Origin of the sequence: Calothrix sp. UHCC 0171, from assembly GCF_034931845.1 — a bacterium.
In the GTDB taxonomy this organism is placed as follows: Bacteria; Cyanobacteriota; Cyanobacteriia; order Cyanobacteriales; family Nostocaceae; genus Brunnivagina.
Window position 1 is genome coordinate 1 of sequence record NZ_JAYGHN010000009.1, and the last position, 115,343, is coordinate 115,343.

96 protein-coding genes and 1 tRNA gene (1 of these 97 running past the window's edge) are annotated in these 115,343 nt (G+C 40.3%); 50 read left to right on the plus strand and 47 right to left on the minus strand.

The genetic code is table 11. The features are described 5' to 3' along the window. The first annotated feature begins 234 nt into the window (after window positions 1–234). The 3 genes from VB733_RS09165 to VB733_RS09175 all read left to right on the plus strand — a co-directional run bounded on the left by VB733_RS09165 (window position 235) and on the right by VB733_RS09175 (window position 5,028). Window positions 235–849 carry a sigma-70 family RNA polymerase sigma factor gene (locus VB733_RS09165; RefSeq protein ID WP_323339776.1) on the plus strand — a complete coding sequence of 205 codons (615 nt, stop codon included), beginning with the start codon at window positions 235–237 and terminating at the stop codon, window positions 847–849. Window positions 850–942: 93 nt separating this feature from the next. Next, entirely contained in the window at window positions 943–2,193 is a 1,251-nt protein-coding gene (locus VB733_RS09170; RefSeq protein WP_323339777.1) for a DUF1822 family protein, read from the plus strand. A 102-nt stretch (window positions 2,194–2,295) separates the two neighbouring features. Continuing rightward, complete coding sequence (locus VB733_RS09175) at window positions 2,296–5,028, plus strand: pentapeptide repeat-containing protein (RefSeq protein WP_323339778.1); 2,733 nt, start codon at window positions 2,296–2,298, stop codon at window positions 5,026–5,028. Here the strand turns inward: VB733_RS09175 and VB733_RS09180 are convergent. From VB733_RS09180 to VB733_RS09190, 3 genes are all read right to left on the minus strand, one after another. Then, entirely contained in the window at window positions 5,025–5,891 is an 867-nt protein-coding gene (locus VB733_RS09180; protein ID WP_323339779.1) for a glycosyltransferase family 2 protein, read from the minus strand. The genes VB733_RS09175 and VB733_RS09180 overlap by 4 nt on opposite strands. A gap of 143 nt (window positions 5,892–6,034) precedes the next feature. Further along, window positions 6,035–11,023, minus strand: a complete 4,989-nt coding sequence (locus VB733_RS09185) for an eIF2A-related protein (protein WP_323339780.1) — start codon at window positions 11,021–11,023, stop codon at window positions 6,035–6,037. Window positions 11,024–11,077: 54 nt separating this feature from the next. After that, entirely contained in the window at window positions 11,078–11,704 is a 627-nt protein-coding gene (locus VB733_RS09190) for a PAP/fibrillin family protein (RefSeq protein ID WP_323339781.1), read from the minus strand. A gap of 384 nt (window positions 11,705–12,088) precedes the next feature. On the opposite strand from VB733_RS09190, the gene VB733_RS09195 reads away from it, so the two are divergent. Together VB733_RS09195 and VB733_RS09200 are read left to right on the plus strand one after the other, a co-directional pair. Next, window positions 12,089–12,871: a tryptophan-rich sensory protein gene (locus tag VB733_RS09195; protein WP_323339782.1), complete on the plus strand. Its 783-nt coding sequence runs from the start codon at window positions 12,089–12,091 to the stop codon at window positions 12,869–12,871. A gap of 40 nt (window positions 12,872–12,911) precedes the next feature. Continuing rightward, window positions 12,912–13,769, plus strand: coding sequence for a phosphorylase (locus tag VB733_RS09200; RefSeq protein WP_323339783.1), 858 nt, complete (start codon window positions 12,912–12,914; stop codon window positions 13,767–13,769). A gap of 14 nt (window positions 13,770–13,783) precedes the next feature. Here VB733_RS09200 and VB733_RS09205 read toward each other — a convergent pair whose 3' ends face one another. The 3 genes from VB733_RS09205 to rsmA all read right to left on the minus strand — a co-directional run bounded on the left by VB733_RS09205 (window position 13,784) and on the right by rsmA (window position 15,967). Continuing rightward, a complete protein-coding gene (locus VB733_RS09205) occupies window positions 13,784–14,104 on the minus strand; it encodes a DUF3082 domain-containing protein (RefSeq protein ID WP_323339784.1) in 321 nt (106 codons plus the stop codon). A gap of 95 nt (window positions 14,105–14,199) precedes the next feature. After that, a complete protein-coding gene (gene ispE, locus VB733_RS09210; RefSeq protein ID WP_323339785.1) occupies window positions 14,200–15,150 on the minus strand; it encodes a 4-(cytidine 5'-diphospho)-2-C-methyl-D-erythritol kinase in 951 nt (316 codons plus the stop codon). After that, on the minus strand, window positions 15,143–15,967 hold the full coding sequence (gene rsmA, locus VB733_RS09215; RefSeq protein WP_323339786.1) for a 16S rRNA (adenine(1518)-N(6)/adenine(1519)-N(6))-dimethyltransferase RsmA: 825 nt from the start codon (window positions 15,965–15,967) through the stop codon (window positions 15,143–15,145). The genes ispE and rsmA overlap by 8 nt, the downstream gene beginning before the upstream one ends. Window positions 15,968–16,807: 840 nt before the next feature. On the opposite strand from rsmA, the gene VB733_RS09220 reads away from it, so the two are divergent. From VB733_RS09220 to VB733_RS09235, 4 genes are all read left to right on the plus strand, one after another. Next, window positions 16,808–18,667: a bifunctional serine/threonine-protein kinase/formylglycine-generating enzyme family protein gene (locus VB733_RS09220; protein ID WP_323339787.1), complete on the plus strand. Its 1,860-nt coding sequence runs from the start codon at window positions 16,808–16,810 to the stop codon at window positions 18,665–18,667. A gap of 113 nt (window positions 18,668–18,780) precedes the next feature. After that, window positions 18,781–18,993, plus strand: coding sequence for a hypothetical protein (locus tag VB733_RS09225; protein WP_323339788.1), 213 nt, complete (start codon window positions 18,781–18,783; stop codon window positions 18,991–18,993). Window positions 18,994–19,135: 142 nt separating this feature from the next. Continuing rightward, window positions 19,136–19,705 (plus strand): REP-associated tyrosine transposase, encoded by a 570-nt coding sequence (locus VB733_RS09230; protein WP_323339789.1) that lies wholly within the window; start codon window positions 19,136–19,138, stop codon window positions 19,703–19,705. 476 nt (window positions 19,706–20,181) lie between these two features. Then, complete coding sequence (locus tag VB733_RS09235) at window positions 20,182–20,760, plus strand: Uma2 family endonuclease (RefSeq protein WP_323339790.1); 579 nt, start codon at window positions 20,182–20,184, stop codon at window positions 20,758–20,760. Window positions 20,761–20,839: 79 nt separating this feature from the next. Here the strand turns inward: VB733_RS09235 and VB733_RS09240 are convergent, their stop codons facing one another. Then, complete coding sequence (locus VB733_RS09240; RefSeq protein ID WP_323339791.1) at window positions 20,840–22,312, minus strand: integrase; 1,473 nt, start codon at window positions 22,310–22,312, stop codon at window positions 20,840–20,842. A 227-nt stretch (window positions 22,313–22,539) separates the two neighbouring features. On the opposite strand from VB733_RS09240, the gene VB733_RS09245 reads away from it, so the two are divergent. After that, window positions 22,540–23,247 (plus strand): hypothetical protein, encoded by a 708-nt coding sequence (locus VB733_RS09245; RefSeq protein ID WP_323339792.1) that lies wholly within the window; start codon window positions 22,540–22,542, stop codon window positions 23,245–23,247. Window positions 23,248–23,527: 280 nt separating this feature from the next. On the opposite strand, the gene VB733_RS09250 is transcribed toward VB733_RS09245, so the two are convergent. From VB733_RS09250 to topA, 3 genes are all read right to left on the minus strand, one after another. After that, window positions 23,528–23,788 carry a plasmid partition protein ParG gene (locus VB733_RS09250; RefSeq protein WP_323339793.1) on the minus strand — a complete coding sequence of 87 codons (261 nt, stop codon included), beginning with the start codon at window positions 23,786–23,788 and terminating at the stop codon, window positions 23,528–23,530. A 47-nt stretch (window positions 23,789–23,835) separates the two neighbouring features. After that, window positions 23,836–24,438 carry a ParA family protein gene (locus tag VB733_RS09255; protein ID WP_323339794.1) on the minus strand — a complete coding sequence of 201 codons (603 nt, stop codon included), beginning with the start codon at window positions 24,436–24,438 and terminating at the stop codon, window positions 23,836–23,838. 330 nt (window positions 24,439–24,768) lie between these two features. Then, window positions 24,769–26,994 (minus strand): type I DNA topoisomerase, encoded by a 2,226-nt coding sequence (gene topA / locus VB733_RS09260; protein ID WP_323339795.1) that lies wholly within the window; start codon window positions 26,992–26,994, stop codon window positions 24,769–24,771. 390 nt (window positions 26,995–27,384) lie between these two features. On the opposite strand from topA, the gene VB733_RS09265 reads away from it, so the two are divergent. Then, window positions 27,385–27,816 (plus strand): peptidylprolyl isomerase, encoded by a 432-nt coding sequence (locus tag VB733_RS09265; RefSeq protein ID WP_323339796.1) that lies wholly within the window; start codon window positions 27,385–27,387, stop codon window positions 27,814–27,816. A gap of 343 nt (window positions 27,817–28,159) precedes the next feature. On the opposite strand, the gene VB733_RS09270 is transcribed toward VB733_RS09265, so the two are convergent. The 3 genes from VB733_RS09270 to VB733_RS09280 are packed head-to-tail and all read right to left on the minus strand — an operon-like array spanning window position 28,160 to window position 29,028. Continuing rightward, the gene (locus tag VB733_RS09270) at window positions 28,160–28,456 is read right to left on the minus strand and encodes a type II toxin-antitoxin system RelE/ParE family toxin (RefSeq protein WP_323339797.1); all 297 of its coding nucleotides are present in this window, start codon (window positions 28,454–28,456) and stop codon (window positions 28,160–28,162) included. After that, window positions 28,453–28,710 (minus strand): type II toxin-antitoxin system ParD family antitoxin, encoded by a 258-nt coding sequence (locus VB733_RS09275; protein WP_323339798.1) that lies wholly within the window; start codon window positions 28,708–28,710, stop codon window positions 28,453–28,455. The genes VB733_RS09270 and VB733_RS09275 overlap by 4 nt, the downstream gene beginning before the upstream one ends. 60 nt (window positions 28,711–28,770) lie before the next feature. Continuing rightward, window positions 28,771–29,028, minus strand: a complete 258-nt coding sequence (locus VB733_RS09280) for a hypothetical protein (RefSeq protein ID WP_323339799.1) — start codon at window positions 29,026–29,028, stop codon at window positions 28,771–28,773. Between the two features lie 191 nt (window positions 29,029–29,219). Between VB733_RS09280 and VB733_RS09285 the strand changes: the two genes are divergently transcribed. Beyond that, complete coding sequence (locus VB733_RS09285; RefSeq protein WP_323339800.1) at window positions 29,220–30,656, plus strand: folate/biopterin family MFS transporter; 1,437 nt, start codon at window positions 29,220–29,222, stop codon at window positions 30,654–30,656. Window positions 30,657–30,756: 100 nt separating this feature from the next. Continuing rightward, window positions 30,757–32,241, plus strand: a complete 1,485-nt coding sequence (locus VB733_RS09290) for a carotenoid oxygenase family protein (protein WP_323339801.1) — start codon at window positions 30,757–30,759, stop codon at window positions 32,239–32,241. Between the two features lie 72 nt (window positions 32,242–32,313). Here the strand turns inward: VB733_RS09290 and VB733_RS09295 are convergent, their stop codons facing one another. From VB733_RS09295 to VB733_RS09320, 6 genes are all read right to left on the minus strand, one after another. Then, window positions 32,314–33,339, minus strand: coding sequence for a hypothetical protein (locus VB733_RS09295; protein ID WP_323339802.1), 1,026 nt, complete (start codon window positions 33,337–33,339; stop codon window positions 32,314–32,316). Window positions 33,340–33,634: 295 nt separating this feature from the next. Then, entirely contained in the window at window positions 33,635–34,999 is a 1,365-nt protein-coding gene (locus tag VB733_RS09300; protein ID WP_323339803.1) for an oligosaccharide flippase family protein, read from the minus strand. 54 nt (window positions 35,000–35,053) lie between these two features. Further along, the gene (locus VB733_RS09305; protein ID WP_323339804.1) at window positions 35,054–36,322 is read right to left on the minus strand and encodes a glycosyltransferase; all 1,269 of its coding nucleotides are present in this window, start codon (window positions 36,320–36,322) and stop codon (window positions 35,054–35,056) included. A gap of 454 nt (window positions 36,323–36,776) precedes the next feature. Then, the gene (gene smpB, locus VB733_RS09310) at window positions 36,777–37,244 is read right to left on the minus strand and encodes an SsrA-binding protein SmpB (RefSeq protein ID WP_323339805.1); all 468 of its coding nucleotides are present in this window, start codon (window positions 37,242–37,244) and stop codon (window positions 36,777–36,779) included. 413 nt (window positions 37,245–37,657) lie between these two features. Beyond that, window positions 37,658–39,085: an IctB family putative bicarbonate transporter gene (locus VB733_RS09315; RefSeq protein ID WP_323339806.1), complete on the minus strand. Its 1,428-nt coding sequence runs from the start codon at window positions 39,083–39,085 to the stop codon at window positions 37,658–37,660. Between the two features lie 424 nt (window positions 39,086–39,509). Continuing rightward, a complete protein-coding gene (locus VB733_RS09320) occupies window positions 39,510–41,078 on the minus strand; it encodes a GAF domain-containing sensor histidine kinase (protein WP_323339807.1) in 1,569 nt (522 codons plus the stop codon). Window positions 41,079–41,971: 893 nt separating this feature from the next. Here VB733_RS09320 and VB733_RS09325 point away from each other — a divergent pair. The 3 genes from VB733_RS09325 (at window position 41,972) to VB733_RS09335 (ending at window position 44,847) form a co-directional block, all read left to right on the plus strand. Next, window positions 41,972–43,132: a DegT/DnrJ/EryC1/StrS family aminotransferase gene (locus VB733_RS09325; RefSeq protein ID WP_323339808.1), complete on the plus strand. Its 1,161-nt coding sequence runs from the start codon at window positions 41,972–41,974 to the stop codon at window positions 43,130–43,132. 116 nt (window positions 43,133–43,248) lie between these two features. Next, complete coding sequence (crtB, locus tag VB733_RS09330) at window positions 43,249–44,142, plus strand: cyanoexosortase B (RefSeq protein ID WP_323339809.1); 894 nt, start codon at window positions 43,249–43,251, stop codon at window positions 44,140–44,142. 108 nt (window positions 44,143–44,250) lie between these two features. Further along, window positions 44,251–44,847, plus strand: a complete 597-nt coding sequence (locus VB733_RS09335) for a hypothetical protein (RefSeq protein WP_416336307.1) — start codon at window positions 44,251–44,253, stop codon at window positions 44,845–44,847. 56 nt (window positions 44,848–44,903) lie between these two features. Here VB733_RS09335 and VB733_RS09340 read toward each other — a convergent pair whose 3' ends face one another. The 3 genes from VB733_RS09340 to VB733_RS09350 all read right to left on the minus strand — a co-directional run bounded on the left by VB733_RS09340 (window position 44,904) and on the right by VB733_RS09350 (window position 48,887). Continuing rightward, the gene (locus VB733_RS09340; RefSeq protein WP_323339810.1) at window positions 44,904–45,251 is read right to left on the minus strand and encodes a Dethiobiotin synthetase; all 348 of its coding nucleotides are present in this window, start codon (window positions 45,249–45,251) and stop codon (window positions 44,904–44,906) included. Between the two features lie 75 nt (window positions 45,252–45,326). After that, window positions 45,327–46,769 carry an ATP-dependent DNA helicase RecQ gene (locus tag VB733_RS09345; RefSeq protein WP_323339811.1) on the minus strand — a complete coding sequence of 481 codons (1,443 nt, stop codon included), beginning with the start codon at window positions 46,767–46,769 and terminating at the stop codon, window positions 45,327–45,329. A gap of 525 nt (window positions 46,770–47,294) precedes the next feature. Next, window positions 47,295–48,887: a photosystem II high light acclimation radical SAM protein gene (locus VB733_RS09350; RefSeq protein ID WP_323339812.1), complete on the minus strand. Its 1,593-nt coding sequence runs from the start codon at window positions 48,885–48,887 to the stop codon at window positions 47,295–47,297. A 781-nt stretch (window positions 48,888–49,668) separates the two neighbouring features. Between VB733_RS09350 and VB733_RS09355 the strand changes: the two genes are divergently transcribed. Both VB733_RS09355 and VB733_RS09360 read left to right on the plus strand, forming a co-directional pair. Further along, window positions 49,669–50,076, plus strand: coding sequence for a DUF1830 domain-containing protein (locus VB733_RS09355; protein WP_323339813.1), 408 nt, complete (start codon window positions 49,669–49,671; stop codon window positions 50,074–50,076). Window positions 50,077–50,289: 213 nt separating this feature from the next. After that, a complete protein-coding gene (locus VB733_RS09360; protein ID WP_323339814.1) occupies window positions 50,290–50,745 on the plus strand; it encodes a DUF4079 domain-containing protein in 456 nt (151 codons plus the stop codon). A gap of 51 nt (window positions 50,746–50,796) precedes the next feature. Here the strand turns inward: VB733_RS09360 and VB733_RS09365 are convergent, their stop codons facing one another. The 7 genes from VB733_RS09365 to VB733_RS09395 form a co-directional block, all read right to left on the minus strand. Further along, window positions 50,797–51,600 carry an MOSC domain-containing protein gene (locus tag VB733_RS09365; RefSeq protein ID WP_323339815.1) on the minus strand — a complete coding sequence of 268 codons (804 nt, stop codon included), beginning with the start codon at window positions 51,598–51,600 and terminating at the stop codon, window positions 50,797–50,799. Between the two features lie 47 nt (window positions 51,601–51,647). Beyond that, entirely contained in the window at window positions 51,648–52,589 is a 942-nt protein-coding gene (locus VB733_RS09370) for an FTR1 family protein (RefSeq protein WP_323339816.1), read from the minus strand. A gap of 349 nt (window positions 52,590–52,938) precedes the next feature. After that, window positions 52,939–53,373, minus strand: a complete 435-nt coding sequence (locus VB733_RS09375) for a ferritin-like domain-containing protein (protein ID WP_323339817.1) — start codon at window positions 53,371–53,373, stop codon at window positions 52,939–52,941. Window positions 53,374–53,606: 233 nt separating this feature from the next. After that, window positions 53,607–54,662, minus strand: coding sequence for a helix-hairpin-helix domain-containing protein (locus tag VB733_RS09380; RefSeq protein ID WP_323339819.1), 1,056 nt, complete (start codon window positions 54,660–54,662; stop codon window positions 53,607–53,609). Window positions 54,663–54,843: 181 nt separating this feature from the next. Continuing rightward, window positions 54,844–55,866, minus strand: coding sequence for a multicopper oxidase domain-containing protein (locus VB733_RS09385; protein WP_323339820.1), 1,023 nt, complete (start codon window positions 55,864–55,866; stop codon window positions 54,844–54,846). Window positions 55,867–56,413: 547 nt separating this feature from the next. Further along, window positions 56,414–56,890, minus strand: a complete 477-nt coding sequence (locus tag VB733_RS09390; RefSeq protein ID WP_323339821.1) for an MEKHLA domain-containing protein — start codon at window positions 56,888–56,890, stop codon at window positions 56,414–56,416. A 95-nt stretch (window positions 56,891–56,985) separates the two neighbouring features. Then, on the minus strand, window positions 56,986–57,246 hold the full coding sequence (locus VB733_RS09395; RefSeq protein ID WP_323339822.1) for a chlororespiratory reduction protein 7: 261 nt from the start codon (window positions 57,244–57,246) through the stop codon (window positions 56,986–56,988). A 381-nt stretch (window positions 57,247–57,627) separates the two neighbouring features. Between VB733_RS09395 and VB733_RS09400 the strand changes: the two genes are divergently transcribed. Together VB733_RS09400 and VB733_RS09405 are read left to right on the plus strand one after the other, a co-directional pair. Then, the gene (locus tag VB733_RS09400; protein WP_323339823.1) at window positions 57,628–57,882 is read left to right on the plus strand and encodes a hypothetical protein; all 255 of its coding nucleotides are present in this window, start codon (window positions 57,628–57,630) and stop codon (window positions 57,880–57,882) included. A 71-nt stretch (window positions 57,883–57,953) separates the two neighbouring features. After that, window positions 57,954–58,994 carry a PleD family two-component system response regulator gene (locus VB733_RS09405; RefSeq protein ID WP_323339824.1) on the plus strand — a complete coding sequence of 347 codons (1,041 nt, stop codon included), beginning with the start codon at window positions 57,954–57,956 and terminating at the stop codon, window positions 58,992–58,994. A gap of 491 nt (window positions 58,995–59,485) precedes the next feature. Here the strand turns inward: VB733_RS09405 and VB733_RS09410 are convergent, their stop codons facing one another. After that, complete coding sequence (locus VB733_RS09410; RefSeq protein WP_323339825.1) at window positions 59,486–59,785, minus strand: DUF3493 domain-containing protein; 300 nt, start codon at window positions 59,783–59,785, stop codon at window positions 59,486–59,488. 38 nt (window positions 59,786–59,823) lie between these two features. Between VB733_RS09410 and VB733_RS09415 the strand changes: the two genes are divergently transcribed. Then, window positions 59,824–59,895 (plus strand) — tRNA-Thr (locus VB733_RS09415). Between the two features lie 172 nt (window positions 59,896–60,067). Here VB733_RS09415 and VB733_RS09420 read toward each other — a convergent pair. Further along, window positions 60,068–61,780 carry a DUF1565 domain-containing protein gene (locus tag VB733_RS09420; RefSeq protein WP_416336308.1) on the minus strand — a complete coding sequence of 571 codons (1,713 nt, stop codon included), beginning with the start codon at window positions 61,778–61,780 and terminating at the stop codon, window positions 60,068–60,070. A 295-nt stretch (window positions 61,781–62,075) separates the two neighbouring features. Here VB733_RS09420 and VB733_RS09425 point away from each other — a divergent pair, with 295 nt between their 5' ends. Next, window positions 62,076–62,612, plus strand: a complete 537-nt coding sequence (locus VB733_RS09425; protein ID WP_323339826.1) for an alpha/beta hydrolase — start codon at window positions 62,076–62,078, stop codon at window positions 62,610–62,612. Between the two features lie 59 nt (window positions 62,613–62,671). Here the strand turns inward: VB733_RS09425 and VB733_RS09430 are convergent, their stop codons facing one another. From VB733_RS09430 to VB733_RS09460, 7 genes are all read right to left on the minus strand, one after another. After that, window positions 62,672–62,863, minus strand: coding sequence for a hypothetical protein (locus tag VB733_RS09430; protein ID WP_096616885.1), 192 nt, complete (start codon window positions 62,861–62,863; stop codon window positions 62,672–62,674). Between the two features lie 304 nt (window positions 62,864–63,167). Further along, window positions 63,168–66,353: a translation initiation factor IF-2 gene (infB, locus tag VB733_RS09435; protein ID WP_323339827.1), complete on the minus strand. Its 3,186-nt coding sequence runs from the start codon at window positions 66,351–66,353 to the stop codon at window positions 63,168–63,170. Between the two features lie 439 nt (window positions 66,354–66,792). After that, complete coding sequence (locus VB733_RS09440; RefSeq protein ID WP_323339828.1) at window positions 66,793–67,080, minus strand: YlxR family protein; 288 nt, start codon at window positions 67,078–67,080, stop codon at window positions 66,793–66,795. Window positions 67,081–67,151: 71 nt separating this feature from the next. Beyond that, window positions 67,152–68,507, minus strand: coding sequence for a transcription termination factor NusA (nusA, locus tag VB733_RS09445; RefSeq protein ID WP_323339829.1), 1,356 nt, complete (start codon window positions 68,505–68,507; stop codon window positions 67,152–67,154). Between the two features lie 375 nt (window positions 68,508–68,882). Continuing rightward, window positions 68,883–69,344: a ribosome maturation factor RimP gene (gene rimP / locus VB733_RS09450; protein ID WP_323339830.1), complete on the minus strand. Its 462-nt coding sequence runs from the start codon at window positions 69,342–69,344 to the stop codon at window positions 68,883–68,885. 199 nt (window positions 69,345–69,543) lie between these two features. Next, the gene (locus VB733_RS09455) at window positions 69,544–70,980 is read right to left on the minus strand and encodes a hypothetical protein (protein WP_323339831.1); all 1,437 of its coding nucleotides are present in this window, start codon (window positions 70,978–70,980) and stop codon (window positions 69,544–69,546) included. Between the two features lie 156 nt (window positions 70,981–71,136). Continuing rightward, window positions 71,137–71,271, minus strand: a complete 135-nt coding sequence (locus tag VB733_RS09460) for a hypothetical protein (protein ID WP_323339832.1) — start codon at window positions 71,269–71,271, stop codon at window positions 71,137–71,139. A 91-nt stretch (window positions 71,272–71,362) separates the two neighbouring features. On the opposite strand from VB733_RS09460, the gene VB733_RS09465 reads away from it, so the two are divergent. Continuing rightward, a complete protein-coding gene (locus VB733_RS09465; RefSeq protein WP_323339833.1) occupies window positions 71,363–72,031 on the plus strand; it encodes a peptidoglycan-binding domain-containing protein in 669 nt (222 codons plus the stop codon). Window positions 72,032–72,124: 93 nt separating this feature from the next. On the opposite strand, the gene VB733_RS09470 is transcribed toward VB733_RS09465, so the two are convergent. Continuing rightward, window positions 72,125–73,018, minus strand: a complete 894-nt coding sequence (locus tag VB733_RS09470) for an SDH family Clp fold serine proteinase (RefSeq protein WP_323339834.1) — start codon at window positions 73,016–73,018, stop codon at window positions 72,125–72,127. A gap of 408 nt (window positions 73,019–73,426) precedes the next feature. On the opposite strand from VB733_RS09470, the gene VB733_RS09475 reads away from it, so the two are divergent. Then, window positions 73,427–73,837 (plus strand): hypothetical protein, encoded by a 411-nt coding sequence (locus tag VB733_RS09475; RefSeq protein ID WP_323339835.1) that lies wholly within the window; start codon window positions 73,427–73,429, stop codon window positions 73,835–73,837. Between the two features lie 224 nt (window positions 73,838–74,061). Here the strand turns inward: VB733_RS09475 and VB733_RS09480 are convergent, their stop codons facing one another. Then, on the minus strand, window positions 74,062–75,255 hold the full coding sequence (locus tag VB733_RS09480) for a histidine kinase (protein WP_323339910.1): 1,194 nt from the start codon (window positions 75,253–75,255) through the stop codon (window positions 74,062–74,064). A 162-nt stretch (window positions 75,256–75,417) separates the two neighbouring features. Here VB733_RS09480 and VB733_RS09485 point away from each other — a divergent pair, with 162 nt between their 5' ends. From VB733_RS09485 to VB733_RS09495, 3 genes are all read left to right on the plus strand, one after another. Continuing rightward, the gene (locus tag VB733_RS09485; protein WP_323339836.1) at window positions 75,418–76,899 is read left to right on the plus strand and encodes a hypothetical protein; all 1,482 of its coding nucleotides are present in this window, start codon (window positions 75,418–75,420) and stop codon (window positions 76,897–76,899) included. A 249-nt stretch (window positions 76,900–77,148) separates the two neighbouring features. After that, window positions 77,149–78,558, plus strand: coding sequence for an S-layer homology domain-containing protein (locus VB733_RS09490; protein ID WP_323339911.1), 1,410 nt, complete (start codon window positions 77,149–77,151; stop codon window positions 78,556–78,558). 301 nt (window positions 78,559–78,859) lie between these two features. Continuing rightward, complete coding sequence (locus VB733_RS09495) at window positions 78,860–79,819, plus strand: SGNH/GDSL hydrolase family protein (RefSeq protein ID WP_323339837.1); 960 nt, start codon at window positions 78,860–78,862, stop codon at window positions 79,817–79,819. 36 nt (window positions 79,820–79,855) lie between these two features. Here the strand turns inward: VB733_RS09495 and VB733_RS09500 are convergent, their stop codons facing one another. Then, window positions 79,856–80,632: a class II aldolase/adducin family protein gene (locus tag VB733_RS09500; RefSeq protein WP_323339838.1), complete on the minus strand. Its 777-nt coding sequence runs from the start codon at window positions 80,630–80,632 to the stop codon at window positions 79,856–79,858. 505 nt (window positions 80,633–81,137) lie between these two features. Between VB733_RS09500 and VB733_RS09505 the strand changes: the two genes are divergently transcribed. The 3 genes from VB733_RS09505 to VB733_RS09515 all read left to right on the plus strand — a co-directional run bounded on the left by VB733_RS09505 (window position 81,138) and on the right by VB733_RS09515 (window position 83,834). Beyond that, a complete protein-coding gene (locus VB733_RS09505; RefSeq protein ID WP_323339839.1) occupies window positions 81,138–81,599 on the plus strand; it encodes a CBS domain-containing protein in 462 nt (153 codons plus the stop codon). A gap of 223 nt (window positions 81,600–81,822) precedes the next feature. Beyond that, window positions 81,823–82,485: a phycobilisome degradation protein NblB gene (nblB, locus tag VB733_RS09510; RefSeq protein ID WP_323339840.1), complete on the plus strand. Its 663-nt coding sequence runs from the start codon at window positions 81,823–81,825 to the stop codon at window positions 82,483–82,485. A 599-nt stretch (window positions 82,486–83,084) separates the two neighbouring features. Then, window positions 83,085–83,834 (plus strand): LEVG family PEP-CTERM protein, encoded by a 750-nt coding sequence (locus VB733_RS09515; protein ID WP_323339841.1) that lies wholly within the window; start codon window positions 83,085–83,087, stop codon window positions 83,832–83,834. A gap of 328 nt (window positions 83,835–84,162) precedes the next feature. On the opposite strand, the gene VB733_RS09520 is transcribed toward VB733_RS09515, so the two are convergent. The 3 genes from VB733_RS09520 to rpaB all read right to left on the minus strand — a co-directional run bounded on the left by VB733_RS09520 (window position 84,163) and on the right by rpaB (window position 86,321). Continuing rightward, on the minus strand, window positions 84,163–84,678 hold the full coding sequence (locus VB733_RS09520; RefSeq protein WP_323339842.1) for a DUF456 domain-containing protein: 516 nt from the start codon (window positions 84,676–84,678) through the stop codon (window positions 84,163–84,165). Between the two features lie 79 nt (window positions 84,679–84,757). Further along, window positions 84,758–85,420: a cofactor assembly of complex C subunit B gene (locus tag VB733_RS09525; RefSeq protein WP_323339843.1), complete on the minus strand. Its 663-nt coding sequence runs from the start codon at window positions 85,418–85,420 to the stop codon at window positions 84,758–84,760. Window positions 85,421–85,592: 172 nt separating this feature from the next. Then, window positions 85,593–86,321: a response regulator transcription factor RpaB gene (gene rpaB / locus VB733_RS09530; RefSeq protein WP_096616847.1), complete on the minus strand. Its 729-nt coding sequence runs from the start codon at window positions 86,319–86,321 to the stop codon at window positions 85,593–85,595. Between the two features lie 179 nt (window positions 86,322–86,500). On the opposite strand from rpaB, the gene radA reads away from it, so the two are divergent. The 15 genes from radA (at window position 86,501) to VB733_RS09605 (ending at window position 100,423) form a co-directional block, all read left to right on the plus strand. Then, on the plus strand, window positions 86,501–88,081 hold the full coding sequence (gene radA, locus VB733_RS09535; RefSeq protein WP_323339844.1) for a DNA repair protein RadA: 1,581 nt from the start codon (window positions 86,501–86,503) through the stop codon (window positions 88,079–88,081). Between the two features lie 328 nt (window positions 88,082–88,409). Further along, window positions 88,410–88,694 carry a hypothetical protein gene (locus tag VB733_RS09540; protein ID WP_323339845.1) on the plus strand — a complete coding sequence of 95 codons (285 nt, stop codon included), beginning with the start codon at window positions 88,410–88,412 and terminating at the stop codon, window positions 88,692–88,694. A 2-nt stretch (window positions 88,695–88,696) separates the two neighbouring features. Beyond that, the gene (locus tag VB733_RS09545; protein WP_323339846.1) at window positions 88,697–89,089 is read left to right on the plus strand and encodes a type II toxin-antitoxin system VapC family toxin; all 393 of its coding nucleotides are present in this window, start codon (window positions 88,697–88,699) and stop codon (window positions 89,087–89,089) included. A gap of 98 nt (window positions 89,090–89,187) precedes the next feature. Next, window positions 89,188–91,194, plus strand: a complete 2,007-nt coding sequence (locus VB733_RS09550) for a serine/threonine-protein kinase (RefSeq protein WP_323339847.1) — start codon at window positions 89,188–89,190, stop codon at window positions 91,192–91,194. 95 nt (window positions 91,195–91,289) lie between these two features. Next, window positions 91,290–91,565 carry a prevent-host-death protein gene (locus VB733_RS09555; RefSeq protein ID WP_323339848.1) on the plus strand — a complete coding sequence of 92 codons (276 nt, stop codon included), beginning with the start codon at window positions 91,290–91,292 and terminating at the stop codon, window positions 91,563–91,565. A 67-nt stretch (window positions 91,566–91,632) separates the two neighbouring features. Then, a complete protein-coding gene (locus VB733_RS09560; protein ID WP_323339849.1) occupies window positions 91,633–91,962 on the plus strand; it encodes a PIN domain-containing protein in 330 nt (109 codons plus the stop codon). Window positions 91,963–92,159: 197 nt separating this feature from the next. Then, a complete protein-coding gene (locus tag VB733_RS09565) occupies window positions 92,160–92,477 on the plus strand; it encodes a DUF433 domain-containing protein (protein WP_323339850.1) in 318 nt (105 codons plus the stop codon). Continuing rightward, window positions 92,477–92,869 (plus strand): DUF5615 family PIN-like protein, encoded by a 393-nt coding sequence (locus VB733_RS09570; RefSeq protein WP_323339851.1) that lies wholly within the window; start codon window positions 92,477–92,479, stop codon window positions 92,867–92,869. The genes VB733_RS09565 and VB733_RS09570 overlap by 1 nt, the downstream gene beginning before the upstream one ends. Window positions 92,870–92,951: 82 nt before the next feature. Continuing rightward, window positions 92,952–93,740: an ABC transporter permease gene (locus VB733_RS09575; RefSeq protein WP_323339852.1), complete on the plus strand. Its 789-nt coding sequence runs from the start codon at window positions 92,952–92,954 to the stop codon at window positions 93,738–93,740. Window positions 93,741–94,003: 263 nt separating this feature from the next. Then, window positions 94,004–95,617 (plus strand): mechanosensitive ion channel family protein, encoded by a 1,614-nt coding sequence (locus tag VB733_RS09580; protein WP_323339853.1) that lies wholly within the window; start codon window positions 94,004–94,006, stop codon window positions 95,615–95,617. A gap of 169 nt (window positions 95,618–95,786) precedes the next feature. Then, window positions 95,787–98,159, plus strand: a complete 2,373-nt coding sequence (locus VB733_RS09585) for an HDIG domain-containing metalloprotein (RefSeq protein ID WP_323339854.1) — start codon at window positions 95,787–95,789, stop codon at window positions 98,157–98,159. A gap of 150 nt (window positions 98,160–98,309) precedes the next feature. Next, a complete protein-coding gene (locus tag VB733_RS09590) occupies window positions 98,310–98,801 on the plus strand; it encodes a hypothetical protein (protein WP_323339855.1) in 492 nt (163 codons plus the stop codon). Between the two features lie 235 nt (window positions 98,802–99,036). Continuing rightward, window positions 99,037–99,561, plus strand: a complete 525-nt coding sequence (locus tag VB733_RS09595) for a hypothetical protein (protein WP_323339856.1) — start codon at window positions 99,037–99,039, stop codon at window positions 99,559–99,561. A gap of 206 nt (window positions 99,562–99,767) precedes the next feature. Beyond that, window positions 99,768–99,998, plus strand: coding sequence for a hypothetical protein (locus VB733_RS09600; protein WP_323339857.1), 231 nt, complete (start codon window positions 99,768–99,770; stop codon window positions 99,996–99,998). Continuing rightward, window positions 99,995–100,423 (plus strand): PIN domain-containing protein, encoded by a 429-nt coding sequence (locus VB733_RS09605; RefSeq protein ID WP_323339858.1) that lies wholly within the window; start codon window positions 99,995–99,997, stop codon window positions 100,421–100,423. The genes VB733_RS09600 and VB733_RS09605 overlap by 4 nt, the downstream gene beginning before the upstream one ends. Before the next feature lie 166 nt (window positions 100,424–100,589). Here VB733_RS09605 and ileS read toward each other — a convergent pair whose 3' ends face one another. Continuing rightward, a complete protein-coding gene (gene ileS / locus VB733_RS09610; RefSeq protein WP_323339859.1) occupies window positions 100,590–103,481 on the minus strand; it encodes an isoleucine--tRNA ligase in 2,892 nt (963 codons plus the stop codon). A gap of 551 nt (window positions 103,482–104,032) precedes the next feature. Continuing rightward, window positions 104,033–105,514, minus strand: a complete 1,482-nt coding sequence (gene glgA / locus VB733_RS09615) for a glycogen synthase GlgA (RefSeq protein WP_323339860.1) — start codon at window positions 105,512–105,514, stop codon at window positions 104,033–104,035. Window positions 105,515–106,581: 1,067 nt separating this feature from the next. On the opposite strand from glgA, the gene VB733_RS09620 reads away from it, so the two are divergent. Next, entirely contained in the window at window positions 106,582–107,874 is a 1,293-nt protein-coding gene (locus tag VB733_RS09620) for a glycosyltransferase family 1 protein (RefSeq protein WP_323339861.1), read from the plus strand. A 275-nt stretch (window positions 107,875–108,149) separates the two neighbouring features. Here the strand turns inward: VB733_RS09620 and VB733_RS09625 are convergent, their stop codons facing one another. Then, a complete protein-coding gene (locus VB733_RS09625) occupies window positions 108,150–108,290 on the minus strand; it encodes a hypothetical protein (protein ID WP_323339862.1) in 141 nt (46 codons plus the stop codon). 346 nt (window positions 108,291–108,636) lie between these two features. Between VB733_RS09625 and VB733_RS09630 the strand changes: the two genes are divergently transcribed. The 4 genes from VB733_RS09630 to hflX all read left to right on the plus strand — a co-directional run. Next, window positions 108,637–109,617, plus strand: coding sequence for an SDR family NAD(P)-dependent oxidoreductase (locus VB733_RS09630; RefSeq protein ID WP_323339863.1), 981 nt, complete (start codon window positions 108,637–108,639; stop codon window positions 109,615–109,617). A 234-nt stretch (window positions 109,618–109,851) separates the two neighbouring features. After that, window positions 109,852–111,186, plus strand: a complete 1,335-nt coding sequence (locus tag VB733_RS09635; RefSeq protein ID WP_323339864.1) for an ATP-binding protein — start codon at window positions 109,852–109,854, stop codon at window positions 111,184–111,186. After that, window positions 111,183–113,669: a tetratricopeptide repeat protein gene (locus VB733_RS09640; RefSeq protein ID WP_323339865.1), complete on the plus strand. Its 2,487-nt coding sequence runs from the start codon at window positions 111,183–111,185 to the stop codon at window positions 113,667–113,669. The genes VB733_RS09635 and VB733_RS09640 overlap by 4 nt, the downstream gene beginning before the upstream one ends. 251 nt (window positions 113,670–113,920) lie before the next feature. Beyond that, window positions 113,921–115,343, plus strand: the 5' portion of a protein-coding gene (gene hflX, locus VB733_RS09645) for a GTPase HflX (RefSeq protein ID WP_323339912.1). It continues 338 nt past the right edge of the window; 1,423 of the gene's 1,761 nt are visible here — the first part of the coding sequence; the start codon lies at window positions 113,921–113,923; its stop codon lies beyond the right edge, outside the window.

Here is a 115,343-nt window from a genome sequence, read left to right on the forward strand (position 1 = left end):
TTCTGTCTAGTTTTAATGAAGTGCCACTTTAAAATCTGGCTGCTTAGTGTTAGCACATTAAAAAGCTCAAATCTAGCAAATACGTAGATGATTGAAGTGCCAATTGATGTAGTGGCATTAGTTGCAATCATTATATTGTAGTGAGCGATTATTCTGTTAATTAAAACTTAAGGAAACAGGAAAATCGCGCCCGCATAACAATCAAACTCTATCTTATAGGGGGGACGCATCCTGATGTTATCCAAACCATCGGCAGATTCCCAGGAGTCTCTGCTACTCGATCGCAAACATCGTTGTATTATCGAAAGGATTGCTCGGAAGTATACGCAGGGGACTTCAGTCATTTGGGAGGATGCACTGCAAACTGCCTTTATTAAAGTTTTGGAGGCTATCAAGGCTGGAAGATTTCGCCATGGGGGCACTGAGGAATTTTACCGTTGGGCGACTGTGGTGGCGCGGTATGAGATAATTGATTTTGTGCGACGGGAGATTCGTCGTCAGTGCAGTAGTTTAGACCAAATTGTACCAGGAACTGATTTATCTGTATTGGAAACTATTCCTGATGAGTTGAATTTGTTTGATGCTGTGGAGCGTGCAGATTTGATGCTACATGTGATGAATGTGATTGATTCTCTCCACCAGCGTTATCCGGAGCGGGGCTATCTGCACATTTGGCAAGGGCAAATTCAAGGTAAGAAGCAGGCAACAATTGCCCAGGAGATGGGAATTACTCAACCTGAGGTTTCTAAACGTCGTCGGGAGTTAATTATCCGTGTTGCTCGCGAGTTGGGTTTGCTACCGATTCAAGAACGTCAAAAAGTGCAAAAGCGGACAAAAACTCAATGGTGATATGGGAATAAGCAGAGACAATCGCTCGTTAACATTACTAGAGTAAAGCCAAATTGGCGATTCTCATCTCTAATTTTCTGGAAATAAGTAATTATGCGTATTCAAACTGGTAATGTTAAACCTCAGCCGGGTGAAATTTGGGAAATTAGGCGAGTTCCACAAGTTCCGATTGATTTAGATATTACCGATTATGAGGTTTTGTATTCGGATGTGGCGCGCAGTTTTATCCAAGGTTATTCTTCTCCTCGATATGTAATTATTATTACTGAGCTTGATGATTGTCAGATTGTCACGGTGATGTTATTGTCTGCGGAAATTAATTATTCTAGTCATGTAAATATACTTATTTCTAGGGAGTTATCGGGTTTAGAGCAGGATTTTTTGGCGGAAACTTGGTTAGTTGCGGAAATGTTTGTTTGTAATTTGTTGACGGCTGTGGGTCAACGTTTATCGTTGGAATTGTATCATTATTTGATGGATGTCAGTGAAAATAACCAGGAGCTATCTAGCACGTATAAGAGTGCTTTTTGTCAGCAAGAGTTAGATTTTACGGATATTTTCCATATTCCCATGAATATTTATCACCATGATCAAAAATACCGCGATCGCATTCATTTTACTGAAGATTTATTGACTGATATAGTGACTCTCCAGCAAGAGTTGGGTGCAAAAAAGCAATCTCGAATTATGCTCACTAATTGGTTAGAGAATATTTTTGAGAGTGACTGGCAAAATTTTATACAGAGACCTCAATTAGCGATCGCGGTTCGTGGTGGTAACAATCAAGACTCTTCATGCTCAGATAGTGGGGAAATTACTACTATCATTCAACAAATGTCGGTAGAAAGGGAGGAATATCAACTACGTAAACTTGCCAAGCGTTTGGGTGAAGTTGCGGCTGGGAGTACAAATAACGGTGATGCCATTCAAGCTTTAATTGAGCTGTTGCAAACAACCCAAGATGATGAAACTTTGTGGACAGGGGTGGAAAGTTTATGGCAAATTGATCCTGGGAATGTTGCCGTGGGTGTGCGACGTGTCAAATTAATTGATTGGGGAATGCATATAGCTGGTGAGGGGGTAGCTTTAGCGGTGGCGCTAGTTCCGAAATTGGGGCGGAAATTTGGGGTGTTGCTGCAAGTTTATCCACTGGGAAGGGAGATATATTTACCTCCTGATTTGCAATTATCGCTACTGGATGAATCTGGGGAAATGCTAAGAGTGGTGACGGCAAGATTAGCTGATGTATATATTCAACTGAAATTTAGTGGTGAAGCCGGGGAAAGGTTTAGTGTGAGAATTAGTTTGGGTGGAGCGGAGATTATTGAGGATTTTATGATTTAGAAGAGTACCCTTGGGGGGTATTGTATTGGCACATCCAGTTCGATATGTTCAGAGTGTGATGCGGGGGTGCATAATTAATGATGATGAAATAATTACGAAGTCGTGTCTTTAAATTTTACAGGCAAAGACCTTCGAGGTCGTTCATTTCGGGGTGTGAATCTTGCTGGTGCTAATTTTAGTCATGCAGATATTCGGGGGACTAATTTTAGCGATACTACACTGATTGGGGCAAATTTTCATCAAGCGCAGGCTGGGTTGCAAAACTATCAATTGTTTTTGTTATCTTGCTTGGCTTTGAGTTTATCGGCAATTTGTGGATTTGCGGCTGCTTTTTCGGGAATTATTGCCACTGATTTTATTTTTTTTGCCGTGAGGGAGGGGTTAAAGTTTACTTTGCTGGCTGGTGGGATTGCACTCATTACACTAGTTGTTTTTTGTGTGTTGATTGTGCATCAGGCATTGGAAGTGGCTTTGGGTGCGGCGGCAGTAGTGGGTGCGATCGCGATCGCAATGGCGGCTATAATGGCGATCGATGGTGTCATCGCTGGTTCTGTGGCTGGGGTTTTGGTTGCTGTGGGGATTGCTCTGGCGTTGGTTATGGCTGTGGCGTTTGTGATGATGGTGACTTTAACGCGCAGTTTCGGTTTCTTTGCTGCTTTATTGGCGGTGGGTAGTGGTGGTGTTTTTGGGGTTTGGTTGGGTGGGATAATTACGAGTAAAGTGGTTGCTCTGAATGTGGGGATAATCACGGTAGTTATTGGTACTTTATTAGCTATTTATTTGACGCAGCAGGTATTTTCTGATGAGGTGAAGTTTGCTTTTATTCGGGGATTGGGGATTTATTTGGCTTCTGTGGGTGGAACTAGTTTTAGAAATGCGAATTTGACGAATGTGAGTTTTCAGCAAGCAAGGTTAAAGCATGTTGATTTTCGTGATTCTATCTTGAGGCATACTAATTTTCATTTAGCAGAGAAGTTGGATTTTGCTAGGTTAAACCAGACGATTTTATTTAATCCTATAGTCCGCAATTTATTGGTGACGAAGCGTGGGAATGGGAAAGCATATATTCACTGTAATCTCAAAGGTGCAAATCTAGTTGATGCTGATTTAAATTATGCAGATTTTACAAATGCAGATGTGAGTGAAGCAACTTTTGTGGGTGCATGGTTGGAAGGTGCAAATTTTACTCAGGCGCAGGCAATTAAAGCTAATTTTCAACAGGTGAAGTTGACTGGTGCTTGTGTACAAGCTTGGAATATTGATAGTACGACGGAATTAAATGCAGTTATTTGTGATTATGTTTATTTATTAAATAATCAGGGGGAGCGTCGTCCGAGTAGTGGGGTATTTGCGCCTGGGGAGTTTACAAAGTTATTTCAAGTGGCGATAAATACGGTTGATTTAATTTTTCGTGATGGTTTAGATTTACAGGCTTTATATACAGCACTCAATCATGTGCAGGTTGAAAATCAAACTATGCAGCTTGGTATTCGAGGAATTGAGAATAAGGGTGATGCTGTTGTTGTTGTCAAGGGTGAAGTTACTGAAAAATTCAGTGGAGAGGTGGATAAAGCGAAGATTCATGCTGATTTCACTCAACGCTATATGGAGGCAAAATATGAAGCGGAATTGCAAGGTAAAAATGAACAGATTGCTTTGTATAGGCAGCATCAAGCTGAGTTAAAGCAGTTGCTACAAATGTTTGCACCTGTAAGAAAGGAGTTGCCAGTAGTAAATAAGTTAGTTATTTTAAAATTTCAAGGTGATTTAAATTCTGGTTTTATAATTACTCTACAACTAGCTGTGGAAGGTGAAAGTCCCTTTGCTGAATGTACAGGAAATTTACCACCTGCATCTGAGTTAATTTTACTTTATAGTCAATGGCAATCTGCCTATTATGGAAGTTTACAAACTAATTCAAGGTTGGATATTCCTGATACTCAAATTACTAATGTGAGCCGACATAATTTTGTCGAAGAATGTGAAAATTTAGCGAACCAATTAAAGCAATCTTTCAATGTTTGGTTGGATAGTTCTGAGGGGTTTCGATTAGTAAAAGAAAAGTTGCTGGCTCAACTCAATCCTACTGATATTATTCGAGTGATTTTACAAACTGAAGACCATTATTTACGCAGATTGCCATTTCAATTGTGGAACTTTTTTGATAATTACCATGGTGCAGAATTAGCTTTAGGAACAACTACATATAACCGTGTAGAATCGCAATCCCTACCCTCAGCAGATAGAAAAATTCAAATTTTAGCAATTATTGGTAATAGTACAGGAATTGATGTTAGCAAAGACAAAAAAATCTTAGAAACATTACCAAATACCGAAATTAAATTTTTAGTCGAGCCACAACGCCAACAACTCAATGATGAATTGCGATCGCAATTTTGGGATATACTATTCTTTGCGGGACATAGTTATACCCAGAGTCAAGCAGAATTAGGCAAAATTTATATTAATCAAACTGAGACATTGACGATTGCACAACTAAAAAATGCCCTCAAAAAGGCAATCCAATCGGGCTTACAGCTAGCGATTTTCAACTCCTGTGATGGATTAGGTTTGGGTGTAAATTTAATTGAACTACATATACCCCAAATGATAGTTATGCGGGAACCTGTACCTGATAAAGTTGCACAGGAATTCTTAAAAAGCTTCTTGACTACTTTCGCCAATGGGAGCACCCTATATCAATCAGTGAGAGAAGCCAGGGAAAAATTGCAGGGTTTGGAAAATGAATTTCCCTGTGCTACTTGGCTACCTGTAATTTTCCAAAATCCCGCAGCAATGCCGCCAAGCTGGGAAAATTGGCAACTTAGAGATTAAATTGGCAAATATCTATATTTAATACAACCCTGTAAATGCCCTGCAAAGAAGGCAAAATCCATTAACCACTTGGCGAGAGTTTCTTGGTTACGAACTTTCACCACAAATCTAATGGTGAGTATGACAGCATCTTTGACAAAATTATTCCACTTAATCAACTTTGGCATTCCTAGTTTTTGATGTTTCTGATGTAAGAAAATATTATGGTAGCCAAAATTCCAATATCTTTTGTATAAATCCTTAATAGTTGCTCGATAACGAAAATGAATCAGCGCATCTGGTGCGTAATTTAATTGAATCCCTAATTTTTGGATTCTCCAACAGTAATCAACATCAGACATGAATAGAATCTCTTCATCAAAACCACCCACAGCTTCGTGTATGCAACGTTTGACTCCAAGATTAGAACTAGCTGCATAGGGCAAATAAGCATCTTCTATGATTCCTTGATTTCCATCTGCATAGCGACAGCTATTTACTAGCCAAGGTTCGTTTAATTTATGATATTCACGTTGCCCAGTTACAAAGTCATCTTGCGAAAGCGCCTTTACCATGGCAGCTACCCATCCTGGTGCAACTTCATCATCTGCGTCACAAAAGGCAATAAATTCACCTTGAGCAATACTTACTCCCAGATTACGAGCATATGCACTTCCACGTTTTTCTGTAGCAGAAATGACACGCAGGTTGGGAATTTGTTGTTGATATTTTTGGACAATTTCTACTGTATTATCTGTGGAACCATTATCGACAATAATTATTTCCCAAGGTTCTCTACATTCTTGTTTGGCTAGTGCTGTAAGTTGTGTATCAATAGTATCTGAGGCATTGTAACAGGGAACAATAATACTAATTAAAATCATTATCTTGGATTTGAAAATTGAACCTATCTATTATCTGGGAATATTCCGAATATACAGTAATTAAAACAACCATAAATAAGAATAAATGTTAAATCTTTCAGAAATATTCAACACTTAGATAGGAATTTGTAACATATATGCAGTTATGTGCAAATATTTTTGTCGTTTTGTTTAATATCTCGGTTATTCTGAAGATAATTCTGTATTTTTATACAGCTTTGGGGAATTAAACTATTTAAATCCAGATGCCACTGACTAACTCCATCTGCCTCACTACCACTAACTAAGGTTTTGGCATTGGAACTAAAGGTGATGGTATTAACTTGACTAGGGTATCCGGTGAGGGTTTTAATTAAACTTCCATCCTTGGGATTCCAGAGTTTGATGGTGTTGTCTGCGCTCCCTGATGCGAGAATTTGGCTGTCGGGGGTGAAACTTAAACTTGTGACTCCATTGCTATGCCCGGTGAGGGTATGAATTAATCTACCATCGCTAACTTGCCAGATTTTAATAGTGTTATCCCAACTAGCAGAGGCGATAGTTTGATTATCAGGGGAAAATGCGATCGCGGCAATTATATTTTCGTGTCCTGGGAGGGTTTTGAATAAGTTACCATTGGGGAAGTGCCAGATTTTGAGTTGATTATCGGCGCTGCTTGTGGCAATATATTTGCTGTCTTTACTAATACTAAGACTGGTAATTTCGTCTGTATTCCCACTGAGGGTATTCATTAATTTCCCATCACGAATTCGCCAGATTTTCACTGTTTTATCGCTGCTTGCAGAGGCGAGAAAATGATTGTCGGGGCTAAAACTGATACTTGTGATTCTATTGGTATGTCCTGTGAGGGTGAGTAGTAATTGATGGGTTTGGGCATTCCATAGTTTCACTGTTTTATCGGCGCTGCCTGTGGCGATAATTTTGCCGTCATGACTAAATTTGACGGTGGAGATAATGTTGTGGTGGGCTGTGAATGAGTTTTGGGGTTGATTGTTGTGCCAAGTGGTTACTTTCCCTTCCCAACCGGCGGCAATAAATTCGTTATTTTGGGGGTGGAAATCAAGGCTGTAAATTGCTTGGTTTTGTTTTTTGGGCTTGGGAAAATCCCAAATTCTCACGATTTTATCGTCGCTACTGGAGACAATAATTTGACTGTCGTTACTAATGGCAATGTCGCTAATTTGGAGATTGGGGCTGTGATATGTGGAGATTAAACTACCATCCAAGTTCCAAATTTTGATTGTGCCATCTGTATTTGCCGAGACTAAGTGTTTCCCATCTTGACTGAGGTTGATGTTATTTACTTGTCCACTATTAAAGCTGTGTAATTCATTCCCTTGTAGGTTCCAAATTGTAATTTTTGAATTTTGACTGGCGGCAATAATTTTTTCTCCATCGGGGGTAAATATGATTTTGGTAATTCTTTCTTGATTTCTGGGAAAAGTTTGAATTAATTTGCCATCGATATCCCAAATTTTCAGAATTTTATCTTCACCTGCCGATGCCATAAATCTACTATCGGGACTAAATGCAACTGTATTCACCCAACCTGCATGGGCATTAATGGTTCTAATTGAACTACCATCCATTCGCCATAACTTAATGGTTTTGTCACGACTACCGGAAATGAGGATGCGGCGATCGCGACTAAAGGCTAAACTGGTGATGAAGTCTTTATGTCCGGAAAATGTATGCATTAATTTCCCAGTAATTGTATATAAATTGATAGTTTTATCTCCGCTCCCAGAGGCGATGAATTTACCATCTGCACTAAAAACGACAGATGTCACCCTATCCTGATGATTCTTGAAATTAGTGATTAATTTCCCTTGCCGACTCCAGATTTTCACAGTCCCATCATCGCTAGCGGAAGCAATTAACTGACTATCTGGACTAATGCTAACTGCATTTACCTTATCGGTATGTGCTTGTAGACGATTAATTTCTTGAGTTTGGGAGAGTGCTTGTTGGAGGGTGGCGGCGGTAGCGATTTGGATATCCTGACTTGGTGCCCAGACTTTTTGTAATTGCTTTCCGGCTTTAATTCCGGCAATTAATCCTTCCAACTGCTGATTGGCAGTTAAAAATGCTGTCGCCGATGCATTCAAAGCGGTAATTTCGCGAATTTGGGCGGTGCGATTCTGTAAATAGGCAAATCCACCAAAACCTGTGGCTGTCACACCCAAAACACTAATTATCGCTAGGGCAGTTTGGGTTTGCCGCAAACGCTGCTTCTGCTCATTTGCTTGCCGCAGACGTTCATCTAAACAAGCGGCGATAAACTCTTGAATATCGCTCGATAACTCATCTGTGTATTTGACATATATCTCCTCAGCTTCCCCCAAACGTACACCCTGTAGCAAAAAATCAGTTTGCTGGTGGTGCTGCTTCCATAAGGATGCTGCCTGTTCAATTTGACGCTGCGATCGCAGTCTACTCCTATTTTCCTCTAACCACCAGCGTAATGTTGACCAATGACGAATTAATATTTCGTGGGCGACTTCAATGGTAATCTGGGAATGAGTAGTGGTAATATGTCCTGTTTCTGTACCTTTGCCAATACCTGGATATTCTTCTTCCAAATTCATGACAATTAATTTTGCGGCAGTTAATGCTTGTAATGTCCTCTCAACTACAGCAGGAGAATATTTCTTCACCGCCAAATCTGACTTAAAAATCCGTCGGCGAGTATCTTCGGTTCCTTCTCCTAGTTGGGTGAGGGAGAGAAAAATCCACTGGGCACATTCTTGGGCGGCGGCATCTAAGTTCCCATATACTGCTTCGGCTCTTTTTTCCAATGCCCCGGCAATACCACCCAAATGTTGTTGATAGGAGAGTAAAGTTAATTCCCCATCTTCCCGTAATTCCCAAAGTTGTTCAAGAACAAATTCCAACAAGGGTAAATCACCTGCGGAATGATTCAATTCTTGTAACAATACCTCTACTAAACCCGACTCTACTTGTAAACCAACTTGTTCAGCTGGTTGAATGATGACATGACGATAATCATCTGGATGTAGATGGGGGGGAATTAAAATGCTGGAGGTTTGTAAGAGGTTGGCTAGGGCGGAATTTTCTAAACAGGGGGCAATAAAGTCGGCGCGGAGGGTAATCACTAATTTGAATTTATCTGCTGCATACCGCAATGCCCCCAAAAGCAATTCCAGAAAACGCTGCCTTTCTTCCTCTGCCGTCAGGGTAAAAAGTTCTTCAAATTGGTCTATAACTAACATTACCATTGGTTCGGGACGACTTCGCAACCAGTAGACGAAACCTTCGACTCCTTCGTAGAGTAATCCTTCCAAAATGAGGTGCTGATTTTTCTGTTCCAATTTCCTGGCTAAAACTTCCAAAGGATGTACACCGGGGCGTATAGTTGTCATCAACCATTTCTCACTACCCGGTAATTGTTTCCCCAAACGCAACTGAGAAATTAATCCCGCTTGCACTATTGATGATTTGCCACTCCCGGAAGCGCCAACAATCGCCAGATGCGATCGCGTGCTAATATGGTTAATTAAATTCTGTGTTAGTTCTTCCCTCCCATAAAAATATTGGGCATCACCTTCAGTAAATGCCTTTAATCCTAAATAGGGACATATGCCTAAATCGAGGGTGGGGGTTTTGCGAGATTGCCCTCCGGTGGTTGTGGGGATAATTTCAATCACTCCCTGGGTACCGGAAAGCCACACATGTAATGGTAATCTACCCGCTAAATTAATTTGTAATTGGGTAATCCAACCTGCTGCCGATAATCCGACTGGTTGTGAAGCGGCTTGGAGGGTTTCGGTAAGGGCTTTGACAAATAATTCGGGTGCATTTGGGGGGGCGATAGCTGCAATTATACAGGTGCCTGTTTCACTATTAATTTGTAAATCTTCAATCCATTCCTGGATATCTAATTTCTCGACAGCCTGACAATCCAAAATAATCACTTGCTGGGAAACTTTGGTACGCCGTAACTGTTGTCTCAACCAATCGCGACTCAACCAAATATCATCGCCAATAACTGCTGCAAATTCTCCTGTTGGGGTTTCAGCTAACCGCAAACGCAAATATAGTAGCGCTGTGGCTGCCTCATTCTCAAATTGTAAACATGCTTGGATGCGATCGCGCAAATTCTTAATATCAGCATAACGCAAATATTCCAGTTCAAATCCACATGTACCGCGAAATACTTTACTCAAAGTCAGGGTATCTTGATTATTTGTTGTTCCATCAATTACTAAGGCGATGCGGGAGGAAGTAATTTCTGTGGTGGGGGAAATATTCCCTAAAATAACTTCTCCAATTCCTTCAACAATCCGTTTTGGTGTTTGCAAAGGATATTCGCTAAATAAATTATCATCTCCTTTGCCGCGACGCTGCTGATTAATCAACCGTAACTGCTGATTGGTTTTATCAATATATTGTAGGGTTTGATGGTAAACATATCTGTAGAGTCCATCTGCTGTAATCACCCCTTGGTTATCGGCGGCTTCCCCCCGTAATCCCTGCATTAAGTAGTATGTAAACACACCATGTCCGAGTTCGGGAAATTCCCAGGATTGTTGGTTGCTGTCGCAGGAAAGTAGGGCATAAAACCCTTTACTGGTGGCGGCGGCGTTTTGTAATACTTGCACGATTTGTTGTGTGGGATTTAATGCACCTCGTAGCGTCATCCCACCGCTATGACATGCATCTAACCAGACTAATTGCTGATGTGCTTGGCTGTGGCTGAGAAGTTGGAGTAATTCTGGTAATGGTAGGGAGGTGTTGCTTAAGTCGTCTATTTGAGTATCTCGCAGACAGAGGTATGGTTGTTGGGTTTGCAGGATTCCATGTCCGGAGAAGTAAAATAGGATGGTGTCTTCTGGTTTGGCGGCGGTGGTAATTTCGACGATGCTGGTACGAACTTTGTCTATTGTTGGTAATTCACTCGTAAAGTCGTTATAATTTAATACTTCAGTTTGCGGAAATTGCTGGGTGGCAATATTGAGAGCTTCACTTAACCCTTGGCAATCTAATGCGGGATATTGCAGACTAGGAAGTTTTTTATCTTGGTATTGATTGACACCAATTAGTAGCAGCCACAGTGTTGAGGTTGTTGTCTGTTGTTTTTGTTGTTTGTTTCTGGTGACTGCGCGGGGCATTGGTTGTCAGGGACTACATAGATAATGGTATTTTATAGATAGGTGTTGGTGATTTTATGCAGCTTTACTGAGAATAAATAAACTTCCATCTCCTCCACGCCCAATGCGGAAGTTTTCATCTATGTAAGTGATGTCGAGGGTAGGAATTCTCCCTTGGGGGTTATTGGCGGCTACTACTTTAAAGGGGTTGAGTTGAGGTGTTTTGATGCCAATAATTTTGTCAATTGAGAGATAGCGTTTATCAAAATAGACGTTGAGACGTTTGTCTGGTAGAGGTGATGAATTTTCTTTGGCGATTTCAAAGCTGGCTGTCACTTTGACGTATCCTGATATTATTCCCAAGGGGTGTTTGACAAAGGCTAAATTGAAAAAGGACTTGTTGGCAATATCAATTGCCTGATAAACTTGACCTACTTTGAATCCGAAGGGTAGGGAATCTAAGGCGCGAATTTCTCTGGCTGTAGAATATTGTAGTTGCCAAGTGCCTTGGAGGAGAGTCGGGGCATAAAGTAGGGGGTAGAGATTGGGGTTGACTCCTTCAAGCTCCTCTGTCAGTTGCTCGATTTCTGCCGCTAATGCTTTATCTAGCTTTAAATTCGTGATGGGTGAGCCATCACTAAACCTTTGAGTTGTCTCCAATAAGGTTTGCAATTTTTCCTTCAAAAAAAGTCGATTGTTCAAGGGTAATATTTCCTATTTCCTGTTGTTAGCTTCTTGTTTAGATAATATATCAGTCTGTTTAGCGAAAACGAAATCAGCCGTTATCTCTAAACTAAAATAGGAATATAGGAATCCTGTTTGATTTGTAAATGTGAACCTAGGCGTGAAGTAAGAAGTAAGAAGGCAGAAAGCAGAAGGCAGAAGTAAGAAGTAAGAAGTAAGAAGGCAGAAGGAATAAAGCTTATTTCAGAAGCTTTTTGTCATTTTAGAATGGTTGCTTCATTTCCGCCGTACTGTACTAGGCGCGAAGATACTTCTGAAATTTGAGTGAAATTATCGTCCAGAAGTGAGAAAAATAATTGCGTTAAAATTAAAGAGTTAACGATGAAAATTGCTTAACTAATTATGCAACAATCGAATTCTGGATTCAACCAAAGTTTTCTTTCACAATTAGCAACTCTGATTGCTATTATTGCGGCTTTTGTGGTGAATGTTTGGTCTAATATTTTTCCTTGGGGTGGGGCGAATATTGGGGAAATTTCTAATACTCTATTTAAAGATGTGTTAATTATTCCTGCTAATTATGCCTTTGCGATTTGGGGTTTAATTTATCTAGGTTTATTTGCCTATGGTATATTCCAGCTTTTGCCGAGACAAAGGGGTAATTTAAGTTTACGTAAGTCTGGCATTTTCTTAATTGTTGCTTGTGTAGCGCAAATTGTGTGGGTTTATTTGTTCTTGGCGCGGATGTTTGTATTTTCAATTGTGGCAATGTTGTTAATTTTATTATCTTTAATTGCCGCATTTCTGCAATTAAGAAAACCAGAAAATCCCACTTCCCGTCAATTTAGATGGTTTGCCAAAATCCCTATCAGTATTTATCTGGGTTGGATTAGTGTTGCCACAATTGTGAATGTTGCTTGTGGGCTGTATTCTCTGGGTTGGAATAATGGGGCAACTGTATGGGCAATTGTGATGGTGGTAGTTGCCAGTATAGTCGGATTCCTGATGACTTTTCGCTGCCAAGACACAGCATATACTTGGGTAACTGTGTGGGCATTAATTGCGATCGCAGTTAAGCATTCTAATAATATACCTTTATTTGTTGCTGCGATCGTCTGTACAATTATTCTGGCTGCTGTGATTCTGACTCAATCTTTCCAGCAAACTGTTGGTGATTCTGTTTGAGGTTGGGATACCAGCAATTGCAGATACATAAACTTTTTCCATGTCTGACATACTCCTCCAACCCGGTACTTTATGGAATCGCGTTCAAACCACGACTAAAATGGCGCTGGAATCTGGTGCTTTACTTTCCATTCCTACTGAGTGTGAAGTTGTCGAGCAAGGTGAGATAAAGTTTTTGGTGCGGGTATTGTCAAATCTTGTACGTAAGGATGCATCAAGTAAACAGCAGAAAAAACAAAAAGATTTTAATCCTTTTCTTCCCTACGAAGAAGATTTATGGGTTGCGGATATTTCTGAGACGCATGTTTGTATTTTGAATAAGTTTAATGTGGTGGATAATCACTTACTGATTATTACTCGTGCATTTGCTGAACAGGAATCCTTGCTAACTCCCCAAGATTTTGCGGCGATGTGGGCTTGTTTGACTGATTTTGATGGCTTGGCTTTTTACAATGGGGGTAAAGTTGCTGGTGCGAGTCAAAGACATAAACATTTACAAATCGTTCCTCTGCCTCTGGGAAATATTGGTGTGAGTGTACCAATTGAACCTTTGTTGACGGCTGCGAATTTTACTGATGCAATTGGATTTATCCCCGGATTGCCATTTGTTCATGCTTTTACCTGGCTCAATCCCGATAAAACAGGGATGAAAACTTGGGAATGTTACTGTAATTTACTCCAAGCTGTGGGATTGAAGGATGGGAAAAATTACAATTTGTTGGCGACAAGGAAATGGATGTTACTTGTACCGAGATTACGTGAGTGTTTTGAGTCTATTTCAGTAAATTCTTTGGGTTTTGCTGGTGCGTTGTTGGTGAGGAATAAAGAACAGTTGCAGCTTCTTCAAGAGTATCGCCCTATGAATATTTTAAAGAGTGTAACAGTTCCACTCTCGTGACATGCTCTGGCTAATTATTCACTTTTCTTTGTACCTTGAATTAATGTCTGTACCATCAACCCAAATAACCCAACTGCGACTAACCCAAATATTCCGGCTCCTAATGCTGCCATTCCTACTACTAATGTTCGCACTGCGATTGTAATCCGAAATACTATTTCATTGTCTGTAGTAATCGGCTTCCTTGCAAAACTAATGGCGATCGCATTCATTAAATTATATATCCCATATGCTAATCCTCCGGCAACTAGTGAGCCAATTAGACAACGCAATGGACTGGTGGTAACTATTTCTTGACTTGGTTTTGCTTCTGGAGTTATATTCTCTTCATTCATGATTTTATCTATAGTTATATAACTATGTTTTTATTAAACTGTGACAATACCTTAATTCTAGGAATTCCTGTTGAATTTCAGGATTAACGGTATGACTACTGTGGCGATAATACCTGAATTCCGTGGGAAATAAATTTAGTGATAAACAATTCTAAATCTTTGTCGGCAACTTCTTGACTGATTTGCTGTTGAATCGATTCTGCATGTACTTTTGATTCGCAAATTGCAAAGACACTCGGTCCAGAACCTGACATCATTGTACCTAATGCCCCGGCAGCAGTAAATGCTGTGCGTAATTGGGATACCTGGGAATACTCTGGTAATACCACCTTTTCTAAATCATTATGCAATCTTTGGCAAATTTCGGGGATATCTCGGTGAATAATTGCTTGTACCATTGGTGCTGAATGTACAGCATTGGCGCGCACTGCTAAATCCCCTTTGTCGCGAATGTAAGTATCCCCATAGACTGTGCGATAACTTTTATATGCCCAAGGTGTGGATACAGCGAGATTTTTGTGTTTCCCCAATACTATATATACATTCTCCAAACCGAGGATGGGAGAAAGTTGTTCTCCTCTACCCGTGGCGATTGCAGTGCCTCCTCGAATACAGAAAGGGACATCGGAACCCAAGGAAGCGCCTAATTCTTCAATTTCTATTTGCGTTAGTCCCAAATTCCACAATAAATCTATCCCCACCAATACCGCCGCCGCATTGGTGGAACCGCCAGCCAATCCCGCAGCAACGGGGATATGTTTGTGAATGGTAATATCAACACCACCATACTTGGCGAATGCATCGGGAAAATTTTTCGCCATCAACTCCGCCGCCCGATAAGCGAGATTTGTTTTGTCATTGGGTACTTCCAAACTTTGACAATGTACCCGCATCCTCTCATCCCCACTGCCAATGATATCAACTTGGTCAGCTAGGTCAATACTCTGCATTACCATCGCTAACTCATGATACCCGTCGGTGCGATCGCCAATTATTTCCAAATATAAATTTATTTTTGCAGGTGCAATCAAACTATAACTACGCATTACTCAATTCTTGTAACTGATTACTCAACTTCACCCATTCTTCCACACTCAAGTCTTCAGCGCGAGATTGGGGATTTATATCTAATGTTGCCAGAATCTGCGCCAATTCATCCCGCTCGATGACGGACTGCAAATTATTCCGCAACATTTTCCGTTTGGAACTAAACCCCAACTTTACGAGCATTTCCAAATACTTCGGCTCATTTGCGGCAATTTCCAAAGGACGTGGTACTAATCTTACCACTGCTGAATCTACCTTTGGTGCTGGGTGAAATGCCTTGGCGGGAACTGTACAGATATATTCACATTTCGCTAAATATGATACACGCACCGTCAATGCTCCAAATGCTCTAGAGCCAGCAGAAGCAACTAATCTATCAGCGACTTCTTTTTGAATGAGTAACACAATTGACTCATAGGGTTCTGAATTCGGATTTGCGATTGTTCCCAATAACTTTTCAATAATTGGTCCAGTAATATTATAAGGAATATTCGCTACTACTTTATTCTGATATTTCCAGGGAGAAAAACTATTTAATAAAGTGGGTAAATCCAACTCTAAAAAATCCCCTTGTAACAGTAAAAAATTCTCCTTTCCTCCCAACTGCTGCGTCAACAACTTACACAAATCGCGGTCAATTTCCACCGCCACTAAACCCCCAACCAAAGGCAATAAACGCCGTGTCAAAATGCCAGTACCGGGTCCAATTTCCAAAATACAGTCATCTCGCCGACAACCCGCCGCCTCCACAATTCTATCCAAAACTTGCTGACTTTTGAGCCAATGCTGGGCATAGACCCTGCGCGGTCTTACCATCTACTTTTCCCTCCAGTAAATACTTTCAGCCTTTCCGCAAAATCCTGCTTCTTAATTATTTCTTACTTTTTCAATCATCTTTTTAACCTAGAATTTACCATTCTTCTTGACTTTTGATAAAAACCATGATATTGGGCTTCATAGTTATTTTAGATGCGATCGCACATTACGCCCAAAGAATAGTAGGATTCTTCGAGGGATTGAGGTGTCAGCATATATATTATGGAATCACAGGATATTAAAGGCATTATATGTTTTTCTTGTATCTATCTTACCCACAGGGAAATAATTGCTTACTTTGGGGGAAGAATACAATTTGAGATGAATAGAAGACTGATAAATTATATCGGGTAATGAACTAGTTGTAGTTAATTTAACGAATAAAGATATTTTTTATCCTCAGATACAATCAATGTAGATAAAAATATATTTAGATATTCGCGAGAGTAGAGATAATAATTGTAGTAACGACCTTGATTAAATTAGTAATATTTGATTCCAGGAGCTTATTTAAAAGGTTACTGGATTAAGTAAATTGATACGTAATTATACTTATTTTGTGAGAATTGAATAGTAGTGTGAGCGTCTCGCTCACGCGGGCAAGATGCCCACATTAAAATGCTACCCTCAATAGACAAAGACAATTTTGTGTGAGTCTCGCTCACGCGGGATGCCCGCACTACTCAAAACAAAATTGACAGACTACTAGACATACTCCCTAAAAATGCGATCGCATTTCCAAGATTTTCAAAGGTATCGGTAGTTATTACCCTAAAAGATTCAGAATCAAACTCAGATATGGCAAAATAAAAACAATCGACAAGCCATTTAGGTAAATCTATGGAAATCGGTCAAATACTCCGCAACCGATATAAAATCATCGAAATACTCGGTAGAGGCGGATTTGGTGCAACCTATCTGGCAGAAGATTTAAATATACCCACCACCCCGAAACCTAAATGCGTCGTCAAGCATTTGCAACCCAGCAACCCGGCACCAGCAGTATTACAACTAGCAAAAGAACTATTTGAACGTGAAGCTAGCACCTTGTACAAACTAGGAAATCTACACCCCCAGATACCCAAGCTCAGTGAACACTTCCAAGAAAACGAAGAATTTTATCTAGTTCAAGAATTTATTGACGGCAAAGACTTGAGGTATGAAATCATCCCCGGCGAAAAACTCAGCGAAGCCGATACTATTCAGTTATTACAGGAAATATTAGAAGTTCTCGCAGTTATCCACCAAAACAACGTTATTCATCGTGATATCAAACCAGCAAATATCATGCGGCGCAGCGATGGGAAAATAATCCTCATTGATTTTGGTGCTGTGAAGGAAATCAAAAGTTTATCCATGAGTCAGGGGCAAGTAACCTCGACAATTGCCATTGGAACTCCCGGATATATGCCTAGTGAGCAAGCATTAGGACAACCAAAGTTGTGTAGTGATGTGTATGCAGTAGGGATACTGGGAATCTATGCTTTGACAGGGATACAACCACATGAACTGCCGAAAGACCCCAAAAATGATGAGATAATTTGGCGTAATTGGGGAAATGTGAGTGAGAAAACCGCGAAGGTATTGGATGGGATGGTAAAGTATCGTTCGGGAGAGAGGTATCCTACAGCAACGCAAGCATTGGAGGCAGTTGCCGGGTTAAGGGCAAAACCAAAAGTCAAAACGCAGCAAACATTTACGCAGCCAGGAACAGACATATCCCGCCGGCAAACTTTGAAAACTTTGGGCTGGGTTGGCGCAGGTTTTGGATTAGCTGTTATTGCTGGGAGGATATCTATGTGGGATACCCCAAAAGGAAAGTCAGGTATTTTAGGAAAATCTGACTCATCCTCAACAACACCATCGAATTTATCACTACAAAGCTTTCTCTTTAAAACCGTCACCGTAGATGCAAAGGGAAATATTACCAACCCTCGCAACCTGCAAGCACGATATTTGGCTGAAGACTTGGGGAATGGTGTCATCTTGGAGATGGTACAGATACCTGGAGGAAGATTTACCATGGGTTCTCCAGAAAGTGAAGCAGGGAGAAGTAAAGATGAAAGTCCCCAGCGTCAAGTTACAGTACCAGGTTTCTTCATGGGGAGGTATGTAGTCACCCAAGCGCAGTATCAAGCAATTATGGGGAATAATCCCGCTAGTTTCAAAGGTGCAAATCGACCTGTTGAAAGTGTATCTTGGGATGATGCAGTGGAATTTTGTAAGAAAATCAGCCAGAAAACTGGAAGAACTTACAGATTACCTAGTGAGGCTGAATGGGAATATGCTTGCCGTGCGGGTACGACAACACCATTTTACTTTGGGGAGACGATAACGACTGATTTGGCGAATTATGATGGCACTGTAACACCTTATGGTTCTGCACCTAAGGGAGTTTATAGAAAGGAAACAACAGAAGTCGGACAATTTCCACCAAATGCCTTTGGCTTGTATGACATGCATGGGAATGTGTGGGAATGGTGTGAAGATGTTTGGAATGATAACTATAACCAAGCTCCAACAGATGGCAGTGCTAGATTAAGTGGTAATGATAATCAACTAAAGTTGCTGCGTGGCGGTTCCTGGCACAACCTTCCGGGGAATTGCCGTTCTGCGTGTCGCCTTAGGCTCAATCGCGACGTTAGGGGCAGCGGTATTGGGTTTCGGGTTGTGTGTGTTCTCCCCAGGATTCTTCAGTAGCCCTTTATACTTTTCTTCTTTTGTCCTTTGCTCTTTTATTTTTTACCCTTACCTTTTCCGCCGTCAGGCGGATCGATTTTTTTGATTTCCTCAAGAAATCGGGTTTCTCCCTAATGACAAATCTCCAATTAACAGAGAAATCCTGGAAACCCGATTTCTCACACCACGCGAAACCACAAATACCCTCGCCTCATCCAGCATTCGCAAAGAAGAGAAACCAGGTTTTCATCGGTGATGCATCAAATTATTATCGTGTAGACGCAAAGAAAAACCCGGTTTCCGGAATTCTCAAGCAATCGGGTTTCTCCCCCACGAAGAATCCTTAACTCAGCACAACCTTCCCAGAAACCCGATTTCTCACACCACGCGAAACTACAACAACCGGAGAAACCTGATTTTCTAAGCCTGGGAATTGACATGCGATCGCAACCAAAGATATAAAAGTGATAATTAAAACTTTTATTGCAAATGCCCATCAGAAAAGTTCAATTTCAAGCAGGGAATTACTACCATCTCTACAATCGAGGAAATAACCGTCAGGAAATATTTTTAGAACGCAAAAATTATTCTTTATTTATACTGTTAATTAGACAACATTTGATAAAAAATAATGTTGAAATTATCGCTTACTGCTTAATGCCAAATCATTACCATCTACTCGTGTATCTAAATGATGAAAATCTCTCACAAGTCATGCAAAGATTTTCCCTAGCCTACACAAAATCAATAAATCAGCGCTTTAAAAGAGTCGGTTCATTATTTCAAGGGCGTTTTCAAGCACAACATGTAGACAGTGATGAATATTTATTACACTTATCTCGCTACATACATTTAAACCCAGTTAAAGCCAATTTAGTCAAGCATCCTCAAGAATGGGAATTTTCGAGTTATTTAGGATATATTGGCTTACAAGATAATAACTTAATCAAACCAGAGAAAGTTCTAGAATATTTTTCTTCACCAAATGCATATCAACAATTCGTTGAAAATTTTGAAGAGAAAGATACAGAAAAAATTCAACACCTAATTATCGAATAACCGACATCTCAAGAAATCGGGTTTCTCCCCCCACGAAGAATCCTTAACTCAGCACAACCTTCCCAGAAACCCGATTTCTCCCACCACGCAAAAACCACAAATACCCTGACTTCATCCAGCATTGACAAAGGGGAGAAACCAGGTTTTCATCGGTGATGCATCAAAGTATTATCGTGTAGATGCAGAGAAAAACCCGGTTTCCTGAGTCCTAATTCTCGAATCACACACATCTCAAGCAATCGGGTTTCTCCCTAACGATAAATCTTCAATTAACAGAGAAATCCCAGAAACCCGATTTCTCCCACCACGCAAAAACCACAAATACCCTTGCCTCATCCAGCATTCGCAAAGTGGAGAAACCAGGTTTTTATCTGTGATGCATCAAAGTATTATCGTGTAGATGTAAAGAAAAACCCGGTTTCCTGAGTCTGCATATTACGCTACGCTGAAATCACAGCTATACTACCGTCATCCCCATGACAGCCATCACAATCAACCTTAACCACATCATTAAACTTACCGACGAGCAGTTTTACCAGCTTTGCCGGAATAATCCTGAGATTAAATTTGAACGCAACAGCAACGGGGAAATTGTAATTATGCCGCCAACCGGAGGAGAAACAGGAAAAATAAACTCTGAAATTAATGCAGACTTTGTTATCTGGAATCGCCAGACAAAACTAGGTGTATTATTCGATTCTTCAACCTGCTTCCAACTCCCCAGCAAAGCAAATCGTTCTCCCGATGTCTCCTGGATAAGTAATGAAAGGTGGAACACACTTACTACCGAAGAACAAGAAAAATTTCCCCCCATCGCCCCTGATTTCGTCCTAGAGTTAATGTCACCAACCGATAGCCTCAAGGAAACTCAAGCGAAAATGCAAGAATATATCAGTAACGGGGTAAGACTAGGCTGGCTAATTAACCGCAAATTACATCAAGTTGAAATATACCGCTTAGGAAAACCTGTAGAAGTGTTAGATAAGCCCACGCAATTATCAGGTGAGGATATATTATCGAGGTTTATTTTAGATTTACAGATAATTTGGCAATAGTGCGATCGCACTATTTCTAACATCTAAACATTTAATCTATAACTTAAGCACCTAAACATCTAGATGTTATACATGTTCTTCAAAACTCCCCTAATTGATGTTGCCGCAAAATCCCCTTTAAAGCCTCATTCTCACCCCTCAAAGCCAAATTCTCCGCTTCCAACTCCCGAATTTTCTCCTTCATCACTTCCTTACTCGCACCCATCCGATTAATTACCACTTCCTTATAAATCTCCAAATTCGCATCCTCACTCATCCAGCGTTGATAGGTTCGCGTATGTTCCTGTACCGTATGTCCCATATAATCAGCCATAGTTTTAATGGGGACTTGTAAACGATGTCCACGGATAGCAAAAGCATGACGCAAATCGTAGGGACGAAAATCTAAATTGACATTGCGAAATCGAATCTGTAATTTTGCTGTTTGATTACTTAATGTTCCGCCAATTGTCGGAGGTTTGACATTCTGCAAATCGAATAACTTTACCCAATGGGGATGTATAGGAGGAACACCACAATTTCGTTCTCCAGTTTTAGTTCCTTCCGTCAAACTGGGATTTAATCTTAGTAAATGAAAGGTATTTTCTGACGCAGTAAAAGCATCTAAATCAATGGCAAATAATTCATGAGGTCTTAATCCATACGTAGCTAACATACCATACGCCCATTGCCATTGTTCCGGGAAAGTAATATTATCTTTACTTGCGAATGCAGAAAGGGGAGTGCCGATTAACTCAAATCCTTGAATAATTTCTTCGTCATGGGGAATTCTTCTAATCGCAGGATGGGGTTTGGGAGTAGCATATGAATCAACAGTTTTAACTCCATCAAACCCACAAAAATCACAAAACTTCTTTAATTGCCAAGATAAAAAGAAGCGCGATGAAGTATTTGGTTTTGTCTTCTCCAGGGCTGCTTCTAAAGACTCCAAATTTAATGGCATATCTGGCGGTAACTTTTTCAAATGCCGCAGATAATGACTATCCCAAGTTCTTAAACCTTGACGATTTTTAATATGAGTTTTCCAGAATTCCTGCTCATATTCCTGAATTAATTCTTTAATTAACTTCTCTGATTGATTAACGCCAACTAATAATTTACTTTGAGAATTTTGATTCTGCTTTCCTAGTAATTCCGGAGTCCATTGAAATTGCTTAGTAATTAATAATAAATCGAGTTCACGAGCTTTTGCTACAGCCGCTTTCAATCCCACATCATTGGCAGTAAAACCTAAAGAAATTGTATATTGTTTATTTAAACTACCATTCTTACCCACATCACCAACTTTGCAGGGAAAAGTACCCTGTAAACCAATAGATTTAGCACTGGTTAGTTTAATCTTAACCTTCACTCTTTCCAAACTTAACGCCGAATTAGCAACCTGTACACTATGTTTAATGCGTAGATATTCTCGCTCTATCTTCGCCAAATCATCCGTCGCCGGATGCTTCGCCTTCCACTGCTTCCATTTAGCAGCTTCCCATTTCTCTATCGATATACCTTCCCATTCCGCCTTCCGAGGGTCATATGTACTAGTTTCTGTGCTAGCCATAAGCTATTAGTTAATACATCCAAATAGACAAAAACTGTTAGCAAATAATAAAACATTATTGGTGATTGGCATAGAAAATCGCGATCGCAGCAAGCACAAAATAGTTTACGATTGACTACTGTGTCTTCTTTACCTTTTTTTCAAAACCACAAAATTATACGGAAATATCGCTCCTCACACTGAAATTAAAGTTTAACTCCCACGGCAGCAGGAGCATGAGAAAATCCATGAATTCAGAGAAAAAGTACATACTTCCCTTGCTTATTGCAGTGATTACAGCTAGTGTCAGCAGTTGTGCATCTAACCCTAACGCCAATAATCGCAGTAGTGAAACCCCCGCACCAACGGCAACAGCTAATAGTGCCCCGGTTGACACCATCCCAACTGTCGTTTCTTCGGCAACACCAAGCAGCGAAGCTCCAGAAATTAGCAATACCCCATCTCCAACCCCATCCCCAAGTGTCGCTAAGTTAAGAGAAAAGACACGAGAAGAATCTCAGGACAAGAATAAGCCAAGCACATCTAATTCATCGAAAATAGGAGTGAGTTACAGTGCTATCCCCTCCACAGCCCAAACACCTACAGGTAAAACAACAGAGGTGACAGTTTATACTAGTGATACTCAGTGTCAGGAATTAGTCCCTCAAAAGATACCAGTTTCCGCACAGGCACCAGTAGTTGGGGCAGTAGGAAAGGTTTTGGAAGGACGCGATAACGGCGATTTTAGCCTATCTGGATACCGTGTTAACGTCAACAATGGCATTGCTACTGTTGATTTACGATTATCTCCAAATTCCAAACGTATTCTCACTTCGCTTTCAAGTTGTGAACAATTTGCTTTATTTGGCAGTCTTCGTAAAACTTTGACAAGTAATAGCCAATGGAAAATTAAAGATGTCCGTTTTACTGAGAAAGGGGAAGAAATTGCACTTTAGTTAATGATTAGATTAGAGGCTATTTATAAACTAAACTAAACTAAGCTAAGCTTCAATTCATTGAAGTGAAATTAGTCACTTTATAAATGGTCTCATTAGAACAACATAAACTTAGACAAATTCAAAAAACAAATTACTAACTTCTATTGCTTTGTATTCGTGTAAAAATAAATTAAACAAGTAGTGTAGGCAGTTCTCATGCGGCTCGACTGAGCTTCGCCGAACGTCCGAAGTCTTGCCCATCTTTGGGAAATAGCAAGCGAGACGCTTGCACTACTTATTAACTTTGCGTCAACAACCACTGCTCCACCAATTCTGCAATCACATCACTCATTTGCTTATCCTGTAATAATGCAGCAGCCTTCATTCTCTTATGTAATTGCTTAGGTAAATAAACAGTTGTGCGGATATAATTGGGGTCAGTGCTTTTACTTTTAACATCAACTTTACCTTCCACAGACGGCAAATCATCCCGTTGTTGACGACTCCGCGCCGCATCAATTAAATCATCAAAACGACTTGCTCTCTTCTTCCCACTCATAATACTTATACTCTCCTCAATTCAATTCTTTAAAAAATTAAATAGCACTACATTCTTCCCGAAGACAACATCTCCTTACCCACCTCCACATAACCACGCCACGCAATTCCCGCATAAGCGTCCTTCACCGCATTTACAGGTACTCCCTCCAAAGCCGCAGTTTGAAACACCGTCAAGCGCCTAATAGCAGCCTTAAATAACGGTAATCCAGCACCTTCCAACGTCTCCCTCGCCTCTTCACCAGATTTATTCGGATAGGGAGGTACAAGAGTTAATAAAATTCGGTAATTTGTTCTGACACCCTGCAATTCACTCACCATTTTTAAAGTGGCTGCTAATGCGATCGCATCTGGTGTGGTAGGAATAATTAAGAAGTCACATCCTCGTGCTAATTTTTTTAATTCGTCAGTTTTTGGACGTGCTGGTGTGTCAATTACAATATGTTCGTACAGTTTGGCTAAACGTACAGCCTCCTCCTCATCAGCCACTTTGAAGGGTAAACTACCTCTATTTGACCAATCTAACGAACTACGATTCAAATCACCATCCACCAATAAGGTATCAGCTTTTGTTTGCAGATATGTTGCTAAATGCAGCGCCGTTGTTGATTTACCTACCCCACCCTTAAATGCTGCTACTGTCACAATCATAGTTTTTACGGTGTTTCTTGGGAATCATATCAGATTTTTTGATTTTTCACTAGATGTTCAAATGTTTTTGTGTATTTAGATGGTTAGATGTTTATTTTGACCATGAAAACATAACCATTTAAAAATTTGGATGCTTACATTTTTAAACATTTAAACACCTAGTAAATTAAGTGTACGTATATAAAATGTATAAATATTTTAATTAATTTAAATTAGTAACTATATATTCTATATAAATATATTTAAAACACGTAGTAATTAATAAAAAAACTTCAACACAAACATAAATCTCCGTGTCTCCCCCTCTCCTCCCCTCCGCATCATCATTTATTACTTTCTTTTGGTGGATGACTTTTTTTTCAAACCCGTCCCAGATTGAACCCCAAGTTCCCCAAACTTCGGACTCCACCACCCCTTAGCAGTATGAAAATAAGCAACATCCTTATGTTTTGCATCAGTTCTCGACTTAGGCTCTGAACAGCGTAACAACTTCTTATTCTGTCCATCCTTCGTGTAACTATATTCTTCCAAAGGCTGCTGACATACCGGGCAGGGATATGTCGTTACAGTAGTTGCATTAGTATGCGACTTTTGGAGACTTGTATCCTGTTCCTTACCAGCTTGCGAGCGCGGAGCTTCCCAACTCTTGCTATACTCACTCCAAAACAACACCACATTCTCACAGCCACTAACACATTTCAAAAAATACTTCTTCTTCACCTTACTGCTGGGGATTTTTACCAGGTGATGATTACATTGAGGACAACGAGTTCGAGATTTGTCAAAATTGCTCTTGCCGACATTGTCACGACTACCCACCTTCGAGGGAGTCACCGGAACAGTTTTCGCCTTAACCAATGCCGGAGCAAAATAATCCCGATGCCAATTTGTGAGATACTGTTGCCAAGATTGCTTACCTGATGCGATCGCATCTAATGCATCTTCCATCTTCGCAGTAAATTCCGTTTCCAGCAAATCGGGTAAAGCCTTCTGCAAAAAATCATCAACTTCCAAACCCAGCCCAGTCGGCTGTAAATTATCCTTCGTTAAATTCACATAACCACGTTTTTTCAAAGTTGCGATCGTGGGAGAATAGGTACTTGGACGACCAATCCCTTTCTTTTCCATCAACTGTACTAATTTCGGCTCACTATAACGTGGTGGCGGTTGGGTTTTCTTCTTCTCATGCCCCGCATCTGCCAAAGTCAGCATTTGTCCCTGCTGCAAAATTGGTAAAATACTATCTTTACTCAAATTCAACCAATATTTTGCATAGCCAAAAAACTCTACCACTTGCCCCCTCGCTTGCCACAAAACCTGCCCTGATTGAGTCAGCACCAGAGTTTTTCGTAGCTGTGCGGGACGACATAGAGAAGCAACAGCCCGCTTCCAAATTAAAACATATAAATTAAACTCATCCGGCAATAATTCCAGTCGCAACTGAGTTGAAGGACGAAAAACATCCGTTGGACGAATTGCTTCATGTGCCTCCTGAGCAGTTTTACTACTACGATGCCTAGTAGTTTTCTGGGGTAAATTTTCCGGATCATTTTGCTCTAACCATTTACGGACACTCTCACAGAACTCCAGACTCAACATCACAGAATCCGTCCGCATGTAAGTAATTAGACCAGCCTCATACAACTTTTGCGCCACCTGCATTGTCTTCTCCGGCGCAAACTTTAACCGCGAACCCGCAGCTTGTTGCAGAGTTGAAGTAATAAAAGGTGGAGGTGGTTGACGATGAGTAATTTTTCCCTCGTACTTAATTACCTGGTGGGGATGACTTTTTGCCAGTTCCACCAACCTCGTCGCTTCCGCCTCCGATAGCACACGAGTAGATTCCGGAGCTTCATTACTTTTATATGTGGCATCGTCATTCACATCCGCAGCCGACTGCGCTTCCTCCACCCCATCACTTACCATCCCCCGATAAAAAGCGCGGAAACCTTCAGCATAATCCACCCACACACTCCAATAATCTTGGGGGACAAAAGCAACAATTTCCCTCTCACGCTGACAAATCAAATGTAAAGTCGCACTCTGCACCCTGCCAACACTCTTAGCCCCATTATTCAAAGCCCAAACAAGCGGACTGCCCTTATAACCCACCAACTTATCCAAACAATCTCGACACAAACCAGCTCCAACCAAATTTGTATCCAACTTCCGGGGATGGGAAATAGCCGCACGCACCGCAGACTCAGTAATTTCCGTATAAACAACCCGCTTCGGCTCCCGTAAACCCAAAGCCTCCTTTAAATGCCAAGCAATAGTTTCCCCTTCCCTATCGGGGTCTGTAGCTAAAATCACTTCATTAACTTGGCGTACCGCAGCCTTCAGTTGTTGAATTGTCTCCTTTGCCTTCTGGTCACGGGGTATATAACGACACTCCACACTTCCCCCATCCATTGTAAATCCCAGAGAATCCTCACCCTCATTACTCAGTTCGCGAATATGACCGCAACTAGCGCGTACAATCCAGTCACTCCCCAAAATTTGACTGAGTTTTTTAACTTTACCAGGAGACTCCACCACTAGAAGGCGTTTCGGCATAACATCTAACCTTTGGATGCAACCTTCACAAAAGACTTCTTCATTTTTATAGTACAGTTGTTTTGAATTTTTCGACTTCAGTTACAATTCTTCCAAATAGTACAGTATGTTTTGCGATCGCCATTACTAGGATAAGCAGAAAATGTCTTAATTTTTCCTTGAGTCTACAATCCTTAGTATCGTAGTAAGGTAATCTGCATATTCGAGAGTATTTTGTACTTTCCAGGCAGCTTTGACAATTATTTGATTTACCCAAATTGAATGATCCAAAAGCAGACATTACAACTGAGACTATAGACGGATGACATGACATAAATATAACTGCTAAGTTCACATCCAAAATCTGTACCTCAGTATTTTCATTCATAAAAAACGTCAGGAGATAAAGTAATGACACAAGCAAAATTAGGTGATACCGTCACAGTTCACTACACAGGAAAATTAACCGACGGCACAGTCTTTGACTCTTCAGATGGTGGCTCCCCACTAGAATTTACCCTTGGAGAAGGACAATTGATTCCTGGATTTGAAGAAGCAGTGGTGGGTATGAATGCAGGTGAATCAAAAACCACACATATCCCCGTGGAACAAGCCTATGGCGAATATCGCCCAGAAATGGTCATTGAAGTCGAACGTGACCAAATGCCACCCGAATTGGAACCAGAAGTAGGGCAACAACTACAAATTCAACAACCAACAGGACAAGTAATACCTGTTGTGATTACAGATATTTCCGAATCTACTGTCCGCTTAGATGCCAACCATCCCCTTGCTGGCGAAGACCTAGTTTTCGATATTCAACTAGTTGCGATCGCAGCTTAATGCCTTTATGTACTTGCGAATGGTACTTAAGTTCTAGTTAAAAAATCTTTTCCCGATAATTATCAAATGCAGGACATAGTATTGCTATGTCCTGATGTTGTTAGTAGGTATCAGGAAATGCGATCACGCCACAAAAAGTTAGGGGAATTTTTCTACTTACAAACTCACTTTTTTGATGCTTTTAAGTAAGTAGGCGTGAATATTTATCATTGGGATTAGGCAGGAGGCAGGAGGAAAGAGGGTTTTAGCCTTGTTTATCTTTCTTAACATAGTTGTGTTTTTTCCCACCGACCTACTTAAACAGAGCGATGAGGAATAGACTAAAGACACAGTTACAGTTGTATTATTCATCTGTGAACAAAGACTCTAAATCTCGATAACCACTTGCAACACGAGCAACACTAATTCCATTTTCTCTTGGGTAGTAAAATATAATATAATCATCCACAACAAATCCGCGCAGGCTTATACCAAACCTGCTATAACTTTTACCCATATTTGGGAAATTCGCTAATAATTTACACTTGGCACGAATGTCATCAAAAAGCTTAGAGGCGGCTTTTGGGTTACTCCGAGCAATATACTCACAAATTTCATCTAAATCTTGAATTGCTGCCTCTGAAAGTGAATAATTATTCATTCAGAAGACTCCTCAGCAATTAGACGAATTTTTTCCTGGAATCTAGCAAATACGAATTCGCCGTCAGTTACTTGTCCGGCTGCAATTTGTTCAGTTCCTACAGCAATTTTCTGCCGTAATTCTTCAAGTCTCTGTTCTCTTTCTTGTAGCAATTTAAAGGCTTCATTGATGACATCATCTGCACTGGCGAATCTACCACTTGCTAATTGTGCCTGAATAAATTGCTCTAGTTCTGGTTTAATTTGGATGTACATATCAACTAACAATTTTTGTATTTAAGTTTTTGGCAATTTATAAAATTAAACTGTTATTACCTACAGCCGCCCTTCCCGTTCTAATTTCTCCTGGGCAGCAGTCAACAGCCATGCCCGACGGCTAGTCTTAGTTAGCTTCCGGGCATCATCAATGAGGTTGCACAACTGCTCTGGTATCACCATTTGAAACCGCACTTCTTTAGAGGTATCGTCAACTTCTTCAGTAATTGGTGGTGAACTGCCACTATGTATGACACGCTCAATGTCTAGCTGCTTAGGCTGCTTCTCACCGGAGCGGCTTGGTTGCTCAATAGTCATCTTGTACCTTTCTGATTCGCATTTGATACTATTTTAGTACCAAAGCAATACTGATATAGTGTTTCTAATTCCTGAATTTCACATTAACACCCAACTCCCTCAAAATACCCTGACAAAACTCAACAGCAATGCAGCCAAGTTAAAAAACTCGATATGATAGAAAAGTAATAAATCTTAAAAAATATTCATCAATGCTGGTTTCCCCCTCTGGTTTCTCCAAGGTCAAAGACTCAGTCAAAGAGAAAATTTTCTTCGGCAACGAACCGAATGCCGAATTAATCGCCATTCTGACTGTCTACTTTGTCCAAGGTATCTTGGGGTTGGCGCGTTTAGCCGTCAGCTTCTTCCTCAAAGATGAACTGCGGCTGAGTCCGGCGCAGGTTTCAGCACTTTTGGGAATTGTGGCTCTACCTTGGATAATCAAACCGTTATTTGGCTTTATTTCCGATGGTTTACCCATATTTGGTTATCGTCGCCGCCCATATTTGATTTTGTCGGGTTTACTAGGGACAATTTCTTGGATTTTCCTGGCAACAATAGTTAATACTCCAGTTGCAGCTACAATTGCGATCGCACTTGGTTCCCTCTCGGTGGCAGTCAGCGATGTTATTGTTGACTCTCTAGTCGTGGAACGGGCAAGGAAAGAATCACAAGCGAATGCAGGTTCACTACAATCCCTGTGTTGGGGTGCTTCCGCCCTAGGTGGGTTAATTACCGCTTACTTTAGTGGGGTTTTGCTGCAACATTTCACCACCCGCACTGTTTTTGGGATTACTGCCACATTCCCCTTAATTGTTTCGGCAGTCGCTTGGTTAATTGCGGAATCCCCGATTAGCAAAAATCAGGCAGAAAACAACGAGAACGAAAAGCTTTCTGTCCCACATCAATTCCAACTACTCCGCCAAGCTGTCACCCAAAAAGCAATTTGGCTTCCCACAGCCTTTGTCTTTCTTTGGCAAGCCACACCCACAGCCGATTCTGCGTTTTTCTTCTTCACCACCAACGAATTACACTTTGAACCAGAATTTTTAGGGCGAGTGCGTTTAGTTACAAGTATTGCTTCCTTGGTAGGGGTGTGGATATTTCAGCGTTACCTCAAAACCGTGCCTTTCCGGGTTATTTTCGGCTGGAGTACCGTACTTTCCGCAGTTTTAGGGATGACAATGTTACTACTTGTTACCCATGCCAATCGTAGTTTAGGAATTGGCGATCGCTGGTTTAGTTTAGGTGATAGTTTAGTTCTTACCGTTATGGGGCAAATCGCCTACATGCCAGTATTAGTGCTTGCAGCGCGGTTGTGCCCTCCTGGTGTAGAGGCAACATTTTTTGCTTTGTTGATGTCGGTTTCCAATTTGGCTGGGTTACTTTCCTATGAATTAGGTGCAGGGTTGATGCATTTAATGGGGATTACAGAAAGTAACTTTGATAACTTGGCTTTGTTGGTAATTATCACTAATGTCAGTACAATTTTACCACTGCCATTTCTGAACTGGTTGCCTGCCGCCGATTCTCAAAGTGAAAGCGGAACTTTTCCTCCTGTCATTCAACAGAGTCATGAGCAATCATTGATACCCGAATTTGTACCGGAGTTAATATTACACAAATCAGGGAAAGAAGTGACAGAGTAGTATCTGAATAAAACATTTCAGTTTGAGCAATTAGCCTGGGATTTATTATTCCAGGCAATTTTACAGGTATTAGTCGAAAACATTAAAAAAATTGAGCCACATGCCTACACAAGAACAAGAATCTATCTCTACCGTAAAATCCTATACCCGCGAAGATTGGCAAGGGGGTTACACATCTCTCAAAGAAGAATACGATTATTGGATTGACGATATTGAAGGAGAAATTCCCCCAGAACTCGAAGGAACTCTGTTCAGAAATGGTCCCGGTTTATTTGATATTAATGGGCAAAAAATTCATCACCCTTTTGATGGGGATGGGATGATTAGTCGAATTACTTTTACTCATGGAAAAGCCCATTATAGTAATCGGTTTGTGCGTACTGAAGGGTACATTCAAGAACAAAAAGCTGGCAAAATTCTGTATAGAGGTGTTTTTGGTACACAGAAACGTGGGGGAATGTTAGCAAATATTTTTGATTTCAAAATAAAAAATATTGCTAATACTAACATTATTTATTGGGGCGGAAAATTACTAGCATTGTGGGAAGCTGCGGAACCCCATATTCTCGATCCAAATACATTAGAAACATTAGGAAAAGAATATTTTCACGGTGCTTTATCAGAGGGTGAGGCATTTGGCGCACATCCCCATTTTGACTCTAACTGTGTCAGGGATGATGGGAATCCTTGCATGGTTAATTTCTCAATTAAACCAGGAGTTTTGACAACAATTACAATCTTTGAATTAGATGTATCTGGTAAAGTAATTAGAAAACATGCCCACAAAGTCCCAGGTTTCTGTTTCATTCACGATTTTGCAATTACTGAAAATTACTGTATTTTCTTCCAAAATCCTGTTAAATTTAATCCTATTCCCTTCGCTTTAGGAATGCGTGGCGCAGGTGAATGTATCAAGTTTCAAACTAATCAACCAACTCGCATTATTGTTATACCGCGTCAACCAAATAGCATGGTAGACAAGGCGGAGATACTAGAAATACAATCGGGTTTCGTTTTCCACCACGCCAATGCATTTGAGAAAAATGGCGAAATCATTGTTGACTCAATTTGCTACGAAAATTTACCGGAAGTTGAACCTAATAGTGATTTTCGTCAAACTGATTTTGCAGCCCTAAAACCTGGACAACTTTGGCGTTTTAATCTCAATTTAACAGACAAAATTGTCAATCGCGAATTAATCGAATCGAGAAGTTGCGAATTTCCTAGCTTACATCCAAATAAAGTTGGACGCGAATATCGTTATTTATATATGAGTGCAGCGCATGAGGAAACTGGTAACGCACCTTTACAAGCATTCGTAAAAGTCGATTTAGAAACAGGTAAAAAAATACTTTGGAGTGCAGCACCCAAAGGTTTCACCAGCGAACCCATTTTTGTACCCCGTGCAAATGCTGCGGGTGAAGATGATGGTTGGGTGCTGGGGTTAATTTACAATTCACAACATCATCGTTCTCATATCATCATCTTAGATGCCAAAGATTTAACAGTAGTTACAAAACTGCATCTCCAGCATCATGTTCCCTATGGTTTACATGGTAATTTTGTCAATCAAGTTTTTATTTGACTGCCAAAGATAGATTTATAACCAATCGGAGGACGTGAAGAATTTATTTTCTTGCGTCTTCACAATTAATCATTAACAAAATACCCGATCAAAATTACGTACCCCCTCACTCAAAATCTCAGCCTTCTCATCATTTAAGATTTGGCTATCGATAAGTGTTTGTAATTTTGAGCGAAATTCCCCATAATTTTCTCGCGTTTTTTGTTGCATATAAGTCACACAATTAGATGCATCATTAATACCTTTAACTAATTCATCAACTTCGGGGACATCATACTTCCATGCCGATGTGTCAAAAGCATTGATGAGTAATCGAATTAACAGAATACGAAAAGACTCATCTTCAAAAGAAACTTTACTTTTCTGAAACCACCGATAAGTACAAATCACATAATTGAAATGAACAAAGCCCCATTCTTCTTGATGGCGATCGATAAATTTGGGATCTGTTTTACATTGGGGAAATAATGTGACATCAAATGTATGAGCTTTCCCATTTATTTCGTTATCATGACCACGATGTTCCCAAGGTTTAAAACTACGCGCCCACTGAATATTAAATATCAGTTCCCAAGTAGCATTTAAATGATAGATTCCTTGTTCATTATACCAATTATCCCAAACAGGACTGACTCCCAAACAAGCAAGATGAGAATTATTACATTTTTGGTAATGAATGTTTAAAAATGTATTATTGGTAATAAATAGATCGGCATCATGTAAAAGTGCGTGGGTACTTTGGGTTGCATTGATACCGCGTATCACTTGCGAAGCATAGTTATGATGTGGGTTCTTTTTAACAGAAAAAATTAACTCTTCTAATAGTTTAGGTTTGACTAAACGAATTGGACTAATTGAGTAGTCTTTTGCCCATTCTTGAAGTAATTCTTTAAATCCAGGAAGTGATTGGTCTGGAATTACTATTGTTTCCACTAAATTATCAGACTTTTGCTGACAGCAAATTTCTAAAGCAATTTTGAGAAAAACAGGTAAATCTCCAGGAACTGGTAATAAAATTGTATAGCCAGGAATTGGTTTATCGATAGATGCTTCCCAGTCTGAGTATAACCACTTCCAAAAAGTTGCCAGTTTAAACATAACTAATGATGATTCAGGTATATGGAAAAATGTAGGTAGTAGATAGTTGAAAATTAATTAAAATATATAAGAGACCATTCATTTATGAAGTAAATATTCAAGATAGTCACACAGAGAGAAACCCGGTTTCTTTGGTTTTAAGGTTTACTTTATACATAACCTCTAACTAAACATCAATAAACTGAGAATTAGCCAAACTAGCAAACAAATGTTAGTATTACTTCCACTTACCCTGGAGGATGTAGGTAGAGTTACAGGCTGAATGATTCTGTCAATTGCAACTTTTAACTAACAGCTAATTACTCAAAAAAACAAATGGACTACCAAAACCCAAATATCCACGTATTGTTAGCAATGAAATCAGTAGTCCGACAAAAAGTAAAGTAGCCTTCACATCTTGGATAAAACAAGATAGTTCTTCACGCCACATACCATAAAGATTGGCAACATACAAAGGCAAATCGCTCAATGCAATAATCAGAATTACTCCTAAAGTTCCTTTGAAGGCAAAAGCTAGAGGCATTCCTAAACTAATCGTCAAAAATCTGAGTAAATTACTTTGCGCCGCATAAAAGGGTTTACCTAATGCCAGTAAAGCAGGGCTTGTAGTATAAAACAAAATCGAGAACCAAATCCCACAGCAAAGTATCGGCATCATCCACCTTGCTTCCTTATATCTTTGATCGTAAAGCGTTCCAATGATTAAATCGCCAGTATTCACAAGAACCGCCAAACAAATGGCAGCTGCAACCACAATTAACCAACGCTGACGAGTGATTTTTGCTCGTAACTCACTTCTGGGTAAATCAATTTTGTTGGAAATAGTCGGGAAAATGACGCGAAAACTTAAACTTTTGATTGCTTCACGGGGAACATTTGCCAACGTTGCGGCAATAGTATAAACCCCTACCACTTTAAATGACAGTAACTTACCCAAAAGTAATGTATCCGCTTGTTCAGCAAGAAACATTAATGCTGTCGCCACAAACATCCACTTACCAAAAGATACAAGCTCCTTTAATGCATTCCCATCCCAGGCAAATCTGACTTTCCTATCTGGAATTAAAAAATGACTAGCGATCGCCCGGAAAATTGCGGATATAATGCCACTAAGAGCAAACGCCCACAAACTCTTCAACTGCCAAGCAAAAATAATTAAGACACTCAAAGAAACTATCTGAACAGTCAAATCAAAAACGATGACTTTGTTCAGTTCCATGCGACGATTCAATAACGGTTGGGATGGAGAAGCAAACCCAAGGATAATTGATACTAGCCCCATGATGGGTAATAGCCAAAGCAATCGTGGCTCTTGATAAAAAGATGCAGCCGGATAAGTAATGATTAGACAAATTATCCAAATAACAAGTCCACGTAATATTTGTAATGTCCAGGCAGTGTTAAAAAATATTTCTTCTTCGCCACGTTTGTTCTGGATGATGCTTTGCCCAATTCCAAGGTCAGAAAATAATTCTAAACCAATCAACAACCGATTCACTACCGCCATTAAACCAAAAAACTCTGGCTGAATTCCCGGCAATCTAGTGAGGATGATGTTGCAACCAAATCGCAAAATTTGGCTAGTCCCGTAACCAGCGATTGTCCAGATTGCACCATTAACAGCAAGTTTCTTTAAGTTTGGTTTTTTCAGAGTTGTCATTTAATTGGGTGAGGAAATGGCGAATAGTTTTTATTATTGGCGATGAGTATTCTTTCAATTTGTGAAACCGACTTCTAACTTCTCCTGTTTTTCCTTAACTTCCCAATCATCAAGATGCAAATGAAATAATCTGGCTAATTTTTGTGCTTCTTGAAGCACATTATGCTTCTCTGTCACCGAAATTGTGCCAGCCCTACCCATACGATTCAGTTCATCAGGTTGCATTTGTAACACTTGACGAATTGCTGATGTCAATTCTTCTACCGAACCTGCGGGCACAAGCCAGCCATTGACATCGGATTGTACGAGTTCCGGAATACCTGCCACATAAGTGCTAACCACAGGTCTGTGCAGCGCGAATGCTTCCATCAACACTACTGGTAAACCTTCAGCAAAACTGGGCAGAATTAAGGCACGAGCGTTAGTGATGTATTTTTGGACTTGAGTTCCACTTGCCCAACCTGTAATTTTGACTTGTTCTCCCAAACCATAATCGCAGATAAGTGCTTCGATTTGCGATCGCAATTCACCATCACCCACTAAAGTTAAGACTAAGTCTAATCCTTCTTCTGCCAGTCTTTTCACAGCTTGCAGCAGCAGGATTTGACCTTTTTGTTCGCACAAACGTCCAACACAGACTAAATTAGGAATGTCCGCAGGGATATCGGAGAGGAATATTTCTGGTTGGTTAAAATACTCTTCATCAACTCCACAGCGCACTAAGTGAATCTTGTGCCACTGTTGGTAGTCACACCAACGATATAACTGACTTCTGCCAAACGAACAAATCGCCACCACAAATTTGGCGCGGTTGATTTTTTCTGTTAAAGCAATGTTTTCTGCTCTGTCAAATTCTTCTGGTCCATGAACGGTAAAACTATAACTCACACCCCCAATTGCATTACATAACATGGCGACAGTGGTTGGATTTGTACCAAAGTGGGCATGTAAATGTGTCACTTGCTCTCGTTGCAACCAACGCCACAAAACACAAGCCTCTGCTAAATAAACCAGATGTCGTAAAACTCCGGCATCTGACTTCCAGCCGATTTTTAAAGCTAAACGCATACTTCGGAAGATAGAGAAGGGCTTGAAAATCGCCAAACTGAATAGGTTTACCAATAAACCTAATAACCCAGTTCCAAGAACAATTTGCGTTTTCTGAAATTCGAGTTTATCTTTTGGATCTACTAGTTCAGATTCGCAAGAACGAATGGAGAACCGGGCAACTGATAAGCCAATCTTTTCCAGGGCAGCAATTTCACGCCGAATGAAGCTATGACTTACCTTCGGGTATTTATTTATCAGGTACGCAATTTTCATCTTGACCTTAATATTGCACTACATAAATATCAAACAAATTGGCATTCCCACCAATTACTTTGAACCATGCAGTATCTAGTTACAACTTGAAATTTTTGAGCAAGTACCAAGGAACACTTGAATACGTAGTTTAAACGTATAGCAATTTTGCAATCTCGTTTACAAAATATAATACTTTTTGCAAATAAAATCAATTGATTATAATTGTGTGAAGTGAATCTGGAACTGAGGCAGATTTTGTAAAATTAATGTGAAGAGAATAGTATTTTCTCTCTAATAGATCAATTTGTGTGTTATTTACTCCTGGGCGCAAAGCACCCAGAAGTTTGTGTTATGTATTTGGACTGCAATCTTAATTTTTCTGCTTCCTACTATACTTTTGTGGTGGAAATTATTCAAAACTCGAAGATTTGCCCAAGAGGAATAATCGTACTTACCTGGCTTTTCCCAAAATTTAATACCTCTTCATTGCCCTTTGCATATCGCGTGTGTCATCCCGACGTTTCATGTCTTCACGTTTATCGTGGAGTTTTTTACCTCTACACAGCCCGATGCTAACTTTGACTAATCCGCGTTTGAGGTACATTTTTAGGGGAATTAAAGTTAAGCCCTGTTGTTCGACTTTCCCAACTAAAGTCCGAATTTCTTTACGGTGTAATAGCAGTTTACGAGTACGACGGGGTTCATGATTGAAATAGGCACTACTTTGACTGTAGGGGGAAACATGCATGTTGAGTAACCATGCTTCACCATTACGGATTAAAGCATAACCATCTTGAAGATTGGCTTTGCCTGCACGGATTGATTTAACTTCTGTTCCTGTGAGTTGAATCCCTGCTTCGTATGTTTCGAGAATTTCATACAAAAAACGTGCTTGACGATTATCACAGATAACTTTGAATCCTTCACTTTTTTCTTTCATCTATAGTTTTCTGGCGTTGAATTTGCGAATATTGTGGGGGAATTATTTGGGAATGGGGAAGTAAGGATATTGGTAAAAATAAAATGAGTTATTAATTTTATTATTTTACGCTTTTCCTAGCATAACTAATAATAGCTTGAGAGCAATCAGAAATCATTAGTTGGCGGTACTTGTCGCGAATAACCAAATTATACAACCAGGAGACGCAGGGAATAACACAATGGCGAATGACTCTTTCAAGCTAAAAGTCAGAAGAAGGAATAAAACTCTTTAGAATAATTGGTTCATTTCCGCCGAACTGTACTAGTTAAAAAAGCCTTAGATATCGATGAATCTAGGGCTTTTTGATATTGTCCCAAAAAAACGAGAAAAGTCAGGCTAATGTAGCGTATCAACCTGTGAATTAGACCTATTTAACTTGTTGTGATTTGTGGGTCTGAGGAAATAGTATCTCGATTATCATCTGAAGATGGGGGTGTCCAATAGCTAGCGACTAGACCAACCATCATCCACCAAAGGGTATTGATTTGGGGACGATACCAAACGGTATCAACTAAACCATGACCTAGCATTGCCACCAATGAGGTAATTGCCCCAATCATCCACAGTCCTTCAACACTACGTTGTTGATAAAAACGTTGTAACTGTATTAATCCAGTATTAAATGTCACCATCAACAGCCAAATAAATGAACTTAAGCCAACAAAGCCCATTTCCACAGTGATTTCTAAAATAATAGAATAAGCACTTAGGGCTGTAAATCGTGGTATTTGATACAGAGGATATACATTATTAAAAGAATTGTGACCGGGACCAATGCCAAATATGGGTCGATCGCGAATCATCTGAAATACCGCAGTCCATACATTCATACGGAAATTATTACTACTGTCGCCACGACCAGCAAAAATACTCTTGATACGTAATTGAAATGTTTCCGAAGCCCCAAATGCGATCGCAAATAAGGCAACAAAGCTACCCAAAAGTATCGGGATGAGCCAAGTCCGCCAAAACCTTGGTAGTACATCTTTATACCAGTATCTGAGTAATAGGACTACCACCACTAAAGCTAGGGCTAACCCAATGAAACTACCGCGACTGTCGGCAAAGCGAAAACAGGCAAGATTCACAATTAGCATTGTCGTCGCCAAGCATTTGCGGGCTAATCCTTTCCAAGCAAATACCGCAATCAAGCTCAAAACCACCGCCGGCAGCAAGTACCCAGCCAGTAAGTTGGGATTGCCCAGATAACTATAAACCCGAGTATTCTTTGATAGGGGTGATTCCGGATCAACCCAAGTTGCCAATTGGGCAGCACCAAATAATTTTTGGCGGACACCATATACACTGACAATTAGCCCCGCATGCATGTATAACGTCAGTATCCAAGAACGTAAGCGTGGCGATTTTAGAACTCTGGCACAAAGAGCAAATAGGAGCAGGTACAGCGTAAAATTTCGGAAATCGGTAATCGCGAATTTTCTCACTGGGGATAAAGCCGTAGCCAAAAATGCAACTCCCCAGAATATAAATACTGTGATGTGGATAGGGGTGACACTAGGAGAATTAATGTCACTAGTATCATCGGCTAAACTCAGTAGCAGCCAAAATGCACCACCAGCCAGCAAAATCAATCCAATTAATTCATTGGCAACAAATGGGGCAAATCCATACAAAAGGCTAAGTAAAGCCGCAGCAATAATTTCCCCCCACTGAATCAAAATACTAGTTTCCCGCCAACGCCGCAAAAGACCAAATAGCGATCGATGTAGGTAGCTAGTAGCGAGATATTCCCGGAGGGGAAAATCAGACAACGTAAATCTTTGCCAAACTAAATTCATAAACCACCTGGCGATTAAGGTTCACTCCGGCACAGAAGTTCGACTTCATCATAATCTGGGTGGTTCCCAAAAGTTCATATTTTCAAATTTCCAATTGGCAAGTTGCCGAAGTTGCCTCTTCATCAACCATCGAGCGATCGCCATTTGAGTTAATAATGTAATGATTAATAGTTAATGATTAAAATTTAAGCACATACATCACTTGACAGGTTAATGTCGCACAATACATATCTTTGAAGTTTAGGGTCTCAAGTTTTTATTTTTGCTGAAAGTGGGGTTTGGATGCTGGGTATGGGTTTATTAAATACTGATTGCTTATTGATTGTTGGTTGGTTATAGGTGTTTGCAACGCTAAATGCTTTATTTCCTGATTTATATGAAACTTACTTTTCTATTCCCTCATCCCTCATCCCTATCTCCCACATTAAGCATCATTTGCTTGTTCTGATTTTGTTGCTGATTGCAATGGTAGTGACAGCACGTAGCGATATCCAGATTCCGCAGAACCTTGGATTGAGATTTGTCCAGCGTGCAATTCAGCTAGTTGACAACTGAGCAATAAACCTAAGCTTTCACGCGAGAGGTGGTTGTGGGGTTTGCTCATATCTAAGTCGCCAGAATTTACAGAAATAAATCCTGAACTTGCTGCGGCAAAATCTTTGGATTTTTCCATTGTGATTGAGAAGCCGTCAAGTTCTGTGGCTTCTGGATGCATGTTATAGTTCTGAGCCACACTTGTTAGTTCTAATAATGGCTGCGGATTGAGGCGGAAGTACGGATCGACTTCCGTAATCCCATCACCTAACCAAGGATGGGATACCCAAACGGTAATGTTGAGGGCATCTTCTTTGTAAGAAACGTGAATCCGCACAACACTTCCTGTTGCCGAAACCTGAATCACACTAAAAATTAAGTGGTATAAAATTTGACGGACTTTATCTTTGTCAAGGGGTAAAATTCGGCTGCGTCCGGGTTCGAGGGACAAGCGGATGTCTTGTTCACGGCGGTTTGCTGCTTCTTCTAAGGTGTTGATGGCTTGTTGACAAAGCATTTCGATATCGACAGGGGCAATATTTAATGCAGCTGTAGTTTCATTCATTGCTCCCAGTTCAGAAATTTCGTTCACCAAGGAAAGTAGGTAGCGTCCGCTATGTTGGATTATTTCCAAGTATTCCCGTTGTTTGGTTGTTAAAGGTCCGTAAATTTCTCTTCCCAAAACGCTTGCCATTCCCAAGACTGATGTCAGAGGGGTGCGTAATTCTTGAGTTAGTTGCGATAATAAGTCGAGTTTGAGATGGTTGGTGGTGATTGCTTCTTTTTTGAGTTCTTGGTTCAAGATTGGAGGACTCAGCTTTATTTCGTTGGCGTTACCATTTGAGGATGACCAACCAAATTCTCTAGGGGAGTTAGTATGGAAATTATTACCGGCTTGCAATAAGCGGTTGCGCTCAAACTCACTCATGCTCCAACGAGCAATTATTTGTAAAAATTCAATATCTCTGTTGGTAAAGTTACGTGGCACTAAGTCAATCACAGCTAGCGCTCCCAAACAGTTACCAGATGCGTCGATTAGTGGCGCACCTAAGTAAGCACGGACTCCGTACTCTTGTACCAATTTGGTGACGTTTAGTTCATTGTTGACATACTTATGTGTATCATTAATGACAATGATTTGTGAGCTATCGACAACTAAGGTACAAAAGGATTCTTGGCGAGATAGTTGACGAGATTGGGCAAGTTGGTTCATTAATCCTAATCGCGATAATCCGATCGCGGATTTAAACCAGTGACGTTCTTGATCGATAAATCCTAATACCGAAATTGGTGCTTCGAGAAAATGGGCGGCGGTTTGAGTCGCTTCTTCAAATACTGGAATTGTTTCTGACTGACGCAAGCCTAACTCTAATAAGGCGTTTAAGCGTTGGGACTCTCTATTTTCTTGGGAACTCCAACCATCTTTGAATGTAAACAGTTTATTTTCTGGTTCTAACATTACTACTTTACCTTGATTAAGTATTTGATAAGGATTTTCATATAACCTACTGTTATTTGGTTATTTTTCTATTTCTAAGCATTCCCCAATTTTGCGTCCGACAAACAAATTTTCAAGATTTTTTTGAAGATTACGGGAATATACGCTCGTGGTAGTTGCTTCCCTAGCCCAAAATATATTGCCTCAGTTTGAGCTACAAACCCCTACAGGTAATTGTTTCAGCTTTTTGCTGTATTTCTTGACAATCACTTTTCAAGCGCTGGCAATAATTATTACAAGTAATGAAATCTAATGATAACGTACAGACAATTTACTGACTTATTAATTGTAATCATAATAGCAAATATATCGTTATTATCACTGATGTGGATTGGACAAGATTGAGGGCAAATTATTGATTAGGATTTTGTTTTTACTAACTGTGGTTTTGGTTTTTATTTTGGTGCTGTCCTGGAAAATTTAGGCGATCGCAATCATAGTTTGCTTGATTGACTATTTAAGAAAAAGCAATTGTTTCTTTTGTCTGTGATTCCAGAAGATATCCATGAAAATTAACTTGCATATGTCATTAGTCATATCTATTTTTTCTGTAATTAATCAGAAATAAATGTCAATGTTTACAAAATAATTACTTATTCTTACCAAGACAATTACCATCATGAGCATTAGTTTCTATATAATTAGGATTTGTCTTTGTAAATCAAGGCTTACAACATTCATTATTTAATATTTTCTTGCTAAAAAATAAAAATCTCATAGTTTTAGATAAAAGCAAAAACAAGAACAATCACCAAAAAATATGCCCAAGACGCTAGGAAATGTATGTTTAATTTCCGCATATATTAACTAGCTAATCATCTTTTTAAATTTGTAAAAACAATTAATAAAAAATTATGAACATCAAAATTCCGTTTGTAGATTTAAGTTTTCAACATCAACCAATTCAAAATCAAATCCAACAAGCTATTGAAAAGGTTCTACTCAACGGAGATTTTGTTTTAGGGAAAGCTTTAGCTAATTTTGAACAAGCCTTTGCCGCAGCCTCCAATACCGCATATGGGGTGGGAGTAGCTTCCGGAACAGATGCGATCGCACTTGGTTTACAAGCTTGTAATATTGGTGTGGGTGATGAAGTTATTGTGCCTGCAAATACCTTTGTAGCAACATTAATCGGCGTAATTCGTGCAGGTGCGACTCCAATCTTTGTTGATTGCGACCCGGAAACTGCTTTAATTGACTTAGAAGCCGCAGCTAAAATTGTCACAAAGAAGACTAAAGCCATAATTCCCGTGCATCTTTACGGGCAAATGGTATCACCAAAACAGCTTTTCGATTTTGCCGAATCTCACAAATTACTTATTTTTGAAGATGCCGCCCAAGCACATTTGGCAGAGCGTGACGGATATAAAGCAGGTTCAGTCGGGATAGCAGCAGCATTTAGCTTTTACCCTAGCAAAAATTTGGGTGCGGTTGGCGATGGGGGAATTTTGTTGACACGCGACCCGGAAGTTGCCGAAAAAATGGTACGCTTGCGGAATTACGGAGCTTCCTACAAGTATTATCATACCGATGCAGGAACCAATAGCCGTTTGGATACCCTACAAGCTGCCGTATTGTTAGAAAAATTACCCCACTTAGCAGAATGGAATTGCCTGCGTCTAGGGATAGCCCAGATGTATGATGCAGAATTTGCAGCCGCAGTCAACGGAATTATACCAATGGCGAACCAAAGTGGAACTGGACACGTTTATCATTTATATGTAGTGAAGATTACTGATTCTTGTTCAGTGTCGCGCCAGGAAATCCAAGAAACACTAGCGAATGCAGGGATTCAAACGGGTATTCACTATCCTATACCTTGTCATTTGCAACCAGCATTTACCAACTTAGGTTATAAACTCGGAGATTTTCCCCACGCAGAAACATTGGCAAAACAGATACTATCATTACCAATGTACCCAGGGTTAACCCTTAGCCAAGTCAAGGAAGTTGTAGCTGCGATCGCCTGTACTCTCAGTGGAGAACAACAGCTTTTGGCAGTTAATGGGTACTAAGTAAGTCTGAGTTAATGGGTATTGGTTAATAGTTGCCGCTTGGCTAAAACATTACAAATTCTCACCTTTACCCTTTTTGATTACCCAACAATTACCTATTAACTATTAACTGTGTTATGTATCAACGCCAAATTAGAACCACAAATCCCAAAGAGTTATTTAATTATGGGATTATTGCCATTTTAACATTACTGTATGCACCGATATTTATACATTGGTGTGAGGGTTGGATTAAGAAAACAATTAGTACCGAACATGAGTATTTTAGCCACGGTTTAATTGGTTTTCCGTTTGCAATTTACCTAGTCTGGACAAACCGAAAATTATGGTATCGCTTGCGTGAAAAACATCATCCACTTGGTATCGGCTTATTATTTTTAGGTGGTTTTTTTTACCTTAGCGGTATCACCGAATGGGTAAATCTTTCTCTACCGATTATTTTGACTGGACTGTGTTTGTGGCTGAAAGGAAAAGCAGGACTAAAATTGCAATGGTTTCCTCTATTATTAGTTTTTTTAGCAACACCTAATTCAATTCCCTATCTCATTGCTCCTTTTACACTACCATTGCAAAGCTTCATCGCTGGTACAGCCGGATTCATCTTGAATCAATTTGGCATGAATATAAATGTTGATGGCATCTATTTATATATGAATGCCAGAGTTGTGGAAGTTGCACCCTACTGTGCTGGTTTAAAAATGCTGTTCACAACTATATATGTGTGCTTGATGTTATTGTATTGGACTGGTGCAATATCATCACAACGAAAAACAATTTATTTCCTGGGATTAGCTGTAATCATTAGCGTTGCAGCAAATATTATTCGTAATACCTTTCTCACATTTTTCCACGGCACAGGCAACGAAGCCATGTTTAAATGGCTGCATGATAGTTGGGGTGGTGATATGTATTCAGCTTTAATGCTACTATCTCTCGTTCCCGTTCTCAATTGGATTGATGCTAATTTTTTAGATGCAGCACAGCCATCTATTACTCAAGAAGAAATATAAATCTCCAAAAAATTTGGCATTTTCCCTCATCAAATGAAGTGAATTTACCCGAAAAAGGGAAAGCTAAGATTACCCTCATTTGTGGGCATCACTGTATCATTCATGACTATGAAAATCCCAAAAAAATTCTTACTGCATCTGTTCCTTTTACCTGTTGCTTTCCTACTTTTCCCCAGCCAAGTTGAGGCACTTCCCGGACAATCTACAGAAGAAGTGGGTTCCTGGATAAAAAACCATCCTACCCTAAAACCCAATAGCAGAGAACGCTTCTACATCCAAAAAAGCGACACAGCAGCACAACGCTTTACCTTTCAAGCATCAGTATTACCTCCGGGTGCTGTTGGATTTACGAAAGACCGTAGTAACATACGTACTGAACGTTTAGCGATGTACGATGCAATTAACGGCATGAGTTTTGAGCGCTTGCAGGAATCGTTGCGAATTATTTATGGTTTAGATGTATACCAGGACTTTGCCAATGCTCAGTTAATTTACGACTATCCCAACCAAAGCGCGATTAATTCAGCGAGATTGGCGAGAACTCCTATCCGTGAAGCATTACGGGGACAATTAAGAGTCGGCGATCGCTATGCCTATTGGATGGAAATTGCCAAGGGGAAAAATGGTAAAGCTTATACAGGTCAAATGACTGTATTACTGAAAAGCGACTTAAATAAACTGGAAGCGGAATTACGAAATAGGTAATGTTTAAAGTTTAAGGGTTAATCGTTAGTTTGTCATCTTTAACCCTTAACTCTTGATCAATTAACATTTTGCCACACACCAGAGAAAATACCTTCACAGGCTGTCCCAATTCTTAATAAATCTTCCTTGAAAAGAGGGGGCCAGTCTACTCCGTTTTTACGCCCGATCGCAAATAATTGCTGTGTCTTAATTGTTAGTAAATATAAAGCGTGGGCAAGTTGACGGTCTATTGTAGTAGTCTCTTTAAGACCTTCAAATACTACTTTCAGAGCCAGTAAAATCGAGGTGATTTGACCAGGTACAGGCGGTTTTCCCTGCTGCATTCGTAGTAATAGAGCATCCGGATGTTCTTCCGTTGCGATCGTTTGGTCTAAAAGTAGTTTGCGTGCAGTCTCGTAATTCATGACTCCAGATTACCAGGGAATAGGGTCGGGGGAAGGTAAAATTTCTCGAAAATTGATGATTTCTAAATTTTATTGTTATTGACAATTATCACAATGTCCACAACGCCAATTTTCAATATCTTTACTAAAACCAAACCCATTTAACAAAAACCGCCAGCGACATTGTTTTGTATAGAGGTATTGGCGCATTTGCTGGGTGGCATTTAATTGGCTGTTAGCTTGAGTTTTCCCACCTGTCAAAATCATATAATTAAACGGGTCTAACCATTTTAATTGACCATTGCTGTGGAGAAGCGAAAGAGCAATCAGGCTATTCGGAAATTTTTGAGCGATCGCTTCTATATCTCCCTGTTGGGGTAATTTCTTGACAAGTTGTTGTGCAGTTTGTTGCTGTTCGCGTATTTTGTTCTCAAAAAATTGCTGTCTCTGTTTGTCTTCCGAGTCTAACCATCCTGTGGGTTCGCTAACTAATGTCAGTACATCGCTAGGTTTTCCATCCCTTCCCGCACGTCCAATTTCTTGGACATATTCAGATAATAATAGTGGCGCGTGGAAATGAATTACCCAACGGACATTTGCTTTATTAATTCCCATCCCGAAGGCACTTGTGCAAACCACAAATTGTAGTTTGTCGTTTATCCAGTGTTTTTCGATTGTCCGACGTTCCTCGGCATCTAATCCTGCGTGGTATGCTGCGGTTGCATAACCTAATTCTTCTAACCAGACGGCTAAATTTTCACTATCATATCGGCTACGAACATAGACTAAACCTGCTTGCTGAGGTCGATTATTGATAAAGTTTAATAATTGCTTTCTTCGACTGTTTGGTGTCCAAGCAATGCTAATACTGGGATTCAGATTTGAGCGATATGGATTCAGTCGAAAAATTTCTGGATTTTGTAGTTCTAAAACTTTGTGAATTGTTTCTTGGGCAGCAGGATTAGCAGTAGCAGTAAAAGCAGCAAGACTGATTTTTGTACCTGGTGGTTTGGTTTTTAATAAAGCTCTTCTCGCTGCTCCCAATCTTCTATATGCTGGACGAAATGTATCTCCCCACTGCACTAAACAATGGGCTTCATCTAGGATGATTGCGGTTATATCTAGTTCAGGTTTGCAGAGTATTTGCCATACAGGAGGACTGAATAAAGTCTCTGGAGACACATAGAGTAGGCGGAGTTTTTGCTGTGCTAATGTTTGTAGTATTTTTCTTCTTTGAAATGAGGGTAATTCGCTGTGTAATAGTGCCGCAGGTAACTTTTTTTCGTGTAACTCTTGAACTTGATTTTCCATTAAAGCTACTAATGGAGAAATTACCAGCGTTAATCCTGTTTGAAGTAACGCTGGTAGTTGAAAACAAATCGATTTTCCTCCACCAGTTGGCATTACAATCAGCACATCTTTTCGTGCGAGTAAAGCATGAATTATTTCACCCTGTGGCGAGCGAAAGTCTTCATATCCCCAGATTGTTTGAAATGCTGCACGGACTTCATGCCAAGATAGGGAAGATAATCGATTCATTTTATAGATGCTCCCTTCTCCTTGCACGGATTAGTTTGACTTGAGTAATAATATAGCTGTTTATATTTAGGAAATGCTTCAGTAAATTTATTGGTTATGTCCAAGTTGCACGTGAATTTCGGCAATTACGAATGTGCTTCGATACCCGTATAAATATCAGTTAATTCATACAGTAGATTATTTGCTACTTCATATACAACTGATAATTCTTTGTGGAAAATATATTTGTATTAGAAATAATTCATGTATGCTGATGTTTCTAAAATAGAGTTCGCGGTAAACTATTTTGACTTGATAAAAAGCATGAATATGATTTTAATTTTCTCGAAATTATCAACAGACTGCTTTTGAGAGTTGAAACTGCTTAAACTTCTTAAAATTTGATTGCGAATAAATATATCGATGATTCATTCAGCAGTTTACGCAAAGTAGCTACTGAATCATCGCCTTGATCAAAAAAATAGACGCGCCAGCAGTTGCTCTGGAAATAGCAAGTTGCGCGTCTCGACATTTGACTGAGTAACTTTACTTAGCAACCACCAACTGCTTTTCTTTCGGTACAATTGGAGCCGAAAGTGCTGCTTCTAAATCCGCACAACCCAATTTCTCCTCGAGAATTTTCATTACTTCACGTCCAAAGTCATTGGGGTTTTGCTGCCATGCTTGCAAGCAAACTTCGCCAAAGAAAGAACCAAGTGGTTCGGGATTCCAAAGTAATTTTTTAGCTGTCCAAGGCATTAAACTCATGGGATTGTAGCCTGGATTCAAAATACCTTCCTTGAATGCATATTCTTCGAGGTGGGTATGGGGTTGTAAGCCAATAAAGAAGATGGCAGGTTCAACTTTATCCGCACCAAAAATACGTTCGAGTTCGCGGTGATAAGCAATAGTTTGCCGGATAGTTTCGGGACGTTCGTCAATCACATTAAATGAGTAATTAACGGAAACCAAAGCATTGAAACCTGCGGCTTTTAAATCACGACAATTCTGTAATACATGACGCAGGTTATAACCCATTCGCATTTTCCGCACAAGTTCTTGGGAACCACTGGTGATGCCAATTTCAAAGTAGTTCATCCCAGTTTTCACCATCAAATCGCATAATTCGGGTGTTAAATTATCGGCGCGAATATATGCAGCCCAGTTAATATCTGTCATCCCCGAATCGACAATTTTCTGTAATAATTCCACAGCATCATCGATAAATCTGCGTGCGGGAATAAATTGGGCATCGGTGAACCAGAAATTACGTACTCCTCTGTTATAGAGTTGTCGCATCTCCGCTACGACTTCATCGCTGGGGTTAATGCGTACTTGTTTACCTTCCACAACAGTGTACACACAGTAACAACAGTTGTGGGGACAACCGCGTTTAGTTTGTACGCCGATGTAAAAGTCTTTTTCTAGTAGATAATATTTAAATTCTGACCAGATACTCTCAATATAGTCGTAGTCGCAGGCAGATTTTTCTAGAGGTGTTGGCTGTTCGTGAATTAAACGCTCTCTAGGTTTATCTTCCCCAACAACATAACATCGTTCATCGCCAAATTCCTGACCACTCAACAGTTTTGTCAGCAGAGTTTCCCCTTCCCCCACGGAAATAATTGTTCCCTTGGGCAAGCTTTTACCAAGTTGTTCGTAAAATACGCTGACTGCACCACCACCTACAACTGTACGGGCTTGGGGATGATATTTCTGGGCGCGTTTTAAACCGCGTCTGATTAATCCAGCATTACGCCATAACTCGACGTAGTAAGCCATAAAAATCCTTAATCCCCCTAAAGCACCCCGTAATTTGATCAGAGGATTGAGGGCATAGTAAAACTCAAAGGCATTTTGCAAGGGGTTTCCACCACGTCCCCCCACTGGTGCGTAAATTTGGATGTCGCGCCAAGAGTATACAAGTAATGTAGGTTTAAATTCATCAATGCAGCGATCGAGTGCTGAAGTGTAGTCTAAAGGTGGTACGGTTCCCAGATCAAAAATTTTCTGTTGGATACTGGGGAACTGCTTGTGAACATGATCTGAGAGGTAGACAACCCCAATGGGAAAGATGGGGTTACAAGGAAGGCGAACGTAAAGTATTCGGTTTTCCATTATTTCTGGTTTCACTTCCATCTTGCCTTTGTGTTGGGGTGAAGAAAAATATAGTTCTATCTATAGATTGTAAATTTATTTTGCATTTTGTCTCATAATCCGATTCTACTGGACTTGTAGGCAAATAAGTTGTCACGGCTAAAAAATGTACAAGAGAGGATTTGACGATTTCCATCCCCAAAACATTAATGATGTCAAATTGCTTTTGCTGGTAATTACGGTTTAGCAAAGAGCTTGATGCTAAAAATAGATTATATTTAGGGATAATCTATAGATAGTTATAAATAGATTGAATTAGTTTGGCTGATGTACGGGCACTGACAAAGGCAAGAGGAATGGTGGGCTAAATTTTGTGATTTAGAAAATCAGAAAACCGAAGATTCGAGTTTTAGTAGAGATGGGAAACTTGAACAGCGATCGCCTTCATATCTCTGGCAAAATTTAGGTTGTATTAATATCTGGATGAGCCACTATGAAAATATATTCAAAAGGGTTAAATTCCGCTTGGGCAAAGGTATTGACATCGTAGATATTAGTTTTATATTTCTTAATTTTGGGAAATATGCTTTGAAGAAAACAGACTTTCTTGTATAATTATTGGATGCAATAAAAGCATATATTTTTACGAAAAATTCATATATTCTCTAGTTTGAAAATAATTACTTTATCTACTACCCATGTCTAAAGATAGATTTTGGGTAAAAAACGATAGTTGGTAGTAACAGTTACAGCATATGGGGATCGTCAGGTGTTAATTTTGGCTGTGTAATGTAAAATTGTGGCGTAAAGCTCCTCAGCAGTTATGGCTCAAATTTTAGACTCCTTACCACCAGAGCAATCTGGGAAAATTCTCTGCTGCTACGTAAATGCCACGAGCAAAATCCAGGTGGCACGAATCTCTGATATTCCTAATTGGTACTTTGAACGGGTAGTTTTCCCCGGACAAAGATTAGTTTTTGAAGCTCCAAGGTTATCTCATCTCGAGATTCATACAGGAATGATGGCAAGCGCGATTATCTCGGATACAATTCCCTGCGAACGGTTGATTGTAAACGATTTTGATGACGACATTGCCAATGACAAGTTAGAAAACAACTCTGAACTAGTCAACGACAATATCAATCAAACAAGTATTGTTTCACCAATTAATTCCCAACCTGAACAAACAACAAAACCTTTAAAAGTTGCGGGTTTAGCATCGGTTGATTAAAAAAATGTTACTTTAAACAAGGGTTGCGAGGTTAGCAGCCCTATTTTGTGAGGAAAATCTAAAAAAAATATAAAATTTTAAATTCAGAATAGAGTATATCTTGGCTTTGAAAACTACACAAGTATGTGTCTAGAAGCATCATGAGAAGCGATCGCACATTGCACTTTCAGCAGTAAAGTAATGGGGTAGGATTGCGTCGAGGGATTACTGCGCTTGAATTTACCTTCATTTATTTGGCTATGGAAAATCGCTGCTTGGTCGATGGGTTTATCGATACTTGCTTATTTCTGTCTAGCTATATCTGGTATTTGGATGTATACAAGGAGACAGCATCCTAGATATACTCGTAATTTTACTTATAAAACTGTCATTCTCCGTCTCTGCCACTATGCAATAGGTGTGTGCATGGTATTCCTAGTATTGCTACTCCTAGCAATTGGGATTGTGGGAACTCTAGGTCATTTTGGTTCATTGGGACACTCATCCCATCTCATCGCTGGCTTGAGCAGTGTTGTCTTAGTTTTAACCTCAGCCTTCAGTGCTACGCAAATTAATCGCGATCGCTCTTGGGCTAGATATTTGCATGTCAGTGTCAATATTTTGTTGTTTTTTGTCTTTGTTTGGGTATCGCTAACGGGTTGGGATGTTGTGCAGAAGTATTTGCCTTGATGATTTTAAGTTAAGTATGAATTTTGATCATGCAGTAAAATGCCAAGAAAATTATTGCAAACAAACAGCTAAATCTCCATTGGCAACATTACCATCAGCAATTATTTTGGCAACAACACCTGTTTGAACATGTTGAAAATGTTGTTGTAATAGTGAAAGCAGATTAATATCATGTTCTCCAGTTTGCGGATTAACATTAATATTTAAACAGCGATTAATTGGGGCTGTAATTTCAATTGTGGCGCTACCAATTTGTAGTTGCTTACCTATCCAATCAAATTCACCCCATGCAGAAATGCCATCAACTAAGATATTCGGGCGAAAACGGCGTACATCTATTTGCTGCCCTGCGATTTCACTTAAATGATTAATAGTTGCCTGGCTGACTAGAGAAATATGAACTGGTTCACGATCTGGGTAACGGGTTTTATTGTATTCTCCGACTAGTTGTAGGGGTTTAAGTTGTTTATTTTTAGCTGCTTGACTAGGTTGACTTGCTGCCAAATAGCCAGTGAAAAAATTAGAAATAGAATTACGTCCCGCTTCCGTATTTGTATCTGCAATTAGTAATTCAATTCCCTGGCATCTGACTGTTAAATTCCCCGTAGTGATGTCGTAAGTACAATCTAAAGCTGCCAAAGCGTGCCAAACATTTTGCATGGCGAAGTTTTGCTTCTTCATCCAAGACACTGGATGATTTTGAGGCGTTGCTGTGGCAATATCTTTATACATTAAAGCAAAAGCGCGATCGCCTGGTATCCCATGTCCTGTTTTTAAATCAACACATGTCTGTGTTTGTGGCGATAATCCCTTAAATGGGTAAGTAAATAATTGTTTAACGGTAGTTGGGCACATGTTTAAGGTTATTGGCTCGATATTAACCGTTTTTTATTTTCCCTATTTTATCCTTTCTGTGTCACGGTTTTTTTACTCGAACTACTACCAGTGATGCTGCGAAGATAAATGCCACCAATTGAGAACAAGAAAGTTAAATAGGCGACTGCTTGGACTAAATACAGATGCTGGCGATATCCAAATAAAGATTTGAGGATAATTCCTGGAAATTTTTCATCGGGAAGAATTTTTGAAGTGTCCCAAACCAAAGGACCTAAAATACAAGAGTGGATTTTAGTAAATCTTTCATAATAGAAGCACAAGCTTTCGGATGCGCGGCTACTTAATGCTAAATTGGCAAATACTTCGTCGAATTTATGTAATGAACTGGAAACTAAACCTGCCACAATTAAGACTAGTAATATTCCCATTACTTGAAAGAATTGGCGAATATTAATATTCACACCCCATTTAAACAAAAGTACCCCGACAGCAGCAGCAGCAGCTAAACCAGCAAGTGCGCCTAATGCCGGCAATAAACCTTGTTGTAAGTTTGCAGCAACAAAGAAAACAGTCTCAAAGCCTTCGCGGAGAACAGCAACTAAAATTAAACCAAAAACACCCCAACCTGCATTTGTATCTTGGGTTAGGGCTTCATTCACTGCACCTTCAACTTGAACTTTCATAAATCGCGCTTGCTTAGTCATCCAGATTAACATCCAACTGAGCATTGCGATCGCAATTACACTAAATATTCCTTCCAGGGTGAGTTCGGTTACGGCTGCATATTGAGGATTTGCCCTAGTTAAGGCAGTAGTCAACCAGTTTAATAGCACTCCCACTAAAAAACTTAAGACAATACCAACACCAACACCAGCATATACCCAGGAATTTAAACGTGATTGTTTGGCTTTTTTGAGCAAAGCTAAAACAATACCGACAACAAGGGCAGCTTCCACTCCTTCACGAAGCGTAATTACAAAAGTAGGTAAGACAGCACTAAAGTTCATCTTAAATATTGGTTAGTAGATAATGATTGATAGGTATGAGTTAATCATAATTTATCTTAAAACCTATTCGTGAAAAATACATAATTAAAGTTAAACTCAAATTCAATTATTTATATCCCCGACTTCTTGAATAATATTTTGGCTCTATCCAAAATATAAATTGTTAAAGTCGAGGATATTTTTGCCTGTCTACAGATTCTGCAACCAGAAACAGTTAAGTTAATAGCTAATTACACTTGGTTAATCATAATTGCCAATCTGTTATTACTTACAGCAACTAATAATCAATCACGATTATTTAACAACCATCTATAATTACTATTAGCAATTAACCAATCACCATTGAAACTTAACTAAAATCTCGCAACATTTTCTTTAATTCCAGATTATGCATCTCTTCTTGCCCAATCATTGTCCGAGCAAATTCCTCTAAATAAATGCTGGCATCATTGACGACATCAAGCAATTCTTTATATAAACTAAGGGCTTTCTTTTCATGGGATAAACTTTCTTCTAAGATATCCTTAACTGAATGCTGGTAGGTTTCCTCCATTGGCGCTATTTTAAGGCTGGGATGCCCATCTAAACCTGTAAGAATTTCTCCGGCTTGTTGGGCATGAAGCAGAGATTCACTAGCTTGCGCTTTAAAAAAAGTCACGATGGGAATGCGATTTGGACCAGTCACCATCAACGAATAATGAGTATATCGAACAACACCTGCTAGTTCAAATTCCATGATGGTATTAAGCAGGTCAATAGCTTTTTTTTGGTCGAGTTCTTGCATGAGCGGTCAATTCACATTACACAACATTAGCGATAAACAAAGTATTTTGAATCAAAATATACACTCTTGATGTAAAAATTGTCCCTGGCTATCCTGACTCTTCACACTTATGGAGTTTTTTCGCTTTCAATAATTTTAACTCTTCTAAAATATCTCGTATGTTCTCGTAATTAAATAATAGGGATTAGGAGAACTGAGGAAGCAAGGAACATCATTTCTCCCTGCTCCCCTCCTCAACTACTTGCTTGGGTAGCAGCTTTATCAATGGCTTTTTGAGAATCCACCTCAATAGCTTTCACTAGTTTAGTCACCTCTTCCGGTGTCTTCACAGGCTTTGTAGGAGGGTTGACGCTACTCCAGACTTTTGTCAATTCCGCCATGTTCGCTTCTATCCCTTTGTGTGCTTCCGGGTTTTCCCTCGCCATACTGCTAGCGATTGTTTGATAAAGTTCATTGGCATAAACTACAAAACCGCGAGAATCTTGGTATTCGATCGCAGCTGCAATTTTACCATTAGCAACGGCAGCACCATATTCGGAGTTGGCAGAATCCAGTAAACCGTTGATGACTTGCAACACAAAACTGTTTTGAGAACGTTGGTTGGATGGCAGTGTCGCAATTGCCCCATCGACTGCTTGCATTGAATTACTGAAGTTAGTTTTCACTTGTTCGGCTTTTCCGTTTGCTTTCACCAAATCTTGCAAGCTAATCAATGTCGTTTTGAACTCTTTAACTTTGCGATCGTTTAATTGTTCTTCGACATCAGTATAAATCTCTTCAACTGGATGTCCAATGTGAGGTTCAGCATCTTTTGGTTTATTTTGCTCAAGCAATTCTTTGGCGACTATGAGATGTCCCTTCATCAATCCCAACTTTGTCATATAATCAACATCTTTGACTTCACCTGTGAGTGTGACTTCTTCAACTGTCACTTGCTCTTTGATTTTGTCAAACTGTTCCTGAGTAATTACTTTTTTTGTCACCAATTCTTCTGGAGCAGCATAGGGACGATTAGCTTGGATTTTATTGGATAAAGCTGGAACGCCAAGCTTACCTTCAAATTTATCTAACTCTGACAAAATTGCCGAGTTGATATTAATCTTTTTCCCACCATGATGAATGCTATGACTGCCCTGACTTGCTTGGGTAACTTGAGGAGTTGAGTTAGCAACTGTAGCAGAAGTGTTATTGGAATTGTTATCTGCTGATGGTGTACCACCAGTACAAGATGAAAGCGAAACTATGGCACAAGCAGCTACAGCCAAAAACACATAACGAATTTTCATCAAAATTACTCCTCAGAACAATAAAGTCACAAAATCAAAGCCTTAAAAATCTAGTTAGACAGCATGTAGTATTAGCGGCTATCGCTAATTTCGCATATAATGCGATTTTTTATCAACTATTTCTGAGAAATTTTGCTTGAAATTAAAAAATATTTGCATAAACTATTGAAAGCATCAGCCAAACTCAAGATTGATCTTCTTTCCCTGTAACGACCTCAAACTGTCCCATGCATCCATTTTCTGCGATCGCATCTTGGTGGGGGTGAAACATATATTTACCGGGATAGCGAAACGCAAACTCAAAAATATGTCTTTCCGCTATACCCATTGTGACGACATCGGTTTTTTCAGCAGGAGTCATACTCATGCCGTAACGATAGACATCAAAGAAGTTGGCATGTAAGTGAAAAGTAATTGCGGGATCGAATTCAATGATGTTGAGAACATATAACCGAATCAACTGGTCTTTGTAGATGCGAATCGGATTGTTCATATAAAAATGTGGCAATCCATTAAAAGCATAATATTCATTCTTATTGTCGTCATTCACATCATACCCAGCCATTACCAACACCATTTCATCCGCAGGTGGACGAGACTGGGGAGGATCGATAATAAATATGCCATACAGCCCCTTGGCAATATGTCTAGTCACAGGTTCAATATGGCAGTGGTAGAGATGAACACCATAGGGTTCGGCATCAAACTCGTAAATTGTCGCCTTCCCGTGACTCACTGGACGCACCCCATCCATTTCTGCTGGGTGAACTCCATGAAAATGTAACGAGTGTGAATGCCCAGCTTGGTTGAGAAACAAGACTCGCACTCGTTCTCCTTGTTTTGCTCTCAGTGTTGGACCTGGAATCCGACCGTTTAAATCCCAAACATTATAGGAAACAGAACTGTTTAGCTGAATTTCCGAAGTGCCCGCAGTCAAACGAAACTCACGAATCGTCCGCCCATTTTCCCGCTTTACCGTGCCATAGTCAAAGTCTCGTAATAACTTCATGGGATTCAATGTCGGTAAGGCAGCTTGTGCTTGCATTGTTGCATTCCAGGGCGGCACTTTTACTCGTAGCCTCGCCGAATTCCTCAGGGTTTGCCACAATGCAGTCCCACTCATGATACTCGTGCCAGCTAATCCGATTTTCAATATTTGGCGACGACTCCACAGCTTTTCCTTGGGAAAAATAAAGTTATTTGGCATGGCAGTGAGATTATTTGGCAACAAGAAAGCTGCTAAATATTTGCAATAAACCTAAGTATTATACAAGGGGTAAACTATTGTCAATAATTCCTAAGTATCTTGCTAGATATTTCTAATAATCAAAGATTCCGAAACTTTGGTCAAAATTATGTATATCTTCTTGCACTAAGTAGGAAGGCGGAATTATTTATAAGCTGAAAGCTACTACTGGATAAGGATTTCGGCTACCCTCAACCCGGTAGGTTTGCTTTAATTCCACCCAGCTACTTAATTCATGTTTATTTATAAATACCCTCTGAACTTGCTGAAATTTTTTTCATCATCTAAAACCCTGATAGGAAATTTGTGATTACTCAGTTCCTACAAGGGTTTAACTCCTATATTTATTAGGTTGGGATAACCACTACCGAAACAACTGTATTTTGTATACCACCAATAAAGTGAATGAATCCCCAAACCAGGCTAATGTATAAATTTGTTGCTGAAGTTAATTAAATAACCAGAAACAAATCTTCAGCAATAGTTTCCAGTCGCCAAGTTCTCATATTTACACATATTTCCATTTCCAATACATCGCCGCTTGACCACAATATTGCCCGCTTTCATCCAAAACATTCCACAAAATTATATTTTCAATATGAAAGCGTTTCCCACTACTTGAATAACGAATTCCAGAAGAGTTTTTTACAATTCCTGTTGTTGCAGCTTCATGCAAAAGCTTTTCTCTGTCAGCTATCTCCACATCTCTAACACTTTGTCGTGAAGGCATTTTTGTAAAGTCTTCCCAAGATAATTCCCACAATTCCAAAGCCCTACTATTACCATAATTAAAAATCGGATCAGGTTCCGTACCGTGGGAAACAACAATAAAAGGCGCATCAAATAAATTTTGAGCAATTTCTTCAGGTGATGCACTCAAATCAAATAATGACTCACCCATCCAATGTTGGTAACTATGCAACAGACGTTGAGAATGAATGATAATGGCTTCTTGTTGCCAGGGATTTTGGTTTGCTTGTAGCATGGACTTAAGTAGATATAAAAAAGAGATGTTGGGGAATACTTTTTCCAAGAAAGATTAGCAACGTGTAAAATGCTAAATAAAAAATAATTTTTTCATTACTTTTCTAAACGAACAGCATACCACTGTAAATATTTACCTGGTCCAATATTTAACTCACAACTGGTATCAATTAAGTGTTGGGCTTGCGCGGTCAAAGTATCAAACTTCTGCAAGTCGTATGGTATATCTTCGGATGTAAATTCTTGTAAAATTCCCTGCAATTTCTCTAGTAATTCTGCTGCTGTGAGAAATTGTTCCGGTTGATTAGTTTCAAGGACGACAAAATCATCTTGCTGGTACATTAATGAGTCTGGCATGAGAAAAATTTTCATACTTGCAACACTAAATATAACGCTTCTTGCTCGCATCAAATACAGAACTTCGTGTTTTGAAGTAAATAAAGCCCAGAGGAAAATTAGCGTAAGGATGTATTGCCCTTGTCACAGCAAGATTGCAGCAAGTGGACTGGGGCAGAAACAAATGTATAATATTTATGTACTATTTTACTGGCTAGAATGATTCTGTTTACTTGAACACAGATGGGGTAATCGCGAATCGGTGGGACTTGAATCAAAAATGTTTCCTACAAATGAAAGCTCCGCATGAATTCTTGGGAACTATAAATAGTAACATTTTTGAACTTAGCCATTAGCAGGTTACAAAAATAGGACAAGTTCTTACCTTCTCAATAATTAACTATGCAATTCAGTCATCTACCAAATGTGTTGCACGGTATCGTTTATACTGTGCTGGTGTTAATCTCACGAAATGATACAGAATTTCCCCGGCGATCGCTCACACCTTTGACAGGCTCACAGAAGTGCAAACACTTTAAAAGTATTATCCAAACACAATACTTTGTCGGCATATTGAAATTAGCACTCACTATCAAATGGATACAATTAACTCAGGGTCGTACTGACTTACAAGCTTCAGTATTAGAGATAAGCTGAAAAACTACTTTGCTGCGATGCCCACTATCCCTATCATCCTAAGACTCTGAATTTCTAAGACACCGCAACTCATGTCAGGCAAAAGCCCAATTCTAATTTCCAACAAACCACCTCTGATTCTCATAGCTGATGATGACAAAACCATACGGTTGTTGTTACGTGAATTTATGGAGCAGGAAGGTTATCGAGTGGTCGATGTGCACAACGGTAGAGAGTGTTTGGAAGCTTATATCGGCAATAAACCCGATTTAATTCTGATTGACGCAATTATGCCCGAAATGGACGGCTTTGATTGCTGCAAAGAGATACTCCAAATTGCTAGAAATAATCTTGCCCTTGCCCTTGCCGATTTTGATAGTGGTAATGGCTCGTTTGGCAATACTGTGATTTCCAAGCTTTGGGAGCGCACACCCATTCTCATGATTACAGGGCTAGATGATCCGAAATCTGTAGATCGCGCTTTTGACTGTGGAGCTAGTGATTTTGTGACTAAACCAATTCACTGGGCAGTATTGCGCCAACGTGTACGCAGACTATTACAACAAGCACAACTATACAAACAACTTGAAGCCGCAAACCAAGCTCTACAGCAACTTGCCAATGTTGATGGATTAACTGCGGTTGCCAACCGTCGTCACTTCGACCAATATCTAAATTCCCAATGGTTATCATTGGCGCAAGAACAGTCCCCGCTATCGCTAATCTTGTGTGACATCGATTATTTCAAACTTTACAACGATAAATACGGACATCCGGCAGGGGATACATGTTTACAAAAAGTCGCCACAGTTCTGAAGTATAAGGCGCAGAAAAATCATGACTTAGTCGCACGCTATGGGGGAGAAGAATTTGCAATTATTATGCCTTATACCCCAGCGACTGGTGCTGTTCATGTTGCAGCAGCTATGCAAGCAGGAATTCGAGAAATCGAAATTGAACACAATGAATCTGCCATCAGTCAATTTGTCACTCTCAGCTTAGGTATTGGTACTATGACTCCTAGCTTTGAATCTTCACCCCAAGATTTAATTTTGCTGGCTGATAAAGCTTTATATCAAGCAAAAGAGCAAGGACGAAATCGGATTATTCTCAAACAAAAACAAGTCGATTAGGTTCTGGGTTTTATACATGTTTTTGACATAATTTTTAGATAAATGTAGACCAAATCTCATCCCCTACAGTTCCGCCATAGAAATGTATTTTTGACTTCGCTCCCCCTCTGGCACGAGCTATCTTAGCGGAGTAAGCTATGGTTACGGAAAAGAAATTAAAAATTAAAAATAAAATACGTTTATTTATTTCCCTTTGAAGCAAGTAGCATTGAAACACAATTAAATATTAAAAGTGCCAGAATGAATTTTAATCATTGCTGACACTTTTTGGAAAGCTAATTTTTATGAAATTGTGGGTCTTTAAAATTTGGCTGACCCTTTCTTAAAAACATTTGTTGATTTTCAGAGTCTTTATTATTAGTTGACTCTGTTTTAACAATTATTAGTTTCTCAGGAATTATCTAATTTTTAAATTTCCTCATATTTTTTTTATATTCCTTGACTTTATATGTCAGTATATGTCGATTTATAAATAAAGTTGAAGGATATATTCAACTTTTCTGATTCTTTTTGTCCTTTTCTTCTTGTCGTTGTTCCCAACGCCAAAGAAATGCGGCAACGGCAATAACTGCTACTTGCACAGCCAAATTAGATAAGGCAGTTTCAATATCACGTCCTGCCAAGATTTTGGTGAGAAAAATAAACGCACCAATAAAACCAGAACCAGCCACCGCCAAATAAAAAAATCTACGCAAACCCCGATATGGAGCAGAAGCTTCAGCCTTGAGACGGGCATAGGTTTGAGGATCAAGTTTCTTGCTCGTTTTTGTTTGAGAATTTGGCTCTATCATATTTGAGTGAAGTATGCTATGATTAACGACTGTTTGCTGCCGATGTGGCTCAGTGGTAGAGCACTCGATTCGTAATCGAGCGGTCGCGGGTTCAAATCCCGCCATCGGCTTTAATGAAGTTTGATTGAAAGTTGATATTTTGGTATCTATATTTGTTATTTATCGCATATTCACTGAATAATCTTGCGAATTACGGATATTGGCAATAAAAAAGAGGACAGGTAAGCTACCCATCCTAAAAATTATATTAATTAAAATCTATTTGAGCTTTACCTTCTATCACTAAGGTGTTCTCACGACATATGGAGACTGGATTGCGGGAGCGCTACCAGAGCTAACCAAAGCCTGATAAATAAAAGCCGCCACTTCAGCTCTTGTAGCTTCGCGGGTTGGGTTAAGTTGTTTCACGTTAGGATAGTTAACTACTAATCCTCTGGTTGTTGCACCAGCAACAGAGGTGATTGCATATTCAGGAATTCTAGAAGCATCACTATAAAATGAAAGAACTCCAGCGTTGGGTGTAGTTATACCCAAACCATTTGCCAGTGCTACCAATACTTGGACACGAGGTATTTGTTGCTGTGGCTTGAAGGTTTTATCTGGATAACCAGAAATAAACCCGCCACGGACTGCAACTTGAATAACTTGGAATGCCCAATAATTACTTTTAACATCTGTAAATGCGATCGCTTCTCTTTTGGGAGCTGGGTTAAAAGCTTTGGCAATAATAGCTGCAAATTGATCGCGAGTTACGGGTGCGTCAGGTTTAAAAGTACCATCGGGGAAACCAGCAATAATATTTCGAGATGCTAAAGCCTCGATATATGCTTTTGCCCAGTAATTAGGTGATACATCCTTAAATGTAACTGCGCCTCCTGGGGGTGGTTCAACTGTGGCAACAACTAAGTCGATTTTTCCAGAAACCCTTTTGGGGTCTACATCATTGCCAACTGCAATAATAGTTTTGTCGGTGGTAAAATTATATATATCAAAGAACTTTTTCAGGTCTTGCTTACCGTTGTTGCGAATCAGATTCTGTCCTGGGCTTTCTTGCGTTCCTAAATCAGGTTCCGCATTTTGCAGTGCAATTAAACCGTGATCTCGACTGTCTTGAATCACGTTGCTTCGCAATACTGGTTTTGCTAAACCGTTAACGACAACACCTGTGTTATTTTGAACAATTTGGTTTTCGCTAATTAAAGGTGATGCACTTTCGCTGACTGCTAAACCAAAACCTGTATTTTGAAATACGTTGCCCCGAATTTCACCTTTAGCTTGCTTGGCAATGGAAACACCATTACCTTGGTTAAGAGTAAAAATGCTATTTTCTATTTTAGGATTACCGGTACCCGTAATAAAAATACCATCACGCACACTATTAGCTAATGTACTGTTTTGAATAGTAGGATTAGTTGATTCTACCCAAACTGCGGTTCCACGTTGGTTGGGGTTGGTTACTGTAACACCTGCAATAACTGCATTGTTGCCAGCCAAGATAGTAATATCTTGACGTGCGAATGTTCTACTGGTGTAAAATCCACCGCCCGTAACTATTATTCCCTGTCCTTTTGTCGCTTCGTCTCCACGTAGGGTAATACCTTGTCTTAAGTCGAGAGGAAAAGTTTCACCGCTTTCTACGTTGTATGTTCCCGGTGCCAGTTGAATTACAGTACCAGCTTGAGCTTGTCTGAGAGCAAAAGTAATACTTTTGAGTGGCGCTTCTGCGGATGTACCCGCACCTGTCGTGTCGCTACCTGTAGCCGGATTGACGTAAACTACGCTTTGATTTACTGGTACTTGTGCTGTAATAATTGGTACTTTTGATGCAGATGTGGTGTCACCAGCTTTAACTGGAACTGGTATTAAGATTGACCCACTAGAAACAAGCATCAAAGCTGCGAGTCCTGCTGGCAAAGTCCGAAACGAGGCGAAAAGGTTGCCGAATTTGGAACAATTATTGTTGCGTTGGCGATCGTTTAAACCCTGAATTGTCATCTTGGTTAGTATCTATGATGTGCTAAATAAAGTAAGTTTGATTAGGTATTTTTGGCAGTTATGTAACTGTAAAACCCATGCAAAACTATACCCGAAGACTTGTACTTAATCAGCACATTTTCTTTACAATTTCTATAAATTATCTTGAATATGCTTTAAATTCGTTTTCGCTAGGGTAAATTATCGAGATTGTTGAGTGATGTTGATTAAAGCAGGATATTTCCACGACTTTTGGCAACTTAATATTTAATGATGTCGTCTAAATTGAAATCAATACTAGTATAAATATTTAGAAATGCTGCCAAAAGTCCTACAAAATAGTCATTTTTTAGTATTCACAATTTTCACATCTGTATTGCTTAACACTAATCATGTTTTTGCTGCGGAGAAGGTTGTCTTAAAATATCGGGTTTTTCGCGAGTCTCTTTCTGTCACAGAACTGTCCGATTTTGCCGATAATGGCAAGTTGTCAATTCCCATGCGCGTGGGTTTTAAGCTCGCACAGCAAGACCCAAATAAGGTACGTCGCTATTTAACAGAACCCGTAAAGGTAAATGCAATCATTTTAGACCGAGTTTTAAATAGTCCGGTGGGGAATATAGTATTAGACCAAATGAGCGAAGTAATTCATACACCTTCGCGAAAAGCTGACAGACAAGCAATGCGTTCAGCTTTAGTGTTGTCAGCAAATCAGGATAATGATATTAAATTAATTGAAGTCATTAAAAACTACCCTGGTGCAGAAGTGGAAGTGGATGGCGATCGCTTAGAAAAAGCATTCCATCAACTACGTCGCTTACAAGGTAGTTTAAAAAATATATTTGGTTTCTAGTTATGGGGATGAGGCATTAGTTGAATGCTTTAAATATCAACCAACCACGACCTATAATCTCAATAAGCTAAATTTTCCAAAGTTTCGCGCAAATAACGCTGTACCTGTTGTTCGAGAGGCTGGATTTGATATTGCAAGCCGCGTTCGAGTAACCAGCGCTGGAAACCCGAACTAGATGCGATCGCATTCTTTAAGCTATCCCAAATTTCTGTATCGCCAGAAAACTGGCTTTCGATATGAATATTACTCATACTTACTTAACTCCGAGTAGTTTCTCCGAGAGTCAACAGGGGTGGAATTTTTAGATACTCATACCCCCAAAAATAGTTATTTTCACTATTCCCTTTATATAAGGTAATGGTGATGAGGATGCAAATTCTGTTACATCGGTGACGAAAATCAACATTAATTTAAAGTAACAGCTAAAAGTATTAATTAACATCTAACGAAAGTAGAGATATTTTTAGCTACTTGGATTCCAGAAAACAGCAGTCATAAAGAAAGCAAGGATTGACCTTGCTTTCTAGTTAATGTTGACCTTTTGCCGGTCATTGATTACTTAGTCATTGACAGGGTTCGACGTTTTGTAACCATCTGGAAGGCTTCAATAATGTCGCCTTCAACCCAATCGTTAAATTTGTCGAGACCAATACCGCACTCGTAACCATCCTTAACTTCCCTGGCATCTTCTTTCATCCGCTTGAGGGAATCAAGCACACCCTCGTAAATCACCTTGCCACCGCGTGCAACTCTGATTTTGCAATTGCGAACCAGTTTGCCATTTTGTACATAGCAACCAGCAACGGCTCCACGCCCGACGGGGAAGACGGCACGGACTTCGGCTTGACCTAGGGGTTCTTCGACCAATTCTGGTTCTAACAAACCTTCTAAAGCATCTTGGATGTCTTCGAGCAACTTATAAATAATGTTGTACTCGCGTACATCAACACCTGCTTCATCAGCTGCTGCTCTTGCGCCGCTAGCATATGTCGTATTGAAGCCAATAATTACCGCGCCACTCGCAGCTGCTAAGTCAATATCTGTTTGGGTAATCTCACCAGCAGATGACAGCAATAAGCGAATTTGAACTTCGTTTTGTGGAAGTTGCTTGAGCGAACCAACGATCGCCTCGACAGAACCCTGTACATCGCCCTTCAAAATTAAGTTGAGTTCCTTCAACTCGCCTTCTTGTGCTTTGGCAGAAATTCCGGCGAGGGTGACACGTCCCTGCATCAATCGCGATTGACGGATTTTTTCAGCCCTGGTAGCGGCAACGGAACGAGCTTCTTTTTCAACTAAGAACGCCTCGAACTCGTCACCCGCAGCAGGTACATCACTTAAACCGAGAACCTCAACTGCAAAGGATGGTGACGCAGCTTCAACACGCTGTCCGCGATCGTCAACCATTGCCCGAACTTTACCAAATACACAACCAGCAACGAGGATATCTCCAACGCGCAAAGTCCCGTTTTGAATCAATAAGGTCGCAACCGCACCCTTGGCTTTATCCAAGTGGGCTTCGATAACCGTTCCTTTTGCAGGTCGATTGGGATTCGCTGAAAGTTCTCCCACTTCTGCGACCAAGAGAATCATTTCCAACAAGGTGTCGAGATTTTCGCCCTTGATGGCACTGACGGGAACCATAATGGTATCACCGCCCCATTCTTCGGCAGTCATGCCGTACTGGGTCAATTCTTGCTTAACGCGGTCTGGCTGGGCACCTTCTTTGTCAATTTTGTTAATTGCAACAATAATTGGTACTTCCGCAGCTTGAGCATGACTAATTGCTTCTATTGTTTGTGGGCGCACGCCATCATCGGCGGCTACAACCAAAATTGCAATATCTGTCACCCTTGCTCCCCTCGCGCGCATTGCGGTGAAGGCTTCGTGACCAGGAGTATCTAAGAACACAACTTGTTGCATTTCACCATTGTGTTCAACATCGACATGGTAAGCACCAATATGCTGGGTGATGCCACCAGCTTCTCCAGCTGCCACCTTGGTTTTACGAATCGAGTCGAGCAGTGTTGTTTTACCGTGGTCTACGTGACCCATAATTGTTACAACTGGCGGACGACGATGGAGTTTATCCAAGTCACCCACTTCAATCATTTCGGTAACTTTACGAGCTTCGGCTTCTGGTTCTTGGGTTTCAACTAACACCTCAAGTTCGGTAGCAACCAAAGTAATGGTGGGGATGTCAAGATTTTGGGTAATACTCACCGGGATTGCTTTCATGAAGAGAATTTTGACAATCTCGGTATCGGCGATCGCTAAAGCATCAGCCAATTCTTGTACAGTCATGGGACCTGTAACAATTAGTATTTCCGGACGTTCGCGCTTGACTTCGGTTTCGCGACGATTTCCTCGGTTTTGCTCACGCTGCTGAGATGGTCTTCTGCCTTTTTGGGGACTAGCGATTGTCACCGCAGCTGGTTGAGACGGTCTGCTGGATTTTGGTTTGGGAGGACGAATAATCGCGTTGCTAACTTGGACTACATCATTGGCATCGCCATCTTCATCATCGAGTAAATCATCTTCCTCAAAGTCTTCTTCGATGATGGGCTTAACTCGCTTGTTTTTGGTGAGTTTAGCGGCTTTCGATTCTTTACCTTCGTCGATTTCTTCCTCTTGCCATTTTTTCCCACCTTTACCACCCAATCTAGGTGGCAAGGGACGCTTCAGTTCAACAACCGAAGTTGTCGCACCTCCTGCCTCATTTGTGGCAGATGCATCGGCTGTCGGTCGCGTTGGCGCTGCAATTAGCCTTGGTGGTGTTGCAGTGGGAATACCTACTTCTGGAGAACGCGAAGGTCTGCTGGGTCTTTGAACGTCGCCGCCACCAGGAGGGGGCGATTGTCTGCCGGCTCTCCTTTCCTGTCCTCCTGGGGCACCCGAACGTGCTGGTCTTGGGGTTCCTGAAGGTTGCCCTTCACCACCTTTATTAACCCTTGGTTTGCCTGGAGCTTGCTGTTCGTTACGATTTTCCTGTGGGGGCGCTGAACGATCGCGTTTGAGTATGGGTTTTTCTGCCGGTACAGCTGGGTTTGTCACCGCTTGCGTCGCCGCAGGAGTCTGTGCAGCCACGGTGGCTTCGGCAGCAGGTCGGGGTGGAGGTGCAACTAATTGTGGTTTCTGAGGCTTCTCTGCTTTTGCACGAGGCGCAGTGCTGGACTTTTCAGTTTTTTCAGCTGCGACCTTTTCTGCGGGCTGATTGGAAGTGGGCTTATTGTCCTTATTTTCCACATCTGCTGGTGCAGTTTGTTGTGTGGTCTCAGAGGGATTTCTTGGTACTGGTCGAATTGGTGCCGTCGGCTTCATGGGTGAAACTGGAGCGAAGGGTCGTGGTGAAGAAGGGTTGGACTCGGAATGAGCAAATTGGTTATTGGTAGTACTAGATGCCTCAACGGCGTTGGTACTCGAATTATTTAGCAATTTAGGTTTTCGTATTTCTAAAATTTCTTGTTTGTTACTTGCTGCGGGTCGATCACGCGAGCCACTATATTGTCCTGTATTTTGTAAACTATGTTTTTGACTCGTGGTCTGATCTTTTCTGGAGTGGGCATTTGTCACTGCCAGTTTTTCGGCTTCCGAACGGATGCGCTGTGCATCTGGTTCGGAGATCGTACTACTATGACTCTTGACTGCGATGCTGAGCTGGTCGCAAATTGCTAATAGCTCTTTGTTATCCAAATTCAATTCCTTTGATAATTCGTAGATTCTAACTTTGCCGTTGGTCATCCACTCTTCCCCTATAAGATTACAGTTTTGGCGGATGGTTGCCAGACTAATAGGACATCTCCATCCTTCGATTACTGTTTTTAGTAGGTTGCCGTTCTAGGTTTTGCCGGTGCCTCCAAGTCAGGAAAGAGAGATGTTTTCGGTTTAATGCTGGCATCCCCACCAATTTTGATGGTTGACACCTATTAGCGTCTCGACGCTACCAAGTTGCCAATTTATTCTTTGTTTTGCTGTTTTTGGTTGTGCTGATTCTGAGTCTTCCACGACACAATCGAGTAAAACGTCCTCTGAAGTATTGGTTTGCTTTCGAGCTAAACACTCTTTTTCTATTGTGGCACTACCCCGGCAATTAGAGGGGATTGTAACTGAATGCGATCGCGACTAACGCCGCAATTGCGAAATGTTTTTGGTGCTTGACAATAGTATTTTAAGTGCTGATTTACGTTGCCTTTGAAGAATTGACTTCTTCAGATTGCCCAGAGAGAGCTAATCTTTGCCACAATGCCTGATACAGTGCTTCGGGCACTGTTGCATGTAGCGATCGCCCTAATCTATTTTTCTTTTGAGCTGTCGTCAAGCAGCTCACTTGGGGACAAATATAGGCAGAACGCCCCATGCCCTCATCTAATTGTACCTGCCTAGATGGAAACACGCGGACAATTCGCCAAAACTCTTGTTTTAAACCTATCTTACGGCAACTTAGACAACGCCGATAATTGGGTTTCATCAGTATAATTGCGACTTTCTCCTTGGAGGTAATAATTTGTTAAAAAAAATTACAATTTCTTCTGAATGTAATTATTTTGGCTCATTACTGTCAAAGTTATCCTCTGTTTCAGCTTCCATATTTTCGTCAGCTTCTTCAGGAAATTCTTCTTCATACTCGCCCATTGACTCTAATTCTACCAATTCCTCTTCTTCAAATTCTTCGTCCTCAAATTCCTCTTCCTCTAAGGCTTGCTCCTCAGCAGCTTGTTGGGCACGGACTGCGGCAAATTTTATATCTTCGCCTTCGCGGTCATACTTCGCTTTATCTTTTATATCTATTTTCCAACCCGTTAGTCGAGCGGCTAACCGAACATTTTGCCCTTCTTTACCAATTGCCAAACTTAATTGGTCTTCGGCAACTAGTACATGTGTTTGACGACTTTCAGGGTCCATGAGGCGTACCTCGTCCACCCGAGCTGGACTCAAAGCATTGGCAATATAGGTTGCGGGATCGGGAGACCAACGAATTACGTCGATTTTCTCGCCTCGTAACTCGTTCACCACAACTTGAATCCGTGATCCCCTGGCTCCAATACAAGCTCCCACGGGGTCTACATCGCGGTCTAAGGTATCAACTGCTATTTTAGTCCGCGGACCAACGTAACGGGAGGGGGGATTTGCTTCCCGGGCAACGGCAACAATCCGCACCACCTCATCTTCGATTTCGGGCACTTCGTTAGCAAATAAATACACTACTAAACCAGCATCGGCGCGGGAAACAAGTAACTGTGGTCCCCGTTGTTGCCCTTGGGAAACTTTTTTTAGATAAACTTTAAATGTCGCATTTGCCCGATAATTATCATTAGGTAGCTGTTCGCGCTTCGGTAGTTCCGCCTCCACTTCCGGCTGCCCAAACCCACTACTAACCGCCAGGATGACTGACTGTCGTTCAAATCGCAGCACTCTTGCCTGCAAAACAGAACTTTCCAAATCTTGGAATTCTTCTTGTACCATTTGCCGTTGTTGATCCCGGAGTTTTTGCGCCAGCACTTGCTTAGTTTGCATTGCCGCCATGCGTCCAAACTCTTCTTTTTTGTCGGGGGTGACATCAAGGACAACTTCCTGTCCTAACTCTGCTCCCTCTCCACCCATATCCTTCACTTGTTCAAGGGAGATTTCATGGTCGGAGTTTTCGACTTGTTCAACAATTGTTTTAGTGGCGACAACACGGAAGCCTTCATCATCAATATCGAGTTGGACATCAAAATTATCAAAATAATCCTCGTCAAATTGCTTACGTTCCAGATTTTGAGCGCGACGGTAGCGTTCGTAACCTTTGAGTAACGCTTCGCGAATGGCAGCTTGTACAGCCGAGCGAGGTAAATTGCGTTCGCGACTAATACTTTCAATTAACTCTTTTAATCCAGATAATTCAATCATTGACATATTTCCAGCTCCTTATAGTGATTTCTTATTGATTTAGAGGTTATTGGGTGGTGGGTAAATTGATTTAGTGGTTAGCTGCTAAAAATAGTTGACTTACAACTAACCCTTCGGGATTAGCAGTACCAACAGAACTGTTTCAGCCCCAAAGGGTTCTTCACTAACTAAAAGAAATTAGCAATCGACAAACTGCCTTCGCCTCAGGCAAAGTCTGGGTAAGGTTAAAGGTGTGTAGTGCGCCAAAGGCAAAAGCCAATTATGTGTGTCACTCAAAACTCACCTATCGACGATACTCCGTTGCGTTAGTTTCCCTTTCTAGGAAGCATTAATCGCGATCGCGATTTCTGATCAATCATTACATTGCTAACTGGACTGAGGTTAACGACGTTCATCCAGTTGAACCTTGGTAACTTGCGATCGCGGAATTTCGACTATACGCCCTTTCTGGTTCAGATAAACTTTTGCCTCATCCCGACGAATTAACTGACCAACCCATTCTTGCTGTCCTTCATAAGCAGGGGAAGTGGAGACAATTGCGGGAAAGCCCTTAAAGGATATGAATTCTCGATCTGTGGTTATTTCTCGAGAAATTCCGGGGCTGGATATTTCCAAAACGTAAGCATCTGGAATTATTTCCGCCGCATCTAGTGAGGCTTCCAAAGCGCGGCTCATCCGCTCGCAATCATTCAAACCAGTGTCTTGCTGGGGATTACGAATATCTACCCGCAAAACTGGCGGACGCTGATTAGTGTGGAAAACTGCACCAACAACTTCTAACCCCAGTTCTTCGGCTACTGGTGTCGCGATTTCAATAATTTGTGGGATTAAAGGATGAGTCATGCGAGAAATTCCAACAAAAAAAGTGGGCGATTACCCACTTCCTGCGATAAGGATATCTTCCAAGAAGTCTTGTGACGAACCTATATAGGTTCGCCTCTTTTTGAGTGTAGCGCATTTCTTCGAGGTCGAGAAGTTAAATTTTGGCAAAAGGGGAAGAGGAAATACGGGGATACTTAACAGGAATTTTTCTGTCTGCCTCTCACTCATTCCTGAACTTCGGTACAATAGCTGTTGATTGAATTGTTGTTTGGATTTTCATTTTTCTGGTTTGTTCGATAATTTGTTCAAGGTCTTCTTGAGATAGACGCTGGACGTAGTTAATTTTTATTTCCTCTAAAAAGTCAAATAATAGGGCTTGGATTTCGCTAATCACGTGTTTTTTTTGCATTTCGCTACCAAGACTTTCGGTAAAGCGCTGGATTAATTGGTTGGCTAGTTTGGCGGAGGTTGAGTCTTTGGCGGTATTAACTATGGCTTTATACAGATTAGTGGCAATTTGAGTGGCGATTTGTTCGCTGAATTGGGTTTGCATTTGATCAACCCCTGGAAGCACTAGCAGATTGCGGTATAAAGGTGATTGTTTGAGAGCGCTATTGATGTTGTGTTGCAAAATCGCAATAATTTCGGGCTGGATTTGGGGAAATACTTGATAAATTATTGTTTGCAGCAAAATTGTCCCCAGGGCTTCGACTTCATTCACGTCGTTGATGTCTATATAATGTCGAAACGTTTCTTTAGGTGATAACCATCGAGTCAGTTCGCCACGTTTGATGGAAACTTGAATTTGGTTGATGACACGCACCACAACTATTTCTGTCAGTTCTTCGGCAAAATTAGAGACAATTCCTCGATGTACCTGCGTGCGGAATAATTGCAATTTGATAATTTTAGCTCTATCAAGTCTAATGACAATGGGAATGATGCGGAGCGATCGCCAGAAGGGAATTATTAGTAAAAAATTATACCAACGCCAGACAATTGCTTCCAACCAGCTAAATTCGGGATGGCGACGTTTGATAAAAAAGCTACGCGCTAATAATTCAGTGCCAAATAATAAGCAAAAGGGTAAGTCTATTAGCCCAAACCAGTCTATGAGTTCGCCATTTTCCCCAATTTGGCGGTAATAGTTGGTGGCAATTAAGGGTTTAATTCTACGGTTAAAAAAGTCTATTTCTTGATTCCAACTCTTTTGCGAGAGATACGGTTGACTCCAAAATCTGGCAAAGGCTGTTTTGGCAGATTTTTCGGTAAGATGATCTCGCATTCTATTTTTGATTTTTTCCAGCGTCCCTGATTTATTTGCACCTGCAAAGGGGTTAGTCTCAATTATTTCTGTACTGAGACGGCGTAGTTCTTCTAACTTGGCTGCCGCCTGTGGTGATTGCAATCCTGTTTGATTTACCTGTTCTTCCAATGCTTTTACCGTTGCTAAATAGCCATCGGTTTCACGATGAGGTTGAATACCCTTGACTGGATCATATAGAGAAATCACCTGAGGAATATTTCGTAAGTAAAAATCCCGCCAAGGAATGTAACTTAAATCAAATAAGACTAAACTAAAATTTACCGTGGCAGTAATTGCCATAAATCTCTCAAACCATAAATGAAGCTGATTAGAACTGTTTCCGCTTGTCATTTGCTTAAATTTTCCGAGCTACTCACACAAATAAGTTGTATTGTTTTTGACAATGTTTGACAAATATATATTCCTTATTGAAGATATGTCTCATGGGAGATGACAATCAAAAGTGATGAGAAAATTTTTAATTTAAATTAACATAATCAAAAATCATCAAAAATCATCAATAATCAATAGATTAAAGACGTTAAATAAAACGTTGGTTGAACTGCCCATATCTAAAAACTTTGCAGAGCAATCAACTTGACGATAAAAGCAGTTTGTCGCGATCGCGTAAATCCAAATCATTTTTTAACGTCTGGAAATTGAGTAATTGAGAGTCATTCCAGCCATTTATACAGCTATTTAGCCAAGAATTTAATCACGAGGAGTTTTGATTATGTGGTGTAGGTTAGGAAAATCAAGTTTGAGTATAGCCACAGTCTGTGTTGTCACTGCAACTATTGTCATATCTAATACCGTAGATGCACAACAACAAGAACGAGTTTATTCACCACAACAATTTCGGGCAGTGTTACGGGGATTAGGTTATCAAGTCAAGGTTTCTAACGCAGCTTTAACTGATGCTGAAACAAAAAAAGCCATTACAGAATTCCAAACAGGGTATAAGTTAAAACCTGTTGATGGCATAGCTGGATCAAAAACACAAAACTTCGCTGCTAATATTGTCAGAATTTTGCAGGCGAATTTAAACGTTGTCATCAAGCCAAATCCACCTTTACCTCGTGACCAATTTTATGGTAATCGCACTGAAACTGCGGTTAAAGAGTTTCAAAAGAAATTTCAACTTGAAGAAACAGGAATTGCTGATTTAGCCCTTCGCCAAAAGTTAGATCAAGAAGCGAAAAATATTTTAGGGAAGCAACCAGCTCCGACGACGACACCAGCTAAACCAACTAGGAAAAAACCAGCAAAACCCACCCCAACACCGACACCAACTGCAACGGAAACACCAACGGAAAAACCCACCCCAACACCGACACCAACTGCAACGGAAACACCAACAGAAAAACCCACTCCAACACCGACACCAGAATCGAAAAAATAAGAATTTAGGAGAGGGGAGAGACGAAGAAAGTCGAAAATCAGAAGCCTTCTTCGTCTGCTAAGACTTTACCCCAGCCCATCTTCACATAATTTTCTATAAAATTTGTCCAGTTTCCTCCATTGGTCTACCTTTGGGAACTGGTAAAATTGGGCGACGATCATCGTAGGGCATAGGAATATACTGTACGCTTGGTCGTCCACCTTGGGGTTGGGGGTACAAATCCATCAAATCGTAAATTGAGCGGGGAAGTCCCACTGTGACAGGTAAACCCATTTCCGTGGCTTCTTCGACGGTGATAGGATAATCGTGCGTCACACGTCCAGTTGTCAGTGCGTCAATAATGCCTTCAATATTTTCAGGTAAAACTTTTTGTTTCGGTATTGAATCTTTGAGTAGCGTCCGCACAAATCTTTGCACTTGTTGAATGGCTTTACGCGATATATCTGCCATAATCAGGGTTTGGTCATCAACTTCCGCAATTGGCTTATCTTCGACAACTTTAATAATACTAGCGGCAGGAAAATTACCTAATTGGGGATCAACAGGTCCTAAAACTGCATTTGCATCCATGACGATTTCATCTGATGCCAGGGCTAGCATTGTCCCACCACTCATGGCGTAGTGGGGTACAAAGACGGTGACTTTAGCTGTGTGGCGAATTAATGCTCTAGCAATTTGTTCGGTTGCTAAAACTAAGCCTCCGGGGGTATGTAAAATCAGATCGATGGGAACATCGGGTGGGGTAAGGCGAATTGCCCGCAGTATTTGTTCTGAGTCTTCAATAGTTATATAACGTGAGATGGGGATACCCAATAAGCTGATGGACTCTTGACGGTGAATGAGTAAAATCACCCTGCTGTTGCGTTCCTGCTGGAATTGTTGGAGAGAACGGAAACGCTTAAATTCGACTTGTCGGCGTTGCCATATTGGTTGCAGCGAGGAAAGCAAGAGAAAAATCCAGAATAAGTCACCGATGCCAAAGCCCATGATTTTAGTTTTTGATAGATAGAAGTTTCCATGATTAATTGTGGCAATTTTCGCGCGATCGCATTTCTATCTACAGGCTGAAGGGAAAGTATAATTTTGCAGAATTACAGCAATAAAAGCCAGTTTTCAGCTTTTTCAAACTCTCTATCTGCACGATATGAAATGATTTAAAGTTTTCCTAATTACCTTGGCAAATACAATATGAAAGTGAATTGAGGTTGATTTTTTCACAATATTCCACAATTTGCACCAGTTTTCCGAAATCATTGATACTCATACTGAAGCTTAATTCAACACAAACAATTTAGCTGAAATTATCTAATTAACTTCAAAAAGAGCACAACAATGGCATTATCTATACCAGTAAAATTCTATTTTTCCAAAAGTATCAAATTCACATTCAAGAGTGTGGGAATATTCACATTATTAGCGCTGCCTACAATAGTACATTTACAACCTTCAGTAGCTCAGAGCGCTCCCCAAACTCAACAAGCAAGTATCAATCTTAGTTGTGGTAATAATTTATTTGCCAAAGCCTTTACGAATAATCATACTGTGCAGATTTGTAACTCTGGCAACGAGAAATACAGCATGATTATACAATCGGGTTCTACAGGGAGAAGTCTCGCTACAAATCCTGTAGATGATGGACATAATGTGTTTGTCGCTAAAGCTGGAACCACTACCTATAATCTGAATATGAGTCAAAGAAAGTTAACCATAGTCAGTCGTGTCACGATTCGCAAAAAACCTATAGGTATTCCTCAATATAGAACTGTAACAACGGTTGAAGATATTACAGCTTTAATGATGTCCTAGAGCAAATTTCCCTAGACTAAATTCCATCAATAAACTAACAGATTCCCGTAAATTAATTTATGGGAGTTTATTTTATACCGATTCAAAAAATGTTTGCAATACATCCAGAATATGAGACGCGATATATTGCGTCTCCACAAAATTTATCTGTCGCATTCTTTTTCAAATTGGTATTAAATTTTGGATTCTGAAATTTGACTTAAATATATCTGGAAATAATTTCGTTACTTTAGATACACTGGTAGCGTGAAGTGGAACCAGGCTCCATTCATTGGGGAAACTTCAACCCAGATTTGACCATAGTGGGCACGAATGATACGCTGACATAAACACAGACCAATGCCGTATCCTTCTTTACCTTCATCCCGTTCAAGGCGGTAATGATTTTCAAAGATGCGATCGCGATTTTCTTCGGGAATACCTGGACCACTATCACCAATACTAAATTGCACTTTTTGGCTGGTGCGGTGGAGTCCAGAAACAATAATACTTCCTCCTTCGGGAGTATATTTGATGGCATTATCAAGGAGGTTGATGATAACTTGGCGAATGCGTTCCGGGTCAGCATAAACCAAAGGTAAATCCTTAGGAATGTCTTTTGCAATTGCCAAGGACTTGAGCGAAATGCGATCGCGTAATTCTTCCAGCAATTCTTGAAAAAGGTTTCCTAGCTCAATTTTTTGGGGGTGGATACGAAAGTCACTGTCAGTGCTGCGTGCAACCTGCAACAAGTCGGTAATCATCCGGTCAATAATTTTAGTTTGGTTGCGTGCTTGTTGAAACAGACGTGTGGTTAATTTTGGGGTTAAACGCTCGAATTCCCCCTTTTCGACATTGTAGTTAGATTGTAGGGTTTCCAGGGCAATAGATGCCGCAGTCAGGGGGTTACGAAGGTCGTGAGCCAGCATTCCAATTACTCTGTCTTTAAATTGGAGTTGTTCTTCCAATTTTTCTTTTTCTTGATTGATGCGAAAAATCTCATCGGAAAGGCGAATTAACTCTGCGGAAGCGGCAACCGATTGAATGGAAGTATTTTGTATGGGGGCGCTACCGTTTCTCTCGTCGTGGAAGTCATTTTGCAATTCGGCTTGTAATCGTATGTAGCCTTCAACAGCAACTTGCCAACGTGCCCACCAATTTTTTAGCTGCGAAATAATATTGCTACCAGCAAGGACTTGTCTGGGTTCGGGATGAATTTTAATCAGCGCTGGTGTCGCCACCAATTTAAAGTGTTCCGCCAAATAGGGTTGTTGTCCAACATCGACAACCTGAAGCTCAAACTTGTACTCAGCCTGTAATTCATCTAGATATGACTGTATTCGCTGTACCTGCTGGCGAGATTTCGGGCGATCGTCAACAAATAGTAACAGTTGGAGTGGTGCTTCTGAATATATCGGCTGGTCGGTGAAAGCTTGCATGTAGTTGTGTTGTAGCACTGATAACGAACCAACGACGCTTTTGTTGGCACTCAATTTACTAGTAGGCGGTTGTCGATAATGTGGTCACTTGTTTAGTTCATTGTTTATAAATTTAATATCTATTTTAGATTTTTCATACTCCTATACGATCGCGGATTTTAAATGAAATACTTTTTTTTCAGTCTTTTAGTACCTGTTTACGTGGTTACGGCTACAAATCCCAGCTTGGCGGGTGATTATAAGTCGCCATCTTCGACGATGCCAAATTCTGCGTCAAGTCCGAGTGGTGGTTTTGATACGGCTGTAGAAAAATTGTTACAGGAACAAATTAATTTAGTTGCACGGATAGAACGGGCACTGGCTCAACCTGATCCAAATCGGGTTCGTTCTGCCAACGGTCAAATTTTTGTCCAAGCTCAAGCGATCGCAGCTTTTGGCAAACGCCAAGACCCGAATTTCCCCGCGACTTGTAACTCCCTCGGAAATACAAGTGTCAATTCGGACATCACACAATCTCCTACCTATTGCTCTTTATATGCATCCAGTCAGGAATTGTTAAAAATGTCGCCAATATTAGATCGTATCTTATCGCGACGTGGCGAATCCGCTTTGGTACGTGAATTACCGCTTGTGAGTGGGGAACGAAAATTAGACTCGGTGCTGGCGATATCATCAGTGGAACGTCCTCGCCTAGGAAAGAAAGCTACACCCTTTGCCATTCAAGAGCCGAACTTACCTCCATCACCAGCAGCAGTTATTGGTCAACCAACAAAGAAACCTCTAGTTAACTATTCTCAACCAATTCAAGCTGCGATCGCTATTCCCCAAGAAGCGACAGTTATTTTAGAAACCGCAGAGAAATATATTGCTCAGGCAAAAGCTGGATTTCCACAAGGTAGCAAATTTCACAACCCTAGAGAAACAGCAGCCGCACTGGACAAGTTTGCTTATGATATTGATCCCCAAGAACCGCAAACCTACGCAAAGTTTTTAGCATTGCCAAAGACAGGAATTTTTCGGGTTCTGCCATATGCAGCTTACCAGCGTCCCCTCAATCAGCTTGAGAATCGACTGTTACAAACCGTCGGAGAACGTTATCCTTTCCCTTCTTTAGCAGAAACACAAGATGGATTTACTCCCAATTTAGCACTTCAATTGGTTGGAGAACGTTTCCAAATCTTATCATCGGGAGCAGACCGCTATTTTATGACTGATTTGGGCAATATCCCCATCGAAAAATTAGACGCTAACCTAAAAACTGTCACCCCAAATATCCGCGAAGCATTTCTAAATTACCAACCACCCAAACTTTTCCATGTCTTACAAGCAGAGCAAAGACAACTAATTGCCGACAAAAACAAAAATAATTTGCTCTCAGCCACAGTTCCCGTCAGACTAAATCATACATATTTAGTGCGATCGCTCCAATTTCAATTACCCGAAGTTATCTTAAATGGCAAACAACTCACATCCAAGGAACGATTGCAAATTGACGAATTACTCAAAATCCCCAGCAGTGACAACATTATTGCTTTTCGTCCAGTTCGCCAGCGCTCAGATGGTAGCTACACTATTCTCTGGCGCGTCGTTAAGGAATTAAGCGCACCACAAATCGACGATTTAGAAGCGTACTTGCAGTATTAGCAGTGGTTCCCATTGTTCTCAATATTCGGTAAAAATAAATTGAACAATGTAGTGGGGAGAGGAGTTTCTGGGGAGATGTTCTTTACGGAAAACTCCGGGGCATCTTGCCCACTTTTGGGAAATAGCAAGCGAGACACTTGCGCTACTTATTTTTACATGATTTCCCAATGCAGTTAATAAATATTGACTTGTGTACAGTGTAGCTTCTCTGCGCTAGGGTAGAAATTGGTACTAAAATTGCTAATTCCCGTGTTGTATCGCAAACGTCCATTTGTCTTTCTGTGTTTGGCAGTTATTCTGACAACCCTAACTGCTTGCGCTAATAATCCATCTGCTAAAGATTGGGAACAGTCTTTGGCAGCTGATCCGCGTTTGAAAGATAATCCATTGGGTTTGGGTACAAACCAGGTAAACCCAACTCCAGAAGCAAAAGCGACAATTCAACTACCTGCTGATTTCCCCAAAGATATTGTCTACGCAAATGCCCAACTACAGGAAATTAGCCCAGGTACAGAAAACCAAGTATTGACACGTTGGGATAGTGCCGATCCGAGTAATATTATTGCTAGTTTCTACCGCACTCAATTTCAAGCTGGGAATTGGCAAATTACACAACAGCCAACAGATGATACTGAGGGTAGATTTGTAGCCACAAAAGATAAATTATTAGTTCAAGTATCGATTCAACCAAAGTCGGTGACAAACGTTGCACCCAACCAACCACAAACATCAACAGAATTGCGGATTGATTATTCGCCGAATGGTACAGCTTTTGCGCCTACCCCACAAATAACAGAAACTCCCCTAGCCACAAATACAAATACTGCTAGTAATCTTCCTCAACCAGGCAATCCAGAATTTATTGGTCCAGTTCCCCAGGAAACTCCAATTGCAGTCACTTCTCCCCCCGCAAATATCTCCGTCGCTACCACCACAAATCCGCAGCAATACAGCGATATTAACAAAGCCTCACAACAGTTACAGCAATACATTCAAGATTTAGCAGCTTTAGGAGTTTTACCAGTTACAGCGAAAAATTCTCCATCCAATAATAGCTCCGCAAAGAATAATGCGATCGCGCCTAACAACCTATTTGAACCAGGTAAAATTATTACTCGACGCGAATATGCTGGTTGGTTAGTAGCTGCAAATAACGCCATGTATGCCAATAATCCCGCTAAACAGATTCGTTTGGCTGCGGAAACTACGCAACCTGCATTTAGTGATGTGCCCAAAAACAACCCTGACTTCCCTGTAATTCAAGGACTCGCCGAAGCTGGTTTAATTCCCAGTCCTTTATCTGGTGATGCTACGGAAGTGATATTTCGTCCCGATGCACCATTAACACGGGAACAATTAATTTTGTGGAAGTTGCCACTCGATACTCGTCAAGCCCTGCCTACTGCCAATTTAGAAGCAGTGAAGCAAACTTGGGGGTTTCAAGATGCTGGAAAAATTGACCCTAAAGCTTTACGGGCTGTTTTAGCCGATTTTCAAAACGGTGAGCAATCAAATATACGTCGTGTATTCGGTTATACAACACTTTTTCAACCGAAGAAACCTGTAAATCGCGCAGAAGCCGCAGCAGCTTTGTGGTACTTCGGTACACAGGGTGATGGTGTTTCGGCTACCGATGCATTGAAGTTGAAAGGTAAGTAGGTTGGATGCAGTGAATTTAGCTACTTCTTAATTAAAAACACTAGTTTTAATAAGAGTCCATAAAGATAAGTATTTAACACGCATAAAGTAATATTATTTTTAGTAATTTATGCCATTATCTTAGTAAGATTACGCAACACACCTTATAAACTACTACCTTATTATTGAATTTTGCCATCAACACGATAAATAAACTGATATCTGTGTGTATTCCCTTGGGCTAGGGGATTCCCATGAATATCGAGATTTCCGCAGTTTCCAAAAAAGTATGTACACAAATCTAAAAATTAGGAACAAATAGATGAAAAAGCAACTATTAGCGGCAGGAATCATAGCTTTCTCAATCTCTTTACCTTCAAAAGCCTCTGCGGCAAGTTTTACCCAGTCTTACATATTCGGAGATAGTCTTTCTGATATTGGTAGAGCATTTGACATTACTGAAACTCTGACAGGTACGGGAATACCCCCAAAACCATATTATTCCAATGGTCGTTTTTCTAACGGTCCTGTTTGGGTAGAATACTTATCTTCAAACTTCGGCTCAAAGAAAACTAATTATGCAATAGGTGGCGCAAATACGGGAGATACAAATACTCTAATCCCAGGAAATCCTCTCAACTTACCGGGATTAGCCCAACAAGTTCAGGAATTCAAAGCCACCAATGCCAAGGCTGATGAAAATGCACTTTACATTCTCTGGGCTGGTGCTAACGATTATCTTGGTGGTGGACAGACAAATCCTGGCATCCCCGTTGATAATATTAAAAATGCAGTAGCATCACTGGCAGAATTGGGTGCTAAAAATTTTCTAGTAGCTAATTTACCAAACTTAGGGCAACTCCCTGGTACTCTTGCTCAGGGTGATGCGGTTTCTGCTGGACTCAACACCTTGACAGGATTGCATAATTCTGGTTTGAATTCAAGCTTGAAAACATTGAGCCAGGAAAAAGAATTAAAAATTCGTTTTTTAGATATTAATGGATTATTCTCTCAAGTCATTCCCAGAGGTGATTTCACAAATGTAACAGAGCCTTGTTTAAACTTAGTGGCTCAAACAATTTGTAGTGAACCCCAGCAGTATCTATTTTGGGATAATATTCATCCGACAACGCGCGCACATGCGATTATTGCCAGTGCTGCCAGTACCGCGATTCCTGAACCATCGGTTGGATTGGGAGTTTTTGCACTTGCGACTCTAGCAGTAACCAGAAAACTCAAGCGCAAACAAACTCAGAAAAGAATTGCAATGGGCAAAGTTTAATGTAATAGTTGATTTTTAATTTTTGAGTGTTAATACTTAAGTTAACAAATCTGGTTGTTGTCTAACAATCAGTTCATATAAAGGTTGGAAACTAAACCAACCCATATAGGGAGAACCTACTTGGTGGCGTGCTAAAGTTGCCGAATCGTGATTAATTAATTGTGGTTTACCAGCAGCTTCCGCGAGTAACTGTGCTTGGCAATTGCGTTCCATGGAAATAAACCACCAAGCAGCCTCATCTACCGTTTTCCCCACTGTGAGTAAGCCGTGATTTCTGAGAATTGCGGCTTTATTATTACCTAATGCGGCGGCAATGCGATCGCCTTCTTCCGCTTGTAACACAACTCCAGTATAATCATCGAAAAGACCGTGGTCTTGGTAAAAAGCACAGGCATCCTGACTTAGTGGCTCCAATAAACGACCCAAACTCGACCAGCTTTTGCCGTAAATCGAATGGGTATGGGCAGCAGCAACAATATCGGGACGGGATGCATGAATGCGGGAATGAATCGCAAATGCGGCTTCGTTAACTGGATGATTTCCTTCGACAACTTCACCTTGATGGTTAACGCGAATTAAGTCACTAGCCCGAATCATGCCAAAATGCATTCCGAACGGGTTTACCCAAAAACTATCCAAATATTCTGGATCGCGGGCTGTAATATGTCCAGCAACACCGTCATCAAAACCATATTTAGAGAATAAGCGAAGTGCCGCAGCCAGACGTTGTTTACGATGCACCCGTTCTTCTATCGGAGACGCAAAAGATGGCTGCTGGGGAAGTATAGGTCTAACACGTGATGGTATGTGCATTGGAATTTAATTGGTAATGGTAAGGGTGGGGTAAGTCGTAATTAGAAGTTAGGAATATTGCAAAACACTGCCTTTAACAACAGCAAATTGTTTTTTAATTCAACCCTGAATATTTAGATAATGCTTTTTATTTAGTATAGTTCTCGCCAAGGCATAAAGTTAGAGGCAATAGGAATTAATTATTTCTAGCGATCGCCAATATTGAAAAATAAAATAAGTAAATTTTTGTAATAATTACCATCCAAAAAAGACAAACAATGCAAACAAAATAGATAAATTTTATCTATCATCCAATAACTAATGTCCAATGCCTGATTATCAAAACAGTAACAATCTATTTCATAGCATTGAGCAGGTGATAAATTTCCCTACAATGAAGCTAGGGACAATAATAATCGTCTTTTTTCAAATTCAGTAATTCCCTACATACCTACGGAAAATTTCATCGTAAATTTTGTAGGTAATCGCTGTTTCTCTGCCGTGTTTACAGGAGTATCGTAACAATATGTTAAAAACCGTTGCTGATGTCATGAGCCACAACCCAGTTGTCGTTCGACGCGAAACTCCACTCAAAGAAGCGATCGCAATTTTGGCAGAAAGACGTATCAGTGGTTTACCCGTCGTAGACGAAAGCGGTAAACTCATTGGTATTATTTCGGAAACAGATTTGATGTGGCAAGAAACAGGCGTAACTCCACCTGCTTACATTATGTTTCTCGATAGTGTTATCTATTTACAAAATCCTGCCACATACGATCGCGATTTACACAAAGCACTTGGGCAAACTGTTGGGGATGTTATGAGTAAAAACCCCATTACTGTTTCTCCTGACAAACCACTACGGGACGCAGCGAGATTAATGCACGATAAAAGCATTCATCGTCTGCCCATACTTGACAGCGAGGGTCAAGTAGTTGGTATTCTCACACGTGGTGATATTATTCGGGCAATGGCTGTTAGTGAGTAATGGCTAATGTTTAATTGTGAGTGGGTAATGTGGTGATGGTTACTTATCTTTACCAATTACCCAATCAACAGGTAGGTTTAATTCAATAAAAAAACCGAAGAGACTGTACTACATTCTCTTGATTGGTTTTGATTCTAACTACGTACTTACCAATACTTACCAATACTTACCAATAACCAAACCACTAAATCAAAACGAATTTAATCAAAAGAGAGAAGTGTGAATGAGTATCACTCCTGAGTCTGTAAGGCAGTTGCTAAGTTCAGAAGATTTGGGCGATCGCTTGCGTGCGGTTAATCAAATTCGAGAATTAGAACCAACAATAGGGTTTGAGTTAATTCAACAGGCAATTAACGATCCGAATACTCGTGTTCGCTACTCAGCAGTGAGCCAAATGGATACCTTAGGCGGACAAGATTTAGACTTATCACTGGAAATACTGCGTCGGATGTTGAAAGACAAAGAACCTGATGTACAAGCAGCAGCAGCAGATTGTTTAGGTGCATTAAAACTTGTGTCTGCATTCGACGACTTACAGCAAATCTATCACAACACTCCTGAATGGATTGTGCAACTGAGTGTCATTGCGACATTAGGAGTTTTAGGAGAACCGCGAGGTTTTGACTTACTTCAAGAAGCACTCTCTTCAGATAATGAGTTAATCAAAATTACCGCAATTAGTTCTTTTGGCGAATTAGGGGATTTACGGGCTGTTTCCTTACTCGCGCCCTACGCGACTAACCCAGACTGGCAGATTCGTCACCGAGTTGTACTGGCATTAAATCACTTAGGTGGCTCCGAAGCCAAATCTTTATTAGAAACCCTCGTGGATGACGAAGTTGAAGTAGTTGCCAGTGAAGCCAAGCGTAACTTGGGTAACTCCTAAATTACTAATTCATTTAATTTAATCAGCATCATTAGTCAAAAACCTAACTCCTTTAGCGAAGTTGGGTTTTTTTAATATTCATAGCAGTCTAATCACTCATCATGAAAAATTCTCTACGTCTATTTATTAGGATATAACTCGGTGTACAATTACTTATCTGATAAAAGAATCGACTCGCAAACATTTTCCACTATTTGAACTGCCACAAAAGCCTTATTTATCAGTATTTTTAGTATTATCTTCTGAATTGAGAATACTGAAACTCACACTTAGCTACAGCAAATATTCAATAAAAGAGTAGTTGCATACTTTAAAAATTTAAAAAAATCATATAAAGTTTTATCTTTTATCAGCAAAAGTATGATGTTGCATACTATTTTTTGTAACTCCACTTGTCAACATACTGCTATCAAATCAAACATAAACTTTAAGTAATTATCCAAATATTGTCTCCAGAATCAAGTTCAAGTAAACCTTGAGAATAAGGGATGACGTTTGCACTTAGGTGGAAATAACATACAAATATGAATCGGAAAAAACACGCAGAACCGATTCCAAAAGCTACTTAAAAAACACCTAAATTTAGATAAGAGGCAACCATGAAAAAAGTTACTTTATCCGCAAAAATCCTCGCAGCAGCTACCGTTGGTTTCAGTGTTATTACTCTCGCTCCCGCAGCCAACGCAGCATCTTTAGTTCCAAATATAGAAGGTGAAGTCAAACTTTTAAATAATGGAGCTTGTTTAACAAATGCAGCAAATTGTATTGATACAAGTCTTTTGGGTTACACAATTGAGAGTCTAGATTACAAAGATGGTTTTGGCAAAAGTTTACTGTTTGCGGATGATAGAAATACTGCTAATACCTATACACAAGGTTCTTTTGAAATTAAATTCTTAGCTGAAGATGAAGGCACAAACCCGGCGCTACATCAAAATTGGTTTCGTCCTGTCGCTGTTGATGAAAATGGTAAACCACTTGAAAATGGTCGTTTAGAAGTTGGTTTATTCGAGTTTGTATTCGACAAAGTTGTTAATGGATTAAATCTAAGTTTCTTTGATGTCGAAACTAGTGGTTTTAGTGGTGTTATTAAAGTGAACGGAATTGCTGTTAACAATCTTTTACCTGGAGGACCTGACAGTAATCTTCAGTACATTACATTAGATGATGTCAAAACACTGCAAATACAACTAGGTCAACCAGGAGTCTTCCCATCGGTTAGAACTGGTGATGGTGTTAGTTTGGCAGTAAGTGTTCCTGAACCTGGAACTATTGTTAGCTTGGGTGCTTTGGCTGTTGCTGGTATGTTCGGTGTACGCAAAGGTAAAAAAGTGAGTCAAGTTGGTTAATATCAACTTTCTCAAAAGTACCTAAAACTATGTACTCAATTGCCCGTAGATGACTATGGCGGGCTTACTAACCAAAACCCGCCTAATCTACTCAGCAATAATTCATAAAATATTTCATTCACATTATCAATAGGAGTAAATTATATTAATTACAAAAAAATCGAATTATATATCTAACTTTTAAATTTTTCATTACAAAAATAAAATCTTCTCGTTTGCACTACACTGGGTAGATTAGAGTTACTAATTGCAGTATTTAGGACTCTTCTCTACCCATTTTTTTTGCCTAATTTTCAGCTTTCAAGAAACTGAGTTTATGAGGAATGGGCTAGCCAAATACTTGTCCCCAGGTGGAGAAAATAAAGACAACAACTGCTGCTAAAGCGAGTAATCCTTGAATGAAGTTACCAACTACACTACCAACGACAATGCCAATACCTGCTTTGATTGATGTTGTCCAGTTTTTACAAAACAAATATTCACCAATTATTGCCCCTAATAAGGGACCAAGTAACATTCCTAATAATGGTCCCCCAAATGGTAGCGTGGGTAATAAACCTAAAAATCCGACTATTAATCCCACGAATGCACCAATTTGTCCCCATTTACTCGCACCTGCTTTTTTTGCACCGATGTAACCAGCAAGAAAGTCAACACCAATACTGAGCAGCAAAACGATGGAGGTGACTATTAGAGGTATGCTAATTGCTGCAAAGGATTTCTGAACGAAACCCCAAATAATAATGGCAATTAAAATCAAGCTGCTGCCAGGAAGTGCGGGTACTACAGCACCAATGACACCAACTACCATGAGAATGATAAGCAACCAGTAGATGATTTGCATAAGGATAAGGGGAAAGGGTAATGGGGAATAGGGGCAGGAATCAATTACTTATGGCTTTTAAGCTACAATCTTTAATTTCTTATTGCGAATCTGTACTTCCTACTCCTGCTTTTAAGCTAACAGTTAATTTATCGGCAATTCCTGCTATCCAGTTTTCATCTTGTTTGGTATAGCTTCGGGGAGCATTTGCACCTAATATCATTGCCCCTTCTGCTCCTAGTGGCTGGCAAATTATGCCTTGTGTATTTTCTGGTAAATAGTCAAATTCTATTTTGCCGGGATATGCTTTTACATCCACTAAATAAACGGGTTTTTGTTTTTCGATTACCCGATTTAAGATTGCACCTGGAGTAACTTGCGATTTTTTGGCTAAGATTCCCCGTCGCAAGATGACTTTACCCTGGTAAACTATAACGATCGCTTTGGTGACGGTATTTAACAGCAACAAACGGGATGCCCAAGCTAATTCTGTTTTCACTGCATCCGGTAAGTCCGATGTGAGTTCAAATCCTTCTTCGCCAATTAATTGCACTGCATCGGGAATTTGCGATCGCACCTGCTGCCACAATAAACCTGTCAAAATTAATAAGGCACTTAAAATAACTCCCAATACATCTGCACGGGATTGGGAATTTGTCAATTCTGGTGTCAAGATTCTATTTATAAATAAAAGTACAGCCCCTAATCCTCCTGTCACTAGAGGTAAACGCCGTAAAACACGATTTGGATCGGATTTCGCCATGGTTAAAATAAGTTAGGAATTAGGAATTATTAGTTATGGATTATGTCAATTGAGAATTAAAAGTTCAGAATTAAAAGTTAAAAATTGTGAATCTAAATTCAATCGTATCGAATTTGCCATTTCTAACTCCCCACTCCCAACTTCTAACTCCCAATCCCTAACTCTTAACTATTTACTCCTCCCCAGGCTCGATGATACGTTGAAAAAGGTAGCCTGTACCTCGCGCTGTCAAAATTAGCTCCGGGTTGCTCGGATCATCTTCGAGCTTTGCCCGCAGTCGTGAGATATGCACATCCACTACGCGAGTATCTACGTGACGTTCGGGAGTATATCCCCAGACTTCTTGTAAAATTTCTGATCGCGAAAAGGCTTCACCAGAACGACTAACTAACAATTCCAATAGGCTAAATTCCATACCCGTGAGGCGAATGCGCTCGTCACCTTTGTATACTTGGCGCTTGTTAGTATCGATTTTGATGGTACTGACGTGGATAACACCGGAACTAGGAATACCAGAAGCGCCTGTTTTATCAACTCGACGTAATACTGAACGAATCCGGGCTTCAAGTTCTTTGGGGGAAAAGGGTTTGACAACATAATCATCAGCTCCTAGTTCCAATCCGGTGATCCGGTCTGCAACATCACCCAAGGCTGTTAGCATAATAATTGGTACATCTGATTCTTTACGTAGTTCCTGACAAACTCCGTATCCGTCCAATTTTGGCATCATTACATCCAAAACTACTAAATCCGGCTCCGCTTTGCGAAAGGTATCTAAAGCTTCTTCACCATCTCCAGCAGTGACCACATCATAGCCAATCATCGAAAGGCGCGTTTCTAATATTCGACGAATGCTAGCTTCATCGTCTACCACTAGGATTTTTTCTTTATGACTTTCCAAGTTTCTCAACGCTCCTTAACTAAAATTTTCATGATTAATTTTTACCACCATATTATTAAGATATCATTCCTATTATTTATTCGTAAAAACTTGTAAGTCTTGCAATTATTCACTTTTTCTTGCACTGTAAACTTAAAGAAAAAATTAAGATTATTTAATTAGAATAAGAAACAATAAGAATGGCAAAATCACGCACAATCTACGTATGTAACGAATGTGGCTCTGAGTCTCCGCAATGGTTCGGTAGATGTCCGGCTTGTGGAACCTATAATTCCCTCGAAGAACAGGTGACTATGCAAGCTTCATCGGAATCACCAAGTCGCGGCGTTGGTAGTTGGCACAATCAGTCTGGGCAGCGTAAATCTAGCAATAAGGTTCCCAAAGCCAGAGCTTCGCTGAGATTTGACCAAATTAGCGATCGCCAAGTACCCCGCTTACCTTCAGGATATGGCGAACTGGATCGGGTTCTGGGTGGGGGTATTGTACCTGGTTCTTTAGTGCTGATCGGTGGTGATCCAGGTATCGGTAAATCTACTTTGCTGTTGCAGGTATCAAATGAGTTGGCACAGCGTTATCGCATTCTCTATGTGTCGGGTGAAGAATCAGGGCAGCAAGTAAAGTTACGAGCTTCACGCTTGGGGGTGACAAAAAAAGCTCAAGATGACACCGATAATGCTGAAAATGAGGATGGGAACGAGAATAAACAAATTTATGATAACGGGAATGGCAATGGGAAGCCAAGGGAAGAAGCTCTCAAAGCTACACCTGTACCTGGAAATGAAGCTGAATTATATATACTACCGGAAACTGATTTAGAAGAGATTTTGCGGGAAATTGATTCGTTAAAGCCCAATCTCGCCGTCATCGACAGTATTCAAACGGTGTTTTTCCCCAGTTTGGCATCTGCGCCCGGTTCAGTCGCACAGGTACGGGAATGTACTGCGGGATTGATGAAGGTGGCGAAACATGAAGATATTACCATGTTGATAGTTGGACATGTTACCAAAGAAGGTGCGATCGCAGGTCCCAGGGTACTGGAACACTTGGTAGATACGGTATTGTACTTTGAGGGGGATAGATTTGCATCCCATCGATTGTTACGCACAGTCAAAAACCGGTTTGGTGCTACCCATGAAATTGGCATTTTTGAAATGGTAGCGAATGGGTTACGAGAAGTACCAAATCCCTCCGAGTTATTTATTGGTAATCGCGATGATCCTTCGCCTGGAAGTGCAATTACGGTAGCTTGTGAAGGTACGCGCCCGATTGTAGTTGAATTGCAAGCTCTGGTAAGTCCGACGAGTTATGCTTCACCTCGGCGTTCAACAACAGGTATCGACTATAACCGTCTGGTGCAGATATTAGCAGTATTAGAAAAACGAGTTGGTGTACCGATGTCGAAGTTAGATTCCTACGTTGCCTCGGTAGGTGGTTTGAATGTGGAAGAACCTGCGGTAGATTTAGCAGTAGCGATCGCTTTAGTAGCCAGTTTTCGCGACAGAATCGTGGATTCAGGGACGGTATTAATTGGTGAAGTTGGTTTAGGTGGACAGGTGCGATCGGTTTCCCAGATGGAATTAAGATTAAAGGAAGCTGCAAAATTAGGCTTTAAACGTGCGATCGTCCCTAAAGGAACCAAATTTCCCGATTTAAATATTGAAATTACACCCGTTGCCAAAGTAATTGATGCCATCATTGCGGCGATACCTCAGCAAAGTTTGACTGAAGAGGATTTTCCACCCGATGATGATGAGGAGTAGGGTAATTTTGGATAAATGCGATCGCGATTAGTAGGGATGATTTTGGGGAAGCTCGATTATGGGTAGGCTTGCTATTTGAGTTGTTGTTGCCATTAAATTCTCTGAAAACAGAAGACAATCGCGATCGCCTTAAAATGTAACAATTACAATCAAGCAAGTATTCTTTAGCTAGACACGGAGTTCGTAACGCACCAAATCCCCGCGAATGGTACGTTACGTATATTTTCAATAATCAATCGGACTCCTATATTTGGGTGTGATGGGTTCAGAGCTTAAAAGTATTTGTGTTAATTACATCTGTCATTCATTCAAAAGGAATATATAGCAAATGAAAATTAAAGGTATCAAACGCGGTCAAACAATTGAACTATTAGAGCAAATTAATGATATTCCTGATGGTGCGGAAATTATTGTTGATGTGCTTGTCTCACCAAATCAAATAGTTGAAACAGAGCAAGCCTTAAGTAATGAAGAAAAACTCTCTAAACTCAATCAATTATTTGGTGCTTGGCAGCATCAACCAGAACTGGTTGAAATATTTGCAGAAATTGATGAACAACGTCATGTTTATCTAGGCAGAAATATAGATGTTATTGAAAATACAGATAAGTAATAATGTACTTGTTAGATACGAATATTTGTATTGCGCTACTTAATAATAATTCCAAAGCAATTGCCAAATTCAACCTTTTCTTTGCCCAATGCTATATTTCGACAATTATTGTTTCTGAACTTTATAAAGGTGTCTACTGTTCGCAGCAGGTTGAAAAGAATCTAGAAACTTTGGCACAGTTTACCCAACTGATAACAGTTGAACCATTTGACATAGATGCGGCTGTTGAGTTTGGTAAGATTCAAAGCGAACTCAGAAAAATTGGTAAACCAACAGGGGAAATTGATGCGTTGATTGGTGCGGTTGCAAGATATCGTAACGATATTTTGGTGACTAATAACATCAAAGATTTTGAGAATATCCCCAATTTACGGCTAGAAAACTGGCTGGAGTGATAAGCAAAGTAATCCATAAATCAAAATAAACAGTAATCTTACTGAAAAATTCTGGTAAATGCTTGATAATACTTCCATCTGCCAGTAAATATACAGTTATGCTCTGTTGCCTTAACCCAGCTTGTCATAATCCTTCCGTACCTGATGGTACAAAATACTGCCCCAATTGCCATGTTCCCTTGGTAATACTGAGAAACCGCTATCGTCCGGTTAAATCCTTGGGTGGTGGGGGTTTTGGCAAAACCTATTTGGCAGAAGATACAGACAAGTTGGATGAAAAATGCGTTATTAAGCAGTTTGCACCACAAGTTCAAGAAACAGCAGCACTGCAAAAAGCGACGGAATTATTTGAAGAGGAAGCGAAAAGACTGCAACAGTTAGGAGAACATCCACAAATTCCCACTTTGTTGGCTTATTTTCAAGAAGATAGTCGTTTATATTTGGTGCAGCAGTTTATTGACGGGCAGAATTTATTAAAGGAATTGCAACAGCAAGGAACTTTCAGCGAGGGAAAGATACGGGATTTATTGCAGGATTTGTTAAATATTCTCCAGGTTGTACATCAACAAAAGGTTATTCATCGAGATATTAAGCCAGATAATATAATTCAGCGTGGGGATGGCAAGATTGTTTTAATTGACTTTGGTGCATCCAAGCAACTGACAAAAACAGTGATGACAGCAAAAGGAACAACAATTGGAACCTTTGGTTATGCACCGTTGGAGCAAATGCAGGATGGAAAAGTTTATCCAGCCAGCGATTTATATAGTTTGGGTGCAACTTGCTTTCATTTATTGAGTGGAATTCATCCTTGGCAATTGTGGAAAAGTCAAGGTTATGGGTGGGTGAGGAATTGGAGACAGCATTTACAGCAAGCAGTGAGTGAAGAATTGGGGCAAATTCTGGATAAATTGTTGCAGGAAGAATATCAGCAGCGCTATCAATCGGTTGGGGAAGTTTTACAAGATTTGAATTTCCAGCCAGTAATTGCAACCCCAGTATCACCTTTAGCTTCTACAGTAATTCCTCATTCACCAGCATCAATATCAGCAGCACCACAAGGATTATTAAAAAAGCTATCTAAACAAAATTTTAATTTCAGAAAAATATTACTACTGGGTGCTGCTGTTACATTAGTTGGAACTCAAATATATGGTTATGTTCGCTATGGCTTGTTGCCAACTAATCCCATCTCTATAATTGCTAGCATACCAAGCGGAGTTTTATTACAAAGAACCCTCAAAGGGCATTCCGGCGGGGTTTTTTCCGTTGCCATCAGCCCAGATGGTAAAACCCTTGCCAGTGGTAGTAATGACGGAACCATCAAACTGTGGAATATCAAAACAGGAGAGCAAATCCGTAGCCTCAGAGACCATTTTGGCGTAGTTTGGTCTGTCGCCATCAGCCAAGATGGCAAAACCCTTGCTAGTGGTAGTAATGACGGAACCATCAAACTGTGGAATATCGAAACAGGAGAGCAAACTCGTATCTTCACAGGACATTCCAAGGCGGTTTTTTCCGTGGTCATCAGCCCAGGTACTAAATTCCTTTCCCTTTTCAGTGGTAGTGCTGACAACACAATCAAAGAGTGGGTTCTAGCAACAGGAGAGCAAATCGACACCCTCACCGGGCATTCTAAGGCAGTTTTTTCGGTCGCTATCAACCGATTTGCCACAACTCTTGCCAGTGGTAGTAATGACAACACCATCAAACTGTGGAATCGAGGAGGAAAAGAAATCCGAACCCTCACTGGTCATTCTGACTGGCTTATTTCCGTCGCTTTTAGCCCAGATGGTGAAACCCTTGTCAGTGGTAGTCGTGACCATACTATCAAATTGTGGAATATCGCAACTGGAAAGGAAATCCGCACTCTTACAGGACATTCTAACTATGTCAATTCTGTTGCCATCAGCCCAGATGGCAATATTCTTGCCAGTGGTAGTTTTGACAAGACCATCAAACTGTGGAATCTCGCAACCGGAGAGCTAATCCGTACCCTCACAGGGCATTCCGCCTCGGTTCGTTCCGTCGCCTTTAGCCCAGATGGTAAAACTCTTGTCAGTAGTGGTTTTGACAAGACCATCAAAATTTGGCGGTTGAAGTAGTAAGTGCTGCGATCGCAGTTTCGAGTATTGAGCTAGATACAGAAAAAGTAACCTAAACTAAAATCATAATCACCTGTTACTAAATCTGAAAACAAATGAACTGGAAACTTGACGAAGCACAACAAAAACTGCCAGAAGTCATTGATGCGATCGCGTCAGAACCTCAATTAATCTTTGAGCAGGACAAATTAGTTGCTGCAATCATAGAACCTAAACTGTTCCAAGATTTCCTGGTTTGGCATCAGCAACAAAAAGCATCTTCCCTCGCCAATGCTTTTGCAGAATTACGTCAAATCTGTACTGAAGATAATTACATTTTAGAAACTCCCCCACGATGTAGCGATCGCCATATCCCATTTACTGAGGAATAATATGAGCGTTCTCTGCGATACTAACATTCTCAGTGAGTGAGCTCGTCCATTACCCAATCCCGGAGTTATGGCATGGAGTCAAAGTATCTCATCAATTTTCCTGAGTGCGATCGCATTAGAAGAAATTTGCTACGGTTTATCAGCAAAACCAAACATCAGGATTCAAACTTGGCTTGATAATTTTTTGATAACTTACTGTCAGATAATCCCTGTCAGTCCAGAAATTGCTAAACGTGCGGGCGAATTAAGAGGATACTTACAAACTCAAGGAAAACCTCGCACTCAAGCAGACATAATTATTGCGGCAACTGCTGCAATTCATCAAATAACATTAGTAACCAGAAATACCAAGGACTTCGAGGGATGTGGTACTACCATACTTAATCCATTTACTTGAGTTTGTTGTTTGGAAGTAGCTATTAGCGAATTATAGTTTTATTGGTGCGATGCTTTGGGGTATTAGTTTTGCGATATCCCTACGGAACGCTGCGCGATCGCCTACTTAAAATTGAAATTGAGTATCAAAAATAGTCACCACAATAATTACTATAGAATTTCAAGTTAGGATGAAACGAGAGAGGAGATTTTGTTGTTATGAATAAGAGGACTCAACTGCTCGAAGTAATTGCAGCTTTACCAGAGGAATTAGTTGACCAAGCATTAAATTACGTGCAAATGTTGCAAAATCCGATTCAGATTACACCAGGAGTTTGCGGGGGACAAGCGCGAATTAGAAATACACGAATTCCCGTATGGACTTTGGTAGCATATCGTCAACAAGGTGCCCCGGATGAGGAATTATTGGCAAATTATCCTGGATTGACTGCGGAAGATTTAAGCGCAGCTTGGCATTACTACGAACAAAACCGCGAACAAATCGCTCGAGAAATTGCCCAAGATGATTTAGTTTAATGGTATTACAATTTTATTCCAATGAAAATTTCCCGATCGCAATGGTCAATTTACTCAGAGCAGATGGATATGATGTATTAACTTCCTACGAAGCAGGTCAAGCAAATCAAGGTATTCCTGACGATGTTGTTTTGCAGTATGCTACGAAAATGGGTCGTGTTTTAATTACGGAAAATCGCCAAGATTTTATTGATTTACATCGCACTACACCAAATCATGCTGGCATGATTATTTTTAAAAGCGATCGCAATTACGCTGGAAAAGTCGAAGCAATAATTGATTTTTTGAATGAGGATAGTCGAAGCTTAGATAATCGTTTGCTGCGGGTTATGAAGCAAAATATAAAAGCAGTCGGACAGATTTTTGTCATACAGGAGTATAGTAAAAGTTGATTGCGATCTCTTCATTTGTTTTTAATGGCAGGTTTTAATAGGGGTAGATTTAGGAATTATTTATTCTCCCTATTTGCCACTTATGCCAGAAATTATCCAGTTAGAATTTCCTTTCGATTTAGCTATTGCTGTTGCTTTAATGGTTATTACCATTGGTTTATCAGCTTGGGAAAAACTTGGATTAGAGTTTAACCTGCTTGTCGCCACTGGGAGAACATTACTGCAATTGATGGTTTTAGGATATGTCTTGGATTTCATCTTTGCGCTGAGTAATGCCATGAATAATGCCGTGGCAGTTTTGGCGATGTTGGCAATAATATTCATAATTTCGACAACTGTAACGCGCAATCGCATCAGTACAAAAATTCCCTTAGTTTTACCATTGGTTGGGGCTTCATTGTTTGTCAGTACAGCCTTAACTGTTTTATATGTCAATTTTTTGATTATTCAACCGAAACCTTGGTTTGATGCCAGATATCTAATTCCGGTAGCTGGTTTGGTGTTGGGTGGCGCGATGAATGCTGCTGCCTTAGCTGGCGAACGTTTGGTAAAAACAATTGATTCGAGTCATTTAGAAATTGAGACACATTTGAGTTTAGGTGCAACACCCCAGCAAGCAGTGGCACAGTACCGTAAAGATGCGATTCGCGCCGGGTTAATACCTGCAATTAATCAAATGACACTTGTGGGGATGGTGACATTACCAGGAGTTTTTAGCGGACAGTTGCTTGGTGGTGTGAAACCAGAAGAAGCTGCATCCTATGAAATTGTAATTTTATTTGCGATCGCTTTTGCTAATCTCCTCACTACAGTTCTACTCACACGAGGTTTATCCAGGCAATTTTTTAATGATATTGGACAACTAAAGTAGGAGAATTAATCTGGATATTTGCTCAATCATTACGATAAAATTGACGCGGAGAAGAATTTAATGATAACTGATCAATAATTACGATACAATCGTTACGGAGATGGGAAGACAGGGAAATGCGGAGAACAATTTAAGAATAACTGAATTAACGAGATTTGATACTATTAATTATTTGGTACATTCAAAAAGAATTTTCAAAAATACTGAAAAATTACCAAATATCAACAGATATCTAGAAATTATGAGAAATTAGTTTGAATATTATGACACGTCATTCTCCACGTTTTCCCTTTTTCTTATATTTACGCATCATCGCAGTGGTAATTCTACTATTGCTAGGTTTGTGGGTGAGTCCGGGAATAGCACAAAATGGGTCAAAATATCCTGTAGTTGTGGATGGATATCAGATTTTTCAAGTCAGCGATTCCGGTCAATTTAGTGCCCAAGAACGAGCTAAATTAATCAATTTTCAACTCCGAGAGGTTGTAAAATCTGACAAAGATATTCAGGTAAAAATTGAAGAACGTAACCAATCACCAACGATTTTATTAGGCGATCGCTACTTACTAACTGTAACCGAAAAAGACGTTTTGCCAGGTAGCACAACTAATGAACAAGCTTCTCTTTGGGTTAAACAAATTGAGGAAGCATTAGCACAATCTCAGTCAGAGCGAAGTTTCCAATATATTCGCAACACTTCCATTTTGACTGCAAGTATCTTGCTGGGGGCATTTGCAATTTCTTGGCTGCTGGGATTATTCCGAAAACGTATTTCACGAATTGTCCAGGTCAAATTAAATGATGCACATGCACAGATACCGAATGCTGATTTACCCAAAGGATTAGCATTGCTATTTGACTTTATGCTTTCATTCGCCCGCGCTGGTATCTGGGCGGGAACTCTTATTTATATTACTAATTTATTTCCCTACACTCGGCAGTGGAGCTATCAAATCTCCTACATTTTAACATCTAGTTTCACATCTCAATTTATTACTCTAGGCAACAATTCTTACTCTTTAATCAATCTGCTCATTTTAGTCATTTTATTATTCGCCTTAATCATCTTTGCCGGAACCATCACTAATATCTTCCGCTCTCGTGTTTTAGAGCAGATAGCAGGGATTAACCGAGGCGCTCAAGAAGCGATCGCAATTTTGACGAAATACAGCTTGATTGTAGTTGGTAGCATCGTCTTATTGCAAATTTGGGGACTCGATCTCAGTTCTATCACAATTTTGGCTAGCGCCTTCGGTATTGGGATTGGCTTTGGTTTCCAGGATATTGCAAAAAATTTCGGTAGTGGTTTGATTTTGGTGTTGGAACGTCCAATTCAAGTCAGTGATTTTATTGAGGTGGGCAATTTATATGGTACCGTCGAGCGCATCAGCGCCCGCAGCACTGAAATCAGAACCCTAGACCATATTTCCATTATTGTCCCCAATTCCCGCCTGCTGGAAACCGAAGTCATAAATTGGAGTCACCGTAACCCCATTTCTCGCCTACATCTACCTGTCGGTGTATCCTACAACACAGAGCCAGAGTTAGTTAAAGAAGCATTGCTGGATGCAACTAAAGACCAACCTAATGTTTTAAATACACCTCCTCCTCAAGTATTCTTTAAGGGTTTTGGTGATAGCGCCCTCAATTTTGAGTTGCTGGTATGGACAGCAGAACCACACAAACAATTTTTAACAAAGAGTAATTTATACTTTTCTATCTACGAAGCTTTACGTAAGCGAAATATCGAAATTCCCTTTCCTCAACATGACTTGCATTTGCGTTCTGGGAATTTGACACTGTCCCCGCAGGTAGAGAAGGCTTTGTTGCAGCTATCTGAAGAATCTACTAACGGATACAATCACCAAGGTGGATAGTTTTCATATACAACAATTTTTCTTCGCATATTTCTGTACAGCAAAGGAAGCAAATGAACCTCATCGAACAGTTCTCAAAATTGTAGATAAAATAGATAGGTCATTGATATCAATATCGCCTAAGCAGACTTGACAAGCACTACATTGGTGTAGTAAATGGGGGTAATGTTTGAGTTTATTTCGTAGGTATAAGCACACTACACCGAATGATAGGCAATGTCTGACGACAAGTCGCTATCCTGCGGGAATGTCGAACAAGTCCATACATCTAAACAAGCGTTTCCATTCTGCTGGCATGTTTGTTTTTGTTGTGGTGTCTCTCTCCAGTGGATTAGGCTACCGTTTTTATAACCAACCTAAATTGGATGTGGGTAAGATAGCTCCCCAAACCCTGCTAGCTCCCAGTTTAGCCGAAGTTGAAGATGTGAAAACAACAGAGGAGAGACGTAGAGAGGCTCGTAGTGGCGCTTTAGCAGTATGGGTTGTCGATACCGAAGTTAATCAGCAAATTCATCAGAATCTTCGGCAATTATTGGCAAAAGGTGATGCAATCCGTGAGAATTTGGGTGATTTTCCCTTTGTGCCAACTTCAGCATTATCTACTGCTGTGCAAACTTACCTGCGACAAGCATCAGTAGCAGAATGGCAGGTAGTATCCCAAAACTTGGATAAAACTAGCAATCTAACTGGTTTAAATTCTGCCCAACAGGTAGCTGTAAGAGAAGTACGAACTTATCGCGAGTCGAATTCTGCCCCAGCTTTCTCGGAACTATTAAAAGCGATCGCTCAAGCTCGTCAACGTTATACTACCACCCGCAAGACCCTGAGTAAAAGCGCGATAGCTAAACCAGAAACCCCTTACAATACCAATTTCTTAAACCTATCTGATACTGATTGGCAGGAAACAAAAATTCAACTCCAGCAAACCTTAGAGAGAATGTTGGCACAGGGTATCTATCCAGGGCTATCCAAAGATAATCTCAACTCTGGAATCGAAATGCAGGTGAGAGTTTCCGTGCCGACAACCGCACAATCTTTGGCAAAGCGATTGCTATCAACGGTAATCACTGCCAATTTAATTAAAGACATGGAGCAAACTAAGCTGATTGCCGAACAAGCAGCCCAAGCAGTAGAACCAACAATAGTCTCCATTCAAAAAAGTGAAGTGATTGTTAAGGCTGGAGAAAAAATTACTCAAGCTGATTTTGTATTATTAGATCACTTTCACTTAAGTCAACGCGGTATAGATTGGCTCAGTCTGATGCGCTTTACTGTCATAGTGTCATTGGCGGTGGCTGTTTTCCGCATGGTAGAAAGAAAGATTCGCCCCAAACTACGCCAAAGCGATTATCTCTTAATTTTGCTCCTCACCCTAAGTGCGCCATTACTCATCATCTTCACCCAATCCTTAACAGGCTTACCTGCCATTGGTTTACTCCTTGGTAGCTTCTACGGCACTGCGATTGGCGGTACTGTCATGGGATTGTTAACAATATTGCTCTCAATCGGCACTGAAATGAGTTGGCATTATTTAATACCTAGTGCTGCGGGGGGAATTTTGGGTGGATTGATGGCGGGACAATGGCGATTTCCCGGTAGAGAAGGACTGCGAACAAGGGAAGAATTAGCTATCTTAGGGATATTAATTGGGTTGACGCAGGGAATAGTTTTTTTGGTAGTAAATACTGCGATCGCACCTCTTTGGTATGCTGTAATTGGTTCGGCAGCACTCAACGGTTTTGCAGGGCTGGTTTGGAGTATCTTAGCACTAGGGTTAAGTCCATACCTAGAAGCTTTATTTGATTTAGTCACACCAATTCGCCTAGCTGAATTATCCAACCCCAATCGACCTTTATTAAAACGCCTAGCTCATGAAGCGCCGGGTACTTTTCAACATACCTTGTTTGTGGCGACTTTGGCAGAAGCTGCGGCACGGGCATTACATTGTAATGTCGAACTGGTGAGGGCTGGGGTTCTCTATCACGATATCGGGAAAATGCATGATCCGCTAGGATTTATTGAAAATCAAATGGGGGAACCAAATAAACACGATACCATTAATGACCCCTGGAAGAGTGCCGAAATTATTAAAAAGCATGTTAGTGAAGGGCTGGTAATGGCTCGCCAGTACAAACTACCAAGTGCAATTCAGGCATTTATTCCCGAACACCAAGGAACTATTTTAATTGCGTATTTTTACCAGGAAGCACAGCAACAAAAACATCCTGAAGAAATAGTGCCGGAATCGGATTTTCGCTATGATGGTCCCATTCCCCAATCGAAAGAAACCGGAATAGCCATGTTAGCTGATGCTTGTGAGGCGGCATTACGTTCGCAAAAAGATGTCACCCCAGAAGCAGCGCTGACAATGGTAAACAAAATCCTGAAAGCGCGTTGGCAAGATAATCAATTGGTGGATTCAGGTTTAACACGGGCAGAAATGTCTCAAATTGCCCATATTTTTGTCCAGGTTTGGCAGCAGTTTCATCACAAACGCATTGCCTATCCTAAATTAAGCTCCAGTAATCAGCCACCAAAGTGATATGGGGCTGCTATTGAATTTTGGTTCATAGTCTGTGCTGGTGCTTAAAGATATGTAGGATAGCTAGAAAAAATTAATAACACATTACATCCGGATCATTACTGAAGCACAATGTAAGATTGTTAGGTATTGATTATCGGATTCATAATTATGTTAGTCAAAGTAGCCAAGAATATCAGAAAATACGAATCTTATAAATATGGGTTTGAAAGAATTAAGTTAGCTATTGAAGAAGAGTTTTTTTTAGAAGCTATTATATACGCTGAAAGTATCATCTCAGATAGGCTTCTAAATCATTTGGTGTATCGACAAACAATGTCAGAAAATGTGGAAAAATTACCAAGCATCAAAACAAGTTTGGCTGAATTAATTAAACAATGGAAAAAAATAGATGGGCAAGTTCCTTGGAAAGAACGAGAAGATTTAACAGAGGATATTGATAAATGGCGTTGTCAAAGGAACGAGTGCGCTCATAGTCTTGCTAAATCTAATCCAGGTAATCCGACTAAACCAGTAAAAGAATTTATTAATCTTGCCCGTGAAAGTGCAGTTGAAGGTAAAATATTAGCGCAATATATTTGTGCTTGGACACAGCAACAAAAAAGAAAAAGAAAAATACAAAAAGACAATATGATAGTTTAATCCTATTAATTATACATTTCAAATAAACCGATCGCACTAGCAATATGATGGTTTTGATAATTATGGAAAGATTGGTGAATGCGATCTCTCGACAAATTTTACTCGACAAATTTTAATGTTTAATATCATTTGCGTCGTAACCCAACATTTAGATATTTTAGGTAAATTGACAGTATATAATTATTCTATATTTAGTGATTGAATAACAAGTAACCGTTTTAAATCTTCAGCAAATATGGCATTTAAAGAAATTGTTGATGTTCTCAATGCTTTACTTACACCAGTTATTGCTGGGACAACAGTCTATATTGCTTGGCAACAATATCAAGTCAGCCGTTTGACCCTTAGAAAGGATTTGTATGAAAAGCGACTCAGAGTTTACCAGGCATTTATGTCATATTTGAGTGAAATAGTACGTGAGGGAAAGGTTCATCATAATCGTGTCATTCAGTTTTATGCTGAAGCTAGTGAAGGCGAGTTCCTGTTTGATGCTGAACTGGTGGAAAAAGCCGATGAACTTTATAAGCAAGGAATACAGCTATGGTATCTGCATAATCAACTTTATCCTTTTGATGGTAGTCCTGGACTTCCTGTCGGGGATGAACGTTCTCGTGTAGCGCATGAAGATTCAGAATTGCTTGAGTGGTTCATAAATCAAATTTCTACTACCCGCGAGCTATTCCGAAAACAGATGTCAATCCAGGAAAGAAGGGTTCCATCATTAGTTAAGTTAAATGGTCTGAAAAGGAAAAAAGTGTGATTTATTAGTTGTGTAGCGTGAAGCCTAACAACGCTCATGCAGACAGCGTCGGGAAGATCAAATAGTTGAATCGATCATCAGCCAAGCTATTGCCTCGCTTCTAGAAGGAATGGAAGTTGAGGTGTTCGTAACGACCAGCAATCTGGTCATAAACGGCAAGATCGCTCATAATGGATGGTAGACAACTTCGAGGATAGGAGCCGTCTATGTTATCGCCAGATTTGAAGGCACAAGTCTTTAAGTTGCCACCCAGCGATCGCCTCGCGTTGATATCTCTCATCGTTGAATCCCTTCAAGAGAGTCCAGTTTCTCAATCTGAACGCTCTGCTGCAATTGGGCGGATGCGAGGCTTGTTAAAAACAGACCAACCTGCACCCACTGATGAAGAAGTGGCTGCCATGTTAGAGGAGCGACGGGTGGAGAAGTACCTCCAGTGAAAGTTTTGATTGATACCAATATTGTCCTAGATTTTCTACTGCAACGAGAGACTTTTTTCAAAGATGCAGAACGTCTGTTTCAGGCAGTCGATCAGGGAGAGGTTGTCGGCTATGTTACAGCGACAACACTGACAGATATTTTCTACATCTCACGTAGGCACACCCGTAGCATTGAACAAGCGCGGCAAGCAGTCTCAGAAACGTTGACCGCTATGGTAATTTGTCCAGTTGATCGAACTGTTCTAGAGTTAGCGTTTGATTCTGGATTGAATGATTTTGAAGATGCTGTTCAGATTTTTAGTGCGGTTGCTCAAGGTCTAGAAGTAATTGTAACTCGTGATGCTGAAGGTTTTTCGAGTTCGCCTATCCCCGTGTTATCCGTTCAGGAGTTGTTACAGCAGGTCAGGCAACAAAATGGTGGTTAAGTTGATTAGGAGCTATATATTGCGATCGCATTGTCAGCTTTTCGCAAATGCTATCCAACGTTACTGAGACAACGCGATCGCATTTCAGATTAAATCACAAAATAACAACCAATAAAAAATCCCTTTCCGGATCGAAAAGGGATAATTTTTAAAATTCAGAAAGAGATCAAAACTTTCCAGCTAAAGCATCAACACATCGCTCACATAACAATGGATCATTTTTTGATTCCCCCACATGGGTGGAATAATTCCAACATCGATCGCATTTCTCCCCTTCAGCATCAACTACCCCAATTCCCCAATTTTCACCCACAGAATTATATTTTAATCCTGCAAGTTTCTCGGCTGAATCTAACAGTTCAACTTGGGAAGTAATCAACAAATAACGTAATTCATCGATACCGTTGCTATTATTTTCCAATGCCTGCAAAGAATTACGTAATTCCCCATCATTGATGTATAACAACACCTTCGCTTCCAAAGACGAACCAATATTTTTATCAACCCGTGCTTGTTCCAATACCTTGTTGACATCATTGCGAATATCCCGCAATTTCTCCCAGAAGGCGGCGATTTCGGGATTTTGCCATTTTGCATCCAAATTTACCCAACCAGCCTCAAATACCGATTTGTAGGGGGTTTTGTAGGGTAAAAACTGCCAGATATCCTCAGCTAAATGACATAATACAGGCGCGATCGCACGGGTTAAGTTTTCCAGTGCCAGGTACAATACGGTTTGACAACTGCGGCGACGAAAACCGTCGGCTGTGCTGATGTACAATCTGTCTTTGGCGATGTCGATATAAAAACTCGATAAATCTACCACACAGAAATTTTGGACTGTTTGGAAGAAACGGAAGAATTGGAAGCTTTCAAAGGCATCTGTAACTTCGTTAAATACCTCCGTCATCCGGTGCAACATGTATTTATCGACTGCGGGTAATTTATCGTAGGGAACCGCATGTTTTTCCGGGTCAAAATCATGTAAATTACCTAACAAAACCCTGGCTGTATTGCGAATTTTCCCGCGAATGTCTCCCAATTGTTTGAGGACATTTTTACCGATACGTTGATCATTGGTGTAGTCTACCGAAGACACCCACAACCGCAACACATCTGCACCGTAAGGAGGTTCTTCCTTCTGATTTTTACCGCCATTGATGACGTGATTCGGATCGAGTACATTACCCAGGGATTTGCTCATTTTGAAGCCCTTTTCATCTAGGGTAAATCCATGCGTCAACACTGTTTTATATGGCGCACAATCATTGACAGCCACACTGGTAAGTAAACTCGACTGGAACCAACCCCGGTGTTGATCGGAACCTTCCAAATATATATCAACTGGGTAACGTTCCAACTCTTGACGCTGCTGCACAACCGAAGCCCAGGAGGAACCGGAATCAAACCAGACATCCATAGTGTCGAAGCCTTGACGATACTTGCGTCCGTTGTGGCGGTACTGTTCGGGTAACAATTCCTCCACCGACATTTCCCACCAAGCATCGGAACCTTTTTCGGCAAAGATATCGCGGATATGATTGATGGTTTCTTCCGTCATCAATGGTTCGTTGGTTTCTTCATCGTAAAATACGGGGATAGGTACACCCCAACTACGCTGACGCGAGATACACCAATCCGAACGATCGCTCACCATGGGGGTAATCCGATTTTCGCCCTGTGGGGGTATCCAACGCACCTCTGAGATGGACTTGAGGGCGCGATCGCGAAATCCCTCTACTGAGGCAAACCATTGCTCAGTTGCCCGAAAAATCGTCGGTTTCTTTGTCCGCCAATCGTAGGGATATTTGTGTTGATAGGGTTCTTCTTTTAACAACGCACCCACCGCAGACATGGCATCAATCACAGCCTGATTGCCATCACCTAAGACATTCAACCCCGCAAACTGTCCTGCTTCCTGGGTAAAATTCCCGCCATCATCGACAGGGGAGAGAATTGGTAAACCATACTTTTGCCCAGTGATGTAATCTTCTTGACCATGACCGGGAGCCGTATGTACTAAACCTGTACCGGAATCAGTAGTAATATAATCACCACCAAGCAGGATTTGACTCTCGCGATCGTACAGAGGATGCTTGTAGGTGGAGTGTTCTAATTGTTTCCCCTTGATTGTGGCTTTTACAGTTAAATTCACCGCGAATTTTTCAGCCAGAGAATCAACTAAATCCTTTGCCACAATCAAATACTTAAACCGAATCTCACTCTGCGTCTCTGCATCTGGGCGCGGGGAAACCTCCACCACTGCATAATCCAAATCAGGATTCACTGCCACAGCTAAATTCGCGGGAATTGTCCAGGGTGTCGTCGTCCAGATAGCCACACCCAAATCCGGCAAATATTCCCCCAGAGATGATTTTGCGGCATCCGCCAAACTTACCATCGGGAAAGCTGCATACATACTCCGGGATGTATGTCCTTCCGGGTATTCCAACTCCGCCTCAGCCAAAGCTGTGCGCGAGCTAGGACTCCAATTCACGGGCTTCAAACCGCGATAGATGTATCCCTTCAAAAACATCTGTCCAAAAACATCGATTTGGGCGGCTTCATATGCCGGAGTCAGCGTCAAATAGGGATTTTCCCAATCACCCCAAACACCATACCGCTTAAAGCTGGCGCGTTGCCCATCAACTGCCTCTAAGGCAAATTCCTTCGCTTTTTGACGCAACTTCAAAGGTGTTAAATTCTGCCGTTCTGCCTGTTTCATATTTTGCAGAACCTTCAACTCAATCGGCAAACCGTGGCAGTCCCAACCAGGAACATAGCGCACTTTTCGACCTTGCAAAAGTTGGTAACGGTTAATAATATCTTTGAGAATTTTATTTAAAGCATGACCAATATGCAACGAACCATTTGCGTAGGGTGGTCCATCGTGAAGTATAAATAAATCGCCGGGATTTTCTTGCGAAAGGCGATCGTATATCTTGTTATCTTCCCAAAACTGCTGTATTTCTGGCTCACGCTTCACTGCGTTTGCCCGCATGTCGAATTTTGTTTGGGGTAAATTTACTGTATCTTTGTAACTTTTAGCTTCTGTCACAGCACTGATTGGTAAAGGAATATGAGGTCAGATTTTCACTATTATCGGTGAGAAGTTGAGGAGTGGAGAATATTGTCAGGGAAATAATCATCTTCATAGTGATTTCCAGTGTCTTTTGTAGTATGAGTGTAACACGAAATTTCGGAAATGGAAAAATGCGATCGCTCATATCATGTCTGGTTAAATACTTATTGTTAAGAGTGACATGGAGACTTAGAGACGCGGAGAAGTTTTGCCGTAGGCAGAGGGATTATTTGTAGTAATTTGTCAGCTTGACGACAGTATTAAGTTGATGTGCAGCTTAATTGTATAAAACGAAAACGTCAAATTACTGTAGTGTGGGCAGCGTTCGACTGAGCGCTCACGCCGAAGTCTTGCTCACCTTTGGGAAATAGCAAGCGAGACGCTTGCACTACTTATTTCCATCTAATTCCTAACAGCATTTACTGTGGGATTGGGGCGCAAACCCGATATTATTTGTGAAATAGGAAAATATTTCCTGTGCCTGCACCCAATCTACAGTTACAACTATTAGGAAATTATTACCAACGTTATAACCATTGATGACGAATCAAGTCGTAAATTTCAATGTACTTTTGTGCCGGATTTTTCCACGAGTAATCATATTCCATGCCTTGAATCGCTAACTTCTGGAATATATCGGGATTGAGATTGTATAAATCTATTGCCCGTGCCATTGCCGACTCTAAAGCATAATTATCACTTTCAAAGAAGACAAATCCATTGCGCTCTTCTGGGATATGCAATTGATCATAATCCCAATCAAACACAGTATTGACTAATCCTCCCACACCGCGAACAATTGGCACAGTACCATATTTTAAACTAATGATCTGTGTCAATCCACAGGGTTCATAGTTACTAGGAACAACCATCATATCTGCACCAGCATAGATGAGATGGGATAATTCCTCATTAAAACCGAGTTCGAGATGAACATCAGGATTTTCAGCTAAAAACTCCTGCTCATGGGCAAACCAACTGTGAATACTGGGTTCTGTGGCTGAACCTAGCAAAACAAATTGGGCATCTCGTTGCTGTGCATAATAAATTGCATGGTGAACCAAGTGAACACCTTTTTGAGCATCAAGTCTACCAATATATGCAATCAAAGGTTTATCACTATCAGCTAACTTCAGCCTTTCTCTTAATGCCTTTTTGTTATATGACTTTTGTGCAAATTCCGTAGTTGAGTAGTTGTATGGTATGTACTTATCGCTTTCCGGGTTCCAAAAACCGTAATCAATCCCATTGAGAACACCTTGAAAGCGATCGCGATGTTGATATAAAGTATGTCCCAAGCCACAACTAATATCAGTGTGCTGCGCTTCCCAAGCATGATAGGGCGATACCGTCGTGATAGCATTCGAGTAAGTAATACCACCCTTCATCATGTTTAAAGCAAATGGGTTAAAGTTATCCTGTAATTTATCGTATTGGAAGTAATATTCGGGACGATTCAAACCTGTTGCCTGCAAGACTTCATTCCCACATATCCCTTGATGCTTAAAATTGTGGATAGTGTAGCAAATGCGCTGATATTCCAAACCGTGATACTTATACATTTCATACAGCATCACCGGAACTAATCCTGTTTGCCAATCATGACAATGGATAATATCTGGAGTCTTATTACTTTGTTGTAAAAATTGCAATGCCGCCTTACTAAAAAAGGCAAACCGCATCACATCATCGTTACAACCGTAATAGCAACCGCGATGAAAGAAATTATCCTGCGAATGCGGTTCAATAAAAAAACACACCCGTCCATGTACCCAACCGCAGTATACTGAACAGTGAATTCTACCATTGTACCAAGGCACCCACAACTCGCGGTATGCATCATGCAAACCCCAAATATGGTCATAACGCATACAATCATACATCGGGAGAATTAACTCGACGGTATGCCCCTGATTTTCTAGTTCCCTGCTCAATCCGTACACCACATCCCCTAACCCCCCCGCTTTGATGACAGGAGCGCATTCTGAGGCTATTTGCACGATGTACACTTGTTCTACTCCCTGCTTAATAAAAGTTTATTTATAGATTCATCATATTAAGTATATGGGATATGTACTCATTGACAAACATTTGTATGAATGTAATACCGCAAAAATCTATCTTTTGCTGTAGATTCATATCCAAAAATTAATTCCTACCAACAAGACTTAACAGAATCCCACAACACGGTTTGGTTAAGCCAAGATGGCTATTAGCGGTTAGCTTTTAGCTATTGGCTTTTAGAATCAATATGTATAGATACTCCCAGTCTTATTCTTACCCTTTTCCTCCCTAACCGAACCGTATTGCATAATCCCAGACTAAGGTGATTTGCGAAAAAGAAATTACCTATCTTGATTGTTGGTGTAGCGGGCATCTTGCCCGTGTCTTATATACAAATTAGATGCGTCGCAGCTTAAATACAAGTTTGTAGTATTACGTCTCAGGCTAGATTACAAGTATTTTTACAACTTGTAATATTAAGGTGCTTGTACATGAGCATATATGTCAAATTTATTTAAGAAATTGTATTATTTGTAACAAAAACAATACTAATTTGCCTTATAGTATAATCGCTAACTAAAAAACACCAATATTGCTATCGAATAAATAGTTGTAAAAGAATATTAATGTAAGTGTTTAAGTAATTATTTGATGAAAAATTAGTTAATTACCAAACCAACACTTCAGTCGCTGGTTGTTTGCCAGTTTCTAATTGGAAATATGTCGTTAATATGTCTAGCAAAAGGCAATTTTTTTTCATTATTTGAGATTGAATCTGCCATTTGTTTAAACCTTAACTGGATGCATAAGCTTGGCTTAGAAAAAGATGCAGCTTATATCAATGGATTCTAAAAACTTATGCTGATGATAACAAAAACACTATGTTATGTATCTTGAGATATAAGAAAAGTCCTAACGAAAGAGATATGTACAAATATGGGGCTTTTTAAATTAGAATAAAGAACAATTCAAATTTATCTTTAAGTTTTTCTACAGCAAAGTAAAGAGGTAAAATGGTAGTACGTTCTGTGAACTATCTGAAGCCTCAGTAACATAACAGACACAAAAACATATGAACCCTCAATCGGAACGACGTATTGCATTAATTTCATTCCATGGTGATCCCGCAATTGAAATTGGTCGGGAGGAAGCAGGAGGTCAGAATGTCTACGTGCGTAATGTCGGGGAAGCCCTAGCCCGACTTGGATGGCAAGTTGATATGTATACGCGCCAAGTGAGTGCAGCGCAAGAAGAAATAGTTCAACACACCCCAGGTTGTCGCACAATTCGTTTTAGTGCAGGTCCGCTTGAGTTTATTCCCCGAGATGATTTGTTTGAGTATTTACCGGAGTTCATCGATAAATTTCTCAACTTCCAGCAGGAAAATCATCTTGTCTATGAAGTAGTGCATACAAACTACTGGATGTCTGCTTGGGCGGGAATGTATTTAAAGAAAGTAATTGGTAGCAAACAAGTTCACACCTATCATTCGCTGGGTGCAGTCAAGTACGCCACCGTCGAAAATATTCCGCCCATAGCCAGCCAGAGACTGCAAACCGAGTGTAAAGTTTTGGAAACGGCAGAACGGATAGTAGCTACAAGTCCGCAGGAAAGGGCACATATGCGTCAATTGGTTTCTACCAAGGGAAGTATTGATATAATTCCTTGCGGTACTGATATACAACGCTTTGGTTCCATAGATAGAGACGCTGCCAGAGTTGCATTAAATATCGAGCCTGATGCCAAGTTAGTGTTATATGTCGGACGCTTTGATCATCGTAAAGGTATCGAAACCTTAGTTCGGGCAATGCGAAAGTCGCAATTTTATGGTGACGAGAAACTGCAAATTATTATTGGTGGTGGGAGTGTTCTCGGACAAAGCGATGGTATTGAGCGCGATCGCATTGAAGGTATTGTAGATGAATTAGGGTTACGCGGTTGTACTACATTTCCCGGTCGTCTCAGTCAAGATATTCTTCCTACCTACTACGCGGCTGCGGATGTTTGTGTAGTCCCCAGTCATTACGAACCATTTGGATTAGTAGCGATTGAAGCAATGGCAAGTGGTACACCTGTAGTTGCCAGTGATGTTGGTGGGCTGCAATTTACCGTAGTTCCGGGGGAAACAGGTTTACTGACACCACCGCAGGATGTGGCGGAATTTGCCAAAGCAATCGATCAGATTATTTCTAATCCTGAATGGCGAAATAAATTAGGTGAAGCTGGAAAACGTCGGGTTCAAAGTAAATTTAGTTGGGATGGTGTGGCAAATCAACTGAGCGAACTTTATTTACAAATTATGCAAACGCCAACCCCAGTTGAGAAGGTAGTAACACCAGAAGCGGAACCAGCATTTAGTAAATAATATCTCCTCAGGGATTATCGCCAAGTATTCATGTAAAAATAAATTGAACAAGTCGAGTCGTGCTCACGCCGAAGTCTTCTCCACCTTTGGGAAATAGCAAGCGAGACGCTTGCACTACTTATTTTTATATGATTTCCAACGCACTCATTCTCAGTCAATTTAATACTTTTGGGAAATAAAGACATTTTTAGAGCAGTTCTCCTGCTCTTTTTTGATGTATGCATCCCTCTATTCCCATTCCTAACTGAAAAAATTTTCAAAAATAAAGATGAAACTTACATTTTTTCTACTTCACGAGCCATCTTGAGGAAATAGTCATCAATTTTGACCTTTTTGCGACGGCTAGTGGTAGGAGTATACGAAGAAGAAGTATCTTGCTTATTTTCAATTCGCTGTTTTGCTTCAGTCCGTTTCATGGTTTGCGCCTCATCTGATTCCAAGAAATAATCAGTTCGAGTCAAACCGACGCGGCTAGCAAAAAAAACAAAGAAATTTTTGATCGAGTTTGCAACCGATTTAAACACAACAGAAAAAAATGCAAACACGCGAATCAAAAAGTTGCTAATAGTTTGAATTATTCTCGACACAGCACTGTCCTCAATAAATTACATGACTAATTCCATTATGATATTTTTAACTCGAAATATGGTATGCCAATAGATATATTTATATGATTCCAACTTCCTAAAACTTATATGAATGTACCTTCTGTTGTGCAAATCCACTTAATTTCCAATCCCAAATCAATTCAGGAGATTTACTTTGAAATATCTCAAAGATAAAGTCACATTAGTTACAGGTGCTACGCGGGGTTTAGGGAAGGGAATTGCCATTGGGCTTGGCGAGGCAGGTGCGATTGTATACATTACCGGTCGCAGCCTCGATCGCTCAAATGCTGGTGAAAAAATTTCCGGTAGTCTGCGGGAAACCCAAGCAGCAGTGGAAGCGGTGGGTGGTATTTGTATTCCTCTCCAGGTAGATCATAGCGACGATGAGCAGGTGCGTTTACTATTTGAGCGTATCCAAGATGAGCAGAATGGCAAACTAGACCTATTAGTGAATAATGTTTACTCAGGCGTACAGGCATTAAAAGATGTCAATGGCAAGCCCTTCTGGGATTTTGAACCCAGTCTTTGGGATGCTTGTAATCATGTTGGTTTACGTAGTCACTATGTTGCCAGTATTTTTGCTGCCCGGATGATGACTCAGCATAACTCTGGATTAATTTGCACCATTTCCTCATGGGGTGGTATGTCCTATATCTTTGGTGCAGCTTACGGTGCAGGTAAAGCAGGCTGCGATCGCTTGGCTGCGGATATGGCTGTTGAACTCAAAAAATACAACATCGCTTCTATCTCAGTATGGCCCGGTATTGTGGGTACTGAGCATATTTCCCAGATGGTATCCGAAATAGAACAAACAAATGTTAACAACAATCAAACCTCACTAATGAGCGATCGCTACAACTGGGAAACTCCTTTACTTACTGGCAGAGTGATTGCCAAACTTGCGAGTGAAGCAAATATTATTCACCGTACTGGCAAAGTCCAAATTGTTGCCGAGTTAGCAGGGCAATACGGAATTGTAGATCAAGATGGGAATCTTCCTGTATCCCTACGCTCTCTGCGTTTTTTGCTACCCTCAGCCTTACCTGCACTGAGAAAATATTCATCGCTGATACCCGACCTCAAAATACCCTGGTCATTACTACTAATCAGTACCCTCAAGTCCCCAAAAATCTGATTACTATCAATTTTTATAGCTGTAATCTACGAATAATGGAATTTAGAGAATGTTTATCAAAAAATATCGTTTCTCCAAAATTCGGCAAAACATAAAATAAATCTCCGTGTCTCTCCATCTGTTACTTTCTTTTGAAGAATTGGTATGAGTTACTAATTTTACTTAGCCTACTAGTGATATGTGATTTTTTCTACAATTTTAGATAGTATAACGAAAGCGTCATCTTGAGTATCTATGCTAAGTGTTGCCAATAATACCGAAGTTTTAAAAAATCTCTACAATGCTTTCGACCCATTTCGCCCTCTCCCAGCCGGAGACCCCACCTATGTAGACTGTCAGGATGTCCGGGGAGATGCGGATATTATCGAAGAATTAGGGAATCGCATTCAACTAGCAAACCAGAATACCTATCAACTATATTCGGGACATCGAGGTGCAGGTAAGTCAACAGAGTTACTGAAGTTAAAACAGTATTTAGAAAATCGTCAATTTTATGTTGTATATTTTGCTGCTGACGAGGAAGATATTGATTCCGAAGATGCTCAGTATACAGATATACTTCTGGCTTGTACCCGGCGTTTGCTGCGGGATTTAGGCGATATTGCCAGTCCCCGTCCATTATTAAACTGGTTGCAGGAGCGTTGGCAAGAATTAAGAGATTTAGCACAAACTGAGATGCAGTTTGAGGATATGGGAGTTGAATTGCAAATGTCTCAGTTTGCCAAGTTAACAGCCAATTTACGGGCGGTGCCGCAATTGAGACAACAGATTCGCGAGAAGATTAATCCTCACACTGTGACTTTGATTAAGGTATTAAATGAATTTCTTAGTGATGCCAAAAAGCGACTACCAAATGGTTATACTAAACTGGCGGTGATTGTCGATAATTTAGATCGTATGGTATTAGTTAAAGAAGGCGATCGCACAAATTACGATGAGGTATTTTTAGATCGTAGTGAACAATTAAAGGCTTTAGATTGCCACTTAATTTATACTGTTCCCATTTCCATGGTTTATTCCATTAGAGCCACTGATTTAAGGGATATTTATGGGGATTGTTTAATCTTACCAATGATAATGGTACGAAATCCCACGGGGGAGGTTTATCAACCAGGATTAAAGAAACTTCGAGAAGTTATTCGCAAACGGGTGCGACAACATGCGCCACAATTATCTTTAGAAACACAGATATTTGATAATCCACAAACAATCCATAAACTTTGTTTAATGAGTGGAGGACATGTGAGAAATTTACTGTTATTAACTCAAGATGCTATATCGCGTACTGAAGAATTGCCAATTACTGAAAAAGCAGTTCGACGTGCCATCACTCAAGCTAGAGATACCTATCGTCGAACTGTAGAAAATCATCAATGGGATTTACTGGCAGAAATATTTCTTTCTAAACGCATTATTAATGATGATCAATATCGTTGTTTAATGTACAATCGTTGCCTTTTAGAATATCGTTATTTAGATGAAGAAGAAGAAATGCATCGTTGGTATGATACCCATCCATTAATTCAAGGAATACAGGAATTTAAAGAAGCTCTGGCGAGACTTTCATGAATCCATCTGTGAACGATTGGGATGATGATTTATCTCCAGAACCAGAGGAGGTGTATCAAGATTTAATTCGCGCCCTGACGCGCAAAGAAGGTTTTGGCTTATTTTTTGTCCAATGTTCACAAACTGAAGCGGAACGGGTAATTACGAGAATTAAACAGGAAATTCCTCAAAGGAAAATTCAAGTATTACGTTTAGCTGAAGCTATTAATAATTTGTATCAAAGGGTGGCTGAGTTTACTCAAAATAAGCAAGTTGATATTTTATTAATTACTGGCTTAGAATATTCTTTGTATAAATATGAAAAGCGTAATTTTGGTGAAATTAGCGAAGGACAATTTAGTAATTTAAGCAGTGTACCACCGATTTTAAATCATCTTAACCAACAGAGAGAAAGGTTTAGAGATGATTTTAATATTTGTTTTGTATTTATCTTACGCTCATTTTCTATTAGTTATTTAATTCACCGCGCTCCAGATTTTTTTGATTGGCGTTCAGGTGTTTTTGAATTGCCAATAACTCCAGAAGTATTTGCAGAAGAATCATCACGATTGATTTTAGAGGGAGATTACGAAGAATATTTAAAATTGACTCCTGAACAAAAAATTGAGAAAATTTTAGAATTTCAAGAGTTAGTAGCCGAAGATTATCAACTAGAAATAAATCGTGCCGATTTACTCTTTAAATTAGGTAATTTATTAGTTGCTGCAAATGAATATCAAGCGGCAATTTCCTCCTACGATGAAGCAGTTAAAATTAAGCCAGATTATTATCAAGCTTGGTACAATCGAGGGTTAGCATTACGACATTTAGATAGATTTGAGGAGGCTGTAGTTTCATTTGACAAAGCCTTACAAATTAAACCAGATTTTGACTCTGCTTGGAATAATCGTGGTGCAGTCCTAAGTGATAATTTACAGAAATATGAAGATGCCATATCTTCCTATCAAGAAGCAGTCAAAATTAAACCAGAACTACATGAATATTGGTTTAATCAAGGGATTGCATTATTAAATTGTGGACGTTACCAAGAAGCAATTATTAGTTTTGAACAAGCATTAAAAATTAAACCAGAGGAACACAAAACTTGGTTTGCCCGTGGAAATGCATTATATGCTTTAGAATTACATCAAGAAGCAATAGAAAGTTACCAAAAAGCCATTGAATTAACAAATGCGATCGCCAGTATCAATCATCACGAAGAAAGCAACCATCATAGTATCATCAATGCCTTAATCCAACAATATTATTTCCTTTATAAACTCGATAGTCTCATCTCTAGTTTCGTCGGTTATGAAGATTATAATATCACCCCTTCAGTTGCCAAACTAGATTTATATTGGCGATCGCGTTTATATTTTGATTACCCAGAAGAAAATAGTAATACAAAGGATGCAATCGTAGATTGGCTCTTAGGAATTGATTTGGAAATATTTGAGAAACTCAATTCTCAAGAACTGGAAATTGCTAAACAAGCAATGGAATATCGCTATAAAATTTTACGCCAAAGATATTTTCAATTCAGCCGAGAACAAGCTTACAATCATTTAATTTCTATCCTGGCAGACTTTATTACATCACGGCGAAAAATTCACGCCTTGATTACTTCCAGTCAGGAAAATCAATATGTCATTCTGGATATATTAGAAGCAGTAGTTCAAGAAATATTACAAACTGATACATATATTCAAGAATATATTACTGCGATCGCTCAATATACAACAAACATGGAACTGCGAAATGCCTTACTACTGGCGACAGCAGAAGAATATTGTTTGCGTCCAATCAGTAATCAACCTGTAATAGTTCATGCTTTGATTAATTATTTATGTCGTAATCAAAGAGAAAATCCCACAACTCAACTAAAAATTAGAAGAGAAATTAGAAAAGGAATCAAAACAACCAGGAAAACAGAAAAAAATAGACTAATTACTGACACAAGAGCATTTCCAGCAATTAAACCTCCAGAAATTAATATTAAAGAAATAATTCAGTCAGATATTAGACAAACAGAAACCAATGCAACATTTTTACAAAATATAGCCAAAGAAGAATTTGAAGAATATTTAGCCACAAACGTCGGACAAGATGGAGTGAAATGGTTGCAACTATATCTCCAAGGCAAATCTCAAGAAGAAATCGCCCAACAATTAAATAAACCAATCAAAGAAATATATGGATTGCGAGAAAAAATTAGTTATCACACCTTGCGGTTATTCGCCACACCTGGAAAATTAGGAATTGTTGATACCTGGTTAAAAAATCCTTCCCAGGAAAATAACTTTCAACTCAATCAAAAACAATGGCAAAAATTTTATCAAGAACTCACTCCCCTACAAAGAAAAATTCTTGATCTCCGTCAAAAAAACAAATCCATCGAAGTTATCGGACAACAGCTAAAAATAAAACCAAATCAAGTCATTAATGAATGGACAGTCATCTATCTCACGGCTCAAGTTGTGAAAAATGAGGGGAAATCTCATTAAAATAATCTTATTCCTCAATTACCGTTAGGAGCCGTGTAAAAATAAGTTGAACAATTTAATGTTTGGTAGCGCGGAGAGGAGTTTCCGGGGAGATGCTCTTCACGGAAAACTCCGGAGCATCTTGCTCGCGCGGGCAAGATGCCCGCACTACTTATTTTTACCCATCCTCCAAAACCTAACGCGATCGCAGGTCAATGTTCTAAAATAGACATAGAAGCATTCGAGGACCAGTTCACTGGTTATATACGCCTATCGAGACTATCTTTGGTAATCTCCAAGGTTTAAAGAGCAGCCAGCTAAAACAATTGCAACGGCTGTACCACCAGCGCTTACCGGGCGATCGCGTCACCACGCCCGAATTTTCCCAGCGTCTGGCAGCAATTAGCACTGAAATTAATCTCCCTGTATGTGCCTATATCAATCGTCGCGGACAAGTCATCCGGGTTGGTGTGGGCACTCCACGTCAAACGCAGATTCCGCCCCTAGAATTGCCCCGTTACGGCGCAGAACGACTTAGCGGTATCCGTTGTGTCGCGACACACTTAAAGCCAGAGCCACCAAACGATGCAGCTTTGACAGCAATGGCGATGCAAAGACTTGATGCCCTAGTTGTGCTGAATATTACCGGAACCGGATTTACCAAACGCGGTGGTGGGGCGACTGGATATGTAAAAGAGGCTTATCTAGCGCACCTAACTGCACAAGATACTCGTATTTCAGTCAATATCAATTCCGGCAATAATGGCGCATCTGAAAATGACAAGGATAACTCCCTACCAACCCCAAGTTGGCATATTTCGCCACCAATGAGTTTGGATGTCTTGTCCAACCAAGATTTTATCGACTTGGTAGAAGAACTCGAACAAGAATTTCAACGCGAATTTAGTGGGCAAGATGTTAGCAGCGATCGCGATCGAGTTGTGATTGTTGGGGTAATGACTGACAAAACCACAGCCCACCAATTCCAAGACATTGTCATTGAATTGGGACGCTTGGTTGATACTGCTGGCGGCGAAGTTTTGCAAACAATGTGGCAAAAACGTAGTCGTATCCATCCCCAAACAGTCGTCGGGGAAGGAAAAGTCCAAGAAATTGCCCTCACAGCACAAACTTTAGGGGCGAATCTGGTTGTATTCGATCGCGATTTATCCCCTTCCCAAGTCCGCAATCTCGAAGCCCAAATTGGTGTCCGCGTTGTTGACAGAACCGAAGTCATCTTAGATATCTTCGCCCAACGTGCCCAATCCCGTGCGGGTAAATTACAAGTCGAACTAGCACAGTTGGAATATATGATGCCTCGACTCACCGGACGCGGACAAGCCATGTCACGACTGGGGGGCGGTATCGGTACGCGAGGTCCTGGTGAAACCAAGCTGGAAACCGAAAGACGGGCAATTAGCAAACGTATTTCCCGGTTGCAGCAAGAAGTCAACCAACTGCAAGCACATCGATCGCGTTTGCGCCAGCGACGACAACATGAGCAAATTCCTTCCATCGCTGTGGTTGGATATACCAACGCCGGAAAATCGACACTACTAAACACCTTGACAAATGCCGAAGTGTATGTAGCTGACCAATTGTTTGCGACACTTGACCCGACAACGCGACGTTTGATAGTTCCTGGTGCGACGAATAATATACCCCAGGAAATTCTCATTACCGACACGGTAGGGT

What these genes read in the sequence shown, in the direction of transcription:
- VB733_RS09555 (WP_323339848.1), top strand. Translation starts at nt 91,290, where the DNA reads ATGAACTGGAAACTTGACGAAGCACAACAAAAACTGCCAGAAGTCATT.
- VB733_RS09200 (WP_323339783.1), top strand. Translation starts at nt 12,912, where the DNA reads ATGTCTGACATACTCCTCCAACCCGGTACTTTATGGAATCGCGTTCAA.
- VB733_RS09295 (WP_323339802.1), bottom strand. Translation starts at nt 33,339, where the DNA reads ATGTTTAAACTGGCAACTTTTTGGAAGTGGTTATACTCAGACTGGGAA.
- VB733_RS09225 (WP_323339788.1), top strand. Translation starts at nt 18,781, where the DNA reads ATGACAAATCTCCAATTAACAGAGAAATCCTGGAAACCCGATTTCTCA.
- VB733_RS09485 (WP_323339836.1), top strand. Translation starts at nt 75,418, where the DNA reads ATGAAATACTTTTTTTTCAGTCTTTTAGTACCTGTTTACGTGGTTACG.
- VB733_RS09180 (WP_323339779.1), bottom strand. Translation starts at nt 5,891, where the DNA reads ATGATTTTAATTAGTATTATTGTTCCCTGTTACAATGCCTCAGATACT.
- ispE (WP_323339785.1), bottom strand. Translation starts at nt 15,150, where the DNA reads ATGCGTAGTTATAGTTTGATTGCACCTGCAAAAATAAATTTATATTTG.
- VB733_RS09640 (WP_323339865.1), top strand. Translation starts at nt 111,183, where the DNA reads ATGAATCCATCTGTGAACGATTGGGATGATGATTTATCTCCAGAACCA.
- nusA (WP_323339829.1), bottom strand. Translation starts at nt 68,507, where the DNA reads ATGTCAATGATTGAATTATCTGGATTAAAAGAGTTAATTGAAAGTATT.
- VB733_RS09300 (WP_323339803.1), bottom strand. Translation starts at nt 34,999, where the DNA reads ATGACAACTCTGAAAAAACCAAACTTAAAGAAACTTGCTGTTAATGGT.
- VB733_RS09430 (WP_096616885.1), bottom strand. Translation starts at nt 62,863, where the DNA reads ATGAGTAATATTCATATCGAAAGCCAGTTTTCTGGCGATACAGAAATT.
- VB733_RS09195 (WP_323339782.1), top strand. Translation starts at nt 12,089, where the DNA reads ATGCAACAATCGAATTCTGGATTCAACCAAAGTTTTCTTTCACAATTA.
- VB733_RS09525 (WP_323339843.1), bottom strand. Translation starts at nt 85,420, where the DNA reads ATGGCGAAATCCGATCCAAATCGTGTTTTACGGCGTTTACCTCTAGTG.
- rsmA (WP_323339786.1), bottom strand. Translation starts at nt 15,967, where the DNA reads ATGGTAAGACCGCGCAGGGTCTATGCCCAGCATTGGCTCAAAAGTCAG.
- VB733_RS09315 (WP_323339806.1), bottom strand. Translation starts at nt 39,085, where the DNA reads ATGAATTTAGTTTGGCAAAGATTTACGTTGTCTGATTTTCCCCTCCGG.
- VB733_RS09440 (WP_323339828.1), bottom strand. Translation starts at nt 67,080, where the DNA reads ATGAAACCCAATTATCGGCGTTGTCTAAGTTGCCGTAAGATAGGTTTA.
- VB733_RS09500 (WP_323339838.1), bottom strand. Translation starts at nt 80,632, where the DNA reads ATGCACATACCATCACGTGTTAGACCTATACTTCCCCAGCAGCCATCT.
- VB733_RS09170 (WP_323339777.1), top strand. Translation starts at nt 943, where the DNA reads ATGCGTATTCAAACTGGTAATGTTAAACCTCAGCCGGGTGAAATTTGG.
- VB733_RS09400 (WP_323339823.1), top strand. Translation starts at nt 57,628, where the DNA reads ATGCAATTCAGTCATCTACCAAATGTGTTGCACGGTATCGTTTATACT.
- VB733_RS09280 (WP_323339799.1), bottom strand. Translation starts at nt 29,028, where the DNA reads ATGACTATTGAGCAACCAAGCCGCTCCGGTGAGAAGCAGCCTAAGCAG.
- VB733_RS09600 (WP_323339857.1), top strand. Translation starts at nt 99,768, where the DNA reads ATGTTATCGCCAGATTTGAAGGCACAAGTCTTTAAGTTGCCACCCAGC.
- VB733_RS09320 (WP_323339807.1), bottom strand. Translation starts at nt 41,078, where the DNA reads ATGTTAGAACCAGAAAATAAACTGTTTACATTCAAAGATGGTTGGAGT.
- nblB (WP_323339840.1), top strand. Translation starts at nt 81,823, where the DNA reads ATGAGTATCACTCCTGAGTCTGTAAGGCAGTTGCTAAGTTCAGAAGAT.
- rimP (WP_323339830.1), bottom strand. Translation starts at nt 69,344, where the DNA reads ATGACTCATCCTTTAATCCCACAAATTATTGAAATCGCGACACCAGTA.
- VB733_RS09345 (WP_323339811.1), bottom strand. Translation starts at nt 46,769, where the DNA reads ATGAATCGATTATCTTCCCTATCTTGGCATGAAGTCCGTGCAGCATTT.
- VB733_RS09560 (WP_323339849.1), top strand. Translation starts at nt 91,633, where the DNA reads ATGGCATGGAGTCAAAGTATCTCATCAATTTTCCTGAGTGCGATCGCA.
- VB733_RS09270 (WP_323339797.1), bottom strand. Translation starts at nt 28,456, where the DNA reads ATGAATAATTATTCACTTTCAGAGGCAGCAATTCAAGATTTAGATGAA.
- VB733_RS09505 (WP_323339839.1), top strand. Translation starts at nt 81,138, where the DNA reads ATGTTAAAAACCGTTGCTGATGTCATGAGCCACAACCCAGTTGTCGTT.
- VB733_RS09185 (WP_323339780.1), bottom strand. Translation starts at nt 11,023, where the DNA reads ATGCCCCGCGCAGTCACCAGAAACAAACAACAAAAACAACAGACAACA.
- infB (WP_323339827.1), bottom strand. Translation starts at nt 66,353, where the DNA reads ATGACCAACGGCAAAGTTAGAATCTACGAATTATCAAAGGAATTGAAT.
- VB733_RS09220 (WP_323339787.1), top strand. Translation starts at nt 16,808, where the DNA reads ATGGAAATCGGTCAAATACTCCGCAACCGATATAAAATCATCGAAATA.
- smpB (WP_323339805.1), bottom strand. Translation starts at nt 37,244, where the DNA reads ATGAAAGAAAAAAGTGAAGGATTCAAAGTTATCTGTGATAATCGTCAA.
- VB733_RS09515 (WP_323339841.1), top strand. Translation starts at nt 83,085, where the DNA reads ATGAAAAAAGTTACTTTATCCGCAAAAATCCTCGCAGCAGCTACCGTT.
- VB733_RS09240 (WP_323339791.1), bottom strand. Translation starts at nt 22,312, where the DNA reads ATGGCTAGCACAGAAACTAGTACATATGACCCTCGGAAGGCGGAATGG.
- VB733_RS09425 (WP_323339826.1), top strand. Translation starts at nt 62,076, where the DNA reads ATGCTGCCAAAAGTCCTACAAAATAGTCATTTTTTAGTATTCACAATT.
- VB733_RS09230 (WP_323339789.1), top strand. Translation starts at nt 19,136, where the DNA reads ATGCCCATCAGAAAAGTTCAATTTCAAGCAGGGAATTACTACCATCTC.
- VB733_RS09245 (WP_323339792.1), top strand. Translation starts at nt 22,540, where the DNA reads ATGAATTCAGAGAAAAAGTACATACTTCCCTTGCTTATTGCAGTGATT.
- VB733_RS09550 (WP_323339847.1), top strand. Translation starts at nt 89,188, where the DNA reads ATGCTCTGTTGCCTTAACCCAGCTTGTCATAATCCTTCCGTACCTGAT.
- VB733_RS09275 (WP_323339798.1), bottom strand. Translation starts at nt 28,710, where the DNA reads ATGTACATCCAAATTAAACCAGAACTAGAGCAATTTATTCAGGCACAA.
- topA (WP_323339795.1), bottom strand. Translation starts at nt 26,994, where the DNA reads ATGCCGAAACGCCTTCTAGTGGTGGAGTCTCCTGGTAAAGTTAAAAAA.
- VB733_RS09410 (WP_323339825.1), bottom strand. Translation starts at nt 59,785, where the DNA reads ATGATAGAGCCAAATTCTCAAACAAAAACGAGCAAGAAACTTGATCCT.
- VB733_RS09350 (WP_323339812.1), bottom strand. Translation starts at nt 48,887, where the DNA reads ATGGAAGTGAAACCAGAAATAATGGAAAACCGAATACTTTACGTTCGC.
- VB733_RS09250 (WP_323339793.1), bottom strand. Translation starts at nt 23,788, where the DNA reads ATGAGTGGGAAGAAGAGAGCAAGTCGTTTTGATGATTTAATTGATGCG.
- VB733_RS09595 (WP_323339856.1), top strand. Translation starts at nt 99,037, where the DNA reads ATGGCATTTAAAGAAATTGTTGATGTTCTCAATGCTTTACTTACACCA.
- VB733_RS09370 (WP_323339816.1), bottom strand. Translation starts at nt 52,589, where the DNA reads ATGAACTTTAGTGCTGTCTTACCTACTTTTGTAATTACGCTTCGTGAA.
- VB733_RS09290 (WP_323339801.1), top strand. Translation starts at nt 30,757, where the DNA reads ATGCCTACACAAGAACAAGAATCTATCTCTACCGTAAAATCCTATACC.
- VB733_RS09395 (WP_323339822.1), bottom strand. Translation starts at nt 57,246, where the DNA reads ATGCCAGACTCATTAATGTACCAGCAAGATGATTTTGTCGTCCTTGAA.
- VB733_RS09460 (WP_323339832.1), bottom strand. Translation starts at nt 71,271, where the DNA reads ATGATTTGGATTTACGCGATCGCGACAAACTGCTTTTATCGTCAAGTT.
- VB733_RS09205 (WP_323339784.1), bottom strand. Translation starts at nt 14,104, where the DNA reads ATGAATGAAGAGAATATAACTCCAGAAGCAAAACCAAGTCAAGAAATA.
- VB733_RS09255 (WP_323339794.1), bottom strand. Translation starts at nt 24,438, where the DNA reads ATGATTGTGACAGTAGCAGCATTTAAGGGTGGGGTAGGTAAATCAACA.
- VB733_RS09165 (WP_323339776.1), top strand. Translation starts at nt 235, where the DNA reads ATGTTATCCAAACCATCGGCAGATTCCCAGGAGTCTCTGCTACTCGAT.
- VB733_RS09405 (WP_323339824.1), top strand. Translation starts at nt 57,954, where the DNA reads ATGTCAGGCAAAAGCCCAATTCTAATTTCCAACAAACCACCTCTGATT.
- VB733_RS09625 (WP_323339862.1), bottom strand. Translation starts at nt 108,290, where the DNA reads ATGAAACGGACTGAAGCAAAACAGCGAATTGAAAATAAGCAAGATACT.
- VB733_RS09620 (WP_323339861.1), top strand. Translation starts at nt 106,582, where the DNA reads ATGAACCCTCAATCGGAACGACGTATTGCATTAATTTCATTCCATGGT.
- VB733_RS09235 (WP_323339790.1), top strand. Translation starts at nt 20,182, where the DNA reads ATGACAGCCATCACAATCAACCTTAACCACATCATTAAACTTACCGAC.
- VB733_RS09285 (WP_323339800.1), top strand. Translation starts at nt 29,220, where the DNA reads ATGCTGGTTTCCCCCTCTGGTTTCTCCAAGGTCAAAGACTCAGTCAAA.
- VB733_RS09480 (WP_323339910.1), bottom strand. Translation starts at nt 75,255, where the DNA reads ATGCAAGCTTTCACCGACCAGCCGATATATTCAGAAGCACCACTCCAA.
- VB733_RS09540 (WP_323339845.1), top strand. Translation starts at nt 88,410, where the DNA reads ATGAAAATTAAAGGTATCAAACGCGGTCAAACAATTGAACTATTAGAG.
- VB733_RS09565 (WP_323339850.1), top strand. Translation starts at nt 92,160, where the DNA reads ATGAATAAGAGGACTCAACTGCTCGAAGTAATTGCAGCTTTACCAGAG.
- VB733_RS09390 (WP_323339821.1), bottom strand. Translation starts at nt 56,890, where the DNA reads ATGCTACAAGCAAACCAAAATCCCTGGCAACAAGAAGCCATTATCATT.
- VB733_RS09520 (WP_323339842.1), bottom strand. Translation starts at nt 84,678, where the DNA reads ATGCAAATCATCTACTGGTTGCTTATCATTCTCATGGTAGTTGGTGTC.
- VB733_RS09335 (WP_416336307.1), top strand. Translation starts at nt 44,251, where the DNA reads ATGAAAATCCCAAAAAAATTCTTACTGCATCTGTTCCTTTTACCTGTT.
- VB733_RS09575 (WP_323339852.1), top strand. Translation starts at nt 92,952, where the DNA reads ATGCCAGAAATTATCCAGTTAGAATTTCCTTTCGATTTAGCTATTGCT.
- crtB (WP_323339809.1), top strand. Translation starts at nt 43,249, where the DNA reads ATGTATCAACGCCAAATTAGAACCACAAATCCCAAAGAGTTATTTAAT.
- VB733_RS09385 (WP_323339820.1), bottom strand. Translation starts at nt 55,866, where the DNA reads ATGCCAAATAACTTTATTTTTCCCAAGGAAAAGCTGTGGAGTCGTCGC.
- VB733_RS09340 (WP_323339810.1), bottom strand. Translation starts at nt 45,251, where the DNA reads ATGAATTACGAGACTGCACGCAAACTACTTTTAGACCAAACGATCGCA.
- VB733_RS09580 (WP_323339853.1), top strand. Translation starts at nt 94,004, where the DNA reads ATGACACGTCATTCTCCACGTTTTCCCTTTTTCTTATATTTACGCATC.
- VB733_RS09470 (WP_323339834.1), bottom strand. Translation starts at nt 73,018, where the DNA reads ATGGGCTTTGGCATCGGTGACTTATTCTGGATTTTTCTCTTGCTTTCC.
- VB733_RS09305 (WP_323339804.1), bottom strand. Translation starts at nt 36,322, where the DNA reads ATGAAAATTGCGTACCTGATAAATAAATACCCGAAGGTAAGTCATAGC.
- VB733_RS09455 (WP_323339831.1), bottom strand. Translation starts at nt 70,980, where the DNA reads ATGACAAGCGGAAACAGTTCTAATCAGCTTCATTTATGGTTTGAGAGA.
- VB733_RS09495 (WP_323339837.1), top strand. Translation starts at nt 78,860, where the DNA reads ATGAAAAAGCAACTATTAGCGGCAGGAATCATAGCTTTCTCAATCTCT.
- VB733_RS09590 (WP_323339855.1), top strand. Translation starts at nt 98,310, where the DNA reads ATGTTAGTCAAAGTAGCCAAGAATATCAGAAAATACGAATCTTATAAA.
- VB733_RS09265 (WP_323339796.1), top strand. Translation starts at nt 27,385, where the DNA reads ATGACACAAGCAAAATTAGGTGATACCGTCACAGTTCACTACACAGGA.
- radA (WP_323339844.1), top strand. Translation starts at nt 86,501, where the DNA reads ATGGCAAAATCACGCACAATCTACGTATGTAACGAATGTGGCTCTGAG.
- VB733_RS09545 (WP_323339846.1), top strand. Translation starts at nt 88,697, where the DNA reads ATGTACTTGTTAGATACGAATATTTGTATTGCGCTACTTAATAATAAT.
- VB733_RS09420 (WP_416336308.1), bottom strand. Translation starts at nt 61,780, where the DNA reads ATGACAATTCAGGGTTTAAACGATCGCCAACGCAACAATAATTGTTCC.
- VB733_RS09635 (WP_323339864.1), top strand. Translation starts at nt 109,852, where the DNA reads ATGCTAAGTGTTGCCAATAATACCGAAGTTTTAAAAAATCTCTACAAT.
- VB733_RS09570 (WP_323339851.1), top strand. Translation starts at nt 92,477, where the DNA reads ATGGTATTACAATTTTATTCCAATGAAAATTTCCCGATCGCAATGGTC.
- VB733_RS09375 (WP_323339817.1), bottom strand. Translation starts at nt 53,373, where the DNA reads ATGCAAGAACTCGACCAAAAAAAAGCTATTGACCTGCTTAATACCATC.
- VB733_RS09465 (WP_323339833.1), top strand. Translation starts at nt 71,363, where the DNA reads ATGTGGTGTAGGTTAGGAAAATCAAGTTTGAGTATAGCCACAGTCTGT.
- VB733_RS09325 (WP_323339808.1), top strand. Translation starts at nt 41,972, where the DNA reads ATGAACATCAAAATTCCGTTTGTAGATTTAAGTTTTCAACATCAACCA.
- VB733_RS09365 (WP_323339815.1), bottom strand. Translation starts at nt 51,600, where the DNA reads ATGTGCCCAACTACCGTTAAACAATTATTTACTTACCCATTTAAGGGA.
- VB733_RS09355 (WP_323339813.1), top strand. Translation starts at nt 49,669, where the DNA reads ATGGCTCAAATTTTAGACTCCTTACCACCAGAGCAATCTGGGAAAATT.